Genomic DNA, 112789 nt, shown 5'->3' with positions numbered 1-112789 from the left:
GGCACATGCGGCGATCATGGTGGTCGGCGAACAACCCGGCGAGCACGAAGACCGGCAAGGCGAGCCCTTCACCGGACCGGCCGGCCAGTTGCTGGATGCCGTGCTCGCGCGCGCGGGCGTCGGGCGCGCGGCGCTGTATCTGACCTATGCCGTCAAGCATTACAAATGGGAATTGCTTGACCAGCAGCGCGTCCACCGCACGCCCGCGCGGCGCGAGGTCGAAGCTTGCCAGTACTGGCTCGAAGAAGAACTCACGCGGATCGCGCCGCGCGTCGTCGTCACGCTCGGCCCGACCGCGCTGAAAGCGCTGACCGGCGCGCACGTCAATCTGTCCGAATACCTCGGTCAGACGATCGCCCACGACGGGCGCCTGATCGTGCCGACCTACCATCCGTCGTATGCGCTGCGAACCGCCGACACCCGCTTACGCAACGACATCGAGGCGACGATCGTGACGGCGTTCAGCCGCGCGGCGAAGCTGGTGGAGGGCTGAGCAGCGCCGCCCCGCGCCAGCATGCGCGCCGAATGCCCGCCCGCCAACCTTGCGAGCAGTGTAAAAGCTGCTTCAAACCGCGCTAACGACCAAATACGGACCCAATGCGGACCAGACAGCGTTGCGCCCCGGGCAACAATTTGCCGAACGCAGCATGCTGTTTGAAGGTGAGGAAGTACGGGAGACGCCAAAACCGCAACGGTGAGCATCTGCGGGAGGCAAGTACTAGCCAGGTGCCGGGCACGTGCCGGATCGCCCCGGCCGGGCATGCCGCTTGCGCGTGCGAAGACTGTCACGCAAGCCGCGCCGATTCCGCCTAAGCTGATGTGACGCCGCGATCCCGAGCGCAACACGTAGACAGCAAATGAGCGGCGAACGAGCGGCGAATGCGGCCTGCGCGTATCCCACACCACCATACGATCCATGAGCGAAACCAGCCCGCGCCTTTTCATCGTGTCCCCCCATTTCGACGACGCCGTGTTCAGTTGCGGCGCGCTGCTCGCCGCGCATCCCGATGCCGCGGTCTGCACGGTATTCGCCGCCCCGCCCGAGCACCAGATGCATACCGAATGGGATGAAAAGTCGGGGTTCAAGGACGCTTATCAGGCAGTCCACGCGCGCACGCTCGAGGACAACCGCGCGCTCGAGGTGCTCGACGCGATTCCGCTGCGCATGCCGTTTCGCGAAGGCCAGTACCTCGACACGCCGTCGATCGTCACGTTGGCGGCGGCACTCGAAGAAACCATTTACCGCTCGACCGCCAACACGCTGCTGATGCCGCTCGGCCTGGATCACGCCGACCACGAACGGGTGTTCGAAGCCTGCTGCGAAATCCTGCCGCGCTTGTCGCATCTCACGTGGTTCGGTTACGAGGAAGCGATTCACCGGCGCACGCCCGGCGTCGTGCAGGCGCGGTTCGCCGATCTGGCGCGGCGCGGCATCGTTGCGACGCCGGCCCACCCGAGCGCGCGTCACACGATCGATCTGGCGCGCCAGGCGCTGCTCAAACGCGAAGCGGTCAACGCGTACGAAAGCCAGCTGCGCGCTTTCGGCGCGGGACATTACGACGACGTTTTCGCCCCCGAACGTTACTGGCAACTCAGCGTGGGCCGTCGCGCGAAAAAGTAAGCGCCCGGAGCGTGTTGAATCGCCTACGCTTGAAGAGAAAGGCAGGCGTGCCCAGGCGTGTACTCAGCCGCCGCCGGCCGTACCGGTCCACTTCTTCGCTACAAGGTGATGCAATGAGCTACGACATGCATACCAGTCCGATTCCCGATCCGCACGCCGATCCGACCCGCGACCCGGAAGGCGATCCGCTGGTGCCGCCGTCGCCCGGCCATCACAACGAAGAGCCGCAGCGGCCGGAGGGGCCGCCGGACAAGGATCCGGTGTGAGACCGGGCGTTCATGAATACCGTCACGAGCGACGACGCGGACATCAGCGAGTGAGTTCGGTGAAGCCTTGCAGCAGGCGGTCGATATCGGCGGCGTGGATGTTGCCCATTGTCGAAATGCGGAACAGTTCGGCCGACAGGCCGCCCTGGCCGGCATAGATGACGAAACCGCGCGCCTTCAATGCGTCGTGCAGTTGCGGATACGACACGCCGTCCGGCAAGCGATACGCCCGCAGCACCACCGACGATTGCGCCGGCGGCAACGCACTGCCGATGCCCCGCTCCGCCAGACCCGCGCGCGCCTGCTCGGCGAGCGCGGCGTAACGCGCATGACGCGCGCGCCAGCCGCCTTCGTCGGCGATTTCGCGCAATGCTTCGACCAGTGCGTAGTACGCGTGGACCGACGGCGTGAACGGCGTGTTGCGCTGATCCTGCAAACGCGCCAGACGCCCGAGGTCCAGATAATACGTGCGGCTCGCCGCTTGCGCGAGCGCAGCGCGCCGCACCAGCACGAACGACGCGCCCGGCACGCCATGCAGGCACTTATTCGCGGTTGCCGCGACGGCGTCGAGACTGGTGTCCGCGAAATCGATCGCTTCCGCGCCGAAGCTGCTGACGCCGTCCACCAGCAGGCGCAGACCACGCTCGCGGCACAGCGCGCCGAGCGCTTGCAGATCGTTCAGGCGGCCGGTCGTCGTTTCATGATGAATCACGGCGACGTGCGTGAACGCTTTGTCCGCGTCGAGGTGTTCAGCAATCTTCGCAAGATCCGGCGCCCGCATCCAGTCGTGTTTCAGCGACTCGTGTGCAATACCGTACTGGGTGGCGATTTGCGAAATGCGCTCGCCGTACACGCCGTTTTCGATCACCAGCAGCTTGCCGTTCTGCGGCACCAGCGCGGCGGTCATGCTTTCCACGGCCGCGGTGCCGGAGCCGGTCATCAGCACCGCTTGCCACGCTTCGGCGTCAAGCCCATAGAGCTCGACCAGGCGCGTGCGCGCTTCTTCCTGCAAATCGAAAAACTCGCTTTCGCGATGGCACAGATCCGTTTGCAGCAGGCTGTTGCGGACGCGTTCGGTGAGCGTCACCGGGCCGGGATTGAGCAGCAGCATTAGCGCACTCCTTGAGCAGCGCCGATGTGGCGCATCAGACGCGTCTTCACATCGGGCGGGGTGATAGTGGGACGCGGCAGACCATCCGGTGTGCCGCGGCGGATCGCCAGACGCGCAAAGCGCGGACCGTCGAGCGGCGGCGCTTCGAACAGCGCGTCGATCACGTTCAGGCTGTCGCTTTCGACCGCCGATGCGTAACCACATGCCGCGGCGACACCGGCAAACGACACGTGCGACGACACCGTCGCCTGACCGCCGGTCGAGTCGTGCACACCGTTGTCGAGCAGCACGTGCGTGAGATTCGCCGGACCGTATGCGCCGAGCGTCGCGAACGCGCCCATGCGCATCAGCGCGGCGCCGTCGCCGTCGAGCGCGACGACGTGCAGGTCGGGGCGCGCCAGGGCGAGGCCCAACGCAAACGGCGTCACGCAACCCATCGAGCCGACCATATACAACTGGTTCGGACGATCGTCGATTGCGTAAAGTTCGCGGCCGCAAAAGCCCGTCGACGCCAGCACCACCGTGGATTCGAGCGGTGTGTATGCGATGACTTTCTTCAACGCGTCGTGACGTGACGCCAATTCATGCGCCGCCACGTTCCTGAACCGCGAACGCGGTGCAGCCGGCACGCGGCGCGCGCCTGCATGGCTCTCTTTCAGTTCATATGGCGCGACACTGCCCTTCTGCATCACGAGCGCATACGGACGGCCGGTTTCATCCATGTGAGCGATTGCGCGATCCAGCGCCGGGCCGATCGCGTCGGCTTCGGTGGGGAAGGTTTCCCACGGAATGTCCATCGTATCGAGCATGGCGGGCGTGACCGGGCCCATCAGCGCATGTTGCGGTTCGTCGGCGACGCCCGGCTGGCCGCGCCACGTGACGATCAGCAATTGCGGCAAGCGGAATGTCCACGTCAGCGAGGTCAACGGGCTCACTGCGTTGCCGAGCCCGGAGTTCTGCATCATCGTGATGCCGCGCCGGCCGTTTTGCGCGCCAAGCGTGACGCCCGCGATCAACGCGACCGCGTCGCCTTCATTGGCCGCGGACACGTAGTGCAGCGAATCATCCTGCAACACGTAGTTGATGAACGGCGTGAGATACGAACACGGCACGCCTGCGTACCAGTCGAAGCCGCGTTCGCGCGCCGCCTCGACGAATTGTGCGGCTTCGATCATTGCGCTGCTCCGCCGGCTGCGCCCTTGGCGTTGCTGGCATTGCTGTCGACGGCTGTCGCGAACGGCGCTTGCGCATGGGCAAAATCGCCGGCGCGACGGAAGTCTTCCAGGTCGTTCACACCGCGCCAGTGGCCGTGCACGTATTGCACGTCGATCGATTCGCCTGTTTCGATCAGCGCGTTCAGCAGCGCGGGCATGTCGAGCGAATCGAAATCCGGACGTGCCTGCAGCGTGGCGAGTACCGCTTGCAGACGCTCGCGGCCTTCACCGCGCACATTCAGCAGACCGACCCAGCGGCCATGCGGCGTTTGCGCAGCGATCGCCGACGCAGCCGCTTGCCCGCTCGATACGTGACGCAGCACGACCTTGTTGCCGAACAGACCACGGTCGTCGGCTGCCGAGCACCACGCGAAGTCGCGCACGCTGGCGTTTTCCGCGTCGGTCAGCGACGAATCGACCACCACGCTGAATGCCGCTTCGCTCTCGACCAGATCGCGCAGGATGTAGCTGCGGAACAGCAGATCGCCGTACGAGATGACCGTGTCGCCCGCGAGCTTGTCGACGGCGCAGGCGAGCGACGCGAGTTCGCCGGTTTGCGCGTGACGTTCGTTGACGACCAGCTTGACGCCGGCCGTATCGATTGCATCGGCGCGATAACCGCCGACCACCGTGATGTCGTTGACGCCCTGCTTCTTGAACGCATCGACGAGCCAGCGCAGGAGCGGCTTGCCCGCGATCGGCAGCATGACTTTCGGACGATCTTCGGTGACCGCTTCGAGGCCCGCGCCGCGGCTTGCCGCCAGTACGACTGCCGCGCTTGCCGCGCGTCCACCCGACAGATAGCGGTCTTCGGCTTCCGAGTATTCGTCTGCATCTTGCAGACGGAAGATTTCGTTGACTTCCGCGATGCTGTCTTCGACGTTGACGAGCGTTTCGCTGCTGTGAATTTCTTTGGCAACCGCTTGCATCGCCGAGGTAGCCGCGCGGATCAGATGATTCGCCCAGATGACTGTGCTGATGCCGGCTTCGCGGAACACTTCGGTGGGGGTGCTGTAGTACTTGGTCGGCACGATCACGAGCGGCCCGCGGCCGGCCCATTCGCGCGCGAACTCGAGGATTTCGTCCGGCCGCGAGAGCTTGCTGTGAATCAGGATCGCGTCGGCGCCTGCTTGCCGATAGGCTTCCGCGCGACGCAGCGCTTCGTCCATGCCCCAGCCGGCGATGAGCGCTTCGACGCGGGCGACGATCGAGAAGTGCTCATCGGACTGCGAGTCTTTACCGGCTTTGATTTTGCCGCAGAACTCATCCATATCGGCGAGCGGCTGGCGTTCGCCATTGATGAAGCTATTGGTTTTCGGGAATTGCTTGTCTTCGATGCAGACGCCGGCGATGCCGCGTTGTTCGAGTTTGCGCACGAGGCGGCGCACGTTGTTGAAGTTACCGTAGCCGGTATCGCCATCGAGGAGGATCGGCAGATCGCTGGCATCAGCCATGAATTCGAGGGTATCGACGACTTGCGTCCAGCTGGCTTCGTTGTTGTCGCGCACGCCGTATTGCGCGGAAATTGCGAGGCCCGAACCCCAGATTGCTTTGAAGCCTGCTTCGCGGACGATGCGGGCGGAGAGACCGTTGTGGGCCTCCATCATGAATTCGAGTTCATTGCTAATGAGCATTTGGCGCAGGCGCGCGCTGCGGGAGGCGGTGATGAATGCAGGTTCACGGGCGTTCATGTTTTTGCTTTGCTCCTTGTGACGGGCTATTGGTGTTTTTTTGCCCGGCTGGCGGCTTTGGAAAATGGCGACTATAGCTGAAATCGTTTTTATGCGTCTTTTTGCTGGTATTCGGGTTTTCTGTTGTTGTGGTTAAGTGGAAAAATGTGTTGTTTTTTGCATTTCCCATGCAATGGGGGTTTGATTTTTTCTGGTTTTGGATTTGGTTGGCGTCTTGTGGTTTTATGAGGCTTCGCCTTGATGGGATTGGGTTGATGGGTTTTTGTTTTGTCTTTTTGCCTTTGGCGATTTTGGTGGTTTTGAGGTTTTTAATATCTGGTTTCATTCCCCCCTGCATTAATTTTTATATCGGTTTGTTAGCGTTTTCCACTGTGCTGATTGCCTGCTCGGCGCTTTGGTTGTTGTGCCTGCGGCGTTGGCCTTTCCTTGCTTTGTTATCGGTTTATTAGCGTTCCCCCTGTGCGGGGGAGCACCTACTTTTCTTTGCCTGCCGCAAAGAAAAGTAGGCAAAAGAAAGCGGCTTTACACCGCCAGCTCTTAAGCGGGTCCCCTGGCTTGGAGGAGGCAGTGGAGCATCTGGAATCTGTGCCCTCGCACACTCGGCGTGAGTGACAAGGCCGTCATTCTTCCGGCGGCGCTGCGCGCGCCGCAGCGGTACCGCTCAAAACCAATGGGGACGTATGCGCTTCCGGCATCATTCTTCCCGCGTCGCACTGCGTGCTCGCCGGAACGGTCTGCAAGGGAAACCCGTGACTTCGTTTTGGTTTGGTGGGAGCCATCGGCTTCGCCTCGGCGAGGCGCTGAATTGCGAAAGTACGAGCCACTTCGCCGAACAAGAAGCAGTTGTGGAATTGCAGGCCACTCGCCGAACGAAATGCAATTGTGGAATTGCAGGCCACTCGCCGAACGAAATGCAGTTGTCGAAGTGCGGGCCACTCCGCTGAACGAAACGCGGCCGCGAGTTACGCCAGCGCAGCAAAGGCAAGCCGTTACGCTTGAACAACCGCAAGCGCCGGAAGCACCCGACGGTTTTTTGAAGTACCGCCACGGCGCGCGCAGCGCCGCCGGAAGTATGACGGCCTTGTCACCAGGGCGGAATGTGCGGGAACACCGATTCCAGATGCTCCACTACCTCCTCCAAGCCAGGGGACCCGCTTCAAAGTTAGCGGTGTAAAGCCGCTTTCTTTGCTTACTTTCTTTGCGGCGGCAAAGAAAGTAAGTGCCCGCCCCGCACAGGGGCGACGCTAATAGACCACTAACAAATCAAGGAAAGGCAACGCCGTAGGCACACAACCAAAGCGCCGAGCAGGCAAAAACCCAGGAAAAGGCCACCGCCGCAGACGCACAGACCAATGCCGCCGCCAAAGGCAAAAAAAACCAATAAACAGACAAATGAAAAAATAAAACAACGGGTTTCCCCTCCCTGCGGAGCACCCAACACCAAGCCGTAAACACAGTCAGCGACAAGCCACTCGCTGCAAGCGACCAAACCCGACCGACCACTTGCGAAAGCAAACCCCCATTGCTATGACTCTGAACAAAAAACTAGCCTCAATGATCGCCGTCCTCTGGATCGGCCTGATCCTGATCGGCGGCTTCGGCGCATGGCAAAACCGCGCCTCCATGATTGCCGATCGCCGCGATCAACTCACCTCGCTGATCGACCAGGCGAACCACATCGTCAACCGCTATTACACGCTCGCGCAACAACACACGATCACCGAAGAAGAAGCCAAAAAACAGGCGCTGGAAACGCTAGCCGCCATGCGCTACGGCAAAGACGGCTACATCTCCATCAACGACTCGCAGCCCGTCATGCTGATGCATCCGATCAAGAAGGAACTGGTCGGCAAAAACATGGCGCAGTTCGCCGACCCAGCTGGCAACCATCTGTTCGTCGACATCGTCAACGCAGGCAATCGCGACGGCGGCGGCTTCGTCGACTATATGTGGGCGAAGCCCGGCAGCGACCAGCCCGTCGCGAAGACCAGCTACGCACTCCACTTCGCGCCGTGGGACTGGTATCTCGTCACCGGCATGTACATGGACGACGTGCAGCGCGCCTTCTACGCCAGTCTGCTGCGCTGGCTCGTCATTACCGTGACGCTCGGCGTGATCGCCACGGCCGTCATGCTGCTGGTCCTGCGCAGCATCCGCCGCACGCTCGGCGGCGACCTGGAAGTGGCCGTCGAGGCAGCCCAACTCATGGCGCGCGGCAACCTCGCCACGCGCGTGCCGGTTCGACAGGAAGACACCGGCAGTCTGCTGCACGCACTCCACACCATGCAGGCCGGTCTCGTCGATACGGTTTCGCGCGTGCGCCAGGGCACCGAAAACATCAATATCGGCGCGACCGAAATCGCCGCCGGCAACACGGATCTCTCGCAACGCACCGAAGAACAGGCAGCGGCGCTCGTCGAAACCGCATCGAGCATGGATCAGATGACGGTCAACGTGAAGCAGAACGCGGACAGCGCGCAGCAAGCAGCGCAACTCGCCGGTCAAGCCGCGGATGTGGCCACACGCGGCAGCCGCGTGGTCGACGACGTGGTCCGCACGATGGGCGAAATCACCAGCAGCTCGCGGCAGATCGGCGACATCATCGGCGTGATCGACGGCATCGCGTTCCAGACCAACATCCTCGCGCTCAACGCTGCCGTCGAAGCGGCCCGCGCGGGCGAACAGGGGCGCGGCTTCGCCGTCGTCGCCGCGGAAGTGCGCAGCCTCGCACAACGCTCGGCCACGGCCGCCAAGGAAATCAAGGCGTTGATCGAAACGTCTACCGGTACCGTCGAAGCGGGCGCCGCGCTGGTCGCCAACGCCGGTTCGACAATGAGCGAGATCGTGCAATCGGTGCGCCGCGTCAATGAAATCCTCGAGGAGATCAGCAACGCATCGCGCGAACAAAGCGCGGGCATCGAGCAGGTCAATCGCGCGGTCGGCGAAATGGATCAGGTCACGCAGCAGAATGCGGCGCTCGTCGAGCAGGCCGCCGCCGCGGCCCATTCGCTGAAAGATCAGGTGGGCGTGCTGCGCGAGGCGATTTCGAGTTTCGCTCTGCCTGCTTGAGGCCCGGTCTCCAGAGCGCGGCGCAGCACACAAAAAAAGAAGGCGCTCAACAGGCAGAGAGCGCCTCTTAACACGCCGCGTCGGAATCGACGCATTAATCGAACGAACCAGCCGCGCGGATTCTTCAAACCGCGCGGCTTTTTTTCTTGTCCGCTCCACATACGGTGCCCGCTTTTCAGCAAACGCGCACCACGCTTATCACACCCGGGACCGCAACCAGGTTAAGCCGAATTTGGCATTGCCGAATTCGGCTTAAGGCATTTTCATCGGAACCCGCCGCTTCCGATAATGGCCGCTTTCAAACGCGCGTCTCGCGGCAAGCTCCGCCGGGGAGCATCCCGAGCGCCGTCCCATCAAGGCTCGCCGTCATGTTGCTACACCTCCTTTACCTGCTCGCAATCGTCGCCGAAGCCATGTCCGGCGCGCTGATGGGCATGCGCCGCGGTATGGATCGCTTCGGCCTGTGTCTCGTCGGCACCGTCACCGCGCTCGGCGGTGGCACGGTGCGCGATGTGTTGCTCGGCCGCTATCCGCTTGCATGGGTCTCGCATCCAGATTACGTTCTGATTACAATCGGGGCGACAACGATCGCCGCGGCAGGCGCGAGGTGGCTGCGCAACTGGCAACGACTGTTCGTCACGGTCGACGCGATCGGCCTGATCGCCTTCACGATCATCGGCTGCGACGTCGCGGCGACGGTGGACGTGAGCCCGGCGATCGTCGTGCTGGCCGGCGCGATCACCGGCGTATGCGGCGGCATGCTGCGCGATGTGCTGTGCAATCAGGTGCCGCTCGTGTTGCGCAAGGAACTGTACGCCAGCATCGCGCTCGGCGCGGGTGCGCTGTACGTGGCTTTGCAAGCCTGCGACGTGGCGCCGGAGCCGGCCTCGGTCATCGTGCTGGCGGGCGGTGTCGCGGTACGCATGCTGGCGGTGCGGTTTCGTTGGCAACTCAAGGTATTCACCACCGCCGATTCGGGCGGTACCGGCTAATCCCGCTGCACGCCACACGCGTGCGGCTTTCGCTCAAGGAGCACGCTCGACAGTCACGCGTTACGGGCCGCCGGCTTTGCCGGTTTGCCTCGCGGCGCACCGCTGTTCGTATCCGCCCCCATGATCCAGAAGAAGAAATCGCAGTCGCACGATCCGTACGCGCCCGTCGCGAAGAACCATTTGCTGAGCGCGCGCCTGCCGATGTGGCGCTCGAAACTCGTCGTCCTGCTGGTGTTCGGCGCCTTCGCGTCACTGGCGGCCCGCGCGTTCTGGGTGCAGGTGGTGAATCAGGACTTCTACGTCGATCAGGGGCAAAAGCGCTATCAGCGCACCATCGAACTCGATGCGACACGCGGGCGGATCGTCGATCGCAATGGCTCGATGCTTGCTGTGAGCCTCGCGACCTACGAAATCTGGGCCACGCCTAAGCTGCTCGACGAAGCTGCCTTCCCGCCGCTCTCGAAGCTGCTCGACTTGCCGCTGGCGGAGTTGCGCCGGCGGCTCACCGCCGACAAGACCTTCGTGCTGCTCAAACGCCAGGTGGACGCGGACACCGCGGCTCACGTCGGCAAACTGGGGCTCGCCGGCATCACGCAAATCGCCGATTCGAAGCGCTTTTATCCGGAGGGCGAATCGGCGGCCCACGTGGTCGGCTTCACGGATATCGAGGACAACGGCCAGGAAGGCGTCGAACTCGCCGCCAATGAGCAGTTGCTCGGCGTGCCCGGCCAGCGCGAAGTGATCCGCGACCGTTTGGGCCGGGTCGTCTCCGAGACCGGGCCGCTGGTGCCCGCGCAGCACGGCGAAACCATCCAGTTGACAATCGACCGGCGGATTCAACAGCTCGCGTATGCGCAGCTGAAAGCGGCGATCGCCAAACACCACGCCGAAGCCGGCAGCGTGGTCGTGCTCGATGCCCGTAATGGCGAGATCCTGGCGCTGGCCAATTATCCGAGCTTCGATCCGAACGACCGCGCCCGGCTGACCGGGCGGCAACTGCGCAATCGCGCGGTGGTCGACACCTTCGAGCCCGGCTCGACGATCAAGCCGGTGGTGGTCGCGCTGTCGATCGATCAGGGCAAGGTGCGGCCGCAAAGCATCATCGATACGGCGCCGGGCTGGTACAGGATCGGCCCGGCGGTAATTCACGACACGTCGAATCACGGCGCGATGACCGTCGCCGAAGCGGTGCAGAAGTCGAGCAACATCGCGCTCGCCAAGCTCGCGCTGAATCTACCCGCCGAAACGATCTGGACCAAGTATCAGGAATACGGGCTCGGGCTCAGACCCGATCTGACCTTTCCGGGCGTCGCGTCGGGCAAGGTGCGCCCGTACAAACGCTGGCGTCCGATCGAACAGGCGACCATGGCGTATGGCTACGGCCTGTCGACGTCGCTGCTGCAGATTGCCCAGGTCTACACGGCATACGCCGGCGACGGCACCATGCATCACGTGAGTCTGTTGCGGGATCCGGCGAGCACCGCAAGCAGTGCCACCGCCGGTAGCGCGGCGGCCGATGCGCCGGTGACCGCGCGCAAGGGCCAGACGGTCACGACGCCCGCCACCGCGCGCGCGATCCGCTCGATGCTGGAAATGGCCACCGGCCCCGGCGGCACGGGACGCGCCGCGGCGGTGGAAGGCTACCGGATCGGCGGCAAAACCGGCACGGCACGCAAACAGGTCGGCGCGAGCTACGCGAAAAACCGCTACCGTGCATTGTTTGTCGGCATGGCCCCGATGAGCGACCCACGCCTGATCGTCGCGGTGATGATCGACGATCCGGCCGGCAAGGCGTTCTACGGCGGGACCGTGGCCGGGCCGGTGTTCGGCGCGGTGACGGGCGGCGCGTTGCAGTTGTTGGGCGTGCCGCCGGATGCCACGAGAGCGATCGATGCATTCCCCCCGCAAGCAAGCTAAGGAACAGCCATGACGAATCGCACTTTGACGACCGCGGCAGGTGCGCCGGTCGGCGATAACCAGAACTCGGAAACCGTCGGCCCGCGCGGCCCGATCACGCTGCAGGACTTCTGGCTGATCGAAAAACTCGCGCATTTCGACCGCGAAGTCATTCCCGAACGCCGCGTGCATGCAAAAGGCTATTTCGCGGACGGCGAGCAAGCGGCTTTCACGCCGGCCAACATCGTGCCGGGCATCGGCTTCTCGCCGGATCGTCTGTTGCAAGGCCGGTTGTTCTCGTACGGCGACACGCATCGCTACCGGCTCGGCGTGAATCACCATCAGATTCCGGTGAATGCGCCGCGTACCGCGAGCCTGAACACCTACCACCGCGACGGCGCGATGCGCGCGGACGGCAATCTCGGCAGTACGCCGAACTATGAGCCGAATTGTTTTGGGGCTTTTCCGCAGGACCCGTCGGTCAACGAGCCGCCGCTGGCAGTGGAAGGCGCGATCGAGCGCTACAACCATCGCGAGGACGACGACTACTACAGCCATCCGCGCGCGCTGTACAAGTTGTTCGATGCAGCCCAGCGCGAGCGCTTCTTCCGGAACATCGCTGAAGCAATGGCGGGCGTGCCGAAAGATATCGTCGAGCGGCAATTGGCGCTGTTCGAAAAGGTCGACCCGAGTTACGCCGAAGGCGTGAAGAAAGCGCTCGGCAAAGCGGGGCCCGCTTCGGAAACGGCCCGGTCTTAAGCACCTCGCTTTTCAACGCGCCCTGCCGGTTGCGCACGCAACCGGTTGAAGGCGCGGGGCATGCCTGACCAGCCACTCGTCCCGTGCCGCCCTGGAAGCTATTAACGTTGCACGTTATCGCTGGCCGGTTTCGCAATCGCCTCGACGCGATTGCGGCCATTGCGTTTGGCCTGGTACATCGCGCGATCGGCTTCATCCATCATCGCCCGGCCAAGCGTGGCCGCATCCGCCGGCGCGCCGCTGATCGTACGCGCCGCCACGCCTATCGACACGGCCAACGCGATCCGCTCGCCGTGGTCGTCCTGCAGATCCAGTTTTTCGACCGCCAGCCGCACGCGCTCGGCGACCGTCAGCGCATCGCCTCGATCGCCTTGCAGCAGCGCCGCGAACTCCTCGCCGCCGTAACGCGCCACGGTATCGCCAAGACGCACCTGCTGCCGCACACAAGCTGCCACTGCCGCCAACGCGCGGTCGCCGGTCTGGTGGCCGTAGGTGTCGTTGATACGCTTGAAGGAGTCGATATCGATGAACAGGCAAGCGACCGGCACCGCATAGCGCGCTGCGCGCACGATCTCCTCGCGCAGCCGCTCGTCGAAGTAACGGCGATTGGCGAGGCCGGTCAGCGCATCGGTCATGCCGAGTTGCTTGAGACGTTCGCGATGCGCGACATTGTCGAGACTTGCCGTGACGATGCTGGCAAAGCGTTCCAGAATGTCCGTGGCCATGCCCTCGCCGAAACGTGCGGGGTCGTCACTACCGAGGCCAAGATAGCCGCTGATTGTGTCGCCGGCGGCAAGCGGCAGCACGATCGCGCTCGCCGGCAAGTCATCTTCGCCGAAGAATGCGCTGCGTGTGGGTTCGTCCAGTTCGCGTACCTGACCCAACCACGGCTGGCCCGCGCCGCACAGACGCTGCGCGGCGAGTCCCCCTTCGCGCGACGTTTTCAGACTAGCCTGGCCAAGGGTATCCAGGACGCTCGGCTCGAGCAGTTCGAGCAGCATCGGCGCGCGGTCGTCGAGCCATAGCGTGACGCTCGCCAGCGAGAATTCTTGCGGCAGATGGCTGAACAGCGTATCGAGAAACGACGCGAAATCCTGCGCGCCGATCAAACGCAATTCGACGCTCTGGAAGCGGCGCAGTGTGCGCTCGTTGTGCTGCACGGTATCGACGAGCGCGCGCAGGCGATCGGAAAGCGGCGTTTGGGCGAGGTTTGTCACGTTATCAGCGATGCGCCCGGAGGCGAGGCGGGGTCAGCGGCCCCAACCACTGTAATAACGGCCGATTTAGCCGGTTCTTGAGGGTAGGATCGCCACCGACGTCCTCGCGGCGGACCCGGCGTTTCAGCAATCGCTTCATTCGAAGCGTCGCGGCGCTTTTACATGCGATCTTAAGTTTGGCTTAATTCTTACCTGTAACTATGGCACCCAACATCCCCTGTTGAGCCGCCAAAACATCGGCGGCGTTTTTTTCTCCGGGGTGTCGCCGACGCGCCGAAAGATCGCATGCCTGCGAAGAAGGAGTCAAACGATGGTTGAAGACACGGTATTCGAGCATCTGCGCGCCATGCCCGGCAACGACTGGGTGCGTCAGATCCACTCGTGCAAGGTCTCGGACCCATTGCAGCACCCTTGGGGACGCTCGTACAGGCTCGTCGAATGGACCATGAAACACACGCCCGAATCGAGTCGCCGCGTGGTGCCCGCGGAAAGCACGCCACTTGAAATCGCTCAGGCGGTCGTGTCGCACATTCCGGGGCGCCGGTTTTGCCAGCAAGGCGACGAGTAGCCCCGCACTCAGCCACTCAGTTTTTCGCGCGTTTGGCCAGTTCTTCGCGATACAGCGCGAACTCCTCCGCCACCGCTTTCGCGACGCTCGGCCGTTGCATCAATCGCTTGTAGTAATCAGCGACCGCCGGCCATTGCGACAGATCGATGCCGCCGTACGACGCCCAGTTCAGCACGGTGACCAGATAGGCGTCGCCCACGCTGAAAGCGTCGAGCAGGTACTCGTTTTGCGCGAAATGATTCTGCAGGACACCTAGCCGCAATGCGGCCTTGTCGCGCGCATAGCGCTTCACATCCTCTGGCGCGTGCTCATCGAGCAGCGGAACGAACACCGCCTTGTGCAATTCCGTACTGATAAAACCCAGCCATTGTTGCAACCGCGCGCGCTGCGGCGTGCCCACGGCCGGCGCGAGCCGCGCGGCCGGAAAACGGTCGGCGACGTACGGCAGGATCGCCGTATTTTCGCTCAACAGCCAGCCTTCATCGGTACGCAACACCGGCACCTGCCCGAGCGGGCTGATCGGATAGAAGTCAGAACCGTCGGACAGCCGCTTCGATTTCGTATCGACCTGAATGTATCCGGCCTGCGCCCCTGTCTCATACAACGAGATCCGGGTAGCCATCGAACACGCAAGCGGAGAGAAGTACAGATCCATGAGTCGACTCCCTGTGGTTAGTGTTTTTGTACTATATTGCATATAAATCACTTTTGCCATAATTTTTATGCCGACCAGTACAAAAAAAGCAGTGCGTCCACGTGGACGCCCCCGTGCCTATGATTCCGACCAGGCGCTCGCCGACGCGAGAGACGTGTTCTGGCGCAGCGGCTATGCGGGCACCTCTCTGGATCAATTGAGCGCCGCGACCGGCATGAACCGGCCGAGCCTGTACGGCGCATTCGGCGACAAACACGCGTTATATCTGACGACGCTCGAGCGCTATATCGAGGCCGGCCGGCTCGCGATGGTTCAGGCACTCGGCGAAGATCTGCCATTACCGCAAGCACTGCTGCGCGTTTATGACGGCGCGCTCGCGTGGTATTTGCCGGCGGGCAGCGATCAGCTCGGCTGCTTCATGATCGGCACGGCCGCGGTCGAAGCGGTGGATGACGCCGAGGTACGCGCCGCACTTGCCGAAGGACTGCGGACCTACGACAAGACCTTCGAGAAGCGCTTCAAGCTGGCACAGGTCCAAGGCGAACTGCAAGCGGATGCCGAACCTGCGCTGCTCGCGAAGATCGCGTCAGCGATTCTGCACAGCCTCGCGCTGCGCGCCCGCGCGGGCGATTCGCGCGCGTCGCTGCGAGCGACAGCCGTCGCCGGTGTGGCGCTGATATGCGGCGGCGCGGGAGAATCGCCTGCGCCGGCAAACAAAGCCGCAGCGAAGAGGCGCGCCGGGTAAGGGTGGCGCCCGGCGAAAAACGGATGCGTTAGAAATTAACCAGGCGTTGTGGTCGAATCAAAATACGCCAATGCGTCGTCCAGACGATCGCTGCCCCAAAACATTTCATTGCCGGCAAAGAATGTCGGCGCGCCGAAGATGCCTTTGGCCGCGGCCGCTGCCGTCTGTTCGCGCAAGCGCAATTTGTTGGCGTCGCTTTGCGCGTCGGCGATGATCTGCTGCGCGGGCAAGCCCAATTCGCCGAGCACCTCGCTCACCACGTCGATTGAGGCTATATCGCGGTCGAGTACGAAATTCAGTTGCATGATGTTGCGGCAGTACGCGGCGATCCAGCGCTGATCAGCGCCAAGCAGCGCCACGCGCGTCGCCAGCAACGCGGTACGTGGGAAAGTCGTCGGGCGCGTCCATGCGAGGCCGTATTTGCGGCACTGCCGTTCCATGTCTTTCCACACGTAGGCGCCCTTCTCCTTGTGCAACACGAACGGCGAGTTGTCGAAACCGAGGGCGCGGAAGATCGGTCCCAGCAAAAAGGGACGCCAGCGAACCGATACGCCTCGCTGCGCGGCCTGCGCTTCGATACGCATGACGCTCAAATAGCTGTAATTGCTGCCGAAGTCGAACCAGAACTCGATTTCGGGCGCACCGGCATTCACGGAAGACAACACAGCGTCATTCATTTTCGCCTCTCTGATTCCTGCGCAGCGCGATATCGCGTTCAATAGTTCGGGATGCTCTTCATTAAGTATTGCAATGCGTTTTTTGCAATACTTAACAGTCGCAGGAAATTGTTCTGCCTATGATGGCCCATCCGCTCACCACGTTTATGGTTGCGCCATGAGCTATCCGTATGACGTCCTGATTGCCACGTGTCTTTTCATCATCGTCATCTCCACGACGATCATGCTCGCGCTTTCCTGAACCTCTATCGCGCTCCGCCCGTCCCGAGGGATTGCAAGCGCTCGAACGCCGCGTACGCGTTTCCGTAAAAAGACGGGATATACTGTACATATATACAGTACTTTTCGTCTGACTAATGCGCCTTCCCCCTTTCGACCCGCCGACGCTCGCCGAACTGCGCGCCTGGTGGCGCACCCGCGACGAGCAGGCCGTCCAGCGGCTGATTCTCGAGATCCAGCGCCAGCGACTCACGCTGCTGGAGTTGCGCAACCTGATCGACGCCGGCGTCCAGCAGGCGCGCGCAACGGATCGCGCATTGGTCGAACGCGGCGAACCGCTGATGACGCTGCGCATACGGATCGCACAGGAAGTGCTGCGCGCCGGCGACATCGACGATACGCGGCAGATGAGCCGTGCCGAACAGGAGCGGCTGGCCGTCCGCACGCAAGGCCAGATGGAGTACGCGCGAGAAGGCCGCTTGAGACGGCAGCGCCGAAACATCTAGCCGCGGCGTGGCGGCGCTCGCCGGCCACGTAAAACGGGCTGGCGCGCGGCTGAGTCAGAACGACAGAGTCAGCGCGTTTGCGTCGCTACGCGCAGCCCGAGCGAAATGAACAGCACGCCGATGATCCTGTTCTGCCAGCGGCTAAGCCACGTCAGGCGTTTGACGAGCTTGCCCAACGGACGAATGGTCAACACGATAAGCGTTGTATAAAGCGCGCTCATGCCAACGAAGATCAGTCCGAGCGTCGCGAACTGCAGGAATGAAGAACCATGCTCGGGATGGACGAACTGCGGCAGGAACGCGAGGAAAAACAACGCCGTCTTGGGGTTCAACACTTCAGCGGGAATCGCCTGAAAAAAGGCTTTGGAAGCCGACACGGGCGCGACTGCCGGCATATGCGTGCTCGCCTGCTTTTCGCGCAATGCACGAATGCCCAGATAGACGAGGTACGCGGCGCCGACGAATTTGACGGCATTGAAGGCGAGTGCGGAAGTCATCAGCAACGCCGACAGTCCGACCGATGCGCCTAGCGTATGAATGAAATCGCCAACCGCAACGCCAAGGCCGGTGAGAATGCCCGCCTTTCGACCGCCATGCACGGTGCGCGTCAAAACCAGCAGTACGGCTGGACCGGGAATCAGAAACAGCCCTAGTACGACGGCAACGAACGTCCCTAGTGTTGAAAGATCAAGCATGTCGTCTCCTTGGTGACGCGCTGTCTTCAGAGGACTTCAGATGACAATTGGACGCGCGTTCAGCCAACGATTGTAGACGAACACACGAAGTTTGGATTTGCGCGGCGCGCGAACGTGTTGGGACGTCTCTTACGATTATGCGTGGAGACATGTGAAGATACCGCGAGGAAAGCGTCACGCGCGCCGGTGTGCGCGCAATGTGAAAAAAGCGGGGGGAAAGCGTGACGAACCACCAGATGAGGAGTCTGGTTTCGCCCCAGCCGGGAGCTCGATTCGCCACGTCCACGATTATGCTGCGAGCGGTGTTCTACGTCACTGCGTCACTTCGCAAGAGAGCGTTACCGAATCAGCGAGAATCGCGGCGAGGCAGCCTTGCATGGGTGATACGCCGCCTATGTACTGCCTATCCGTTACCATTGCGGACACGGGAGCGCGTGCGTCCTGGATTTTTTCATCAACCGAAGTCTTTGCCTTGCCCACTTATACATTGCCTGCGGCGCTGACCGCGGAACTCGAGATTCGCAAGAGCCGTTTTATTGCGCATGCGATACCGGTCGCCGACCGCGACGCCGCGATGGCCGAATTGCGTCGCCTGCGCGAGGAGCATCCTGCCGCGACGCATGTATGCTGGGCGTTGCTGGCGGGCGGCCAGTCGGGCATGTCCGACGATGGCGAGCCGTCCGGGACGGCAGGCAGGCCGATTCTCGAGGTATTGCGGCACCATGATCTGGACGGCGTGCTGGCGGCCGTCGTGAGGTATTACGGTGGGGTGAAGCTGGGCGCCGGCGGGTTAGTGCGGGCTTATACCGATGCTATCGCTTCGGCTTTGCTGGATGCACCGAGGGTGGAGCGGATTGCTCAGGTTTTGCTGACCGTCGAGGTTGGGTATGCCGATGAGGCGAAGGTACGGAGATGGATCGAGGCTCAAGGCTATGGGTTGGTGGAGAGTGTTTATGGGATGTTAGTGCGGGTGACTGTACGGTTGCCGGTTAATGCCGTTGATGACGCTCGGCGGGAGTTGGTGGATATGACTCAGGGGAAAGCTGGTTTTTTTTGATTTTTTTGCCTGTGCGGCGCTATGGGTGTTTGCCTGCGGTGTTGGCCTTTTCTTGCTTTGTTTGCCTGCTCGGCGCTTTGGGTTGTACGCCTGCGGTGGTGGCCTTTCCTTGATTTCTTATTGGTCTATTAGCGTCGCCCCTGTGCGGGGCAGGCACTTACTTTCTTTGCCGCCGCAAAGAAAGTAAGCAAAGAAAGCGGCTTCACACCGCCAATTCTTACGCGGGTCCCCTGGCTTGGAGGAGGTAGTGGAGCATCTGGAATCGGTGTTCCCGCACACTCCGCGCCGGTGACAAGGCCGTCATGCTTCCGGCGGCGCTGCGCGCGCCGTGGCGGTACTTCTTAAAACCAATGGGGCGTGTGCGCCTCCGGCATCATTCTTCCCGCCTCGCACTGCGTGCTCGCCGGAATCGTCTGCAAGGGAAACCAGTGGCTTCGCTTGTGCGCGGTGGGGGCCATTGGCTTCACCTCGGCGAGGCGCTAAATGGTGGGAGTGCGGGCCACTTCGCCGAACGCAACGTAGCCGCGAGTTAGGCGAGCGCAGCAGAGGCAATCCCTTACGTTTGAACAACCGTAGGCACGGAAGCGTCGCTAGTGCAGCGAAGACAAGCCACTACACCTGGATAACCGCAGGCACGAAAACGACCGACGGTTCTGTGAAATCCCGCCACGGCGCGCGCAGCGCCGCCGGAAGTATGACGGCCTTGTCACCAGGGCGAAGTATGCGAGGGCACCGATTCCAGATGCTCCACTACCTCCTCCAAGCCAGGGGACCCGCTTCAGAACTAGCGGTTTGAGCCGCTTTCTTTTGCCTACTTTTCTTTGCGGCAGGCAAAGAAAAGTAGGTGCTCCCCCGCACAGGGGGAACGCTAATAAACCAACAAGAAAGCAAGGAAAGGCCACCGTCGCAGGCACACGGCCAAAAAGCGCCGAGCAGGCAAACAAGGCAAGGCACGTTGAAAATCCTCAACCTTAGCCCACGCCAAGAAAAATGCGCGAGAGCGCCTCACTGTTACCATGCTGTCCTGTACAGCGATATCACATGCCCGTATGGGTTCACAAAAGCGCCGAGGAGGCTTCGCGAACCCGGTCCGCATGCGCTATCCCCCTATGACCGGCCGCCGTTTTCGAATACGCGTCAATTTAAAAGGCACCTCCTCTGAAATCGACCGCCGCTTTTTCCCGCACAGCGTCTGAGTCGCCGCACCAGAGCCTATCTCTGCTGCAATCGCTCGGCCTCACTCGTCCGCCCCTGAGATCCACGGTGCTCAAGGGCTGTGGCGCCGTCGCACTGCCGTTGATGCTGTCCGCATGTTCGTGGTCGTGGTTCGGCCTGAATAGCCCGCCGCGCGCGGCGGTGGTCCACCCAACAGGCTGGCTCAGCGTCGCCCCGGCCCGCGACTTCGCCTACATGCCGGCGAGCAGCGGGCGCGTATCGCCGAATCGGATCGAAAACACGGCGATGACCGGCATCGTACTAAAAACCGATATCAATGAAGCGGTACGCAACGGTATCGTGAGCCGCCTGCAGATCGCCGGCTTTCACCTCACCGAAGGCAAGAAGGTACTGAGCGGCAGCATCGAGGATTTCACCGTGGACGACGCACGTTCTCCGGCGTTCTGGACACTGAAAATGCGCTACGTCGTCACCGATGCCACTACCCAGAAGGTTGTGTTTTCAACCACTAAAACGGTCCGGCAAAAGTCACCCAAGTTCACCAGCAATACCATCGCTATCGAGGACACGGTCAAGCTGAGCGTCGATGCCCTGATCGGCGATCCGGGTTTCGTCAAATCGGTGAATTGAGCGGACAGGCCAAATCGGTACGGCCCGGCATTTCGCTACAATCAGATAAACGTGCGCTGGGCGCCCGCCGCCTCGCACGTCCGATCGTCCCCTTTTCGTGCGAGCCGTCATGTCACTCACCGCCTGGCTGTTCTTTCTGCCCGCCTGCTTCGCGATCAATCTCGCGCCCGGCCCGAACAATCTGCTATCGATCAATGTCGCCGCGCAGCACGGTTTCATGACGGCATTCGTCGGCGGCACCGGCCGGCTCGTCGCGTTCGCGCTGATGCTGGTGCTGGCCGCGACCGGCCTCGCCGTCGTGCTGCACGCATCCGAGTGGTTTTTTCTCGCGATCAAACTGGCCGGCGCCGCCTATCTGATCTGGCTGGCGATCCAGTTATGGCGCAGCGACGCCCCCGCCATCGATACGATGCAGCAGGACGATGCGTCGCTATGGCGGATCGCGCGGCAGGAGTGCCTGGTGGCCGCAGGCAATCCGAAGGCAATTCTGGTCTTCACCGCGTTCTTGCCGCAGTTCGTCGATATCGCCAAGCCTATGCTGCCGCAGTTCGCGGTGCTGGGTGCGAGCTTTCTGGTGCTCGAATGGGTGGCTATCGCGCTTTACTCCTGGGCTGGCATGCACCTCGGGAAATGGCTGGTTCGCGCGAAAGTTCGCCGCTGGTTCAACCGCTGCTGCGGGGCGTTTCTGGCGGCGATCGGCGTGAGCTTTCTGCTGGTACGACGCACATAGCGCGCGCGAAAAGAAAAATATTAAGGTTACCAAACGATCTGCCCGGTGACACCCCGGCGGGACGCGCAATGCGATGCAATGCAGCCGCTTCTTGAAACACGTCCGGTCATTCAGCCACATCGGTGCATGCATAAACGATAGCTTATGCTCGACCCGAGAAACTTTAACTATCCTCAATCCACCTCCCCCCCTATTCTCGAACGGTGACCCGCCGCCATGGCATGGCGATGCGCGGCAACGGGCAAGCGACTTCTCATAGTCACAGGGGCGACATCATGAAGATCTGTATCTTCGGCGCGGGAGCGATTGGTGGTTTGATGGGCGTGCAACTGGCACGCGCGGGTGCGGACGTGAGTTTCGTCGCGCGTGGCGCGCATCTCGCGGCGATGCGCGAACACGGCGCGCGCTTGCAGATGGACGGCGAGACTTTCAGCGCGCCGGTGCGCTGCACGTCCGACCCGCGCGAACTCGGCGCGCAGGACTTCGTCATCGTCACGCTGAAGGCGCACTCGCTGCCCGGCGTGGTCGACGCCATGCAGCCGCTGCTCGGCAAGCACACGGCGATCGTCACGGGCGTCAACGGCATTCCCTACTGGTACTTCTATCACCATGGCGGCAAGTTCGCCGGCACGCGTCTCGCCAGCATCGATCCCGACGGCAGCCAATGGACGAAACTCGGCCCCGAACGCGCGATCGGCTGTGTGCTCTATCCTGCCGCGGAAATCGTCGAGCCGGGCGTCATCAAACATGTGTACGGCAAGAAATTCCCGATCGGCGAGCCGAGCGGCGAGCGCACGCCGCGTATTCAGCAGTTGCACGAGATCATGCAGGCGGCGGGTTTCGATGCACCGATCCGCGACAATATCCGCGATGAAATCTGGCTCAAGCTGTGGGGCAACCTGTGCTTTAATCCGATCAGCGCGTTGACGCACGCCACGCTCGACGTGCTCACCAGCGATCCCGGCACGCGCGCGGTATCACGCACGATGATGCTGGAAGCCAAACGCATCGCGGATCAATTCGGCGTGCACTTTCGCGTCGATGTGGAAAAACGGATCGACGGTGCGGGCGCGGTCGGCGCACATAAGACCTCGACGCTGGTCGATCTGGAAAACAGACGTCCGATGGAAATCGATCCGTTGCTGACGGTGGTGCAGGAAATGGGCCGCCTCGTTGCCGAACCGACGCCGTCCATCGACGTCGTGCTCGCTCTGGTCAAGCTGCGCGAGCGGATGGCATTGCAGGGCGCTTGAGATTGACCGCTTCTTTGCGACGATATGCGGGATACGCGGGACGAAAGGATCGAACGCCAGAGCGTTCGATCCTTTTTTAACGTCGCTATTGATCGATCGCGAGCCACACAGCCTTCGGCTCGGTAAAGTTTTCAATCGCAACGTCGCCGTGCTCGCGGCCGAAGCCCGAGTCGCCGGAACCGCCCCACGGCAAGCGCACGTCGGTATAGCCGTAGGTGTTGATCCACACCGTCCCTGCCCGCAAGTCACGCGCGACGCGATGCACACGGCCGATGTCCGCGCTCCAGACACCCGCTGCGAGGCTATACAGCGTGCCGTTGGCGATACGCACCGCGTCGGCTTCGTCGTTAAAGCGGATCACACTCGCCACCGGCCCGAAGATCTCCTCTTGCGAAATGCGCATTTCGTGCTCGACGTTGGCGAACACCGTCGGTTCGACGAAGAAGCCGCGCGCCCCTACCCGCGCGCCGCCGGTCACGAGCGAGGCCCCTTCGGCCCGGCCGGTTTCGACATAACCGAGCACGGTCTTCATCTGCGCGGCCGAAATGAGCGGCCCCATGGAGGTCTCGCGTGCCGCCGGATCGCCGACCTTGATCGACTTCGCGCGCGCCGCCAGGCGCTCGACGACCTCGTCGTACACATCGCGATGCGCGAGAATGCGCGAACCCGCCGAACACACCTGGCCCGTGTTGAAGAAAATCCCCGACGCCGCCGCCCGCACCGCATTGTCGAGATTCGCATCCGCAAAGATCAGGTTGGCCGACTTGCCGCCGAGCTCCAGCGTGACGCGCTTGAAATTGCCGGCCGCGCCTTGCAGAATGCCGCGCCCCACCGAAGGCGAGCCGGTGAACGTCACCTTGTCGACGCCCGGATGTGCGACCAGCGCATCGCCGACCACGCGCCCCTTGCCGGTGACGATATTCAGTACGCCCGGCGGCACGCCTGCTTCCAGCGCGAGTTCGCCGATGCGCAGCGCGGTGAGCGGCGTGATCTCCGCGGGTTTGACAATCAGCGTGCAGCCGCACGCGAGCGCGGGCGCGATCTTCCACATGCCGATCATCAGCGGGAAATTCCACGGCACGATCGCGGCGACCACGCCGACCGGTTCGCGCAGCGTGTAGGTCAGCGCATCGGGGCGCACCGGCACCACCTGGCCGTTGATCTTGTCGCACCAGCCTGCGTAGTATTCGAGCGTATCGATCGCCGCCGGAATGTCCTGGCGCATCACCGCGGAAATCGGCTTGCCGGCGTCGAGGCTTTCGAGCGCGGCGAGCTCTTCCAGATTCGCGCGCATCAGGCCAGCCATACGGCCGAGAATGCGGCCGCGCTCGACTGCACGTAGCGCGTTCCACACTTTCAGCGCGGCGCGCGCCGCATGCACCGCGGTATCGACATCGGCAACGCTGCCTTGCGCGACCAATGCGATCGGCTCTTCGGTGGCCGGGTTGATGTCGACGGAATATTCGCCGGTGCCGGGCGGCAAGCGCTTGCCGTCGATCAGCAAATTATGGCGCCTGAGGCCGGTTTCAGTTTCCATCATGAAGCTCCTTGCGTGAGAGGTAGCGTGGACCGAATGGCAGCGGACCCACTGGGGCCAAGGCCGGGGCCTAGGGCTCGTGCAGTGCCGCGCCGCCAGGCGACGCGGCCGGCCACGCGAATTCGTGCGTAGCGGACGGTGCCGCGCCTGCGGCGTTCGAAGGCGCGCCGGCGGGCATGGCGAACTGCGCCCAGGCCGCCGCGGCGTTAGGTCTGAGGGAGCGGTTGCGACGATGTACGAGCATCGTCGTCAGGTTCATTTCGGGAACCAGCGGCCGGCTCACTAGCGGCGCGCGAAGCGCGGGCCAATGTGCGTCGATGGGTAGCACGCCGATGCCGAGGCCCAGCTCGATCATGCGCAGCACGGCCGCCACATGTCCGGGTTCCTGCACCGGCCGCCGTTTCAAGCCATGCGCGCTGAAGGCCAGGTCGAGCGCGGCGCGCACGCCCGCGTCGGCGTTCAACGTAACGAGCACCCACTCCTGCAACGCACTCCATGCGACGCTCACATGCCGCGCAAGCGGATGCGTATGCGGCATGACCACGTGCAGCGGCGTCGTGAAAACCACTTGCGCGTGCAACAGGTCACCGGCCAAAGGTTCGGCCGCCGACACCACCCCGAAGTCGACTTCGCCTTGCTCGACACTCGCGAGCACGCCGCTTTGCGGTTGATCCTTGACGGAGACGATCAACTCAGGAAAAGCCGCCGCACAACGCGCGAGCCCTTCCGCCACCCAACTCGACGACAACACCGGATTGCTCGCCAGGACCACCACGCCAGTGTGTCCGTCGTACGCGGCGCGCTCTTCGCGCAGCGTCAGCTCGATTTCGTCGAGCAAGCGGCCAATGCGCCGCTCGAGGCTGGCGCCCGCATGAGTCAGTTCTACCTGGCGTGTGGTGCGGTCGAACAGCTTCAACTCGACGGCGTCTTCGAGTTCGCGCACGCAGCGGCTCACCGCCGATTGCGTCAGATCGAACTCGCGGGCCGCGCGCGTGAAGCTCCGTTCGCGCGCGACGGCGACAAACACCTTGAGTTGCTGCAACGAAACGTTCATAAGTTAGCTGCCAGGCGCGGGCGACTCGCTCTACTCACCCGTCTGCTCCGGCCAGTGACTGAGCGGCGAGCTCTTGCCGCCCGCAACAGCCAGCACGCCTTGAGGCTCATTATGCGATTCGATCCAGCGCGAACGCATCGGCGCGAGAATGAACTTAGCCGAGATGCCCGCCGCAATCGTCACGACCGCCGAGACGATAAAGACAAGGCTCCAGCCGCCAGTGGCCGACAACACCGAAGCAATCGGCACCAGCAACGAAGCCGTGCCCTTCGCGGTGTACAAGGTGCCCGCATTGGCCGCGGCATATTTGCTGCCGAAGGTATCGGCGCAGATCGCGGGAAAGATCGAGAAGATTTCGCCCCAGAACAGGAAGATCAGCGCGGCGAAAGTCATAAACGCATACGGATTGGTGCCGTATCGCATCAGGCCGAGCAGCGCGACGCCCTCGCCGATGAAGATCACGAACATGGTGTTTTCGCGGCCGAGCTTGTCGGAGATAAAGCCGCACAGCGGGCGCGTAAAACCGTTGCAGATATTATCGATCGAGAGCGTCATCGTGAGCAGCGGCAAGGTCATGCCGAAGATCGTCATCGGGATGCGCGCGAGTCCCCAGTCTTTCGCGATCGGTCCGATCTGCGCGGTCGCCATCAGGCCACCCGCCGCCACTGCGACGAACGACACGTAGATCACCCAGAACACCGGCGTCCTGATCATCTGGCCCGGCGTGTAATCGACCTTGGTCACCGCGAATTTCTTCCTGGGCGCGGGGGCCTGGCGCAAATTCGGCTTCTTCAACATCAGCGCGAGCAGGAGAATGGATACGCCTTGCAGGACGCCGAAGAAGAAGAAAGTGTGCTCATAACCCGAGCGCGTAATCATGTTGGCGATTGGAATCACCGTCACTGCCGCGCCGGCGCCGAAGCCGGCGGCGGTCAAACCCGCGGCGAGACCCCGGCGATCGGGAAACCACTTCAATGCATTGCCGACGCAAGTGCCGTACACACCGCCCGCACCGATCCCCGCGATGACCGCCGACAGATACAGCATCGGCAAAGTCGTCGCATACGAATTGATGACCCATGCAAGGCCGGCGCATACCGCGCCGCCGGCGACGACCGGGCGCGGCCCGAACTTGTCGACCAGCCAGCCCTCGACCGGCACGAGCCACGTTTCAGTCAGGATAAAGATAGCGAAGGCGAGTTGAATCGATGCTTCGCCCCAGTGATGCCGCGCGTTCATCGGCGTGACGAACAACGTCCATGCGTACTGCAGATTGGCCACCAACGCCATGCACATCATGCCGATGACGAGTTGCCACCAACGGTTCGCCCAGAATACGCGGGCTGTGGTCTGCTGAGTGAAATCGTCCATGAGCCTTGTCTCCGCTATCTATTTAGTGCAGCCAGCGAAAACGCCGCGCTGTATGCAGTTCACCTTATGGTTATGACCCGGAAAGCCTTGCCATTCGGGAATATTTAATATTTGCGTCTTTAATTCGATTCTTTAAAAACCGGCTAACTCAACTCACACTTTTCTCAACCAGTTCTTTATTCAGATCAATGACGAATCGGCGCCATTTCCGCAGCCGGCCGGCTCCCTCGCTGCGCCGGCAAACCAGGCGTTAACCCGGATTCGATGCCATCAATTCCGCTTTCTTATACAGACTCATGCTAGGGTCAATGCTGAATTACTAATAATTAAAGTTTGTTATTATGTTGATTCACGTTTGCTTATACATCGGCCATGACGATGCGCAATGCGACTCTGCGACAACTGAAGGTTTTCGAAACGGTGGCGCGCCACCTGAGCTTCTCGCGCGCGGCGGAAGAATTGCACCTGACGCAGCCCGCCGTCTCCACCCAGGTCCGGCAACTCGAGGAGCACGCGGGACTGCCGCTGTTCGAACAACTGGGCAAGAAAATCTATCTCACCCCGGCCGGCACCGAGATGCTCCACTACAGCCGCGCGATCATCCAGCAGTTCCACGAAGTCGACGAAGCAATGAGTCAGCTCAAGGGCGTCTCCGGCGGCAAGCTGAACGTCGCGGTGATCAGCGCCGGCGACTACTTCTTTCCGCGCCTGCTGGCTGAATTCACGCGACGCTACTCGGGCGTGGTGCTGAATCTCGCGGTACACAATCGCGAGGAATTGCTGCATCAACTCGCCACCAATCAGACGGATCTCGCGGTGATGGTGCGCCCGCCGCACGAAACCGACGCGACCAACGAACCGTTCGCGCCACACCCTTACGTGATCGTGGCGGCGCCGACGCATCCGCTCGCGAACAAGCGCAACATCAAGATGAGCCAGTTGGCCAACGAGGCCTTTATCGTGCGCGAACGCGGCTCGGACACATGGAATTCGATGGAAGAAGGCTTCGCCGGCCGGCTCGCCAATCTGAACATCGCGATGGAGATCAAGAGCACCGAAACGATCAAACAGGCCGTGATCGCCGGCATGGGCATCGCCTTTCTGTCCGCGCATACCATCAGCCTCGAACTGCAGGTTGGCCATCTCGTCGTACTCGACGTCGAGGGTTTTCCGGTCATGCTCAACTGGTATGTCGTGCATCGGAAGAACAAGCGTCTGCCGCCCGTTGCGGTTGCCTTCAAACGCTTCCTGATGGAGGAAGGCGCGAACCTGATCGAGAAGATCACGCGTGTGAAGGAATTGAGCGTGTATAAGCAGTAGGCTATGGAAATCCAATAAAACTTTAACTATTGCGAATTGATCAGCACTTCCTTGCTGCGAGTGAGTTCTTTCGTCAGTTGTCACACTTGTCACACTTGTCAGTCCAGGAGGCCGATCATGAACCACGCTCCGGCAGGCGGCGAGCCGCTCTGACTCGCCAACCACTCTGCTTGCCGTTCGACGCGTCGGGGTATTCATGTTTAACGGCGCGTCGCGCGATGAGTCGAGCGGTAGCGGGCGCAGGCGCGCTTATGCTCGCCCTTGTAACTACCGCTGTAACCACCGCGCCAGCCGCGGCCATGCCGGTATGCCGCGGTTCGCACCATGCCCGGCGTCTTCTCGCGCAGCGTCCACGCTTGCTCGTCGCCACCGTGCCATTCAATGCGCGCGAGCAGGTCCGGCTGCGCCGGTACGAGCCCATGGCAACGCCCCGCGAATGCATAAGCGCGGATGCCATGACCGTTGGAATACTCACGGCTCACCATCAGATGCGCGCCCAACGCAGCAGCCAGCGCGCTCATCGCGAGCAGCGCAGCGAGTCCGAACGGCTGCGCCTGTTCGGTGACGAAGCCGTAGCCGAGCCATCCACACAGCAGCAGCGCCAGTAGATTGACGAGGCGGTGGCCCGGGTGCGCCAACGTGCTCGCATCCTTCGTGTCCAACAAGCCGCGTAGTTTGCAAAAGACGATCGCCGACGTCGCGAAGATCCATGCGCCGATGAATACCGCGGCATACAACTCGATACGCTCGACATCGGCCTGCGCTGCAGATGACAGCGCCGCTTGCAGGTAGCGCGTAAAACCGCCAGCCATCGCCGCGAGCCCAACGCAACTGCCAAGCAGTGCGACAAGCCTGGGCCGTCGCGTCATCAAATCGCGCCGCCGCACCAGCCAGGCGCCGAGCCCGGCGCCCGCGACGGCAGCAGTCACCACGCCGCTGCTCGCGCCGATACCCGCCGCAAGCAACCCGGCAAGCGCGGCAGCCAATAGCCCGGCGTGCCAAAACGGCCGACGCGGCGCGCGCCGCGCAAGCGGCAGTTGCCCGACAGCAGCCAGCACAACCGCCAGGCCGGCAGCCAGCAGAAAGCCGACGCCCATCCACGCGATACTGTCAGACACTTGCGGCATGCGTGCTCCTCCGTGTCGCGATGTAATGGAACCAGACCGAACCCGATTCAGTTCAATTCAGACAGCGGTTGCGGCGGCCTCCGATGCAGCCGATGCCGCCGCCTCGCGCGCGGCAGTCAACGTATTGCTGAGCGAGCCGATCCCGTCGATCGTGATCGTCACCGTCGAGCCATCCTTGATCGAGCCCACACCAATCGAGGTGCCGCATGCGATCACATCACCCGGCTCGAGTGTCAGGTCTTGCGATATCAGACTGACCTGCTCGGCCGGCGAAAACACCATATCGGCGAGCGGATAGTTCTGCCGCTCCACACCGTCGAGCATCGTCACGAGACGCGCTTTGCACCAGTCGAAACCCGAGACGATCGAAGGTCCGATACAACAAAACGTATCGAAGCCCTTTGCGCGGCACCATTGCGGGAAGTGCGGATTTTCGTTCAACAGATCGGCTGCGGTCACATCGTTGACAAGCGTGTAGCCGAAGATCGCTTTAGCGGCCTGTTCAACGCTCGCATCGCGGCAGCGCCGCCCGATCACGATGCCAAGTTCGCCTTCGTAGGCGATCTTGCCTGCATAGCTGAGCGGGCGCAGGATCGGTTCGCCCGAGCCGATCACCGAACCCGCCGGTTTCAGCAAAAACAGCGGATGCGCCGGCACCGGCTTGTCGAGCTTCGCCGCCAGCGCGTGAAAGTTATTCCAGAGCGCGACGATCTTGCCCGGCGCGCAAGGCGCAAGCGGTGTCAACGCGCGAGTCGACAGCACCGCGCCGGTCGGCACCGGCTGATCGAGACTCGCGTACTCATGCAAATAGCCACCTTCGACCCGGCCGAACACAATGCCGCCGTCGTTCGACATGAACCGCATCCACGTATCCATAGATCGCTCCTTAAGCGCTTTGGCGTGATCCTCTTCGCGTTCGATTGCTGTGAGGAAAATCACACCGTCACCTGCTTGATGCATCAAATCAAATGCGTGGCCTGCGCGTGGCTATCCGGCGTATGCGCGATGCCGCGCTCTTTCAGCGAGAGAGAATCTTCGTATGCCATGTCCTGCTGTCTCCAGTACGGATTCGAAAGGCGCCACCCGGCTCCGCGCCAAGCTTTGCGGTTAGCGGCGGGTCACGATGTTTCTGTGCGCCTAAATCGCGCCGGCCGTGCGCAATGCGCTGATCTGCTCGGGCGAATAGCCAAGTTCGGCCATCACCTCGTCGGTATGTTCGCCGAGCAGCGGCGAACGTTTGACTTCGGTTGGGCTATCCGACAGTTTGATAGGATTGCCAACCGTCAGATACTTGCCGCGCAACGGATGATCCACTTCGACAATCGTTCCGGTTTTACGCAGCGACGGCTCTTCGGCGATTTCCTTCATTGACAGAATCGGTCCGCACGGAATGTCGTACTTGTTAAGGATTGCCATGGCTTCGAACTTGGTCTTGGTCATGGTCCAGCGCTCGATCTCCGCGAAGATGTCCTGCAGATGCGGCAAGCGCGCGGCGGGCGTCGCATAGTCGGGATCGGTGGCCCACTCTTCCTTGCCGATCACGTTGCAGATTTTTGCCCACACCGGCGCCTGCGTGATGAAGTAGATATACGCGTTCGGGTCCGTTTCCCAGCCCTTGCACTTCAGAATCCAGCCCGGCTGACCACCGCCCGACGCGTTGCCCGCGCGCGGCACCGCTTCGCCGAACGTCCCGTTCGGATATTGCGGATACTCCTTCATCGTGCCGGTGCGTTCGAGCCGCTGCTGGTCGCGCAGCTTCACGCGGCACAGGTTGAGCACGCCGTCCTGCATCGCGGCGAGTACGCGCTGGCCGCGTCCGGTGCTTGTGCGCTGATATAACGCCGTGACGATGCCGAGCGCCAGATGCAATCCGGTGCCGCTGTCGCCGATCTGCGCGCCGCTCACCACCGGCGGCCCGTCGTCGAAACCGGTGGTCGAGGCCGCGCCGCCCGCGCACTGCGCGACGTTCTCGTAGACCTTGCAGTCCTCATAAGGCCCAGGGCCGAAGCCCTTCACCGATGCGACGATCATGCGCGGATTCAATGCCTGAATCCGCTCCCACGTGAAGCCCATCCGGTCCAGCGCGCCCGGTGCGAAGTTCTCCACCAGCACGTCGCATGTCTGGATCAGTGCCTCGAGAACCTGTTTGCCTTCCGGGTTCTTCGTATCGATCGTGACCGAGCGCTTGTTGTGGTTGAGCATCGTGAAGTACAAGCTGTCCACGTCAGGGATATCGCGCAGTTGCTCACGCGTGATGTCCCCCGCACCGGCCCGCTCCACCTTGATCACGTCCGCGCCGAACCATGCGAGCAGTTGTGTGCAGGTCGGACCCGATTGCACATGCGTGAAATCGAGAATGCGCACGCCGTCGAGTGCTTTGCCCATGTCGTGTCTCCTGAAGTGTGCGTCTTACTTGTACATGGTCAGGTTCTTCGTGCCCGGCGCGTATTCGCGCGGGTCGACCCCTACGTTGTTCAGCGCCTTCGCAACCAGATGCCCGCCCGGCACGACGCCGGCATTGCGGGACTTCTGCCTGAGTGTGTCTTCGGCCTTCGTGCTGCGCGTGGCGGGATTCAGGGATGAAACAACTGCAGACATGGTCGTCTCCTGGTCAATCGGTTGTGCAACGGTTGTCGACCGACGCGCCCGCTTCGATGACACCCGCCACTGCGGAAGTCTGGCCGGCTCGGGTACATACGGTATGTAATATATCACATTCAATCAAGATCAATTTCAAGATGTGTTCGCGGCCGGATTTCTGCTTTAAACGCTTGTCCCGCCTACATCACAGCGCAAAATTGCGATTCGCCTGGCGCTAAGCTAGGGGAAAACACCGACTCACATCCTGCCTTGAAGGCGTTTGATATATCACATACCATATTTCAAAGGCCGTCAAGCACGGTTTATCCCGCACCGCGTGGTGCCACCCAACCCAGCGAGGAGACTGTGAACATTCACGAATATCAGGCGAAGGCGTTGTTGCGGGACTACGGCGTGGCGGTGCCGAACGGCCGCGTCGCCTTCACGCCGCAAGAAGCGGAAGACGCCGCGGCGCAGCTCGGCGGCTCGGTGTGGGTTGTCAAATCGCAGATTCACGCGGGCGGACGCGGCGCGGGCCGCTTCACCAACGATCGCGCGGGGTCAGGTGGCGTGCGCGTAGTGAAGAGCGTGAGCGATGTGCGGCGCAATGCGGCGCTGATGCTCGGCTCGGTGCTCGTGACGAAACAGACCGGCGCGGCGGGCCGCGAGGTAAAGCGCGTGTATATCGAGGAAGGCTGCGCGATCGAACGCGAGCTGTATCTCGGCATGCTGATCGATCGCACCACGTCGCGCATCACGCTGATGGCGTCGACCGAAGGCGGCATGGAGATCGAGGAAGTCGCCGCGCGCACGCCGGAAAAAATCCTCAAGGTGGCAATCGATCCGGCCACCGGTTTGCAGTCTTTTCACGCGCGGCAGATTGCGTTCGGCCTCGGGCTGAGCGGCAAACAGGTGAGCGCGGCGGTGCGCTTTATCGTCAGCGTGTACCGGGCGTTTGTGGAACTGGATGCGTCGATTGTCGAGATCAATCCGCTGGTGGTGACGGCCGCCGGCGACGTGGTCGCGCTCGATGCGAAGATCAATTTCGACGACAACGCCCTCTTCCGCCATCCGTCGATCGAAGCGTTGCGCGACGAAGCCGAAGAAGACGCAGCCGAGCTCGAAGCGGCGAAACACGGCCTGAACTACGTGACGCTCGACGGCAACATCGGCTGCATGGTCAACGGCGCCGGGCTCGCGATGGCCACCATGGACATCATCAAACTCTACGGCGGCGAGCCGGCCAACTTCCTCGACGTAGGCGGCGGCGCGACCAGGGAACGCGTCGCGACCGCGTTCCGGTTGATCCTCAACGATCCAAAAGTCGAAGGGATTCTGGTCAACATTTTCGGCGGCATCATGCGTTGCGATGTGATTGCCGAAGGCGTGGCGAGCGCGGCGCGCGAAGTCGATTTGCGCGTGCCGCTGGTGGTCCGCCTGGAAGGCACCAACGTCGAACTTGGCAAGCAGATTCTGCGCGACTCCGGCTTGCCGATCCTATCCGCCGATCATCTCGCCGACGCCGCCGACAAAGTCGTCGCCGCCGTTGCCCGATCCCACGCAGGAGTGCAATGACATGGCCGTTCTGATCGATCGCAACACCAGGGTTATCTGCCAGGGCCTCACGGGTTCGCAAGGCAGCTTCCATTCGGAACAGGCGCTCGCGTACGGCACGCGAATGGTCGGCGGCGTGACGCCGGGCAAAGGCGGCACGCAGCATCTCGGCCTGCCGGTGTTCGACACGGTCGCCGAAGCGGTGGCGCGAACCGGCGCGGATGCGTCGGTGATTTACGTGCCGCCGCCGCTCGCCGCCGATGCGATTCTCGAAGCAGTCGACGCGCAAGTACCCTTGGTGGTGTGCATCACCGAAGGTATTCCAGTTGTCGATATGGTGCGCGTGAAACGCGCGATCGCCGGTTCGCGCACACGGTTGATCGGCCCGAACTGCCCGGGTGTGATTACGCCGGACCAGTGCAAGATCGGCATCATGCCGGGGCATATCCATCGCGCGGGCAAGATCGGTGTGGTGTCGCGCTCGGGCACTTTGACCTATGAGGCCGTCGCGCAAACCACCGCCGCGGGACTCGGGCAGACCACCTGTATCGGCATCGGCGGCGATCCGGTGAACGGTACCAATTTCATCGATTGCCTCGAACTGTTTCTCGCCGACGACGACACCCACGGCATCATCATGATCGGCGAGATCGGCGGCGCGGCCGAAGAAGACGCCGCGCAATTCCTCAAGGATGCGCGCTCGAAGAAGCCCGTGGTCGGCTTTATCGCGGGGACCAGCGCGCCGCCGGGGCGCCGTATGGGCCACGCGGGCGCGATCATTTCCGGCGGCAAGGGTACGGCCGGCGCGAAGATCGACGCGATGCGCGCAGCAGGAATACATGTCGCGCAGTCGCCCGCGGCATTGGGAGAGACGATGTTGGCGGCAATGCGGTGAGCTGTTGCGGAGGTTCCGGCTCAGATAGTCAGCGGCCGGTAAAACAGACAGGCCCGCGGTGGCTTCATCACCGCAGGCCTTTTATATCCGCAACGCCGAATCAGGCACCTGAGCAAGCACCTGAGCAGGCGTCAATCCAGAAAATCGCAATTCGCTTCGACGAATGCCGCGAGATCGAGCGAATGCTGGCGCACGAGCCGCTCAGCCAGTTCTGTGTCGCGCTGTTCCAGCGCCTCGATGATGCGCAGATGATCGACGATCGAGCGCGACGCGCGGTCGCTCTGCGAAATGGTCATACGGCGAATCGCCCGCACGTGGATAAAGATGTTCTTGATCGTGTCGAGAATGATCTGCGACTTCGACAACTCCACGATCGCCTGGTGAAACGCAATGTTCGCGTCCGAGTACTCGGCGATGTGCTCGGCCGGCGTGGCGTCGCGAAAATTGTCGAACATGTGGCGCAGACGGGCGATTTCCCCGTCCGTGGCGTGCAACGTGGCAAGACGCGCCGCCATGCTTTCCAGCGCGGCCCACATCTGGATCATTTCGACGATTTCGCGCTTGCTCTTGCGCACGATATAGATACCGCGGCGCGGCACCATGCGCAAAAAGCCTTCCTGTTCGAGCAGCGTCATCGCCTCGCGTACCGGCGTGCGGCTCACACCGAGCGATTCGCTCAGCACGCGTTCGTCGAGGCGAATCTCTTCGCGTGTCTGGTAGATGTCGGCGTCGGCAATGGCCTGGCGGAGCATTGCGTACGCCTGATCGCGCAAGCTCGCGCTTGCGCCGATCGGCTGCAATGACAACGTCAACGGTGTGGCCACTGCTTCAGTTTGAAGTTCTGACGACATTCATCGCCTCTTGTTGAACATGCGCACGATACGGCGCCGCCGATGCAAACGCGCCTTGTTCGCCGAGACCGACGAACCGGCCATGTTGCGCTGCAAGCTGCGCGACCGGCTGCGGAATCCAGCGGGTCAGCAGAACAGTGGCGGCGGAGCCCAGACCAACAACCGCAACGGCAAGCAGCGAGAGAGGAATAAATTCCATTTGTAACTCCATATGATTGAGTGAACAGATGACTCAATCATATGCTGCAACGCCGCATAAATCAATATTCCGTATGCAATATATCAGCAGCTGTTGTTTTTAGAATTGCACTCTCACGGTAGCACGGGCGAGCCGCGGACGGTTCACTGCTTATCCAGATACGTGGAAGCTTGGTGTAAACGCGCAAAACGCGCGCTATTCGCGCAGACGCGATCGCTGATCGCGCAATTCGCCTCGAATGCGGATTGTGGGATCGGCGGCACCTCATTAACCTTCGGAAATCCTGCAACAGGTCGGTAGAATCCGGCGCTCAGCGTCAGCCGCGCCGCCCCAGACAGCAGTCAGAGAGTTCCGAAGGAGACACCGTCATGAGTACCACCATCCCGACAGCCGCATTGGTCGACAACCGCACGGCGCGCAGCCGGGCACGCAAAGCGGCGCTCGGCAGCTTTGTCGGCGCGGTCGTCGACTGGTACGACTTTCTTCTGTACGGCATTGTCGCCGCGCTCGTCTTCAATGCCGAGTTCTTCCCGAAGGTCAGTCCGGCGATGGGCACGCTCGCCGCGTTCGCCACCTTTGGCGTCGGCTTCCTGTTCCGGCCGCTCGGCGGCTTCGTGTTCGGCCACTACGGCGACCGGCTCGGCCGCAAGCGCATGCTGGTGCTGACCGTGATGATGATGGGCCTGTCCACCGCGGCGATCGGTCTGCTGCCGGCTTTCTCCAGCATCGGCTGGTGGGCGCCGGTGCTGCTCGTGACATTGCGTGCGATCCAGGGCTTCGCGGTGGGCGGCGAATGGGGCGGCGCGGCGTTGATGGCCGTCGAAAGCGCGCCGGAGAAGAAGAAGGCGTTCTACAGCAGCGGTGTGCAGGTCGGCTACGGCGTGGGCCTCGTGCTCTCGACCGGACTGGTCGCGATCATCAGCCGTTCGATGGACAACGCGTCGTTCCTGAGCTGGGGCTGGCGTCTGCCGTTTCTGTTTAGCGTCGTGCTGGTGCTGATCGCGCTGTGGATCCGCTCGAGCATGGAGGAGTCGAAGGAGTTCGTCGAGAAAGTCGGCGAGCACGGTGAACGCAGCGTGCGGCTGCCGATCGTCGAAGCGTTGCTGCAGCATCCGAAGGCGTTCCTGCTGATCATTGCGTTGCGCCTTGCCGAGTTGTTCACGATGTATATCGTGACCGCATTCGCCCTGAACTACTCGACGGCGAATCTGCACATGCCACGCGAGTTCTTTCTGTCGATCGGTCTGCTGGTCGGCGCGGTGAGCTGCGTGACGATTCCCTGTTTTGCGTGGCTCGCGGACCGCTTCGGCCGGCGGCGCGTGTATATCATCGGCGCGCTGATCGGCATGTTTAGCGCCGTGCCGTTCTTCCTCGCGCTGGACGCGCGCTCGACGGTGTGGATCGTGATCTTCGCCGTGATGCTCGCCAATGTCGCGCACGACATGGTGGTCAGCGTGCAGCAACCGATGTTCACCGAACTGTTCGGCACCGAGTATCGCTACAGCGGCGCGGGTGTCGGTTATCAGGTGGCGAGCGTGGTCGGCGGCGGCTTCACGCCGTTTATCGCGGTGGCGCTGGTCAGCTTTGCCGGTGGCTCGTGGCATCCGGTGGCAGCCTATCTGGCGATCGGTTGCCTGATCTCGGTGCTGGTGGCGGCAAAGATGAAGACCGGACGCACGGTCGTCTGATCCGGGCCTCGGCTGTTGCAGCGGGCCGGCGTGGCGAGGTTGCCACCGCCGGCCCGCTTTGTTTTTGGCGTCGGCTTTCTTGTAGTCGAGACCTTTTCTTTTACCTGGCGCTCTCCTTCTTGCCGGTTCCGGTCTTCCATTTGCGCGCCGTTCGATAGTCGCGCCTCGTGAACGAGCGCTGCGCTGCCTCAAACCGAAGGATTACGGTTGCATTTCACGCAGGTTATTTCCTTATGCATTTACATCTCATATTGCAAAGCCAGATTGCGCGTCCTATCGTTCGTCCGAATAACGTCGGCCACAAAAATGTACGCGTCATATGAAGTCGATGAACATAATTCGCCCGCGTTGACACACGTAACTTTTACACCGCGACACCTCAAGCATTTGTTTTAGGCGCCGATAACAAAGAATTCGTCTACGGAGACCGACCATGAGCAGCATCACTGAGCCGAGCGGCAATCAAGGCTCTGCCCCATTCTTTTCCAAACAGGCCACCGTCGCGAAACCAGGGTTCTCGCGCTGGATGGTTCCGCCCGCAGCGCTCGCCGTCCACCTCTGTATCGGCCAGGCGTACGCCTTTTCCGTGTTCAATGGTCCGCTGACCAAAGTCATCGGCATCACGCAATCCACCGCGGACGACTGGTCGCTGACTTCGCTTGGCTGGATCTTTTCTCTGGCGATCGTGTTTCTCGGTTTGTCGGCGGCGTTTGCCGGCAAGTGGCTTGAACACGTCGGTCCGCGCCGCACGATGTTCACCGCTGCATGCTGCTTCGGCGGCGGCTTTCTGGTGTCCGCGCTCGGCGTGTATCTGCATCAGATCGCGCTGCTGTATCTCGGCTACGGCGTGATCGGCGGCATCGGGCTCGGCCTCGGCTATGTCTCGCCGGTGTCGACGCTGATCCGCTGGTTCCCGGACCGCCGCGGCATGGCGACCGGCATGGCGATCATGGGCTTCGGCGGCGGCGCGATGATTGCCGCGCCGCTCTCCGTGGCGCTGATGAACCACTTCCGCAGCGAGACCAGCGTCGGCGTGGCCGAGGCCTTCGTCGTGCTCGGCATCGCGTACTTCATCTCGATGTCGATCGGCGCACTGGCGATCCGCGTGCCGCCCGCCGACTGGAAGCCGGCCGGCTGGACCCCGCCCGCGACCAATCAGAAGAAGATGATTTCGCGCAATCACGTGCATATCGACCAGGCGCTGAAGACGCCGCAGTTCTATCTGATCTGGCTGGTGCTGTTCCTGAACGTGACGGCCGGCATCGGCATTCTCGGCCAGGCTTCGGTGATGATTCAGGAGAGCTTCAAGGACACCGTGACGGCAGCCGCGGCAGCGGGTTTCGTCGGCTTGCTGTCGTTGTTCAACATGGGCGGCCGATTTGTGTGGGCATCGGCTTCTGACTGGATCGGCCGCAAGAACACCTACTTCATCTTCTTCGCGCTCGGCGCAGTGTTGTACTACCTCGTGCCGGGCTTCGCCGCTTCGGGCCAGATCGCGCTGTTCGTGCTCGCTTACTGCGTGATCCTGTCGATGTACGGCGGCGGCTTCGCGACGGTGCCGGCGTATCTCGCGGACATGTTCGGCACGGCGTTTGTCGGCGGCATTCACGGCCGCCTGTTGACCGCATGGGCCGCGGCGGGCGTGGCAGGTCCGGTGCTGGTGAACTACATCCGCGCGTATCAAGTGGCGCACGGCGTTGCAAAAGCAGATGCCTACACGATGACGATTCACATCATGGTCGTGCTGCTGGTGACCGGTTTCGTCTGCAATCTGCTGGTCAAGCGTGTGGCCGACAGGCACCACATGACCGATGCACAACTCGCTAAAGGCGCCTAAGGAGACCCGTATGTCGACCATTCAAGCCGTTCATCCGACCAGCAAGGTCAAACTCGCCGTCTTCTGGCTGTATGTGACGATTCCGCTGGCATGGGGTGTGGTGAATACCCTCTCGCAAGCGATGAAACTGTTCAAGTAAGGGTTTGAACAGCACCCCGCACGATGCTGTGTGCGGGGTGCTGGCAGCAGCTTATTTAGCTGCGCTTCCTGGTTGCGCTTCCTGGTTGCGTCACTTGGCTGCGTTTCTTAGGCGCGGCTCCATGCCCTCCCCTCTGGCCACCACTGGTACGCCGCGCCCGCGCCGACTGTAGTTGTGGCCGAACTGACGCCCACGACACCTCATCGCCGCGCGGGCCCGGCACGGCTACTGCCTAGATCTTCTCGAACAGCACGTCCTGCGCGCCTTCCCACAGCACCTTGGTGCCGAGTTCACGCAGCTTCTCCTTACCTTCGACAATGGTCAGGAAGTGATTGCCCGCGAGCTGCCCCATCTTGCTCGCGAAGCAGCACGAGCCATACGCGAGAATGATCTCCGTTTCGCTGTAGCCGCCCGGGTAGAACAGGATGTCGCCGACCGACGGGTGGCTCGTGTGATTCTCGAAGCCGACCGCCGCGCCGTCGTTTTCCAGCTTGAAGTCGCCGAGCGGCACCCAGCAGCCCTCGCCGCTCCAGCGTACGTGGATGATCTTCTGGCGGTACGGCAGCAGTTTCAGGAAGGCGGCCACGGTTTGCGGCGCGTCCGGATGGGTTTCGGCGGTAAACACATGGCCGCATGAAGTGATTCGAAGTCGGGTCATCACTGGGTATCCGGTGTAACGGGTTGAATGGAGTGGTCGGTCAGACGCCGGCTGGGCCAAGCCGTTGGCGCGATATTCTGTCGGCCGGTGCGCGCCTTCGACAGATACAATTGCCGCGCATCCGGTCAGGCCAGTTGAAAAAAGCGCATGTAAGCAGCATCGAGGCCAGCAGGCGCCAACTCTCCCCCCGCGTCCTCCCCGAAAGTTCGTAGTTTGCAAGCCACGCAATGCACAGCACACTTCGAAAAGTGTGTGATTGCCGCCATGGCGGCTCATCGGGCTTTCCACTCGATGATTCCCCTCGGCCCATAGCGATACGTTCCGCGCCGTGGCTTGTGACATCTTCCCGCGCGGCACAATGTTTACGCTGAAGAGCATCCAGGCGGCGTCGGCCGCGGCGGCGTTCCCGGCTGGCGGTCACGGGCTCTCATCCAGCCCTGCCCGCCGCGCAAACCGTAGATCTCAGCCGCGCAACCGGTAAGCAAGCGGCGTCACGCCGTAGCCACGCTTGAACTGCACGGAGAAATGACTGGCATTCTCGAAACCAACCGCAATGGCAATTTGCAGCACGGTCTGATCGGTAGCGCGCAGCAGCCTCGCTGCTTCCTCGAGCCGCAAGCGCGTGACGAACTGATGCGGCGTTTCGCCAGTCTCGCGGCGAAACACGCGCGCAAAGTGAAAACTGCTGAGTCCGGCATGCGCGGCCAGTTCGCTGATCGCCAGATCGGCGGCAAGATTGGCGCGGACATAGTCGGTCACACGGCGGATGCGGCGCGGCACCAGGCGCTCGGGCTGCGCCGCCTGCCCGGCTGAACCCGCCGAGCCGGTGTTGTGACCGCGCGAATAATGCTGTAACAGATGCGCGGCAAGCGCGTGAACCAGCGCGTCGACGTAAAGACGCGAGTCGGCCGGGTCGCTGGCAGCGCGATGCAATGCACCGAGCATCGCCGCGATCAGCGGATCGTGAAGCTGCATGGCGTCGCCCAGAGACAACTCGCGTGAGCCGTCCAATTCCATCTGGTCGGCCACGCTGTCGATCAGGCTGCGCTCAAGATGCAGGTGGACGGTCGACAACGGTTCGTCGCCGATCGAACGCCAGCGCCAGGAGATCGGCACGGGCGGCACGAACCAGACGTCGCCCACGCGCAGGTCGGCACTCTCCCAGCGGCCGCTGAGGTTGCGCTCGAGATGCTCGGCGCCGCTGCCGAGGGTCATCAGCGTGACGTCCTGCAAGCCGGGCGCCTCCAGTAGTTCCTGCTCGGCCGGTTCAAGATACGAGCGCAGCACCAGGTGCCGCCACGGGCGGTCGACGCTCGAAACCAGTTTCTGGCCCGCCATGTACCGGTCGTAGGCGAGCGTTGTTGTCAGCTTTGGAATTCTTGCCATCGCGTCTCCTGGAATATGCCGCATGCAAAAGAGAGAACCTTGCGGGTCCCGCACCGGTTCGCAAGCGGTCAGCGCAAGATCTCAAAAATGATAGCAAGGAACCGGCTACCGTAATTTTTGGAAATAGTTAATCATCCAGGTTGTCGTCCATCACGCGTTTCGAACGCCGGAGCTACCGTTTCATGGAACACGAATGCGATACGCTGCCGCATTGGCTGACCGGCTCGCCGCAAGGCGAAGCCGGCCGGGCGTCGGCATCTAGCAACTCAGCGGTTACCGCACAATCGGCTTACCCGGCCGACGCGCGGCGACCGGAGCAATCGGCCCACGCGGCTGAAGCAACCAGGGCGGCGGTCCGCCCGGCATCGTCAGGCATGGCGCCGGCCGGCTTTCTCACGCTCTTCACCGAGGAGGAAATCGGCACACCCTCGCCTGCCACGCGACGGACCATGCCCGTCATCAGTCCACTGGTGCGTTTTGGCAGTGCGCAGGACCGCATCGAATTCGTGCGGCAGCGCATCAAACAGCTCGGCTTCGATTCGTTCAGCTATTCGGCCACGCGCACCACCGCGCATCACAAGACGATGTTCGTGCTGACCAGTTACGAGTCGCAGACGTGGCTCACGCGTTATTTCCGCGAGCGTTATTTCGAGCTCGATCCGCGTGTCGCGCTCGCGTCGCCGACCGGCCTGCCGTTTTTATGGAACACGGCCGACATGCGCGCCGACCTGCCGCGTGCGCAAATGCGCAGCGAGCGGCTCTGCGGGCTGATCGACATGCTGGAGGCGACCGGCCGCAAGAGCGGGATTCTCACGCAGATGCCGCTGCCCGAGCCGGAGCTGAGCGCGAGCCTGTGCTTCAACTCGGCGATCGCCAACCCGCGCTGGATGACCGAATCGATCGTGGCCGAGACGCTGATGTTCGCGCACACGATCCACGAATTCATCTGGACGCATGCGAAAAGCGTGATCGGCATTGCGCCCGCGCAGCAGCAGCGCGTCACGCTGAGCGACTTGCAGCATGCGGTGCTGAAGGCGGTCGTGCAAGGACAGCGCGACAAGGAAATCGCCTACTTCCTCGGGCTGTCGCCGCACAACGTCGACTACCACCTGCGCCGGCTGCGGCAACTGTTCAACGTGCGCAACCGCGTGCAGTTGATCAACGTCGCGCAGGGGTATGTGTCGTGATGGCTATCGGCATCCGTGATGGGGATGCCGATCAGCGGATGATCGGCGAACGTGTTGCACAAGGCTTGCTGCAAATACCTGCCGCTGTTGAACCGGCCGCGCCACGCGATCCTGAAGTTCTGGTGAACGCGCGTTGATTTTGCGCATCTAGTGCCAACCGGCGGCGCCGGTTGGCACTAGATGCGCACGGCAGGCATCAGGACTTGAGACGATAGCCCGTCTTGAAGATCCACGCGACGATCGCCAGAAACACCGCGAGAAACACCGCGGTCATGCCAAGGCTCACGCCGACATTCACATCGGCAATACCGTAGAAGCTCCAGCGAAAGCCGCTGACCAGATAGACGATCGGATTGAACAGCGTCACGACCTTCCAGAACGGCGGCAACATGTTGACCGCATAGAAACTGCCGCCGAGAAACGTCAGCGGCGTGATGATCAGCAGCGGCACGAGTTGCAGCTTCTCGAAGCTATCGGCCCAGATGCCGATGATGAACCCGAACAGACTGAAGGTCACCGCGGTCAGCACGAGAAACAGGATCATCCAGAACGGGTGCTGCACTTGCAACGGCACGAACAGTCCCGCGGTCGCGAGAATGATCAGGCCAAGCAGAATCGACTTCGTCGCCGCCGCGCCCACATAGCTCACGACGATCTCCAGATACGAAACCGGCGCCGACAGCAACTCATAGATCGTCCCGGTGAAGCGCGGAAAGTAAATCCCGAACGATGCGTTCGAAATGCTTTGCGACAGCAGCGAGAGCATGATCAATCCCGGCACGATGAACGCGCCGTAGCTGATACCGTCCACTTCCTTGATACGCGAACCGATTGCGGCCCCGAACACGACGAAGTAAAGCGAAGTAGAAATCACCGGCGCGATGATGCTTTGCATCAGCGTGCGCCACGTGCGCGCCATTTCGAACTTGTAGATCGCGCGAATTGCGTAGAGATTCATTGGTCACCTCGGAGCAGATTGACAAAGATGTCTTCGAGCGAACTTTGCGTGGTATGCAGGTCCTTGAAACGGATGCCGGCATCGTCGAGCGCTTTGAGCAGCGCGATGATGTCGGTGCGGCCGCCGTCGCCTTCATACGTGTAAATCAGTTCGTTGCCGCCCGTCGCGACATCCAGGCCATACCCGCTCAGTGTCGGGGGCACCTGCTCCAATGGACTATCCAGCTGCAACGTCAACTGCTTCTTGCCGAGCTTGCGCATCAGCTCCGTTTTCTCTTCGACCAGCATGATCTCGCCCGCGTTGATCACGCCGATGCGGTCGGCCATTTCCTCGGCTTCGTCGATGTAGTGGGTGGTGAGGATGATCGTCACGCCGCTCGCGGCGAGCGAGCGCACCAGCTTCCACATGTCGCGCCGCAACTCGACGTCGACGCCGGCGGTGGGTTCGTCGAGAAACAGCACGCGCGGCTCATGCGAGAGCGCCTTCGCAATCAGCACGCGTCGCTTCATGCCGCCCGACAGCGTAATGATCTTGCTATCGCGCTTTTCCCACAGCGACAAATCGCGCAATACCTTTTCGACGTAAGCGGGGTTTTTCGGCTTGCCGAACAGTCCGCGGCTGAACGAGACGGTCGCCCAGACGGTTTCGAACGAGTCGGTGGTCAGTTCCTGCGGCACCAGACCGATCAGCGAGCGAGCGCCACGGTAATCGGCCGCGATGTCGCGGCCGTCCACCGTCACGCTGCCTTCGCTCGCATTGACGATGCCGCAGATGATGCTGATCAGCGTGGTTTTGCCCGCGCCGTTCGGGCCGAGCAAAGCGAAGATTTCTCCGCGGCGGATCGCCAGATTGATGTTTTTGAGTGCGTGAAAACCCGTAGCATAGGTTTTTGAAAGATTCGTAACCGAAACGATTGGCTGCATGGATTCGACGATGGCAGACACCAGTATTGGATTGGAAGGAGGCGGCGCGAATGCGCGACCGCACCCGCAATGTAAATGAAAGAGGGAAAACCTGCAGCGCGTCGTTCTTTTTACTTCAAAAACGCGCAGGCTCTGCTCGCCCCGCCCTCACGGTTCCGCGCACACGAAACTGCTGGCGAGACTCAGATTGCCCTTGCCGACATAACGTGGAAACAGCGGATAGCGGCACAACGGACGCGAGCGCCCGTTGGTCGCCGCGGCAATGTCGGTCGCGGTCAGTGTTTCAGGCGATGCGCCGCGCGTCACCCAGTTGTCCAGCGCGCCAAGCAGATCCACCGACGGCATGAACACGCCGCTGCCGTGCTGAAAACCCGGCACCATATAAAGCCGCATGAACGCGTTGACCTGGTCGATGCCGAAGCGATCGATCAGCGCTTCATAGTAGGCGATCGTCTGATTCGGGCTGATGACTTCGTCGGCGAGGCCTTGCAGCGTGATGAGCTTGCCGCCGCGTGCGATATAGCGCGTCAAGTCGGTGTTCATCGCGCCGATCGTCTGCGACAGCGCGAACAGTTGAGCGCGATATTTCCCCGGATGCTGCGGGTCGAATGTGAGCGAATCGAAACTCGCATCGCGCGCGACGAAATAGCGGATGTAGCCGTCGCCTTGCGCGAACAGGTAGCCGTTGGCCAGGAAGGTCGGCACCGGCAGCCGGCCGGGTTGACGCCCGAGCCCGAGCGTGCTGGTCAGATGGGTACCCTGAAATACGTTGTAGCCGCGATAGCCGCCGACGTCCCACGCCAGCCGGTATGGCAACGACAAACCGTCGCGCATCACGAGCAAGGTGGATAGCTGCGCCTCGGTGAGGCATTCATCGTGCGATGGCCTATGCCCGGCGCAGCGCAATGAGGCGATGATTTCCGCTTCGTGCTCGCGGCATGCGGCGACGTCGCTGATGATACCGTCCACCGCGCCGTCGAGCCGGTCGCAAACCGCCAGCGTCCGTCGATACACGTGTTCGAGCAACGGCGGTGGAATGAAGCCGCCGCGCGTGGCGTATTCGGCCTGGCCGAGTTTCACGCCGAGCAGACGGACGCCGGAAAAATTGAGCGCGGGCGAATTGGCGATCACGCCGTCGTAGTCGTCCGGAAAGCGCTGCATCACCGTGTAGCCTTCGCGCCCGCCGGTCGAACCGCCGGCGAAGTACATCCGTTGTGGCGGCCGGCCATAGGCGCGCGCAATGAGTGCAAGCGCCGCGTCATGCGTCTTCTTCAGATGCGCGTAGCCGAAATTCGTCACCGCTTCGTCGACCAGCCCGAAGATCGCGAGCGACGAATCCCCCACGTGACCCGAGTCGTCGCCGAAAGTCGCATAGCCTTGCGCGAGCGGTGCACGCTCCGGCGAAAACGGCATCACGCCGGTGCCGCTGACCACCACGCCGTTGTACCCGCCGCCGCCGATCTGCAGCGCGCGGCCATTCCAGCGGCGCGGTAGATTCAGGTCGAAACGGATATCGGGTGTGCTCGCGTTGAGCCCTTTGATGCGGCCGGTGATGCGGCAATATTCGCCGCCTTGCTGATTGCCGGGCGCAGTCGCGCCCACCATCGCCGCGCTTTCGATCTGCACGCCGGCGGTGGGCACGGCGATGAGTTCGGGCGGCAACACGGCGCCGGCGAATTCCGCGCAACGCATCGCGAGCGGCGCTTCCCTAGGCGCGCCGAACGCCTTGACGGCGCTCAGCCATAGCATCGCACTGACGACCGTGATGACCGTACGTGAAGCTTGTGTGCGCGTGCGGCGCGAACGCGCCCTCATCCGTAACCTGCGCGATTGGCCGCCGTACGCGACTGCGGCCCTCTCCAGCCGTTCCAGCCGCGCGCGATCATCAGCACGGCGCCAATTGCGACCAGATCGCCGCCGAGTCCGACCAGCGTCCCGCGGAAGCCGTGAAACGTATGCGGCGTCGCCGTATCGACGATCAACGACACCAGCGTGCCGGTGACGAAACACACGAGCCCGGTACGGCCGACCGTCACGACCGCGGGCAGCCGTTGCGCGAGCCACGCGATGCTGCCCGCGCGCACGAACTGCGCAGCGAGCCAGGCAATGACGACGAAGTTGATCACTCGGTCCACGGAAAGGTTTTGTTTGAGCGTGCCGGGCAGCGGTTGCGTCAGCACGAAGAGTTTAACGATTGCGAACGCCAGCACCGCGATCGCCGCGGCCCACGTAAGCCAGCGTGCGGCGCGGGTCGCGTGAAAGCGCTCGCTAACGGGCTGCACCCGGCACAGAATCCCAAGCACGAACATCAGTTGCCACGCAAACGGATTAAAAGCCCAGTCGGCCACGTCGTCAATGCTGAATAGTGCGGCCAGCGGCCGGGCAAGCGCCCAGATCGCCGTACCAAGCCCAAGTGCCATCAGCGGTGAACGGCGCGCCAGCGGCACCGCGAACGGCACGCACAACGCGAAGATCAGGTACATGGGCAGCACGCTCGACAGATACGGCTGACGCCGCAGCACGGCGATATCGAGCGCTTCGCGCAGCGGCTGCACGGCGAACGTCGTCCAGCCGGACAGATCGACCATTGGCGGGTTCAGATGCAGCGTCGCGAGGATAGCGCCGGATAATAGCGTCAATACGGCGGTCAGCAAATAGGCGCGATAGATCTGCCAGCAGCGCTTGACGAAACGCATCTGCGCCGCGTTCTCGCCGCGGCCCGCGAGCACTGCCGTATAGGCGGCCGCTGACGCATAGCCGCCGAGAAACACGAACACTTCGGCTGAATCGCACAACGCATAGGCGTGCAGCATCAGATGCGACAGCGCGCTGCCGGGAATGTGGTCCAGCACGATGACGATCAGCACGATACCGCGGAAGAAATCCACTTCGATCGAGCGTCCACGGCGCGATTCCATTCGGGTTCTCGCAGATGGCGCACGTTCGATGCGCCGGGAGAGGCGGTCTTACACCGCAGTTCCTCATAGGAACACCAAGACAATAGAACGTTCCCGCCGATGCCGTGCACTGCCTCGACATGCGCTGACAACCGCCCTTTAAGTACGTGTGCATTGGCAGCGATCTGAAATTTAGCTGTCGGCGTGCGGTAATGCTGAATTATTCGGCATTCAATCGCGCGGAAAGTTTTGCGGCTTTCAATGGGCAACGCGCGAGACATGCAGGTAATAACCGCCGAAAAAAATCGCTGAATGCGATGCGTGATTTTTTTCGCATTTTTTCATCGTAGGATGGATTCATGGGCGCCTGTGGGACATCGCACGTTCGAGCGATGTCCCTTCCCGACGGCGGCCATTCATGTGGACCGGACACGCCGCCGTCCCGATCTTCGATCGGCTGGATCGCTTAGCGTCCTCGCGGCGTCCTCTATTTGCCGTTGCTGACTTTGCCGTCACGATGCGCGCCGGTCCTTCCACTACTGCCCTGAACGGCGACGCCTCGCGCGCTGCTGTTGCTCTGGAAGACGACCACATGAACAACAGGATTGCCGGCTTCGACGGATTGCGCGCGATTGCAGTCCTGATGGTGTTTTTTCAGCACCGCCTGTTCGGCGACATTGGCGAGATCGGCCATCTCGGCGTATGGATTTTCTTCGCGCTGAGCGGCTTTCTGATTATCGGCATTCTGTCTGCGCAGCGTATGCGCATCGAACGCGGTGCCAGCCGCTTTGCCGCCGAGCTGAAGCGTTTCCTGTTTCGCCGCACGTTGCGCATATTTCCGATTTATTACCTGATGCTGGTGATGATGTGCGTGCTGATGGCGTTCGGCATGGCGAGTCCCGAACTGGCTAGCGGCATGCCGTTTCATTTCGCTTATCTGTCGAACTTCTGGATCGGCTCGGTGCTGCATTACTGGCCGGGGCGTTACTCGCATCTATGGAGTCTCGCGATCGAGGAGCAGTTTTATCTGGTGTTTGCACCGTTGTTGTTGTTGATCGCTGCGCGCTGGCATCGTGCGGTGTGCGTTGCAATTGTCGCGGTTGGGCTTGCTTCATTGCTGGGGATGCGCGCGGCGCACTGGCAGGAGATCACGATCTATACGCATCCGCTGACTAATTTCTGGCTGCTGGCATTAGGTGGAATTGGAGGCCTGCTGATAGCAGGCAAAGAGAGCCGCTTGCGGGCTGTGCTGGGGTATGGCGTGACGCTGTTTATTTTGAGTGTTTGTGTTGTGGGGTTTTGTGCGACGGAGCCGGTGTGGAGTCGGTTCAGCAGTCCTGCTGAGTTTACTGTTGTTAGTGCTTTGTATGGGGTTTGCATCTCGGCGTTGGTGTGTTCGATTGCTTGTTGCCGGAGTGCTGCGGTGATCGGGTTGCTGGAGACCAGCTGGCTCGTGGGCTTTGGGCGTATTAGTTATGGGTTTTATCTTTATCACAATCTCATTCCGGATTTGACGCGGAATCATCATGCAGTGGTGTTGTTCGGCGGTGCCGTGCCGGGGTGGGCACATGCTGTTGGGATTGGTGCTTCGTTTTTTATTTCGTTGGCGATTGCCGGTTTGTCCTGGCGGTGGATTGAGGAACCTCTCCTGAGGTTTAAGAGCCCCAAGGGGGCGAGTGGCGCTGCTGCGCAGGGGGCTCGGCGTGGGTTTGTGGCTCGAAGTGATGCTCCTTGATGTTTGTTTTTTTGCCTTTGGCGGCGGCATTGGTCTGTGTGCCTATGGCGTTGGCCTTTCCTTGTTGTTTTTTGCCTTCGCGGCGCTTTATGTCTGTGTGCCTACGGCGTTGCCTTTCCTTGTTGTTTTTTGGCTTCGCGGCGCTTTATGTCTGTGTGCCTACGGCGTTGCCTTTCCTTGTTTTCTTGTTGGTTTATTAGCGTTCCCCCTGTGCGGGGGAGCACCTACTTTTCTTTGCCTGCCGCAAAGAAAAGTAGGCAAAAGAAAGCGGCTCACACCGCCAGCTCTTAAGCGGGTCCCCTGGCTTGGAGGAGGTAGTGGAGCATCTGGAATCGGTGCTCTCGCACACTCCGCCCCGGTGACAAGGCCGTCATCCTTCCGGCGGCGCTGCGCGCGCGCCGTCGCGGTACTTCTCAGAACCAATGGAGCGTACGCGCTTCCCCCATCATTTTTCCCGCCTCGCACTGCGTGCTCGCCGGAACGGTCCGCCACGAAAACCAGCGGCTTCGTTTGTGCATGGTTGGAGCCATCGGCTTCGCCTCGGCGAGGCGCTGAATTGTGGAAGTGCGAGCCACTTCGCCGAACGAAACGCAGTGGTGGAATTGCCGGTTACTTCGCCGAGCCAAAAGCAGCCGCGAGTTACGCTACGCGAGCCATGACGCTTGAACAACCGCAGGCGCCGGAAGCACCCGACGGTTTTGTGAAGTACCGCGTCGTCGCGCGCAGCGCCGCCGGAAGGATGACGGCCTTGTCACCCGCGCGGAATGTGCGGGAACACCGATTCCAGATGCTCCACTACCTCCTCCAAGCCAGGGGACCCGCTTAAGAACTAGCGGTGTGAAGCCGCTTTCTTTGCTTACTTTCTTTGCGGCGGCAAAGAAAGTAAGTGCCTGCCCCGCACAGGGGCGACGCTAATAGACCACCAGGAAATCAAGGAAAGGCCAACGCCGCAGGCAAACAACCCAAAGCGCCGAGCAGGCAAACAGCACAGGGGGAACGCTAATAAACCAATAGCAAAGCAAGGAAAGGCCAACGCCGCAGGCACACAGAACACGATCAGCGCCGCCGCCCCGATTCCCGGCGGCATCGAAGCGGTCTCCTCGCTGCTAACCCCGGTTACCGCCACTTGCTCTGTCACCCGATTCAGGCCGCCGTATGGCGCCGCGCCGCGAGACGCGCTTCCCGCTCGAGCCGCTCGAGAAGCATGACGACGCGGCGCCGCTGGCTGGCAATCAGGTCGTGCGTTTCTTCCAGCGCGCGAATGCGCTTCTCCCAATACTCGTGGTCTAGCCGCTGTACAGCGCTGTCCGCGTCCCCACGCGTCAGGTACTGGATCATGCTCTCAAGGTGCTCCAACTGGCTGTCCACCATGCTGGCCGGACGCCTCCCGCCGCGCCCCGCGGTCGGTTGATTGCTAGTGCTGTTCATTTTTTTTGTACCCCGTTGATTGGCCAGACGGACGATGCCTGTGGCATTCGCCTCGATGGCGCCGCGCATAGCAAGGCGGCGCTCTTTCCAACGCGCAGTTGCGCTTTCAAAACGGGGCGCGGATACACTGGATTGCCGCGCCACTAGCGAAAACGATCTGCATCTAGTCGTTGGACGATAGCGCGGCTTTTTTGTCAGGCTTTACCATACGTCTCAGTTCCAGGCGGCGGAGCGTTAAAATTGCGCTCACCGCGGCCTCCTTGCCCGAACCGCATGCCTCGCTCGTTGCAACGGACCCATGAACCAGCGCTCACAGCCCGATCACCCGGCCGACGCTACCGCTGCTGCAACCGAACCGCGCGCCGCCATCGCGACGAGCCGTTTCAGCACGCACGCGCTGGCGGCCGACGCGCAAATGCTCGCCTGGCGCGAGCGCGTAGGCCACGTGGTCGACGTCGTGCCGTCAAAACGACAGATCGCCGAGGGGTTCGGCGGAGACATCGACAGGTATTCGGTCGGCGGGACGATATTTACCGACTGCCGCACCGAAGAGATCGTGCTGGAACGCTCGGTGGCGCGCGTGTCCACCGACCATCGCCGGGACTACGTCTTCCATCTGTTCGTGGAGGGCGAGATCGGCAACGTGACGGGCATGCGCAAGAAGCGCAGCGCGCCCGGCTCGGTGCAAGGCATCGTCGCGTTCGATCTGAACCAGCCGTTTCGGGTCGAGCGGCCCGCCTGCCGTCTGCTGAGTCTGTTCTTGCCGGCATCGATCGTGGAGGAAGCGCTTCGCGACGGCGCGTCGATTCATGGCCGCATCCTCCCGCAGGGCTCGCCGCTGACCAGCCTCATGATGGATCACATGACAGCCATCGCCCGGGCAATGCCGACGCTCGGCCCGGACAGCGCGGCCGACGCGTTAAATGCCTGCGCCCAGCTTCTGATCGCGGCGTTTCGCAAGGAGTCGCGCCTGACAGGCAGGGACCGCGCCGCGCTCCAGGCCGCGGTGTTGGGACAGGTCCGGCGTTACGTCGAAGCAAACCTGCACCAGGGCGACCTCACGCCGACCAGCATCGTTCAGGCGCTGCAACTGAAGCGCGCCACGGTCTACCGCTGGTTCGAGCACGAAGGCGGCCTTGGCGCATACATTCGCAATCGCAGGTTGCGGGAAGCGGCAGACGAACTGGTCCGTTTCCCGCATCTACCGGTCATGGAAGTGGCTTACGGACTCGGTTTCCAAAGCGCGTCGGATTTCACGCGCGCATTTCGCCGCGCCTTCGACATGAGCCCGCAGGACATGCGTATGCGCGCGCTGGACCTGCAACATAACCATGCGGCGTAGCGATGAAAACTGCCGGCTAAACCGGCGGATTAGACCCTCGATTACGCCGGCGGCTGCGAAGCGTATGCGACACCCTCAGCCGGCGCCTGCTCGGGAAACCGGTTCAGCGCGACGAGCGTGAGCCCGGTCGCGGCCATCAGATACCACGCCGGGACCATCGGGTTGCCCGTCACATTGATGAGCCATGTGACGAAGAACGGCGAAAACCCGCCGAACACAACGACGCCAATACCGTAGATCACAGAAAGGCCCGCCGCGCGCCGATGCGGGGGAAAGGCCTCCATCATCAGCACCGAGTTCGCGCCGTCGTTGTTCACTGCAAGCGCGACGTACGCCGTGATGATGACGAGCGCGGCGAGGTCGCCCACGCCATGGGTCAGCATCCAGAAGACGGGCCATGCCGCCGCCATCGACGCCACGAAAAACAGGGACTGGAGCGTCTTGCGGCTCGCGAACCGGTCGGCGGCGCGCCCCATCAACGGGGTCACGACGAAGATCACGAGTCCCGAGAGACAGGCGGTCAGCAGGCTGATCGCCGGCGGCCGGTGCAGCGTTCGAACCAGATAGGACGGCATGTAGAACACGGTGACATAGATGCCCACCGAAGTCGCCGCTGTCATCAGAATGCCGCAGACGAGCGGGCGCGTGTGCTCGACGAACAGGCGGCCGGGATTCAGCCGTCCACCCGGCTGCCTCGGGGCCGCGGGCATACGGCGGCGCAGATACCAGCCAACCGGGCCGATCAGGCCGCCCAATACGAACGGAATGCGCCATCCCCAGCTCTGCATGGCCGCGGACGACAACAGCGTGGTGGTGCTCGCCGTGACCAGCGCGGCGGCGAATGCGGCGGCACCCTGGCTCGCGCCACGCCAGCTCACCATGAAACAGCGGTGCCGGTACGCGACCGACTCCATCAACGAGGCCGCCGCCGGCCCGATCTCCCCGCCTGTCGCGAGCCCCTGCATCAGCCGCGCGAGCACCATCAGCACCGCCGCTGCGGGACCGATCGACGCATAGGTGGGCAGGCACGCGATCAACCACGTGCCGAGCGTCATTAGCGTGAGCGACACGGCCATGCCGGCCTTGCGGCCGTGGCTGTCGGCGATGTGGCCGATCACGATCGCGCCGAGCGGACGCATCACAAAGCCGGCGCCGAAGGTCGCAAGCGAGAGCAGCAGCGATGACGCGGGGTTGCCGGATGGAAAGAAAAGGTTGCCGATCAGCACGGCCGAAAAGCTGTAAACCGTGAAATCGTACGCAACGAAGCCATTGCCGATCACGATCGCCACGACGATGCGCCTGAGTTCGGCGCCGGACAGGTTGGTTAGCTTGCCGGTGGCATTGTTGTGCATGGGCGCGGTCGAGGGGTTCGTTGTGGTGTTCAGGAAGATTGACGCAAGACGATGATCTTTCTGTTTTAACGGCCTTGGAAGTGGACGACTTTACGCCGCGCGCCAACAAAAGCGGATCGTGCTAGATTGCACTCACCACGCCTTCAACGGAGTTTCTCGCATGGATACCCGTTCAATTCTGGGCATGATTCACGCCGAAGAGGCTTTACTGGTCTCTATCGTACGGTCGCTGCCACCGGACATCAGGCGCAAGGTCGCCAACGATTTCCAGGAGCAGGTCGAACTCGCCGAGACGTCACACCTGATCCCGACAAGCGATCGCGAAACGAGCGACGCGTTCAAGGCCCATATCCGGAGACTGTCGATCATGCTGGCATCGCTGTCATAACGAAAAGCCGACTAACGGCTCGCTATCCCGACGGTCCGGCTGCCGAGTAGGTTGAAGCGGCGAGGATCGTCGACGGGGCGGTGAGTCGACGATTCCGGCGACACCCGCTCATACCCCATCCATATTGCTTCCCACCTCCTCAACCTAGGCGGCAACGAGGGCCACCGCACACTTCGCGAAAGCACAAATCCGGTGAATATGAGAGATTGTGACTTCCGACATGAAACGGCGAGCGACCAGACCAGGTCCTCACCCATCCGGCATGAAAACGCACCTTTGCATCGCTCTAGTCGCGCTAACTGCGCTGCGCGCGACTCTCTGGTCGACGGTAGCGCACGCCCATGCGCTTGACAGTCAGTTCGATTGCAAATCGAATCCCCACACTTTCATTACGTCGCTGGAGGATGGGCAATATATCGATTCGAAGCCGATGCGGGTCGAGCAAAATTCGGTCAACGCGTTTCGGCCGACCCACGGCAACGACCTGACGGTGTACGGGTTTCACGTCTATGCCGTTCTCGGTTACGAGCGGGACGACACTATCTTCAAGAAGGGAAGCGGCGATGCGATTGCAGTGCCCCTTTATGGTGCCGTGGTGTCGGGGCCGGTCGAGACAGTGGAAACACGCGTGCGCCAGGCCGGCAGCGACGCCGTTGTGCGTCAGGTCATTCCGATGTTACTCACGGCAATCGTCTGCGATGAGCATCAGGTCGGGCAGTCAACACATGAGACACATGAGACGCGTGAGACGCGTGAGACACGATAGACGCCGCACGAGCGTGCGCCAGGCACGGCAACTGCTATGCATGCGCGCGTCAGGTCTGCGCCGTCATCAGGTTGGCGTCGCGCACCAGCAGCCAGCGTCCGTCGGCTTCCTTGCGCAGAATCGTCAGCGTATACCCCGCGCGGCGCACCGCGGCTCCAGCGTCGGCGCCCGACGGCTTGATTGTGATGTCGAGACGGTTGCGCAGGAATGCCCAGTCACCGAGTACGTTGAGTTCCTGAATCTCGCTATGCGCGTCGATCTCGACTTGCGGCTGCGAACGGATGGCGGCGGCAAACGTTGCTTTGCCAAACGGCTCCTGCCCTGGAACCATGAACACGACATCGTCGGACATCAGGCTCAGCACGGTGGCGTAATCGCCATTTTTGCTCGCGCCAAGCCACGTGTCTACGAGGTTGCGAATCGCGCGTTCGTCGTCTGTCATGTCTCTCACCCTTTCATCAAACGTTCAAAAGACACGCTGAATATTGCACCAAGGTGGTCGGATAACCCATTGCAGCTTCGCATTGGCGCATTCGGTTGCGCCGCTTCCGGCTGAAGCGCCGGCTTCAGTCGCTGGCTCCAGCATACAGATGCCGCTTCGCTTCGGCGACAACATGCTTCGCCGTCATGCCGAAGTGTTCGTACAGCGTCTCGGCAGACGCTGAAGCACCGAAGCCGGTCATCCCTACAAAGCCGCCCCGCTCGCCCAGATAGCGGTCCCAGCCGAAACGCAGCGCAGCCTCGATCCCGACGCGCACGGTGCCGGGACCCAGAACCGCCACGCGATAGGCGTCGTCCTGCTCATCGAAGATTTCCCAGCACGGCATCGACACCACAGCGGTTGCTATGCCGTCGTCGTGCAACTGGCTACGCGCCTGCAATGCGAGTGCCACTTCCGAGCCGGTCGCGAGCAAGGTCACCACGCGCGGCCCGCCTTCCGCCTCGGCGAGCACGTAGGCGCCGCGTCGCGACAGCAGCTCGGCACTCTGTGTGCGGCGCACCAGCGGCAGCGCCTGACGCGCGAACACCAGCGTGCTCGGGCCGCGCCGATGTTCGAGCGCGAGTGTCCAGCACTCGGCCGCCTCCACCGCGTCGGCGGGACGCAGCACGCGCATGTTCGGCATCGCGCGCAACGAAGCGAGTATCTCGACGGGCTGATGCGTCGGGCCGTTCTTGCCGACGCCGATCGAGTCGTGGCTGAACACGAAGTGCACCGGCAAGCCCATCAGCGCGGCCATCCGCATCGCGGGCCGCTGGTAGTCGGAGAACGCCAGATAGGTGACGCTGGTCGCGATGACGCCGCCGTGCGCGGCCATGCCGTTGGCCATCGCACCCATCAGATGTTCGCGCACGCCGCAATGAACATAGGCGCCGCTGCGGTCCTCGGCGGTGAAGGCGTGCAATTGGCGCTTGTGTCCGGTGGGCGCTTCGAGATCGGCGCAACCGACCATGCGCTCCGGCAGCATCGGCACGAGCAGATCGCTGATCTCGCCCGACACCGCGATGCCGGGCTGCGGCTCGTCGCGCTCCGCAGCGCGTCGGCGGTAAGCGTTGAGTACATCTCGCCAGCCATCCGGCAACTGGCCGGCTTGAACACGCTCGAACTCGGCGCGCTGCGCGTCCGGCAACGCGGCTACGCGCGCTTTCCACGCGCGATGTTCCTGATCGTTGCGCCGTCCGGCCGCGCGCCACGCGCTCAATATTTCTTCGGGCACCTCAAATGGCGCATAGGGCCAGCCGAGCTGTTCGCGTGCCGCGTCGGCATCCGCCTGGAACAGCTTGCCGCTATGGCCGCCCCGCTGCCCTGCCAGCCGTGCAATGCCGCGGCCGATGATGGTCCGGCACGCGATCATCGACGGCCGCGGATCCATGCGCGCGATCGTCAGCGCCGCCGAGACCGCTTCGAGATCGTGACCGTCGACTTCGACGACATGCCAGCCGCCCACGCGGAACCGTGCGCAGACGTCTTCGCTGATCGATAGCGAGGTGCTGCCGTCGTCGGTAATCTGGTTATCGTCCCAGCACAGGATCAGCTTGCCCAGGCGCAGATGCCCGGCCAGCGAAATCATCTCCTGACCGATACCCTCCTGCAGACAGCCGTCGCCGACGAACGCGTACGTGTAGTGATCGACGAGTTCGCTGCCGAATTTTGCCGCGAGATAGGCTTCGGCGATCGCCATTCCGAACGCGTTCGCGATTCCCTGCCCAAGCGGACCGGTGGTGGCTTCGATACCGTGCGCCGGTTCGTATTCGGGATGCCCCGCGCAGTGCGAGCCGAGTTCGCGGAAGGTCTTGAGCTGGTCCAGCCCGATGGCCGCATACCCGGTCAGATACAGCAATGAATACAGCAACAGCGAACCGTGGCCGTTGGACAGCACGAAGCGGTCGCGGTCGGGCCAGGTCGGATCGGCGGGGTTGAATTTCAGATGCCGGGTGAACAGCGCGGTCGCGATTTCGGCCATGCCGAGCGGCACGCCCTGATGACCTTCGCCGGCGCGCAGAATCGCATCGATGGAAAGAAAGCGGATTGCGTCGGCTAGCGGCAACTGGGGCGCTTGCTCTTGAGATTGCGTTTGCGTTTGCGCTGCCGCGGCTTGCGGCGATGGCGTAATCGAAGCAAGCGAAGCAATCGGTGCAGCAGGCTGAGCTTCGGTAGTGGACATGACACAAGGCTCCTCAACGCCGTCCCGCGATGCGAGGCGGCGGCAATCAAAACGAACCAGAACGAACCAGAACGAATCAGGCGGAAGAAAACCGCGCCCATGCCGCAACAGCCGGGCACGTCAAAGGCTCAATGCAGGAATCCGGTCGAAATCCACGGCACCGCGGCGACCACGATCAGCCCGACCATCAGCGCGGCGATGTAGCCGAGAATCGGCTTCATGCCTTCGTCCGGATGGATCCGGCTGACCGCGCACGCCGAGTAGTAGCCGACGCCGAACGGCGGCGCGAACAGGCCCACGCCCATCGACAGGATCACGACCATCGCGTAATGCACATCGTGAATGCCCATCTGCCGCGCGATCGGAAACATCAGCGGGCCGAACAGCACGATCGCCGGGATGCCCTCGAGCACACTGCCGAGGATCACGAACACGCAGATCGACGCCGCCATGAACATCGCCGCGCCGCCAGGCAAGCCGCCCAAAGTCTGCGCGAGTTGGCCGGAGAAGCCCGATTGCGTCAGTGCCCACGCCATGCTGGTCGCCGCGCCGATGATCAGCAGGATCGCGCCGGACAGGGTCGCGGTATCGATCAACATCGGCTTCACGCGCGCCCATTCGAAACGGCGATAGATCAGGAGCCCCGCCAGTACCGCATACGCGATGCCGATCGTGGAGACTTCCGTCGCCGTCGCGATGCCTTCGACCACCGCCGCGCGGATCACGAACGGCAGCGCGAGCGCCGGAAACGCAATCACCAGCTTGCGAAGAATCTCGCCACGACTCGCGCGCTTCACCCCCGACAGGTCCTCACGCCGGTAACGCCACTGCACCACCGCGCACAGCGTGACCGCCAGCACGATGCCCGGCAGCATGCCGCCGGTGAAGAGCGCGGAGATCGACACGCCCGTCACCGAGCCGAGCGTAATCAGCACGAGGCTCGGCGGAATCGTTTCGGTCTGCGCGCCGGTCGCGGCCAGTAGCGCGACCAGATCGCCAGGTTTCGCGCCGCGTGCCTTCATCTCCGGAAACAGCACCGGCGCGACCGCCGCCATGTCCGCTGCTTTCGAGCCCGAGATGCCGGACACCAGATACATCGCCCCGACCAGCACATACGACAGCCCGCCGCGCACGTGGCCCAGCAGACTCGCGAGGAACGCGATCATCGCCGCGGCCATGCCGGTCATCTCGATCAACTGGCCGAGAAACACAAAGAGCGGCACCGACAACAGGATCAGATGCGACATGCCCTCGTCCATCCGTCCGACCACCACCGGCATCGGCGTGTTGGTCGTCAGCGCGAGGTAGCCGAAGGTGGCGAGCCCGAACGAGAAGGCGATCGGCACGCCGCTCAGCACACCGAGCGCTACCAGTCCGACAAAGAAGATCAGCAGGTTGAGATTGCCGAGATCGCGCAACAGCGGGCCGAGCGCGATAAAGCCGCCGATCAGCGCGCCGACCGTCGCAATGGCAGCCAGCGTCAGACGCCAGTTGCCCATGAGAGCAAGCCGCACCACGGCGACCAGCAACATCAGCGCCGACCCGACCGGCAACGCGGCGGCGCGCCACGAATTCGACAATTCGAGCGCCGGCGTGGTGATGAACGACTCGTCCTGCGCGAAGCTGATCGCCGGACCGATCACCATCGCGAGGAACGCGATCGGCGCGGCAATCGCGACCACATCGAGAAAAGCACGGACGCCCGGCGGCGCCATGCCGACCAGCGCCGTCATCCGCATATGCTCGCCGCGCCGCAACGCGATCACCGCGCCGAGCATCGCGAGCCACAGGAACAGCATCGACGCGAGTTCATCGGACCAGACCAGCGGCGCGTGCAGCAGGTAACGGCTCGTCACGCCGGCCAGCAGCACGACGATTTCCGCGAGCACCAGCAAGGCCGCGGGAATCTCCACCAGATGGCCGAGCGCCGAATCGAGCGCGCAGGCGAACCGATGCTGCGCCTCGTGCGAATAGGAGATCGTGATCATCGCCTTACCCCAGTTTCCCGACGGACTTCTCCAGCAGACCCCAGGCCTCGTCGCCGTATTTGGCCTTCCAGTCGTGGTAGAAGCTCGTCTTCGCAAGTGCGGCGCGGAACGCCTCACGGTCGACGTCGACGAAGGTAATGCCCTTCGTTTTCAGATCGTCGCGCAACGAGTTGCTCAACTTCGCGATGTCGGCGCGTTGCAGTAACGCGGCCTTTTCGAATTCGCGCGTGACGATCGCGCGGATGTCGGCCGGCAAGCGCTCCCACGCCGCGCGGTTGCCGAGAATCCAGTAGCCGTCCCACACGTGCGATGTGAGGCTGATGTACTTCTGCACTTCGTAGAGCTTGGCGGTGGCGATGATCGGCAGCGGATTCTCCTGGCCTTCGACCACGCCGGTTTGCAGCGCCGAATACAGCTCGTTGAAATTGATCGGCGCCGGTCCCGCTTCGAGCGCCTTGAACAGCGAGGTCAGCATCGGCGCTTGCGGGACGCGAATCTTGAACCCCTTCAGATCGGCCGGCGTGCGCAGCGCACGCGTCGATGAACTGATCTGCCGGAAGCCGTTGTCCCATACGCGGCTCACCGAAACGATGCCCGACTTGCCGATCTGCGCGCGGATGTAGTTGCCCAGATCGCCATCCATGGCCTTCCACACCGCGTCGTAGTCCTTGAACGCGAAGCCGGTGTTGACGATGCCGGCGGCGGGCGTCAGCGTCGCCAGAATCGACGATGCCTGGTTGAAGAACTCGACGCCGCCATTGCGTACCTGCGACAGCAGATCGGTATCGGAGCCGAGCTGGTTCTGCGGAAACAGCTTGATGTCGAGGCGGCCGCTGGTCGCTTCGCGGATGTGATTGATCGCCTCCTGGGCGCGGATGTTGACCGGATGGGTCGGGTCCTGGCCGGTCGCAAGCTTGTACGAGAACTCGGGGGCCGCCACGGCGCGCCGTGAGACGCTCCACAACGGCGCGGCGGCGGACAAGGTCGCGCCGGCCTTCAGAAAGGTGCGGCGGCTGATGCCCTTCGGGGCGTTCGAACGGGTAGTCATGGTGTCTTCCTCCAATCCTGGATCGCGCGTCGTTATGGTTTTCGAATCTGAACCATAGCGGCTGCACGTGTCGCGCGCCATGGCGTCCTGTTCTCTACTACCGGGTCTCCATCGCCGCCGTCGGCCTCCCGCCAGACGGCCCGTCCTGCCGCAGGTCGTCAGCCGTGAATCAGCATGCCGCCGTTCACGTCGATCACGGCGCCGGTGATATACGACGACAGGTCCGACGCGAGGAACAGGAATGCGCCGGCCACATCGTCGGGCACCCCCAGGCGATTGAGCGGAATGCCGGCGAGGATTTCGCCGCGCTTGTCGTCGCTGATCTTGCCGGCGTTGATGTCGGTCTGGATCAGGCCGGGCGTCACGCAGTTCACGCGAATGCCGTCGTTGCCGAGTTCGCGCGCCATCGCTTTCGCGAGCCCCAGTACGCCGGCCTTCGCCGCCGAGTAATGCGGGCCGCCGAGAATGCCGCCGCCGCGCTGCGCCGACACCGACGACATGCAGCCGATCGAGCCGCTCTTCTGCTTTTTCATCTGCGGGACGACCGCTTGCGACAGGTACAGCACGCCGCGCAGGTTGACGTCGAGGATACGGTCCCAGCTCTGCGGGTCGATGTCGAGCAGCCTGGCGGCCTGGGTGATGCCGGCATTGTTGATCAGCACGTCGATCGAACCGAAATCGGCGACGGTGCGTTCGACAGCGGCCTGACATGCGCCACGGTCCGTGACGTTGCATGCGTAGCCGCGATGCTCGGGCCCGATCGACGCGGCGGCTTCGACTGCCGCGGTTTCGTCGAGATCGAAGATGGCGACGCGCGCGCCGTGCGCGGCGAACTTGCGGGCGGTCGCCATGCCGATACCGCGCGGCGACGCGCCGCCGGAAATGACGGCGACCTTGCCGTCGAGAAGACGTGACTCTGACATGATGCGGATCTCCTGAATAGGGTGCTGATGGTTTGCTACGTTGTCCGATCTCGGCTATCGGCGACGACGCGTGTCAGCGGCCGCTATCGCAGCCAGCCTTTGATCGTGTCGCACATCGCCTGGGTGGAAATGCCGTAACGGTCGTGCAGGGTCGGCAGCGCGCCTGCATCGAGAAACGCGTCGGGCAGGCCGATCTGACGGAACGGCGGCGTCACGCCGTTAGTCAGCAGCACCGTGGCGACCGCCTCGCCCAGCCCGCCGATCACCGTATGGTTCTCCGCCACCACGACGAGGCGCCCCGGACGGCGCGCCTCGCGCAGCAGCGTGACGGTGTCGAGCGGCTTGATGGTCGGCACGTGCAGCACGCCCACGTCGACGCGATCGGCGGCCAGCGCCCTGGCTGTTTCCAGCGCGCGCATTGTCATGATCCCCGACGAGACGATCAGCACCTCAGCGCCGTCGCGCAGCAGTTTGGCCTTGCCGAGTTCGAACTGGTAATCGTATTCGTCGAGCACGACCGGCACGTTGCCGCGCAACAGCCGCGCGTAGACCGGCCCGCGATGATCCGCGATCGCCGGCACCATCTGCTCGATGTCGAGCGCGTCGCACGGGTCGATCACCGTCAGGTTCGGCATCGCGCGGAACAGCGCGAGATCCTCGGCCGCCTGGTGGCTCGGACCGTAGCCGGTCGTGAGCCCGGGCAATGCACAGACGATCTTGACGTCGAGGTCGTCCTCGGCAATCGCCTGATGGATGAAGTCATACGCACGGCGCGCCGCAAACACTGCGTACGTCGTCACGAACGGCTGCGCGCCTTCATGCGCCATGCCGGCGGCGGCGCCCATCAACAGTTGCTCGGCCATGCCCATCTGGTAATAGCGCTCGGGATATTCGTTCGCGAACAGATGCAGATCGGTGTATTTGCCGAGATCGGCGGTCATGCCGACCACTTCGGGCCGGTTGCGCGCCAGTTCGACCAGTGCGTGACCGAATGGGGCCGAGCGGGTGATCTGCCCTTCGCCCGCGATCGACGCGATCATCGCCGAGGTTTTCAGGCGCGGTTTCGGTGCGGCGGCGCTCATGCGTTTCTCCCGGCTTCCAGCGCCTGCAACGCGAGTTGCCACTCGTGCGCATCGACGCGAATAAAGTGGTTCTTCTCACGTGCTTCGAGAAACGGCACGCCACAGCCCATCCGCGTATCGCAGACGATCATCCGGGGTTGCGCTTCAGGATGCGTGCGTGCCGCATCGAACGCGGCGACCACCGCAGCGAGATCGTTGCCATCGATGCGCTGCACGAACCAGCCGAATGCTTCGAGCTTCTCGACAAGCGGTTCGAACGCCATGATCTTCGACGACGGCCCATCGGCCTGCTGGTTGTTGACGTCGACCATCGCGATCAGGTTGTACAACTGCCAATGGGCGGCAGACATGAGCCCTTCCCATACGGCGCCTTCGTCGAGTTCTCCATCGGAGAACAGCGTGTAGACAAACGCGTCCGAACCCTTGCGCTTCAGGCCAAGACAACGGCCGACCGCAATCGTCAGCCCTTGGCCGAGCGAGCCGCCGGACATTTCCATGCCGGGCGTATAGCTCGCCATGCCGGACATCGGCAGGCGGCTGTCGTCACTGCCATAGGTCTCCAGTTCTTCGTCGGCGATGATGCCGGCCTCGATCAGCGCCGCGTACAGCGCGATCGCGTAATGGCCGTTGGATAGCAGGAAGCGGTCGCGGCCTTCCCACTCGGGGTCGTCGGCGCGATAGCGCATGGCACGGAAGTAAGCGACCGCCAGCACGTCGGCGATATCGAGCGCCTGGCCGATATAGCCCTGCCCTTGCACTTCGCCCATGCGCAGCGCGTTGCGGCGGATCTGGTAGGCATGCTCCGCGAGTTTCGCGTACGGCGCGGTTTCGCTGGTGTTCACTGTTTGTCTCCTGTCGATCGGAGTTCGCGCTTTAGCGCGTTACTCCGGTCCCATGCAACATAGTTGCGCATGGGTCTCTTTGTTGCATGGGCCGCGTCGATGCCGCTGCCGGTGATTCAAGCGTAATCTCCCGCCCGCAAGCGCTCAAACGAATTAAGATGGTCGATGGATGAATTCAATTCACCTTGATGCTGCCATGCACAATCGCGTTACGCTCAAGTCGATACAGGCATTCGAAGCCGCCGCGCGGCTCTCGTCGTTCGCGCTCGCAGCAGAAGAACTGTTCGTGACACCCTCCGCCATCAGCCATCAAATCAAGCTGCTCGAAGAGCAATTGGCCATCCGCCTGTTTCATCGGCTGCATCGCACGGTGATCCTGACGGACTCCGGGCGGCAATACGCTGAGGAAATCACGTCGGCGTTCGCGCGAATCGACGCGGCGACCCGCGAGATCGGCCGGGTCGCGAAGAGCGACATCCTCACGATCCATTCCACGCCAAGCTTTGCGACCCAATGGCTGATGCCGCGCATCGCACGGTTCAGCGCGGCGCATCCGGATATCGATGTACGTTTGAATGCGTCGACAGAGGCGGTGAATCTGATCTCCGAGGCGGTCGATATCGACATCCGCTATGGGCTGCGCAAATTGCAGCCGGCCGGCACGATGGTGCTCGAATTGCCACCCGAGACGATCGTGCCGCTGTGCGCGCCGGCGCTGATGGCGAGCGAGCACCCGCTGCGCAGCGTGGCCGACTTGCAGCACCATCCGTTGATTCACAGCGAAGGTTGTCTGGTCGGCTGGCGTGACTGGATGCGTCAGCATCGCAAGACGCGGCTCGACATCAGCCGCGGGCCGCGCTTCGATCGCTCGTTCATGGCGATCAGCGCGGCGGTCGACGGGCTCGGGGTTTGCCTCGAGAGCCTGCTTCTCGCGCAACGCGAACTGGAAACTGGCCGGCTGGTGGCGCCATTCGGCTTTGAAGGATTAAACGTGCATGGATACACGCTGAACCTGTTGAAATCGCGGGCGGAATTGCCGAAGCTGCATAGCTTCCAGGATTGGCTGTTTGCAGAACTGGAGAAATGACAAAATGAAACGCTTCGAATTGCTGGCCACCACCATGGCCGACGAAATCCGCTCGGGTAGCCGTCCCGTCGGCTCTCGCATGCCCTCGCTGAGGCAACTCACGACGCAGCACGGCGTCAGCCAGTCGACCGTGTTTCGCGCCTACTATCTTCTTGAAGAGTTGGGCTTGATCCGGGCACGCGAGCGCTCCGGCTACTACGTGGCGCCGGGTGCAGCGCCTGAACAGCGGCAGACGCCACGCCCGCCTCCAGCGCTGGAGTCGGCCAGGGTCGAAATCAGCGACCTGGTCTTTTCGGTGCTCGAGGCGGCGAAGCACCCGGACATCGTTCCGTTGGGCTCGGCGTTTCCCTCTCCGCAGCTGTTTCCACTTCAGCGCCTCGCCAAATCGCTCGGGCATGCAAGCCGTTTGATCAGTCCGTGGAGTACGGTGGTCGACCTTCCCCCGGGAAACGAGCAACTGCGTCGCCAGATTTCGTTGCGGTACATGGGGATGGGCATTGCCCAGCCGATGGAGGAGATTGTCGTCACCAACGGCGCGCTGGAAGCACTCAACCTGTGTTTGATGGCGGTGACGCGTCCGGGAGACGTCGTGGCAGTCGAGTCGCCGGGGTTTTACGCGGCGCTGCAAGCTATCGAGCGCCTCGACCTCCGGGCGGTGGAGATTCCGGTCGACCCTGTTTCAGGCATCGATTTGCAGGCGCTGGCGGATGCCTTCGACAAGCACCCCATTCGGGCATGCTGGTTCATGACCAACTTTCAGAATCCGACCGGCGCGGCGATGTCGCACGAAAAGAAGAAAGCGCTGGTCGAACTGCTTGCCCAGCATGACGTGCCGCTCATCGAGGACGACGTGTACGGCGAGCTGTACCATGCGCCAACGTACCCTCTGCCTGCCATGGCCTTTGACAAGAAAGGGCTCGTGATGCACTGCAGTTCCTTTTCAAAGACGCTCGCACCCGGATACCGCATCGGGTGGGTAGCGGCAGGCCGTTTCGCCGACAAGGTGCAGCGCCTGAAGTTGATGACCACTTTATCGGCCAGCATTCCGGCCCAGGCGGGCATAGCGGATTATCTTCAGCACGGCGGGTACGACAAGCATCTACGGAAACTGCGCGGCTCGTTTCGCAGTCAGCTGGCCGCGATGGATACCGCGCTACGCCGCTGGATGCCGGACGATGCGCACTGGACGCGACCGTCCGGCGGCTATTTTCTGTGGGTTCGACTCCCATCGCGTGTCGATGCGATGACATTGCACCGCCTCGCGATAGAGAACGGTATCAGCATCGCACCGGGGCCGGTTTTCTCCGCGAGGCACGCGTTCCGGGACCACGTCCGTTTGAATTTCGGCCATCCGTGGAGCGACAGAATGGAGAACGCTGTCAAAACGCTGTGCTCGCTGCTTGAACGTGCCGGCGAATGAGCCAACGAGCCAATGAGCCGCGCATGACAGCTTCCCTGCCGGATACGTAGCACCCGTCAATGCGCCACGTTGACCGCAAGCTTCGCGAGGGCGAACAGCGTCGCGCCAAACCCGCCGGCGAGCACTACGGCGACTAGCGGCAACAAGGGCAGTTTGACGGCCGCCATGTCGGATTGATGCGAGGCGCCCCGGCGAACGCCAAAGAAACTCCACAGCACGATTCGCGTCATTTTCAACAGGTTCATGGCATCACCCTCTCAAGGCTGGATTGCTTCATCTCAAGCCATAGTTTGAACCGGGCAAACCATGCAAAACAGTAGCAGTTGCGAACAATTCTGACGCAGCAGTCTCCCCTCCCGCTATCGCCGGCAACAGCCGCGACCTCGCTCGCCATCTGCTAGCGCGTTTTAGTCGGCATCTGCTACTTTTCAGCAGCCGCCGCAGCCTCTATCTTTGCCTCCTGACCAGCCTTGGCCTCACGACGTTGAGTTTCATCGAAAGTGTGGCCGCGGACGCACCGGACCATGTATCAGTACACCGAGTTTGACAAATCATTCGTGCGCAGCCGCGCTGCGCAGTTTCGCGACCAGCTCGAACGTTGGCAGTCCGGGAAGCTCAGCGAAGACGACTTTCGCCCACTCCGTCTTCAAAACGGATGGTATGTGCAACGGCACGCGCCGATGCTACGCGTGGCTGTCCCGTACGGAGAGCTGTCGAGCGCGCAATTGCGCATGCTCGCCCGGATTGCGCGGGAATACGACGAACCCGAGGCCGAAATTTACCGGCTTGCCTGCGAGGCGCAAAGAAAGCTCGGAACCACCCACTTGCCGACGCACTACGCGCATTTCACCACTCGCACCAACGTCCAGTTCAACTGGATTCCCCTGTCAAAAGCAGCGGACGTGATGGACCTGCTCGCAAGCGTTGACATGCATGGCATTCAGACCAGCGGCAATTGCATCCGCAACATTTCCTGCGACGAGCGCGCCGGCGTCGCCCCGGACGAAATCGCCGACCCGCGGCCCTTTGCTGAAATCATGCGTCAATGGACGACGCTGCATCCCGAGTTCGCGTTTCTTCCGCGCAAGTTCAAGATTGCCATCACTGGCGCGACCGAAGACCGGGCCGCGACGGATTGGCACGATGTCGGTCTGCGGCTGCTGAAAGATGACGCAGGCGAACTGGGCTTTCGGGTGACAGTCGGTGGCGGGATGGGCCGCACACCAATGATCGGCGTGGTGCTGCGCGACTTTTTGCCGTGGCATCAAATCATGAACTACATCGAGGCGGTGGTGCGGGTCTATAACCGCTACGGCCGGCGCGACAACAAATACAAGGCTCGCATCAAGATTCTGGTCAAGGCCGAGGGTCAAGGATATATCGACGAGGTAGACGAGGAGTTCCGCCAGATCGTCGAACGCGACGGTGGTCCGCACACCATCCCTCAAGCCGAAATGGACCGCGTCAGTGCGTCGTTCGTGCCGCCTGGTCTGAACAGCCGGATACGCCGACACGACGAGAGCGTCAGTTCGGATCTGCGTGCGCAAGCGGAGGCCCATCCGCGTTTCGGCCGTTGGCTGCGGCGCAACGTGGCGGACCACAAGCATCCGGCGATGCGCGTTGTCACGCTGTCGTTCAAACGCCTGCTTCAGGCGCCTGGCGACGCCTCCGCCGATCAGCTCGAGGTGGTCGCCGAGCTGGCCGAGCGTTTTTCCGCAGGAGAAGCGCGCGTGACGCATACGCAAAACATCGTACTGCCCTGGGTTCATGTCGACGACCTGTTCCTGCTCTGGAAAGCGGCTTGCGACGCAGACCTCGCCAGCGCGAACGTCCATCTGCTCACCGATATGATTGCGTGCCCCGGCGGCGATTTTTGCGCGCTCGCCAACGCACGTTCGATTCCCATTGCGGAGGCGATTACCGAACGATACCAGGACCTGGATGAACTCGACGACATTGGCGAGGTCGACCTGCACATTAGCGGCTGCATCAACTCATGCGGCCACCATCACAGCGGTCACATCGGCATTCTCGGCGTCGACAAGGACGGACAGGAGTGGTATCAGGTGACGCTCGGCGGTTCGGACGGCAAATCCTCGAGCGGCGCGGCGCAGCCTGGAAAGGTCATCGGCCCGTCATTCTCCGCCTCTGAGGTGCCTGACGTTATCGAGGCGATTCTCTCAACCTACCGCGATATCCGGAACACAGACGGAACACGGGAGACGTTTATTCAAACCTTGAAGCGCGTCGGACTGGAACCGTTCAAAGCAGCAGCCAACGACGCTCGCTGGAAGGCGGAGGTTTCTCTGTGACAAACGGTACTCGCCTGCGAATTTTGACGGCAACAGAACATCTCGCCGACGGCGTCACAACCCCGCTTCGGCTCGGCAACGACGCTGACCCGATGGCGCTTGCCGACCAGATTGAACAGATTGCGCGCATCGACCTGCACTTCCCTCACTTCACCGACGGACGCGCGTACAGCCAGGCCTATCTCCTGCGCCGCAGGCTCGGATTCAGGGGCGATTTACGCGCGACTGGCGACGTCCTGATAGACCAGCTCGTACAGATGGAAAGAACTGGATTTTCGAGCGCGGTGCTGAAAGAGGGTGTCGACCCGGCCGACGCGAAACGGCAGTTCGAACGTTTCCCCGGGTTCTACCAGGCCGACGCTGCAGAGACTCCAACGGAATCTAAAACCTGAATCGCTGAACCCGGCGGGTCCTGACCGGTTACCGGGAAGCCGGCTGTCGTTTTCACGTCTGCCCACTCAGCCGTTTACGAAAATGAGCAGGTCAGGCGCTTAACGCGCCCGCCCATCTGCTCTCCGCTGCGCGGCCTTTTTCAACCAAACCTCAGAAACTCGTGCGCAAACCAATCCGCGCGAGCGTCTGCGACCGGTTGCTCGCCGCGCCGTCCGGTTGCAGCAAGCCGTTGATCCACGCCCGCGTCACGGCCGCATCACCGCTCGCGCGCTGATAGATCGCTTCGACATACGCGGTGGTGCGCTTTGAAAAGCTGTACTGCAGCGCCGTCGTGATCTGTTGCGCCTTGTTGTTCAGAAGCACGTCGTTACCTTTCATGTACGCATAGTCGAGGCCGAGCGTCCACGGCCCGGAGATCGTCCACGACGCGCCGCCCTTGTACACATCGATTTTCGCGCCGCTCGCGGTATTTTTGGTGTTCGTGTACAGCAACATCCCCAGTACGCTACCGAAGTTGTAGTGCGCGCCAAAGCCGAAATTGCGAATGCCGTCGTGACCGTTGCCAAGTTGCGGGTACTTCACCTCGACATACGCCGCCCCGACTCCGAATGGACCGTTCGCATAGTTCGCGCCGAAGCTCATCGTCGAGTCTGAGGAGAACGAGCCGGGCACGCCGCCGAATCCATAGAGCGCCCCGAACGTGAAACCCGAGAGATCCGGGCTGCGGTACTTGACCGAATTCGCCACGCGGGTCGCGCCCGCCATCCGGTCGAAATCGAACGATCCGGTCGGATTGTCCGGTACGCCGAGTGCGGTAAACGGCCCCTGACGAAAATCGTAGATACCGCCGAACAGGAACGCGCCGTCATAGAGCCCGAGCGTCAGCGTCTCGAACATGAAGTCGTACTGGTTGCCGAATGTGAGCGAGCCGAAGCGGTCGTTGGCAAGTCCAACCAGGGCCGTGCGGTTGAAAATCTGTCCCGCACCTGGAATTGTCGCGCCGTTGCCCAGATCGAATTGCGACGTCAGTTCGAAGATCGCCTTGTTGCCGCCGCCCAGGTCTTCGCTGCCTTTGAAGGTCAGCAGATCCGGCGACAGCACGCCGCTGTCGAACAGTGTCGCAGCGCCGCCATGCTGGTTATTCACATACGTGACACCCGCATCGATCACGCCGTGCAGCGTCACGCTGCTTTGCGCGCTTGCGATGCCGGGCGCGATGAATGCAAACGTGCAGCCCGCTATCGCCAGGCGCTTTGGCTTCGTTCTCTTCATGCCTATCTCCTCCAGTCGTTGTTGAATATCTGTCGTTGTTCGATGCGAATGGCAACCGGCGTGAGCGCCGCGCCCTGACAAGGGCCGTCGATGCACAGACCGTCTTCGAAGCGGAACATCGCGCTGTGATGCGCGCACATCAGTAATTCGGCGTCGTAGGCCCAGAAGGTGTTCGGCTCGTAGTTCAGCGGAATCGAAAAGTGCGGGCACATGTTGCGATAGGCCCAGACCTCGTCGCCGCGGCGCAACACAACGACGCCCGGCGCACCGGCTTGCTCGGCGGCAATTTCAAGCGCGCCGCCGTCAGGAATGTCGTCTAGCGCGCACAGGAAGTCCGCCCGGGATTCGGGACTCGCCGCGTTCATCGCCTGGCCTCCTCATACACGCCGCTGAGATAGCACGAAGTCGCGCTGGACTTCGAAGAACGGGCTCGGCAAGTCCCACTCTTTTGCGGCTGCCGCGTTATCGTTTGGCACGTAGTCGATCACGAGCGACGGCTTCGCGCCGAACACCGCGTCGGATTCGACGTACGGGTCACCGGCGGAATACAGCGCGGTCGTCAGCGTGTCGTACCCGGGCGCCTCGATCAGGAAGTGAACGTGAGCGGGCCGCATCGGATGACGCCCGGTCGCCATCAGCATCTTGCCGACCGGACCGTCGGTCGGAATCGGATAGCTGGTCGGTTTGATGGTTCTGAACGCGTATTCGCCGTTCGGCCCCGAGCGGAATTTGCCGCGCAGATTGCTCTCGGGCTGATCGGGGTCCTGGCCTTCGTACATGCCGTTGTTCGCCGTTTCCCATACTTCGATTAGCGCTCCGGCCACCGGCGCGCCACGGTCGTCGACGAGACGGCCGTGAATCAGCGCCGGCTCGCCTTCCGTGCGCGCGATGTTGGCGCCGAAGGCTTCATCCCTTGCGCCTTCGCGATAGAACGGGCCGAGCAGGCTGCTCTCGGTGGTGTCGCCTTCGCGAACGTGGTTGATCGCATCGACCATGATCGACAGGCCGAGCGTGTCCGACAGCAGGATGAATTCCTGGCGGATGCCGCTGCACTTGTCGCCGGTGGCGGTGAGAAACTCGATGCCGCGGCGCCATTCGTCGCCGGTCAGTTCGACCTCGCCGGCAAACGCGTGCAGGTGTTTGACCAGCGCGCTCATGATCTGCTTCAGGCGCGGATCGGTGCAGCCGGCAAACGTCTTGAGCACGTTCTGCGTCAGCGGGTGGATGGTTTCGTCGTTCATAGTCGACCTCATGCACGGTGGGGAGCCGACGGCGCTTCGACTGAATCGGCCGAAACGCCGTCATGCAAAGCTTGCTGCGATGAGCCCGTGTCGACAAACACGACACGCCGGCCCACAGGGAACAATTGCAGACCGTAGCGGCGTGATACGAAGCCCCACAGGCCCTGCGGGAAAAACATGGTCACGACAATCGCCAGCGCGCCGAGTCCGATCAGATACCAGCTGCCGAAATCGGACAGGAACCGGTTCAGCACGAAGAAAATCAGCGCGCCGACGATCGGTCCTTCGAGCGTGCCGAGACCGCCGATCATTACGATAAAAATACCGAACGCGGTCCAGTTCACCGAGAACGCGGCGTCGGGCGAAATGCGCAGGTTGCCGACGAAGTACAGGCCGCCCGCCAACGCCGTGCCGCACGCGGACACCAGATAGACGATCAACCGCGCGCGCTTCACATCGACACCCTGGCTGCTGGCCGCCACCGCGTTGTCGCGCATCGCGGTCAACGCAAGACCGGCTTTCGAGCGCAGAAACAGATACAGCAGTCCGATCGCCGCCGCGACGATGGCAAGCGCAAGCCACAGCGTCAGCGATTCGCGCAGTGCACGCGGCACGTCTTGCAATGCGGTCAGGCTGGTGCCCGAACCGCCGCCGAGCACCGAGACGTTCGCCACTGTCAGCCGGAACACTTCAGCGATCACCCAGGTGCCGATCGCGAAGTAGCCGCCTTCGAGCCTGAACGCCACCATCGACACCGGAATCGCCGCCACCGTCGCAATCACAGCCGCAATCGGCACCGCGATAAACGGCGAGATCCCGCAATAGTTGGCGAGAATCAGCATCCCGTAGCCGCCGATGCCGAAGAACGCCTGCTGCCCGATCGACACCATCCCGCCGTACCCCGCCAGCAGGTTCCACATCAGCGCGAACACCAGATACGACGCGAGCTGCACGAAATCGCGCATCGCATCGCGCCCGGCCCACCATGGCGCGCTCGCTACCGCCAGCGCGACGATCAGCAGCACGATTACCGCTACCCGGCTCGCGCGGGTCGCGCGCCGCACTTCGAAGCCCGTTGCGGGCGTATTCAAATGCATGATCATGTCGAGCCTCTATGCGGTTTTGGGCAGCAAGCCCTGCGGCCGGGCCACCAGCACGCCGAGAAACACCACGTGACCGAGCCAGATGCCCCAGCCGGGATCGAAATAAAAACCCACCTGCTGCGCAACGCCGAGTGCCATGCCGCCGACGAAGGTGCCCCAGAAAGAACCCATGCCGCCGATGATCACCGCTTCGAACGCGTACAGCAGCAACGCCGGGCCATCGGTCGGCGAGACCGCGGTGCGCATCGAATAGAGCGCGGCGGCCACCGCGATCAGCACGAACGCGATGCCCATCGCCAGCGCATAGGTGCGGCGGTACGAGACGCCCATCAGTTGCACGATCTCGCGATCGTCGGAGGTGGCGCGAAACGCGCGGCCGAGCAGCGTGCGGCCGAACAGCCACTGCATGGCGAAAGCCAGAGCGGCGGTGACGACCAGGGTGACAAGCGGCAGATAGCCCAGCGTGATGCCGCCGGCGAGCGTGATGCTTTTCGACTCGAAGCTGCCGGTAGCAACCGAACGCGGATCGGCGGAGAACACCTGTTGCAACACGTTCTGGATCACGATCGACAAGCCGAACGTGACGATCAAGGAAGGCAGCGGATCGCGGCTGCTGACCCGGTTGAGGATCGTGTACTGCACCGCATAACCCGCGCCGAACGCGATCACGAGCAGCAGCACCAGCGCGACGGCGAGCGGCAGATGCGCGTAGTTCGTTAGCACGAACAGCACAAACACCAGCAGCACGATAAAGTCGCCGTGCGCCGTGTTGGTGAGCCGCATCACGCCGAACACCAGCGACTGCCCCATCGCAAAGAGTCCGTACAGCGCGCCGAGCAATACGCCCTGCACGACGATATTGATGAACGTAGTCATGCGACCGCTCCAAAATACGCTTGCGTGATTGCCTCGTCCGACACGTCGGCCGATACACCCGCCAGCGACACGCGTCCTTCCTGGAAGCAATAGAAGCGCGACGATACGCGGCGCGCCAGCTGCACGTCCTGCTCGACGACGATCGCGCTCATGCCGTCCGCGACGATCGCGGGCAACGCCGCGTAGATCTCGCGCACGATCACCGGCGCGAGGCCGAGCGAAAGTTCGTCGCACATCAGCAGATCGGGATTGCTCATCAGCGCACGGCCGATCGCGACCATCTGCTGCTGGCCACCCGACAATGCAGTGGCCGCGTGGTAACGGCGCTCCTGCAACGCCGGGAACAGCGCGTAGACGCTTTGCAGATTCCAGCGCCCCGGCCGTTTGCTGTAGGCGCCGAGCAACAGGTTTTCTTCGACGGTCAAGCTCGCGAACAGGCGTCGGCCTTCCGGCACCAGCGCGATGCCCTTGCCGACGATGTTCGCCGCCGCCGCGCCGCCGATCGCCTCGCCGCAGTACAGGATCTGTTCGGCAGTGCGCGTGCGGAGCAGACCCGCCACCGATTTCAGAAAGGTCGATTTGCCCGCGCCGTTCGAGCCGATCAATGCGATCACCTCGCCGGGCGCGACCGTCACGTCGACCCCGAACAGCGCCTGGAAGTCGCCGTAAAACGCGCTCAGCGCGCGTGTTTCCAGTAATGCCGACATGGTCATGCCTCCAGTCCGAGGTACACGCGCCGCACTTCGGGATCGTCCATCACGGCGGCGGGCAGCCCCTCGGCCAACCGTTTGCCGAAGTTGATGACGAGCAGCCGGTCGGCTACCGCGAGCAGCGCATGCACGACGTGTTCGATCCACACGATCGTCACGCCACGCTCCTTGACGCGGCGAATCTCGTCGACGAGTTCGTGCGTTTCGGGTTCGGTGAGGCCGCCGGCGATCTCGTCGAGCAGCAGCAATTGCGGCTGTGTCGCGAGCGCGCGGGCCAGTTCGAGGCGTTTTCGATCGAGCAGCCCCAGCGTGCCGGCCAACTGGTTGGCGCGGGCTTTGAGGCCGGTGCGTTCGAGCACGTCGATGCAGACGTCGTAGGCGGCGTGCTCAGCCAGTTCGCCGCCGAAGGTCGCGCCGACCAGCAGGTTTTCGAACACCGTCATGCCGCCGAACGGCCTCGGCACCTGATACGAGCGGCCGATCCCCGCGGCGCAACGGCGATGCGGCGGCAAGTGGTTCACGTCCGCGCCGTCGAATTCGACGCTGCCCTGGTCGGGCCGCACGTCGCCGCTGACGAGATTGAACAGCGTGGTCTTGCCGGCGCCGTTCGGGCCGAGGATGCCGTACGTCTCGCCGCGTTCGACTGCGAAGCTGATGTCGTCGGTCACCTGCAGCGCGCCGTAGCGCTTCGACACGCCGGTTAGTCTGAGAACTGGGTTCATCGCCGCTCTCCGCTATGCATTCACGCGATCAGCTTGAGCGGGCCGGACAGCGGCACGCTCGGCGCGAGCTGGTTGTTCACGATCGCGAGATCGAAGCGGTGCTTCTGTCCCTTCACCCACTGCCCGCCCACCAGCGGCGTCTTCGCGACATTCCTCACCGGCCCGCTGCCCCACGCGACATGGCCGACCAGCGTGTCGAGCCTGGTCGACGCCACTGCATCGCGGATCGACTCGTTCGAATCGATATCCTTCGCGCGCTTTAACGAATCGACCGCGATTTCGAACAGCGCGTGCGCGAAGCCGATCGGCTGGGTCCATTGTTTCGACGTCACGCGCTCGTAATCGTCGGCGAGTTGCCGCGCGCTTTGGCCCGTCAGCGACGACTTGAACGGATGCGACGGCGACCACCACACCTCGGTGGAAAGACCCTCGCCGAGATCGCCGAGCGCTTCGATCGAGGTCGGGAACAGCAGCGCCTTGCCGATCGAAATCACTTTGGGTTTCAGGCCTTGCTGACGCGCCTGAACGAGGAAGTTCTTCGCATCGGGCGGGATCACGACGCCCGTGACGATCTGCGCATTCGCCTGCTTGAACGACGAAATCTGTGCGGAGAAGTCCTGCGTCATGCTCTGGAAGCGCCCCGGGTCCTTCAGCGTGAAGCCCTTTTGCGCGAGCACCGGCGGAAAGCCGAGCTTCGCGTCGCCCCACGCATTGCCGTCGCCGTCGTTCGGAAACAGGCCGCCGACGCTGTGATTCGTCTGCACCGATTGCCACATGCCGGTGTAGACGGCGATCACGTCCTCCAGTCCCCAGAAGAAGTGATAGGTAAAGCGGAAGCCCTTCTTCGGATCGCCCTTTCTGCCAAAGAACCATGGCTGCCACGGCACCACCGTCGACACGCACGGCATCTCGTTCAGCTCGCACGCATCGCTGACCGGATTCGCGGTCTCGGGCGTGCCGGACACCAGCATGATGTCGACCTTGTCCTTGAGGATCAGATCGTTCGCCACTTCGCCGGCGCGATTCGGATTCGACTGGCTGTCCTTGACGACAATCGACACCGGATACGTTTTGCCGCCGATCACGATGCCGTTTTTCAGCGCGGTCTGCATCTGCTGGATCGTGAAGCGGTCCGCTTCGCCGAACGGCGCGAGCGGTCCGGTTTGTGGCGAGACGTAGCCGATTTTCAGCGTGCGCGAGCCGGCAGCGAAGACGAGCGGCGAGAACGCCGAGGTCGTCGCGGCGAGCGCGCCGCCCGCCGCGAGGGTGACGAAGCGGCGGCGCTTCGCATCGAAGGAATGTGCGTCCATGATTGTCTCCTGAATTTTTTTGTATGAGTGGGATCGAGCGCGCTAGTCCGGTCGTCGCCCGTCGAAGGCGGCTTCAAGCAACGCGCGCAACGGGATGCGTTCGACCGGCCGCGGATTCCAGTAGGGGTTCTTTAATGCGAGATCGACCGCGACGTCGAGATCGGCTGCGGTGAGGCCGATGTCTTTCAGCGCGGTGGGCGCGCCGTGATCGCGTGCGAGGTCGAACACGGCATGCGCGGCATCGCCGGCATGCAGCGCGCGAGCGATACGCTGCATCGCATCCGGTGCGGCTTCGCGGTTATAGGCGAGCACGTGCGGCAATACGATCGTGTGCGTCTCCGCGTGCGGCAGGTTGAACGTGCCGCCGAGCGTATGGCACAGCTTGTGATGCAACGCCATGCCGACGCTGCCGAGTACCGCGCCGCATAGCCATGCGCCGTACAGGCAGTCGCCGCGAGCGGCAAGATCGTCAGGCTGCTGCATCACACGAGGCAGCCCCTGCCCGAGCGCGCGGATGCCCTCTTCCGCCATCAGCGCGATGATCGGATTCGCGTCCTGCGCGTAGAGTCCTTCCGCCGCATGCGCGATCGCGTTGATGCCGCTCGTCAGCGACAACCCAGGCGGCAGCGACATCGTCAACGCCGGGTCGTAGATCACCGTCTTCGGCAGCACGCGCGGATCGCGGCCGGTCTTTTTGACGCCGCCCTCGGTGAGGCCGTAAATCGGCGTCATCTCGGAGCCTGCGTAGGTGGTCGGAATCGCGATGATCGGCAGCGAGGTTTCGAGCGCGATTGCCTTGCCGAGACCGGTCGTCGAACCGCCGCCTATCGCGATCGCGCAATCGGCGCCGACCTGCGCGGCGAAGTCGCGTGCCGCGCGAGCCGTTTCGATGGGCACGTGCATCACGGCTTCGGCGTAGACGCCCGCCGCCCGCGAGCCGAGGCTTGCGGCCAGTGCTTCGGCCTGCGCACGCTGTTGCGGCGTGGACAGCACGATCGCCCGCTTCGCACCCAGCAAACCGATCTCCCGATCGAGCTGGTCGAGACTGCCCGCACCGAAGATCACGCGTGACGGCAAGCCGTTGTAGATGAACGGTTCCATGGCGGTTCAGCGCGGGTAGTAAGGCGGAATCTGCGCGTCCACGTTGACCCAGACCGACTTGGGCTGCGTGTATTCGCGCATCGCTTCGAAACCCATCTCGCGGCCGTAGCCGCTCGCGCCGACGCCGCCAAACGGCGACGCGGGGCTCACGCGCTTGTAGCAGTTGATCCACACCATGCCGGCGCGAATCTCGCGAGCCACCAGATGCGCGCGTTGCAAATCACGCGTCCAGAGGCCCGCGCCGAGACCGTATTCGGTGCCGTTCGCGATCGCGAGTGCTTCTTCGTCGGTGCGGAATTTGCTGACGGTCATGAACGGGCCGAACACTTCCTCTTGCGAGACCCGATGCTCCGGCTTCGCTTCGACAATGGTCGGCTCGACGTAGCAGCCGTTCGCTAGCGCTGCGTCGTCCGGCGCCCTGCCGCCCGCGAGCACACAGCCGCCCTGTTCGCGCGCGACGTCGACGAACGACAACACGCGGTCGCGATGCTGACGCGAGGTCAGCGGTCCCATTTCGGTCGACGGATCGAGCGGATCGCCGATCTTGATCGTGCGGCTCAGCGCGACGAATTTCTCCAGTACTTCATCGGCGATCGATTCATGCACGATCATCCGCGAGCCGGCGATGCACGCCTGCCCCTGGTTGTGGAAGATCGCGAATGCGGAGCCTTGCACAACGGCGTCGATATTGGCGTTGCCGAATACGATGTTCGCGCCTTTGCCGCCGAGTTCGAGCTGCACCTTCTTCAGATTGCCGCTCGACGCCTGCACGATCTTGCGGCCCACAGCCGTCGAACCGGTGAAGGCGACCTTGCTGATCTCCGGATGCTCGGCGATGTACTGGCCGGCCACGTGACCCAAACCCGGCAGGATATTGACGACGCCGTCCGGGAAGCCGACTTCGGCCATCAGCTCGGCAATCGCGAGACTCGACAGCGGTGTGAGTTCAGCGGGCTTCATGATCACGCAGTTGCCTGCGGCGAGCGCGGGCGCCATCTTCCAGCTCGTGAACATCAGCGGAAAATTCCACGGCACCACTTGCCCGACGATGCCGACCGGCTCGCGCGTCATGTAGTTCAGAAAGCCTTGTTCGACCGGAATCACCGAGCCTTCGAACTTGTCGGCCATACCGCCGAAATAACGGAAGGTGGCCGCGGTGCGCGGCACATCGAGATTGCGCGTATCGCGGATGGGGTGGCCGGTGTCGAGCGATTCGAGCCGCGCGAGCGCATCGGCATTCGCTTCGATCGCGTCGGCGAGTTTGAGCAGCAGGCGCCCCCGCTCCATCGCGGCGAGATTGCTCCACTTCGGAAACGCCGCTTTCGCCGCTGCCACGGCGCGGTCGACGTCGGCGGGTCCGGCCATCGCGACTTCGGCGATCACCGAGTTGTCGTGCGGATTGAGGGAGGCGAGCGTTTCGCCGTTTGCGGCCGGCACGAAGCGGCCGCCGATGAAGAGTTGCGTTTGCATATCAATCCCGCGCAAGTAAAGCCTGGACGTGACATCCCCCGCGGCGCCAGCGGTCTGGCGCCGTTCGATCGACGATCGGAGGGCATGCCGGCGAGTTACATCTGGATCGGATACGGCGGCAGTTCGCCGCTTTCGTAGCGCCTGGGCAGATCGGGCGTGGCGTTCTCCCACACGAGCAGCATTGACCGCTTCTGCGAGTAGCCCTTGTGACGGATGTCCGCCGGCATCGCGGCGATATCGCCCGCGTTCATGGTGATGCGTGCGCGCGGCTCGCCGCTATCCTTGTCGGCGACATCCCAGATGATCTGGTCTGACAGTTGCAGGAACCACTCGACGCGGTCGTTGCCATGAAACACCGGCAGCACGAATTCCTCGGTGGTCGGGCAGAACAGGCTCTGCTGACAAACCGAAGTCACCGACGGATTCCACGTCACGTCCGAGCGCGACAGGTACTTGAAGAGGCTGAACGCATGTAACGCGCCTTCAAAACCGGGCTCCGCATGAATCTCCGGTTCGTCCTGACCGACGTCGGCGAACTGGCGATTGACCGGCAGGTCGTCGCGCAACGGCGAATCGCCTTCGAGGCCCGGCATGCGCCTAGTGGCGATCCGCGTGCGCTCGATCGCGGCGATGTTGTCGCCATGCTTGGTGCCGAACGCGGAGCCGGTTTCTTCAGGCGCGGCGAACGGGTCGAACCCTTCGTTGACCCAGTCTTTCAGAATCGCCTTGAAGGTCGCCATGATGAGCGGCGTGTCGAACTGCTGCATATGATCGACGCCCGCTTCCTTGAAGCTCGCGTTATACGCGCCGGCGTACATGTCGACCTTGCCGTAGTGATTGCGCGTGCCGATCACTTCGTCGAAGTTGACCCAGCCGTAGAAGAAGCCCCACGCGACATCGCGCATCATCGCGCGCAGGAAGTCGTCGGCGTGCATCTGGTGCGAGCGGATCTGGTCTTTGGCGGGCCATCTGACGGTGGCGAAATACGCATCGCGGCTGAACTCGAAGTCGCCGAGGCGGAACACGCGATAGCCGGTGACCGCATCGGCCTCGCTCGCGGTGACGTTTTGCAGGGTGCTGGTTTTGTCCATGACGGGCTCCAGGAGAGGATCGATCGTGTAGTGGGAATCAGTGGATGCAGATGTCGGCCCACTTCTCGACCGAATAGCGTCCGAGGATCGTCTGCACGAGCAGCACGCCCTTCGTCACCGCTTCGAAACGGTAGGCGGCGCCCGCGGGCAGCAGCGCCTGATGGCCGCGGCGCAACCGCACATAGCCCATCGACTGACCGGACGGTTGGCCGTCGAGCCGCACACTGCCTTCGGTCTGCGCGTCAACGAGCGGCCCGTCCGAGGGCTTGATGAAATAGACGTCGATCTCGCCGTCGAGCACGACCGCGAATTCGTCGTGCGACGCAGCAAACCACGGCGAGGAACCTTCCGCGCGCAGCGTCTCGATCACGTACTTGAGGTTCTTGCCGACGACGACTTTCTCGTAGGGCTCAGCGCGGCTCGCTACGTCGAACACGTTCGACATCGCGTAATGCTCCGGTTTGCCCTTGATGATTTCGATGGAGCCCTTCCGATAATTGTCCAGGCTGCCGAACCAGGTCTGTTGCATGTCTGCCTCCAGTTGATCTACGAATGCGTTGCCTGATTCGAAGATTAAGTGGCGGCAGGCCCAACAGCAATGTTCCGAGGGTCGGGAAACGCGAACCATGGGTGCATCAAAATCCCGCCAGGGAAACTACCTGGTGGCGAACCCGGACGAGCGTGCGGCAGCCCTCAGTCTTCGGCCAGTTCCTCGCCGACGCTTTTCGTCTCGTCGTCCGGCGGCGCAATGCCGAGCGCCTTGTCCCACTGCGGTTCGCGCAGATAGCGCGCACGCAGGAAATCGACAAAGGCCTTGACCTTGGTGGTCGAGCGGTGCGAGGCGGGATACACCGCCGACAGCCATAGCGGCGGCGCCGCGTACTCCGGCAGCACCCGTTCGAGGCGATGCTCCAGCAGATCGGCAGCCGCGACCATGGTCGGCAAATACACGACGCCCGCGCCGGCTCGTGCGAACTCCAGCAAGAGGTGCACGCTATTGGTTTTCAGCACCGGGTTCAGCGCGATTTCGAAGCATTCGTTGCCGCGCATCAGCGGCCACTTGTCGCCCCACGGATAGTAGGAATAGCGGGCGAAATCGTGGCGAAGAAGGTCGAGCGGCGTTTCGATCAGCGGCTCTTCCTTCAGATAACCGGGCGCGGCGCACAGCACGCCGCGCACCGGAAACAGACGCCGTTCGACCAGCAGATTGGAGGCCGGCGGATAGATTTGCAGCGCCAGATCGAAGCCTTCCTGAACCGGATCGATGACCCGGTCGTTGACAGTCACGACGAACTCCACGCGTGGGTACGCGGCGCGGAATTCGATCAGCGTCTGCGAAAAGTGTCCGAGTGCGAAGCCCGGCAGCACGTGGACGTTGAGCGTGCCGGCCAGCGCTTGCGGATCGCCGCGCGAGCGTCCGGACAGATCGTGGACTTTGTTGACCAGTTCGGCGCACTCGCGGTAATAAGTCTCGCCCAGTTCCGAAAGACGCACGGCCCGCGTCGAACGATGAAACAGCGGCACGCCGAAATGGTCTTCGAGTTGTTTGACGCGCGAGGTCACCACCGATTTGGCAACGCCCAACTGGCGCGCGGCGCCGGCAAAGCTCTGCGCTTCCGCGGCCCGCACGAACGCTTCCATCGACATGAAGAGGTCCATGCTGTCTCCTGTTGCCGCTGTGTTCGCGGCCTGCTATGCGGCTGAAGTGTAATCCTGTTTGCGAGGTGTTGCGTCGCGTTGCGTCGCGCGAGAAACTCGCACTTTCAGCGCGCTTACGAGAGAGCCGGCGTGCTCCGCGCATCGAAAAATCGGCAAAACTGAGACGCACGGTAAAGCGAACCGTGGAAATGCTGAAACAATCGAACCTAATCTGCATCATTCAGCGATACACCGTATGGAAAAAGCTCGGTGTGCTGGATCAGATCGTCGCTTTGCTCGAAGTGGCTGAGCAGGACGCCGCGACGGCGTTCGCGCGAGAGACGGAAGAAGTGGTGAGCTAACGCCGGGACGCGCTGGTGTCGCGAAGCACACGCACCCGCCCTTCCGTTCGCCAGGTATCGCAAAGCGGTTGTGTAAAACGTATGTTCGACGCCGGTCAAAAAAAGCCGGCGCGACGCCGGCTTAAGAAGTCCTGGCCGAGGGCGATCAGAACCTGAGAGACGTATTCGTGATGATCGGTGGCCCGGTCATCCCTATCAGCGGGAACGGTTTCCCGCTTGGTCATTATGATGAACGGCGCCCCCGATGGTCTCTTTTCTCGTCGCTCGCCGTTCAACGCTATTCTTCTATGGGTGGCTGGCGGGGTGTGTGCGGCGGCGCACAATACATCGCGACATTCGCGACGCGCTCACGCGTCTTGCAACTCAATATTCCACGAGAATGGTCACGCGGCGATTCGCGGCTCGCGCTGCCGCAGCGTCGCCGATAATCAGGGGGAAATTGTCCGCCCTACCGATCGCGGCCATCCTGTGGGCTTCGATTCCTTTGTCGGCAAAGAATCGAACCACCGCCCCTGCGCGTGCCGACGACAGCTCCCAGTTGGATTCGTATTTCGCCGTCGATATCGGCACACTATCAGTGTGCCCCTCTACGAGGATGTTGTTTTTTGAATGGTCGCGCAGCACCACGGCGACCTGGTTCAGCACGCCGAAAGATTCCGGCAACAAACGCGCGTCGCCCGAGTTGAACAGGATTTTCGCGTTGATGGCGATTTCAACGCCCTGTGCGACATTCGAAATCGTAATCTGCCGTTTGTCCTGAAGCGGCGCTAACAAAGATAGAAGCCGCCGCCTTGCGGTATCCGGCGCGCCGGGCGCAACGATGGGCGCGTTAGCGCTGCCGGTGCCCGTCACCTCCTTCACCGCGCGACGCTCGAGCATCTTTATTTCAAGCTCTCTATTTTTCGCCAACTGCAGCGCATAAAGCGCAAGGAACAACACCATCAGCGTGGTGATGAGGTCCGCGTAGGAAATCAGCCAGCGCCCCGACTGCTCCTCGGCATCGTCGCCTTTCCGATAGCCGGCTTTGTCTGACGCAAGGCGCTTGTTACCCGAGGAGGTGTTCATACACGAAACGTCTATTTCCAGATTGCGTTTGAATGGGTGCCCGGCAACATGTCGCCATCTGATCGAGGCCGGGTTCGAGGTCGATTAGCCCAGCAACTCAGCCGATCTTTCGCGGACATCGCCCGCCAACCGGGTTTCGATCGTGTGGGGCGACTCCTTGCGTGATATCGCAAGCAAGCCATCGAGGTATAAACGTCTGAAGCGCAACTCGCTATCGACCTGCGCCCTTATCTTTCCGTATAGCGGCAGAAAGACCAGGTTCGCCAACGCGAGGCCGTAAAGCGTTGCCACGAAAGCGACAGCGATGCCTTGCCCGAGTTGCGCGGGCTCGAGCATATGGCCCGTTACCTGAATCAGGCCGAGCACAGCCCCCAGAATGCCGAACGTCGGCGCGTACCCCCCCGCCTGCTGCCAGATCCGCGCAGCCGCCATGTGATTGCGCTCATACGCATCCAGTTCTCTTTGCAAGGCGTCTTCGAGCACGGCAGTCGATACGCCGTTTGCCAGAAGCTCCAATCCTTTTCTGGCAAACGGATTGATTCCGCCCGCCTCGATCGACTCGAACACCAGCATGCCGTTCAGCTTCGCCTGATCGCCCCACTCTAGCAGGACAGACAAGCTTTCCCGGTCGACCTGCCGCGCTTTCACAAAAGCCAGGCGCAGTTGCTTGACGCCGTCATAAAACCTGGCCCAGGTGTTCTGGATCATCACGGCGCCGAGGGTGCCGCCCAATACGATGACGAAGGCCTCCAGTTGAAAAAGCGAGGTGAAGTGCCCACCCTCGAGCGAGAATCCGATAACGATGGCCGCCACGCCGAACAATGCGCCAAATAGCGTCAAAAGATCCATACATCCTCTCGAACGGCCGTCCCAGCCATCGGACCCGAAGTGAAAACGGCCTGTTATTCGTGCACCAGGTGTCAGGCATCCAGTTTGGAAAGCGGCGCTGAATTGGCCGCCGGAGATTTGATCGCTCGCACGGTCTCGAGGAATCGCAGTTCGATCTCCGCAATCTCGAGCGGATCGATCTTGATGTCACGCCGCATAACCCACGACACCTCCTTTTTCCTCGCCTCGGTCATCACCGAAAGCAAGCGCTCGGCGACAGGCTGGTCCGTCAAGGCGGAGAGCAATTTCGCGAGATCATAGGTGTCGAAAGCGCTCACGGCTTCGAACAAGGTTCGCTGGTCGACAAACTCCAGATCGTCCAGTGATTTCAGGTCGCCTGGGCCACGAGAATTTCGTCGGGAAAAATACGTGACGCCCTTTTCCTCGACATAATTCAATACCCTGGTCTTGCGAAACGCGAAGATATCCTCGGCGATTTCCCCGTGGGACAGCTTGTTGAGAATCAGCTTCTTCTCGACGCCGATCAGGGCTTCCAGATCGGCCAGCTCGATCAGCTCCAGCTCACTGCCAATCGAGATGTCGAAATCGTGATCCGCCACCTGCTGGGCGCGCTCCGTGATCCGTACAGGATCGAACGTAACAAGCTGCCGGCTTGTTGCTCCGTCCTGCGCTGAATATCGCGCCGACGCGTTGGTCAGGCGATCGGAGCGGCCCGGTTCGAGCGTGACGAGGTTGAGTTTCTCCATCCGCTTGAGCATGGCCATCACATGTGGACGGGAATGGCCGGCAATCGCATGGCACTTCCTGATGACTTCGGGCAGGGGCACCGAAAACTCCTCCCCTTGAGCACGGCGTGTGCGTCCATCCAGTTTGTCCGCGTTCTCGGCACCCGCCATCAGGGCCAGCACATGAGCATACGAAAGAACACCTGGCAGGAAATCAGCATGCGTATAGGTGGCAAGGACATCGTCCTTCTTCTTCACCCGTCTAATCATGGTGCGCACGATATGGCGAAGCAGCGGCGATACGCGCTCAAGCTCCTCTTCCACTACGTTTGCTGCGATAACGGTGAATTGACAGAAGCTAAGTGCTTTCGCGGTGTGCGCTCGCGGTTCGGACGGCAATAAGGCCGCTTCACCAAAAAACTCGCCCTTTCCCAGCGTGGCGAGAATGATTTTCTTTTCGTCGCAATGAGTGGAGATTTCGACTTTGCCGTCCGCGATGACGTAGATGACGGCGTCGCCCGCGAAGCCTTCGGCATAGATGACTTCGCCCGGAGCCGCTGTTCGCGACCATGGCGATCGTTGGTGATTCACGATTCATTCCCCCGAAGAGCTATTTCCCCGTTCAGCCCGCGCCGTCCTGACGCATGAGCATGTCCGATGGTCCTGACTTATTTGACTGGATAACGACATGCGATACGCAAATCTTTAACGCGCACAATCATCAGACGTAATGGCGCGAATCAGATTTCATGGCGCAAACGTTTGGCGACCCTAACCGGGGCTTCGGAGCACCGTGATTATTTTTCCCGCCCGGCCGGAAACAGATGGAGATATGCGCTAGAAGCACGTCCGCAATCCGACGGTTCCGTTTTACTGCCGCAACGGTCACAGACTCAATACGGCCTACGCCGCGTCGGTGTCAATATGTGCGCTTCCACCCTGACCATTGACGCCACAGACTCGCCTTTCTCCGCCCCGAACCGCTTCTCCACGCTACCCGCTGTAGCATGGCCTCACGTAATGCAGGCACGAGGATAAGGCACATCGCGAGAATAGAAACAACAGACCAGAGACAAGAGGCCGTCATGATCGGTTACTCCCCTGCCTTGCTAAGCATCGCCTTGCTGACAACCACGTTCGGGATATTCCAGCTATGGCACGCACGGCCGAACGCCGTGTCCGGGAGTTCGCCGCTTGCACGCAACGCCGAGATAAATGGGTTGCGCGCCTTTCTTGCGATCAATGTCGCCGTCAGTCACTTGCTGCGCACCCACAAAGCTATCGAGACAGGCGAATGGGAAGGCGTGATCGGCTATTTCGAGTCGTTTCCGCTCTTTTTTATGATCACGGGATTCATCTTTTGGGAAAAGGTCCTTCGGACCGGCACCAAGACCGATTGGTTGAAGTTGTATATAGGCCGTCTGTTTCGCATTGCTCCGATGTATTTGTTCGTCGTCGGCATCATGCTGTTTGTCGTCTTTGCGCGCACCGGCTTCACACTGCACGAGTCGGCAAGCAGCGTCGCGTACCAGGTGCTGTGCTGGCTCGGGTTAGGCATCGTCGACGTGCCACATACGGTGAACGGCCACCCGAGGGCTGATCTGATCCTGGCCGGCGTAACGTGGACATTGCGTTGGGAGTGGTTCTTCTACGCGAGCCTGCCCGTGCTGGCCCTGCTATCCGGAAAGAAGACCCGCGTGCTCTTCCCGTTGCTCGGCCTCGCCGCCTGCCTGCTCGTCGCGGCGCTGACGAGCCACAAGACGGTACCCATGTTCGCCTCGCTGTACCTTGTCGGTATGAGCGCCGCGTCACTTCATCATACGGGCCACCGGCTTCATCTCGGCGACCGTGTGACGTCGCCTGCCGCGCTGTTTCTGCTTGCCGTCATGTTTGCTGCGCCGCATGCATTCGAAGCGCTCTCCCCGATGTCGGTCGCGTTCTACTCGCTTTTCTTCTATCTGATCTGCTCCGGCTCCACACTATTCGGCCTACTGACGAGTCGGGCCGCGCGGATGCTGGGACAAGTGAGCTATAGCATCTACCTTGCCCAGGGGCTGTTCCTCACGCTGCTCTTTTCCATTCCCGCAGTCCGCTCGTTCGCATTCGCCGGCGTGCCGGCATTTTGGCTTGTCGGTCTTGCGTATCTCGTTCTGCTCTGTGCGAGCGCATCGTTTTCGTATCGATTCATCGAAGCACCCTGTATCTCGTTCGGCAGGACGCTGCATCTCAGCGCGCCTGCCGGGGTGCCCGCGTCAGCGGGGGATTGACTGCGATGCGCGAGGTGCATGTTTCGGTTAGACGCCATTGAGGCCGTGCCGACAGGAACAGTCGCCAGCAGATGAGCTGCCAATTGACGAGCGCACTCATGCTTGCCCGCAGTCAGCCTTGTACCGACGCGTTCTTCGACAACCCGGAGTGCATCCGCATCGACACGCAAGCCTGGTTTCGCCGCAACGCTGGTCTGCGCGCGCAGAAGCCACGCGTCGTTAGTGCGGCACGTTCACCACCCCGTGGCTCACGCTGATCGCGTTACTGCCTGGATTCGCCACGATAGCCGGCAGGTTCGCCACGCTTAACGCTGGCGCAGCACCCGGGGTGCCGCCGCGCGGTACCGTGCGAATCACCTGCGACGGCGGCAGCGGCGTGCCGTTCTTCAGGTGGCTCCACATCAGGTTGAGCGCCTGGATGTTGTAGTAGTGGACCGGGACGAAGCGTGTGTCGAAGCCCGGCACGCCGAGGAACGCGTCGAAGTGCTGTCCGTTCGTCACTTCGTAGAACGACAACTGGCTGCGCGAGCCTTCCCTCATGCTGTTCGCCGCAAGATACGCGCGCGAAGCATGATTTACCGGCACGAGTGCATCGCTGCGGCCCTGCACGATGATCGCGGGCTTTCCATGCAGGTTCGCATTCACGCGGATCGCTTCGACACTCGCCAGCATGCGCGGGTCCCGATTCGTCCATAACGCGCGCGCGCATGCCGCACCCGCGAAGCTTGCATCGGGTGTCGCGAGCCGATGGTCGGCGCCACCTTGCGGCGTGACGTTGTAGACGAGACTGATGCCGTTGGTCGGCGGCACACCGTTACCCAGCCCGAACACGGTCAGCATCGGCGAGACGGCCGGTGTAAAGCCCGCGCCGCCCGTTGCCGGGTTCGTTGTGCCGAAGCTGAAACCACACAGGTTGTCGATCACGCTCGACCTCGTGTACGCGTTGGCGTACGTGACGGCGACGGCCGGCACGGCCTGCGAGTCCCACATGGGTGCGTGCAGGAGGTCGGAATCGGCTTCATAGCCAGCGTCGTGCAGCAGCGCGAGCGCGTCGTTCGCCTGCGTTTGCGTGTCGCTGCCGCGCACGTAGCCTGCCGCTGCGAGCGACGTGCAGCGAGCCTGGCGGATAGCTGTCGTCGTCGCTGTGGGCAGCGCCGTCAGATAAGGAGCGCCGGCGGCGGCCTCCGCGAGCGCGGCACACGGCTGGAGCAGGTTGGCGAGCGTCATGTAGTCCGCCAGCGGTTTGCCGGCTGCGGCGATACGCTGGCCGCCCTCGATCACTTGCGCATTACCGCGTATCCGGACGTTGACCTGCGGTTCGCCGACGACCACCGCTGTGATCCACCCTCTCGTGTCCTCTTCGGCGGCCGCGAGCGACGCGCCACCGCCGTTGCTCACCGACGCCGCGATCGTGGTGATGCTGCCCGGGTGGTAGCGCACGCCGTGATGCGACGAGTCGGCAAGCGTGGCGAACTGCCGGTTCAAGGCCCAATAGGCGAACTTCACCGCCTCGAGCGTGTCCTCGCCCCATTCCTGTTCCGGATTCTGCTGCGAATGCGCGTGCTTGAACGCATAGCGGTTGGGGAAGCTGTGGTTGTAGGTGGCCAACGTGTCCGCAGGCACGTTGGCGGTAAAGAGGCTGTTGGGCCCGGCCGTCGCGGCGTCGGCAAGAACGCCGTCAATCAGCGTGACGAGACCGGTCCTCAGCTCGTGCGCCCCGTTGCCGGTGCCCTTGTCGGTATAGGCGACCGCGCAGCCGCGCTTGAGCCCCCACTCGCCAGCCGCCGAAATGGCGCCGTAGACCCCGCGCGAGCCCGACGACGTGGCCGTGACGATGCACGGGTTCGCCGGGTCGAAGCTCGTTGGCACCTGAACCAGGAGACTTACGTTGTGCCGGCCACTGCCGTCGTCGGCATATGCGAGGTATTCGGTGCCGGCAATTTTTCCCGCGCCAAGGGTGTCGTTGCCGTATAGATCGACATTGGGTCCCCAGAATCGACCGTAGCCGCCATTCGCCGTCATGTCGACGAGCGCGCGGTAATTGGACCAGATCGCGAGCCGCCGCAATTCGGCAGCTGTCGGGCTCGCCGGGTTGGCAATAGCGGGTGCAGGCCCCGCGAGTCCGGTTTTGCCGAGGCCAGCGGTTAGCAGGTCGTCGCTGACGCCGTCATACGTGGTTGTCCTGAGGCTGCTTGCCACGACGAACGGCGGCAGGCTATGCACGGCCGAGCGGCCGCCGTCGTGATCGTCGGCACGTGCTGTGGGGGCGAGCGCTGCGGCCACTATCGCGGCGCTGAGCATTACCGCTTTAATCCGGGCTGCGTTCGGGACGTGTTTCATCCGTGTCTCCTTGTCTATTGTTCGAATGCGACGCACCACGCACTGCGAGAACCATCGTGCAGCGTTGGATCACGGCGTCACTAGACATTAGAACGTCGGAGGCGCAGATTCAATGAAGGTTTTCGCCCGACCGCCGGGTTCTCGGCCGTTGCGGACATTCTAGTCGTCGGCAGCGCATCGGAATCCGCGTTCGGCAAATGATCGCTCGCGAACAAAGCCGAGGACCGAATACGACCCATCTGAGCCGGTCGTCCGGGCGTTGCCTCTGTCCGGTCCCGTCTCCATAAGAGACCCCCGCGAACGACTTTTGGCCTGCGCTGTCGGCATAACGAATGCAGCTCCAACGCAAGTGAACCTGGAACATTGGATGCTGCGCTGGATAGAGTGCCGTCCTCAGGGCAAGCCCTCCGAGCACGACAAATATTACGGCGGCGAGAATATGGACAGCCTTGGTCGGCAGGCGGTCGGCAAATTTGTGCCCAAGATAGATGACCGGTACGTTGGCCAGCATCATGCCCAGCGTCGTTCCCGCGACAACACCGAAGAACTCGTGAAAGCGCGCAGCCAGTGCAATGGTGACGATTTGGGTCTTGTCGCCCATCTCGGCGAGAAAGAACGTGAGCGCAGTCGTACCGAAGACGCCCATCGGATGCTTCGTGTTGACGTGCGCCCTCGAACATCGCGTTCGAGGCGGCTACTCCCCAATGAGCGGGCGCGATTCTATCGCGGTGAGTGTTACAGAAGCAAGTCGCCAGAATGAAGCAGTGGCGACACTCCCATTGATTCAGGTGTCCGACGTTCGCGGTTCGGCGGATAACGCCAGAGATTCGCGCTGCAACTTGGCCTGTCGCCGCGCCCGGTCGTTCATCACCTGATGGCGCCGGTAGTCGGTCATCTTCTTCCACGCCCGAATTTCATCGAGCGTGCGAAAACACCCGACGCACAATCCGGTCTTGCCATCGAAGGCACACACGTCGATGCACGGGGACTTGACTGCCATAGTCAGGCCGCCGCTTGTGACGGTCGCACTTCAACGGTGACATGCGACAACCCCTTGAAACGCTCGAGCACCGCATGATAGAAACGCGAGTCTCGCTGCGGTTCGCCTGTTGCCACCGACACCACGGCACTCATGTGACCTGGACCCACCCGCCATACATGCAGGTCGACGACCTTGTCGCCACGGTCCTCGATCGCATGACGCACGTTCTCCGCCATACGTCGGTCGGAGTTCATGTCGAGCAGGATTGCGCCAGTGTCTCGCATCAAGCCGTACGACCAGTTTGCAATCACCAGCGCGCCGATGACACCAGCAAGCGGGTCCATCCAGAGCCAGCCAAATGCGCGAGCCAGTACGAGGCCGATGATAGCCAGCACGGAGACCGCCGCATCCGCCATCACATGGATGTACGCGGACCTGATGTTATGGTCCCGGGTCACCGCGTCATGTGCGTCGTCGTGGTGCTCATGTTCTTCGAATTCGACTTCGTGCTCGCCGTCAGGCATCCGCACGATGGCCTTGAAGGCGTGCGGCTCAGGAATGTCTTCCTTCGATTCCAGATAGCCGCCACGGTCCGCCAGCGCGAATACCTGTTGCGTCCCATCGGGTCGCACCGTCGTAACGGACACCGCAGAAGCGTCCAGTCGTGAACCCTCGGTTGCCGGCGTAATCCGGAAAACGGGCGGTACGCCATCCTCGAAGATAGAAACGGCAAACACACCGGACGGCGCAAAAATCTTCTGCACCTCGTCTTCATGAGCATGGTCGTCGTAACCGTGGCCGTGTCCGTGGCTATGACCATGGCTATGGCCGTGGTCGCCGCCGCTCAGCAGCCACACGCTTGCCAGGTTAACCAGCAGGCCGACCACCGCGATAGGAATCGCTTCGCCGAAGTGAATCGGTACCGGCGACAGAAAGCGCGAGACCGCCTCGTAGCCGATCAGCATCGCAATCATCGCGAGCACGATGGCACTCGTGAAACCCGCGAGGTCGCCGAGCTTGCCGGTACCGAACACGAAGCGGGAGTCGGTGGCGTGTTTCCGCGCGTAGGTATACGCAAGCGCTGCAATCAGCATCGCGCCAGCATGCGTCGACATGTGCAGGCCGTCGGCAACGAGCGCAAGCGACCCGAACATACTGCCGCCGACGATTTCAACCAGCATCATCGCGCTGCACAGTGCGATCACGGCCCACGTCTTGCGCTCGTTCTTTTCGTGGCCTGCACCCAGAAAGATGTGGTCATGCCCCGCGCCGAACGCGGCGTTTTTGAAATCACTCATTTTTGACTCTACTTGAAATAGCTGTGTACGACTTCGATGAGCTGGTCGGTCGCACTGCCTGCCGGCTCTTCGTTGGGGTCTGCATCGACGAGATGGGTGCGGATATGGTCTTCGAGCACGACCGCCAGCAGGCCGTTCATCGCGCCGCGACAACTGGTGATTTGCTGCAGCACGTCGACACATCCGCGCTCCTCTTCCAGCGCGCGTTCGATGGCTTCGACCTGTCCCTTGATGCGGCGAACCCGGTTGAGCAGTTTCTGTTTCTCGCGAATGGTGTGGCTCATTGATGACCTCCGATATACCGTGGGGGAGTATATCTAATATAGGGTAGAGGGGTATATCAATTCATCACGACGGAAAGCTTGTTGAAAGAATATAGTTGCGTTAGACTCCGCTTCGTCTTTTGGGGAGTAGCCTTCCTTCCGCCCCGGAAGGAGAGTGCGTCAACATACTCGGCCTGTGGCCGTGGCGCACTCGACCGGTTCGGTTTGGCGAGACCATGGGCGCATTGCGTCGTTCCTGGTCGGACGGCGGCGGATGCGCCATGGTTCGTCGACGTCCGACCCCGGAGGGCCCATGTGCTTCCCAATTCCCCGCTTCAACCCCACCCGATTTGCGCTCGCGCCTACTCGCTCAGGCGGAGGTGCCGCATGACGCAGCTGTTCTTTGAACTGGTTCTCATGCTGGCCGTCATCCTGGTCGCAGCCGAGGTATTCACGAACGCGCTGGAACATCTGGGCGAACGCCTCAAAATTTCCGAAGGCGTGACCGGTTCGCTCTTTGCCGCCGTGGGGACCGCACTACCTGAGACGATGGTGCCGTTGCTGGCGCTGGCTGGTGGCACGTCGAGCAGAAGCGTTAACGAAGAAATCGGCGTCGGCGCCATCCTCGGCGCACCGCTGATGCTGGCCACACTGACGACGTTCCTGATGACGCTCGCCATCGTTCGTACACGCGGTTTGCAAGGGACCGTTGCGCCGGAGCGAACCGGGTTCGTCCGCGACATGAACTATTTTCTTGCCGCGTTCGGGCTCGCCGCTGTGGCGATGTTTGTGCCGCACGACGAGTGGTACGTGCGCGCGCTATTTAGCATTGGACTGGTCGGTATCTACGTGCTGTACGTTGTGGTGACGTTCCGTGCGTCGGAGAAGCTCGTCGAAAGCGGACATGGCACGGAAGCCCCGGGCACCATGTTTCTGGCGCGACTTGGGGTTCCGGTCAACCTCCTGACCATCATCGTGCAACTGGCGGTCGGCGTGGCGCTGCTCGTGGGTGGCGCAAAAGGCTTCATTCACGGCGTGGAAGGCGTGTCGCATGCGCTTGGCATCTCGGCACTGCTGCTGTCGCTCATCATCATTCCGATTGCGACGGAACTGCCCGAGAAGGTGAACAGCATCCTGTGGATTCGGCGCAAGAAGGACACACTGGCCTTTGGCAACATCACCGGAGCCATGGTGTTTCAGGGCACGCTGTTACCCGCCATCGGCATCATGCTCACGCCTTGGGAGCCACGGGTGGAAGTGCTGACGGGCGTCATCATCACACTCATTGCTGCGGCCTGGCTGCGTTTGAACGCAAAAGCGGGCGGCCTGGCAGTCCGGGCATTGCTGCTCAACGGACTGCTTTATGCGGGCTATCTGTTCATCACGTTGACGCGATAGCGGGAGCTCCGCATCGCCAGATACGCTGGCGCGGGAAGCGGTTCCTCATCTGCGTAAGCATGATGGCCGGCGCTGAAAAGGCCGGCCCTGAAAAACGCCCATGAGCACCGTCATGCACACCGCGCCAACCTATACGCCAGGTCAACTGCTCCGCTACATGTTGCGCCTCGGCACCGTCGGCTTCGGCGGCCCTGTTGCGTTGGCCGGCTACATGCGCCGGGACCTGGTCGAGCGATGGGGCTGGATTAGCGAAGCGGACTACAAGGAGGGCCTGACGCTGGCGCGGCTGGCACCCGGCCCGATGGCCGCGCAGCTCGCCATCTATCTCGGATACGTGCACTTCCGGTTGCTGGGCGCCACCCTCGTCGGAATTGCGTTCGTCATCCCTTCGTTTCTGATGGTGGTGGCGCCTGGCTGGGCGTATGCGCACTTCGGCGGCCTGTCGTGGATGCAGGCAGTCTTCCACGGCGTGGGCGCGGCGGTCGTCGGCATCATCGCAATGAGCGCCTACAAGCTGACGACAAAGACTGTCGGCTCGGACAAACTACTGGCTCAAGATTGGCTATGACCTCACACTATTGGGGGCATTCCGACGGGTGAAACTCAATGATTAGACCTCGTAGCGTGAATGCACGTCACGAGTGGGCAGCTAGCGGGCGCGAGGGCAGACTTTCACGCTTCCACCCGGGAGACCGCAGCCGGTTTGTTCGCCGTTGGCGACACGTCTGCGGACACGGCGATCAACTCAATGCGTCCCTTCCCGGTCAAGGTCCTGACGAGGTCATCCGCAGTGGGCACAATCTTGCCGAAGTAAAGCCCGAAGTTCGACAACGCAGCGTCATGCATGACCGGATCGCAGTCGGCACATGCGTCCGAAACCAGCACGCAGCCGAATCCCCGGTCGGCAGCATCCCGTGCTGTCGTCTCGACGCAGCAACTCGTCACCACCCCGGTGAATACCAGGTTTTTGATCCCCATACGATCCAGCACGTTCTGAATCTCGCTACCGTTAAACGCGCCTTGCGTTGTCTTGCGAATCACAGTTTCTCCATCCAGAGGGGCGACCTCCTCACGGAACGCGTAATCCGGATTTCCCGTCCACCATAAGTCCTCGATGCCGCAGGACCTTTCCAGCATACGCGACCACTCGCGAAACCTGACTGGGCAATCGCGCATATCCCGGTACGCTGAACCAATTGCAAGGTGAATGACCGGTCTTCCTGTACAACGGAACACATCGAGCAATGTGCGAATGGCGGGGATGGTCGTGCACTCGAGCCTGTCGAGGTAGTAACGCATCGAGCCGGGCTCGATCGTTTCGCAAGCCTTGACCCAGCCACGATCGGGCGCAGCGTCGCTGTACTGAACGTCGACCACGACTAGCGCCGTGGCCGTGCGGTCCGTGAAGTCGATAGCCGGAATCGTCAATGACAGGCTTTCAAACGCGGCCTGCGCGGGTGCTTGCTCGTGCATGTTGGAGTCCTCGATTCAGGTTGAACGTACCGCCATCCGACGAGGCAGTACGCGTTTGGCCGTCCATGCGGGACACGTGGCCATAGCGGCCATTGTGGATATGCCAGTTGACGCAGGCATGCGTGAAAGCGACAGCCAATTACGTTGCAGCGACGCCCGCATTGGCCGGTTTTGATGATCGACTACATCATCCCCACGTTGCGCAACGAGCGCCACGCAAAGCCTTCCGCCGAAAACCGCGCCGCCGTGCGGCACGAACCGGACGTGAGCCGACAAAGCCAGGGAGTGCCCGGCACCAGTGCGGACCCGACCGACGCGCCGCGTCTTTGAACGAAGACTGGCGGACGTTTCGCGACACATCGGGATTTGCAGGTCAGACGTCGGGACCGTCAGCCAGCTTCATCAGCCTGAGAACAACAGCGAGGCCGGTGAATACGAATCCCACTGCACAGACACCGCTCCAGCCTGCCAACGCCCACGCGGCGCCCGAAAGCACCGCACCCAACGCGCCGCCGACGAAAAACACCCCAACGAACAGGCCGTTCAGCCTTCCGCGCGCGGCAGGATTCATCAGGTTGATCGCACGCCGGCCGAGTGTCTGGTCGGTGACGACGCCGGCGTCGAGTGCGGCCGCGCCCGCGACGAGCATCGCAACCGCAAGTACCGGATGGGCGCTCGCCGAAAAGCCTCCCCAGCCAGCACCCGCCACGCCGATTGCCACAAGCGCGACAAGCATCGTCAGGTGGCCGGCGAACAACGCCGTGCGACCTGACCCACGATCGCCCGCGCGACCGGCGAGCGGCGTCACGATCGCACCCGCCGCGCCGGCAAACGCGAACAGCGCGATGCCATTCATACCGAAGCTGAACGGGGTCTGCACGAGCCGCAGGCCGATCGCGGTCCAGAACGCGCTGAACGCACCCATCACCAACGCAGCCGATGCGGCGTTCCGTTGCAACACGGGCTCGGTGCGCAGCAGGGACCACAGCGAGCCCAGCAGCGCCGGGTAGCGCGTCGTGACGGACGGCTGACGCGCGGGCAGTTTCATGTAGAGGACGACGGCGAGTAGCGCGTCTATCAGCGCCGCAACGCCGTAAAAAGCACGCCAGCCGACCGACCCGGCAATCACGCTCGCGGCCGGACGCGACAACAGGATGCCGAGCATCAGACCGCTCATCACGTTGCCGACTGCACGTCCGCGGTGACTTTCCGGTGCCATCGAAGCCGCCATCGGCACCAGCATCTGGATCACGCTGGATGCCGCACCGGCCAGAAACACAGCGACCAGAAACACTTCCCGTGAATCGGTGAGCATCGCGATCGCGAGAAAACCAGCGCAGTACGCCAGTGTGCGCACGATCAACCGGCGGTTCTCCAGCAGATCGCACAGCGGCACAAGCAGCACCAGGCCAGCCGCGTAGCCGAGTTGCGGAAACATGGCTACGAGGCCGGCGAACTCAGGGGCGAGATGCAGACTGCCGCTGATCGCCCCGGTCAGCGGTTGCGCGGCAAACAGATTCATCACCATCACGCCGACGGCCGTCGCAAAGAAGACCGTCATCAGCGTGGTGAGTCTGTGCGGGGTCTCGGCCTCGCGCGCCGCGATGGCGCTGGCGGGGCCTTCGGCGGACGGATTCATCGAACGAGTTCTCAAAAGGGTATCTGAGAAGCCATCTTAATGACGCGCCTAATATGCGACAATTGAAATATCTTGATAATGATTATGCGAGATAAATTTGAATACGCGTGATCTACAGGCGTTCGTCGCGGTCGTCGAAAGCGGCTCGATGGTGCGTGCCGCAGAACGACTCCACCTCACGCAGCCTGGCCTGACCCGGCGCGTGCAAAACCTTGAAACCACGCTGGGTGTTGGCTTGCTCGATCGCGAGAGCAAGCCGCTCAAGCCGACCGCCGCGGGCAATGAGGTCTACGCGCTCGCGCGCACTGTGTTGCGTGCGGTTGACGATCTATTGTCGGTGGCATCCCCCGACAGCGAGCCGGCCGGCGAGCTGAGAATCGGCATGCCGCCTTTTCTGGCCGACGTGGCGCTGGAAAAGCCAGTCGACCTCCTGCGCAGTGTCTTTCCGCGCCTTACGCTGCGTGTCACGGCGGGTTGGTCGCCAGGTCTCCTGCAAAGCGTCGAGCGGGCGGCGCTCGACGCGTCGATCGTGCTGATGCCGTCCGGCTTCGCACCACCCGAGACGTTGCACGCTACACCGCTCGCGTTCCTGCCGACCGTGATCGTCGCGGCGCGCTCCCTCGGTCTGCCTGATGCGCCTTTGACGCTGGCGGATCTGGCGCGTTACGAATGGGTACTCAATCAGGACGGCTGCGGGATGCGCTCAGCGTTGAGACGTGCGCTGGAGGCGGCGGGACTACCGTTCAATGTCGCCGTCGAAGCGTTCGGCGCCGAGCTGCAATTGTCGCTTGTCGCGCGTGGCCTCGGTATCGGGCTCGTCACGGCGGACATACTGGAACGTACTGCGCATCGCGCGGCGCTCAGGATCGTCGAAGCCACTGACTTCCGCACGGGAGTCGACGTATGGTTCGTTCATGGTTCCCTCCCCGGCCGGCTTATGCGGCCTGTCGATCTGTTGCGCTCATCGCTCACCGACGCGATGGCCGAAGGCGGGATGGCGGTGTATAGGGAAGACGCAGGGCGCGCGCCGATAAGGCGCCAGACCTAGGTTCGCGAACACAATCACGGCCTCATTCGACTTTCTGACGCGGAAGGCCTGCTTGCCCCGCGTGAGGGCCGCTCGTGCTGGATCGGGCCGCAACGGCCGCTCGATAAATGGAATATTCCTCTGCAGCTGGCCGTTTACACGTCGTATCGGAATCAGGGGCACATTTCCATGAACACTCGGCCGAAGTACGTCATTCGATCCAGTGGCGGCGTGCTGCTGGCGACCTTGTTTGCGTTGCTCGCTGCCTGTGGCGGAGGTGGCGGCGGTAGCAGCGCGAGCAACATGTCCACTACGATCGCGTTTGCCGGTACGACGGCAACCGGCAAGGCGCTCGCGAACGCGACGATCAGGATCGATTGCGTGCAAGGCTCAATGTCGGTGGCTGCCGATTCGAACGGGAACTACCACGCGACGCTTGGCGCGGTGACGCCTTGCCTGATCACCTCGACCTCAGGTGCAACCGTGCTGCTTTCGACTGCATTCGCCGGCGGCACATACAACGTCACGCCAGAAACGGATCTTTTGCTGTCGTATCTGGCCGCCCAGTTGGGCACGACCGAAAGCGGACTCGTCACTGGCTTCGCAACCAGCACGCGATTTCAGCAAGCGTTGGCGAATCAGACCGACGTGCTGACTGCACAGGGTGCTGTTGTACAAAATCTTCAGCAAAAATATGGATTGACGCTGACCACGCCCAATTTTTTGACCGCTTCATTCGCAGTCGGTCAGCCAGGCGTGGACAGCGACCTCGAAGCACTCCGCGCCAGCGGCGCAATCGATGCTAACGGCGAGCCGGACCCTGCCGCCGTCACGCTCATGACGACGGCGGGAGCCGCGCATCCGATCGCAACATCGCCAGCCTCCGGCACGGGCGGAAGTGGCGCAACTGGAGGAATCGGGGCGGGTACCGGAAGCATGGGCGGCATGATGTGACGCGATGGGACACCACGGAACGGTGTCGCCACGTGGTGCGTCACGTAACCGCCTCATGCCGGCCCTTCTCTCCCGTTCGCACATTTCTTTGGGCAACGACGGCTTCAGGAATCTGCGCATCCATCGAGTGGCGGCGCGAGATCCATTCCGCGCGCCTTTCCCCTCGCGGCCATCCAATCTAGCGATGTGCGTAGAGCATGTCGCTCGGCGTCACGGCGGCATGGCTCGCCGATTGGGACTGGCCGGAGACTATACCGCCATACGCCTCTTGCGAGCCGGTAGCGTCGTCGTGGTCAGCAGCGAGGGTCTGCCCGCTTTGACCGCGCTGCGACGCCGGTGCGCCAACCGAAGGCTTGTAGAAAGGGGCCGGACCGTAGCCGCTAGCAAACGCGGGAGCGGCGGCGGAGGCCGAAAGTGCGACGAGCAGTGCAACGATAAATTTTGTCTTCATGATGGAATCTCGCTAATAGATTGTTCAGTGGCACAGGAGGCGCGTGCCTTGCCGGATCGCGCCCCCGCATGCCAGCTCAGTTGCCGTTCCGGGTTAAACCAGCTTGATGACGACGTCGATGTTGCCTCGCGTGGCTTTTGAGTACGGGCACATTTCGTCCGCGGCATGCACGATCGCCTCGGCGACTTCGCGCGCCACGCCCGGCACGCTGACGTTGAGCCGGGCCTGGAGGAAGTAGGCGCCACCGGTCATGCCCAGATCGACCTCGACATCGAGGGCCAGATCGGGCGGAAGCGCCACCCTTCTCTCCTTGGCCGCGAGGCCGATCGCGGCGATGAAACAGGCCGACCATGCGCCCGCGAACAGTTGCTCCGCGGTCGGATGCGGCTGAACAGCCGCGAACAGGTGCGCCGCAGCCGCGCCGTTGCTGGCGATGCCGGGCGAGAGCTTGATGTCGAGGCGGCCGTCATGGCTGCGCGAAGCGCTGTCATCGCTGCTTGCCGTCGTGTGTGTCTTGCCTGTGAACAGGACAGTTTCGATCTTGGTCATCATGAACTCCTTGTTGAATATGGGGCGCCAGGTTTTAATCGCATGCGATTTATTCGCATGCGTCGCATATTGATGGAGGCGCCCCACCATGTCAAGCGCAAACGATTTAATCGCATGCGACTTTTAATAGTGAGAAACGAAGACTCGGCGATGACCGTCATGTCGTCGATGTCAATCCGGTCCCCGTCGTTCAACGTCACATACACTGGACGCCCGCCGCCGGGCAGTAACGCCGCTTTTTTCCGTCGCCGACAATATTTCTGATCGTGAATCGTCTACAGACGTATGGAACCGCCGCGCACCCCGGACCCGATGATCGAACGAGATAGCGACATCACTGCAACTGTTTTGCGTGAGCGTACGAAGCTCGGCAATTTCATCCGGCGTCGCGTGCACGATCCGAGTGAAGCCGAAGACATCTTGCAGGATGTATTTCACGAGTTCGTGCAAGCCTACCGGCTCCCTGCGCCGATTGAACAAGTTAGCGCGTGGCTGTTTCGCGTGGCGCGAAACCGCATCGTCGACCGCTTTCGCAAGCGGAGAGAGCAACCGCTGAGCGAAATGGTCGACGACCCCGACGAGGCCGAGTACCGACTGGATCTCGCGCTGCCGGCAACCGACGCCGGCCCGGAGGCCGTCTATACAAGGTCCGTGCTGCTGGAAGCCCTGCAAGACGCGCTCAACGAATTGCCAATGAATCAGCGCGACGTCTTCGTCGCTCACGAACTCGAAGGGCGCAGCTTCAAGGAGCTGGCGTCCGAGAGCGGTGTCGGCGTGAACACGCTGTTGGCACGCAAGCGTTACGCGGTACTGCATCTGCGCGTTCGCTTGCAAGCCGTGTATGACGAACTGGATATCTAAAGGAGCAGGTAGATGAGTTTCAGACTGAGATGCTTCGGCAAAGCACTGTTGGTTCTGGTGGGCATTGCCGTGCTGGGATGGATGGTGATGGCGCTATGGAATTGGGTTATCCCGGCGCTATTCATCGGCGGCCGTTCGATCGACTATCCGCACGCGATGGGCCTGTTGATCCTGAGCCGAATTCTGTTTGGCGGATTTCGAGGTCATGGCGGTTGGCACGGCCGCCGGCATTGGCGTCGGTGGGAACGGATGACGCCGGAGGAGCGCGAAAATTTTCAGAAGAGCATATCGCCCGCTAGCGGCAAGCCCCAAGAGGATCGGGCATGAGCAACGCCTCGACATCCGCTTGCAAGCAAACCGTAGGCGTGATTGCTCCTGTGGTCAATTTGAAGCGGTGTGAAGGCAAAGGCGATTGCGCGGTAGTCTGCCCCGAGCACGTTTTCGAAATCCGCTGCATCGACACGGCTGACTATCAGCAGTTGGGAGCGCTGCAGAAATTCAAGCTGCGCGTACACGGCATGAAGGTCGCGTACACGCCAAACGCCGATGCGTGTCGGGCTTGCGGCTTGTGCGTGACAGCATGCCCCGAGCGTGCCATTACGTTAGCCAGGATCGGGATGCCATAAAGCAGAAAGCCCTCACCAGGAGGGCTTTCATGTGTGCTCCAGTCACATCGGCCGCGAATCCTGCGAGTTGTGGCGGCGCCCCCAGGCTTATTCCCTCCTTAGATGCCGGCATGACTGACGGCCGCCGCCCGACAGCAGAACACGACTGGATATCCACAAGCCGCTCAGCGTTCCTTTGAATGCGTTGCAAGCAGTTGCTGGTGGCGTGCTTCGGTTGCATCATCGGCGGGGAACATACATTCCAGACGCAGTTCCTGCGCGGCAACGGTTTGCGGTGTTCCGACGCTCGTCACCATCGAAAAATAACGAAGAACCACGCCCTCGCTGACGAAGCCGAGCGGAATAACCGGCATCGTGGGCATGGCGCTCGGCGCATGATGCGCCTTCCAGTCGCGCGGCACATCGGGATACGCAAGCAGTTCGTCGAGCAGACGCGTTGTGCCGTCGTCGATGACGTGACCGACCGATTCGCGATATACCCGTTGGAGCAAGCTTCGCGAGACGTTGTCCCAGTCGGCCACGAACGGACGCATACCCTGCGGATCGAAGATCAGATGCAGCATGTTGCGCGGTCCTTCGCGCGAAGCCATGTCGATGAAGTGGTTGAAAAAGCGAGGCGCTGCGTCGTTGGTCATCAGGACGTTCCAGTGACGGTCCATCACGATCGCCGGAAACGGTTCGTGCTGGCGAACGACCCGCTCAAGCGCGCGGATGACACTGTGCATCTCCTGTGCGTCCCAAGGTGCCTCCGAATACACGGGCGCGTAGCCAGCGGCGAGCAGCAGTGCATTGCGCTCGCGCAGCGGCACGTCGAGCGTCTGCGCGAGGGTCAGGATCGTCTGTCGGCCCGGCACGCTGCGTCCGCTCTCAATGAAGCTGATCTGGCGCTGCGAGACACCGGCCTCGAGCGACAGATCGAGCTGACTCACGCCACGCACGTCGCGCCAATAGCGTAACAAATCCCCAAGTTCGCTCCGCGGCACTTTCGGATCGGGACGAGTGACGTTCATCGGATTTCCCTAATCAAGGCGGACGAATATAACGGGCTCAGGTTGCGGGCGCATGCCAGACGAATTCCTCAAACGGCGCTTCGAGCGCCGGCTGGGTAACGCTTCCGGTGTAGTTCGTGATAGTAGATGCTGCAACCACCGCAATGACCTCGAGTATCTGCTCGGAATTGAACCCTGCTTCGAGGAAGCGTCTCTGATCCGAAACCGCCAGGCGGCCGCGCTTTTCGATCAGCGTACGCGCCAGCATTGATAGCGCGGCCAGTCTGGTGTCACCAGGCAGGCCGCCGTGCCGGATTGCGTCTACATCCGCGGGAGGTACGCCCTCCTTCAACGCGAGCGCGGTGTGAAACGCGACCGGCCACTCACTGGCGTTCGCGACCGCGTTGGTCAGCAGCAACGTCTGGATCTGCGACTCCGCCAGACTGCTCGCATGCACGCGCTCGAACAGGCCAATGAATCCATTGATCAGCACCGGTGAAGCGGCCATCTTGGCCGCGATGTTCGGGATCAGGCCGAACGCCTGTTGCAGTTGCTGGAGCACGGGCTTCGATTGCTCGGGAGCGGATTCGATCGTGTGAACAGGATAGCTGGACATGGTATCTCCTTGGAGGTGAGCGCCACCGGATTGGTGGCGCGACAGCCAAAGAGTAGAAGCGGCTGCGCGGTGCGCCAATTACATCGAATGTAATCGCCGTGCAGCGCGAGGCCCAGTTGGAAAAGTATGGATTCGATCTGTACGCGCCTCGTGGACGCGGACCCGGCATCCGGCGGTGCTTCGCCCGTCTCTATCGTGAGTTTGTGGACCAATCGGATGATACGTGTCGGACGTACAGCGGACGTAAATATGAACGTGGGAGGAACCGCATCAGCGGCCGGCGTCCACCAAAGCATGCGTTTTGAGCGAAGTGACAAATTTATTGCGCGGCCGGCAATTCATTGCTCCGCAAGCATCTTGCGCGATTCACATGCTGCGGAGCGCCGAATTGACAACTTTATGGTCGTGGAGTTGACATCTTTAATGCGTTCTACTGCGCTCGGCCGCCTACGCGCTCCGGCGCTCGGCGCCCGCTTTCGGTGGCTGATCGAGCAGCGCCACGTGGAGGGGCGACCGGGATTCGTGAATGTGCTCTGTGGAGCATGATTGCCAATCCCGGCCAAGCCTCTCTCATGGACGAAACGCACGATCAGGGCGTCCAGCGATAAACGGTGATGCTGGAGCCCTTGACGTTGTTCTTCGTGACCACGTACTCGCCCGTCGATCGAAGGTATGCCCTGATGCCGTACATCGAATCGATGGCGCTGCTGGCGTCCACGGTACCGTTGCTGGTGTTGACCAGCGTGGCGTCGAGGTTGCCTGTAGCGAGATTGAAGGCGTCGATGTTCGGCAAAGCTTGCCCGCTGCTGCTGAACCAGTAGCCGACGAAGAGATAGCTGCCGGCCGCGTCAATCGACTTGGCGCCGGCGTGGGTGAGGTTGATCACCGGATCAGGTGCCGTGGTGTTGCCCGCGCTCCAGCCGTGATACACCTCGATCCGCGTGCCTATCGCCGTCCAGTCCGTACTCCCGACGATGCCCTGTCCGAGAATCATGGTGTCGCTGTCCGCGAGGTAGACGATGCGCGTCAGCGGCTGGACGCTCTGGGGAATGCGGATGGGGATACCGGATCCCCATGTTGGCTTGCCGCTGGCGTCGAAGCCGGTCAGCGGGTAGTGGTAGATGTAACCGGTCTTGTCCAGGCCGGCCCACACGCCCCCCTTGCTGTCGATGCAGAATCCGTCCCTGACCGATGCGGTCGTACGGAACGCCGTACCGGGAAGCGTGGCGTCCGGTATGGCGATGTAGCCATTCGCAGCATTGAAGTGGAAGAAGTAGAAGGTATCGGGATTCTGGCCCGACGCCACGAGGATGCGGTTGGCGCCGACGGTGGCAAGTTGACCGAAGTGTTCATCCCGTGAGCGATCGTTGATGTTGATGCGTGGATCGGATGGATAGTCGATCGGATCGACAGTGTTCGCGACGAAGGTTCCCCCAGCGGGGCCGGTGTAGATGTTGGTGCCTCCATAGAAGTAGGCGCCGTCGGTACCCGGGTCCGGAGCGGCGATCCCCTCGAAGTTGAGAGACTGAAGCTTCCATTGCAGATGACCAGAACTGTCGTAGGCGTGAATGTCGGTGCCGCCGTTGCGGGCGAGGTCCCAGCCGCCGCCCCACGGGTTGTTGAGCACATAGAGGTTGCCGGCGGTGTCCTTGCCGACGCCGGTGACGCGGGTGAAGCGCTTCGCGCCGACCTGGCCTTTGATTCCCGTCGTGGTGTCGAGATAACCGCCCTGAATGCCGAATGTACCGGCCAGCGTCGGCGTGCCCGAGAGCTTGTAGCGCTTGATGTTCATGTCAGGCCCCTCGTCCCCGACCATGAGCTGCCCCGACGACGCATCGAAATAGAGCGCCGACGGCAGCGACCCGCTGGGCATCCGGATGGTGTTCAGCAGGGCGCCGGTTGGACTGAACGCGACGATCGAACCCTCACTCTTCTGTGCGACCCAGACGTTGCCTGCGCCATCCAGGGCGAGCGCGCCCGGACCCGAGACGTTGATGTCCCGCTGCCAGACACCGTCGATGGTGTAGATCCGGACGCGATTGCCATAGAAGTCGCTCGCATAGAGGAGCGAGCCCGCCGTGGCGAGTCCGGTGATGACGTCGACCCGAGGCTGGTTGTTCAACGCGCTGACCTGAATGAAAAGATCGCGAGTCCCGGTGGTGCGGTTGTATCGTCCCACCGCGCCGCTTCCATACGACCGGCTGTATTGCAGCGCCGCGAAAATCGACTTGGCATTACCTGTAATGGCGCTGCCCTGAAACTCGCCGTGAATGCCGATGGAGCCGGCACTGCGGCCGTTCTGGTAGATTGCGACGCCGCCCTCGTACTCGTCCCACATGGAGGCCGTATAGATGACGCCTTCGGGCGCGACCCACATGGAACGCGCGGCGTTACCCACGTGGGTGGCGAGGGTGCCATAGGTGTTCGCCAGCCAGTCGGTGGTGTTTTGCGCCTGACAGGCCGGCGCGATCGTGGCGATCGCTGCGGCGAGGAGCGCAGCATGAATTCGTTTTTTTTCGACCATGACTGATGCTCTCCTGAATGTAGCGATCATTCACATGAATAGTCGGCCAGCCAGATTTCCTGAAATCCGTGATCGGTGGAATCTTCCTCGATACCATCCAGCGCAGTCTGTATTACGTCCAGCGTACCGTCGACAAGTTGCAGGACGAGAATGACTTCTTTAACTCGAGACGAATAGCGGGCAACTCGCGCCTCCTCATTTTTAGATCAAATTGCGGATGTACTCCAGAGCTTCGTACGGTTCAATGTGTTCCTTACGGTCAAGTTCCTTTTTCCAGAATACATCGCTTCGGTCGCGAGTAATTTTTGTCAGTTCGACACCAACCTCATTGCTAGTGAGACGCTCGCAAATGAAATCAGGGTTCTCGCAAGATGACACGACCGTAAGCGGCTCGCTCGTTACAAATTGATAAGCTTCCCAGAAATGGATCAAGTTCAATTCGTTCAACTCCATTCTTGCCGATGTCTTTGACTGACATAGCACACCTCGTGTAGTGACTGCCCGCCGGGACTCCGAGGATGGACGAGACCCTGCAGGCGCGGCTTGCACGGGCGCATGGACAGGGTGGCCCACATATGAACATAGGCAGTTCATTGCGCCTTTACAAGCCCATCGCGACTTTGCATGCGGACGTGAATTGCGGAGCGAAGCTCGACCGACTCCTGTTGGCCAGTCCCTGCCTCATGCGACTGGCATATCTCGACCCGAAGCGCCCCTTCAGATTTCTCGAAAGCGGTCATTTAGCATTTGACGGGAAGGTTTCGCATACCCAGCACGCCGGCGCGGCGTTTTTGCGCAGCCGGGCTAAAGACATGTGAAAACATGGTGCCGGTTCATGTTGAAGTGACGAGATAACGGCAATGGACAATGATGCGCTCGCGGCCTTTGCCGCGAACGCATCATTGTCGTCCAGTCCAGTGCCGCGGGCGAATTATGCAATGTGAATCGCAGTGAAAGTAATTCGTTAGAAAATTCACACGCCATCGACTTTTTTTTGTCCCTGAATTGTCATTGCCTCCCTATAATTTCTCCTCGTCGTAACGCTTTGTAAGAGAGGCAGCGTCTCCACGCATGGAGCTGCCCGTCGCTTCCACACGCCACATTACCGCTTGCTCGTCCGAGTAACGTCATGGAGGCGTTCGTGAAGAAAATTGTCAATGTAATTAGTACACCAACATTCAGAGGCGGCTTGCTTTGCGGCGCCGTTTCCGTCGCGCTTGCCGCGGCTATCTTCCCGGCTGTCGCGCAAAGCCAGCAGCAGGCTACGGTAGCGGCTGCGGCAGTGAACACCGCGTCGCCGATCAAGCATGTCATCGTGGTGGTCGGCGAGAACCGCACGTTCGATCACGTATTCGGCGCTTACACGCCACGCCGGGGGCAGACGGTGGCGAACCTGCTGTCGAAGGGCATCATCACGGCCGACGGCAACCCTGGCCCGAACTTCGCGCTGGCCGCGCAATACACGGCCAGTGCGACCGACCCGAAGCGCTTCGAGATGGCGCCTGGCGGCAAGCAGCCATATACGGTGCTGCCGGCACCCAATACCGGTAATACGACAAGCGCGCCGAGCGATACCAATCCGCCGCCGTTCGCCACGCTCGCCGCGGCGCAGGCCGCCGAGGGCGCAATGATGGAGCCTTGGGACCTCGTGCACCTGACCACCGGTGCGAGCGGTTTGCCGACGCATAGCGTCGATACGCGCTTCGGCTCGAACACGTATAACCTGCCGAACGGACCGTATCAGATCTCGCGCGTCGGTCCCGATTATGACCAGTACATCAACAGCCCGGTGCACCGCTTCTACCAGAACTGGCAACAGGCCGATTGCAGCCTCGATCACGCCACGCTCGATAATCCGAGCGGTTGTCAGATGGATCTGTTCGCGTGGGTTGAGACGTCGGTGGGCGCCGGTTCGAACGGCAAGCCGCGGCCCGCGAACTTCAACGACGAGACGACCGGCGAGGGAGCGACCGCGCTCGGCTATTACAACGTGAATACCGGCGACATGCCGTACTTCACGCATCTCGCGCGCGAATTCACGATCAGCGACAACTATCACCAGCCGGTGATGGGCGGCACGGGCGCGAACAGCATCATGATCGGCACCGCCGATGCGCTCTACTACACGGACGGCAACGGCAATGCCGCGAAGCCGCCGGCCGATCAGATCGAGAATCCGCTGCCGCAGGCAAACACCAACAACTATTACACGCAGGACGGCTATTCGGGCGGCACGTACAGCAACTGCTCGGACAGTCATCAGCCCGGCGCCGGCACGCTGCGCCATTACCTGGACCGCCTGCCGTACAAGCCGGACGCGAAGTGCGCGCCGAACACGTATTACCTGCTGAACAACTACAATCCCGGCTACAACGGGGACGGCACGGTTAATACAAGTACGTTCACGATCCCGCCGTCGCCGGTGCGGACGATCGCCGATACGCTGATCGAGAAGAACATCTCGTGGAAGTACTACGGCGAAGGCTGGAATACATTTGTGACGACGCCGGCCACGAGTGTCTACTGCAATATCTGCAACCCGTTCCTGTATGAAACCGCGATCATGACGAACCCCGCGCTCGTCAAGGCGCACCTGCAGGACACGACCGATCTGTACGCGGACATTGCGAATGGCACGCTGCCGGCGGTTTCGTTCGTGAAGCCGGGCGGTCTGCTTGACGGGCACCCGGAGTCATCGAAGTTCGGACTCTTTGAATCGTTCGTGCACAAGCTGGTCGACAAGGTGCAGCGCGACCCGAGCCTGTGGGCTTCGACGGCGATCCTGGTCACGACCGACGAAGGCGGCGGCTACTACGACTCAGGCTACATCCAGCCGCTCGATTTCTTCGGCGACGGCCCGCGTATTCCGATGATCGTCGTGTCGCCATACTCGCGCGGTGGCCGTGTCGCGCACCAGTACGGGGACCACGCGTCGATCGTGAAGTTCATCGAACGCAACTGGCATCTGAAGCCGATCACGGACAGAAGCCGCGACAATCTGCCGAACCCGATCCAGTTGCAGACGCATCCGTATGTGCCGGTCAATGCGCCCGCAATCAGCGATCTGTTCGACGCGTTCGAGTTTCCGCGTACGCCGTAACGGTGTGGCGTGGAGGGCACGGCAGGGCAGGACCCGCTCTGCCGATCGGGAGGATTGCACCGCGCGGCCGGCCTGGCGCGCGGTTTTTCACTTCTGACGTTTGTGTTTGCGCCTGCGTGTCGCCTCGAGCGCGAGGAACGCCGCCACTTTCGCCATCGGGCCGCATGCGCGGCCGCCCGGACCGCCGTTCCTCATGCCGCACCAACGCTTGCTGGCATGGCGGGTGTGATCGTAGAACGCCTATTGGCCGTCGGGGCAGGTCTTCAATTGCAACCATTTGTCGGACGCGATTGCTTGCGCCACAGATAGGCAGCTTGCGAAAGACAGTCCTGAATTCAACCCGCCGCGCATCGCAAAGCAAAAGACGCCCACTTGTTACAGTCAAGCCTAACGCATAGCTCGGCCGGCGAATGTGGGCGTCGACGATTATCGGGCTAGTACGAATGATTTGCGTGAACGATGATCGGCCAGAAACCGCACCCAATGCGGTGACCGTTGTATCCAGCAAGCCGCCGTTCGAATGTCCTTGCCATAGCGCGAGCCAACGGCTGGAGTTGGCCGACCTCTGCCTCACGCGATCCGCATGTGCAGCACGAGCCCGGCGGTCGGCACCGCGCGACCCCAAAAGCGGACAGTCTGGCGAGACCCGCTACAAACTTTTCAGAAGATTGTCGATTTTCGATCATCAGCTTCGTCGTCAGGTTATTCACACCCAAAGGATCTCCCATGAAATACCTCGGCTTGGCCTACTTCACCCCCGATAAATTCGCCGCGATGGCGCCAGACGACGTCAAGAAATTGGTGAGCCAATGCCCCGCATTGGACGACAAGATGCGGGCTACCGACAAGGTACTGATTTCCGCATCGCTTGGCGATCTGGACAACTGGAGGACGCTCCGCCCGCGCAGTGGCAAGACGCACGTCACCGATGGGCCCTATACCGAGTCGAAGGAAGTCGTGGGCGGCCTGTTCATCATCGAGGCGGATACCCATGACGAGGCGTTGCGCATCGCCTCCATGCACCCGGCGGCCACGCTGGGCGAAGAAGGTGGATGGGTCGTCGAGCTTATCCCCGTGGATTTCTACTGGTCCCGATGAGGGCTTGGACGCGTGTCTCAAATATGCGTTGGGGCTCTGTTCTCCTCAAACACCTTCACGGCTTCGTGAGTCATCGCGACAATGCTACTTCTGGGCCGAGCGGCGACGCCTGTGATCGACCCATTTCTGCCGTTGACCAATGCCCCGCACAAACGGCCGCAAACTGGTGCAAATCGGGCATTGGGAGACGTCTCGCTCGACGCTTCTACTCCTTCTGCTGCCTGCCGAAGCTGTTGGTGACTCACGTGCCACATTGGCCTGTCGCGGGGGCCGCAGATGCCGGAACCTGATCAGGTGTTTTTGTCTCCGTCGGTGCCGTGCCGGATTCGCAACATGGCGCGCCTTGCTGCTGACTTTCGCGCATTCAGCGTAAGAGGTCCAGCGGGTCGAGCGCTCACACCCGAGCGATCGTTTAATCCGCTATCGAGCAAAGGCAAGTCATCGCAATTTTGCATTGTCATTAATTTGCCTCGCTATTTAACAAGTTGAAAAAAGCACTCTATAGACTAGACTGCTCAATAACTTCTATCTGTACACATTTTCTAATTTTCAACACGGGAAGCGGATAATGGGCGATCTCGTCATTGACCACGATGATCCATGGTGGATCAGCTCTAATGTCCGGGTTGTGCCGGCCAGCAATCCGAACTGGCCATGTCCGCTTTCTGATGCAAGCCAGCGCAATTTGTCCTGATGCAGATGCGCGAACGGCATTTATAGCGGATTTTTTATCTACAAAAAACTCGACTTTCTCTCGATCTGCGCCTACATCGAGACGCAAGGATGTTGGTGCATATGCCCCTGGCTGTCCCGTAGTGAGTCATTCAAAGTTCAGCCGGCTTTCGCAGGCGTCTGACGCCTGCCTGCCCTTGGTCTCTCTTTGCTTGTGAGAGCCCGCTTTGGTTGAGACGGCAATGGGCCATGCTCCTGGATGGTTAAGATCGCTTTGCGTGGTCGCCCGGCAGTGCATGCCGCAACGCCCCCTGTCCACGATTCTCATGGATTCCGAAATAGCACTGCATCCCTCTTATTGGCTGCTTTTTTGTCAAAATACATTCGGCGCGCTTACGGCCAGGCGGCCGATCGCGATCCAGGTTACGGCCCAGGAAAGGGGTTTACTATGCAATCCGCATTCAAGGTAGTTAGCAGTGTGAACTATGTTCGCCGCGTCCTGATTGTTTTCACCCTGCTCGCGGTCGCCGCATCCCAGCCTGCCGCAGGCCAAAGTTTCATCATCAGGGATCTCGGCGCGCTCCCCGGTGGCTTTAACTACAGCAACGCTCTCGGGATCAACGAGCGCGCCCAGGTGGTCGGCTTCTCGATCACCGCGAGCGGGAACACGCACGCTTGTCTGTTTGAAAAAGGGGTGGTGACAGACCTGGGCACGTTCCCCGGTGGCAGCGATAGCACAGCTACCGCGGTCAACAATCGCGGCCAGGTGGTCGGTGGCTCGAGCACCGCACGCGGGAACTCACACGCCTTTCTGTTCGAACACGGGGTGATGACCGACCTGGGTACGCTTCCCGGTGGTGGCGACTTCAGCACAGCTGCCGGGATCAACGAGCGTGGCCAGGTGGTTGGTTTAGCGGCCAACCTACGCGGGTACCTTCACGCTGCTCTGTTTGAAAACGGGGTGGTGACAGACCTGGGCACGTTCCCCGGTGGCAGCGATAGCGGAGCTTTGGGGATCAACAATCGCGGCCAGGTGGTCGGCTATTCGTCCACCGCAAGCGGGTACGCGCACGCCTTTCTGTATGAACACGGGGTGATGACCGACCTGGGCACGCTCCAGGGTAGTAACGGCAACAGCCATGCTCAGGGGATCAACAATCGCGGCCAGGTGGTCGGCATATCGTCTACCGCAAGCGGGGACGTGCACGGCTTTCTGTTTGAAAACGGGGTGATGACTGACCTGGGCACGCTCCCCGGTCGCAACAACAGTAACGCTTTTGGGATCAACAATCGCGGCCAGGTGGTCGGCGAGTCGGATACCGGAACCAGCCCGTACTTGCCGCACGCCTTTCTGTTTGAAAACGGGGTGATGACCGATCTGGGCACGCTCCCCGGGGACAACTTCAGCGAAGCTGTCGGAATCACCGAGCGCGGCCAGGTCGCGGGTAACTCCACGTCGCACGCTATCCTTTGGACACGAGAAAAATGATTGCCGATCTCTAGCGGTTTACAAAAATTGTTGAAACTGCCGGACCAGCATAGCGCGTGGTCCCGCAGCGATTTTCGCCCTGACGTGCCGTGTACGGAGCGGTCACTGGCCGCCACTTACTTTCTGCGCCCAGGCGGCTTGCTTTGGCCGACGACGCGGCAGCTGCCGTGGAAGTGCAACGGTCCATTTTCCGGGCGAAGCCACCGTTCGCATGTCCGCGCGGAAGTTGGTGCCAGCGACCGTAGTTGGCCGGTTTGCGTCTGACGTGGGCCCTCTTAACGTTAGATCCGAAAAAAACTAAACAATATTCGCCGGTGGTTGCCCGGTGACTCCATCCGTCTGCAACAGATGAAGTACATGCATCGCCGCGTCTGCTAATTCCAGGGGGACAAAAATATGATCGTGGTAGGCGCCCGCCACCACGTTGCAGCTGATGCCGGAATTACCCAATGCAGTAGCGAATGCTGCGGTCAAGCCCACTGCCTCCAATGCTGAATTCACGGTCAAGGTAATCCACGCGCACTTGAACAAGGTATTCAAACCGCTGATCCGCGCATCCGCCTCACTCGTAACCACAGACAAGCCCTCGGGCTCGCGGATTGACGCAACGATGACGGCCGGGTCAATGGCGTTTCCGTCCTCGACCGAGGCAAACACAAACACGCCCGGGTTAAGCACTGGCTCCAACGTTTTTAACAAGACGGAGAGATCCGAGACTGGGCTCATGTTACCTCCTGTGCAGCGTACGTTCCACGTCATTTAAAGCGCCCCCGGTTCGTGGGCCATCAGCGGATTGTCGACCAATTTGAGCGTAGCGTCGAACGACGGAAATTGGCGACCGGCTGCGGGAGCTTGACGTGAAACCGCGCAACCTGTCCCCCCGATCGTCTCGCGCTGGTGCACTGAACTGTTCCCCAGCCACGTTGCCTAATTTTCGCGATCCTCGCTGATTTGCCCCGTCCGGCACGAGCAGGCAGCGCTGCGGTTTATATAACCCGGTGTCGGAAGAAACCATGAGTGGATCACCATGCGAAAACTCACCCCCGCCGGCCAGCAATTGATCGAAGAAGTAGCCCAGCGACATGGGTTCAGCACGGATGCCGTGATGAGCATGCTGGAGTCCGTGATTCGCGGTAACGGCAGCATGGCCCAGTTCAATCACCCCGAATTTGGTGGCTCCGGCCAGTGGATGCAGGGGGGAATGACCATGGTCTCCGATATGTTCAACAACTACCTGAAAGGCCGGGTCGATGGGCTCTGTTCCGAGCTTTCCCGCCTGATGGCAAACCAGCCCGACCTTATTCGCAGCGGCAGCTTCCAGTCGCAGAGCCAGGGTACTCAGCAGCAGGGCAACAACGGCGGCGGCCAGCAACAACAGCAGAGCGCTGGTTACGGTGGCAGCAACCAGCAGCAGACTGCAGCCGGACCGGTCGGACCGGTGAGTCTGTTCGTTCCGCCCGCCCCCGCCACCTCTGGCGCCTGGTGGCCCGCTGATCTGGGGCGGCCCAACAGCACCGGCGCGCAGAACGACGTCCGCTATGCCTACTTCGCACAGCCCCGGCGCCTGGCGATCGAAGTGAACGGCAAGGTGACGATTTACGATACGCTCGATCACCAGATCAGCGGCTTCTCACAGCAGCAGTCCCGCGGCGCGTCCCTCACATTCGCGAGCCAGCACGGCTTGGTTGCTGTCGCCAGCCTGGCGGTTGTCTCGGTCGGTGGGGTTCCGCAGCCGGCGTCGTCGCCGGTGCAGGAGGAGCCCGTCAGCACTCAGTCGGTCGCCCGCGAGGCAGACGTGTTCGCCACCATAGAGAAGCTCGCCCAACTGCACGCGAAGGGGATTCTCAGCGATGAGGAGTTTGCCGCCAAGAAGGCGGAGTTGCTGAGCCGTTTGTGAGGGTCCGGTCATCGCGCAGCGCAACCGGGGCACGATTTCTACGTGGCTGAAACGCCCACACAGGGACGGGCGCATCGCCCGGTTGATTGCTCAGTAAGAAGCGACTCGACCTGTTCCTGTGGGTCCGGAATCGACCCCTAAGCGACCTACGCTCCGGCAGGCTGAGTGGCCGCTTTTGCACGTGACTTCAGTCGCTCAACCCTTCCCATTGTCCCGTTGCATCGAGTGACCACAGCGCGACCAAAAGCATTATTTCAATAATACTTGAAATATTGAAACGAATGCTCTATTGTTCCGGGCATGGACTCAAATCTCGTTGTGCGCGCCCTGAGCGCGCTCGCCCATGAATCGCGCCTCGCGATCTTCCGCGCCCTGGTCGTGGCCGGCCCGAACGGTATGGCTGCCGGTGAAATCGCGCAACAGTTGGGGCTATCCCCTTCAAGCCTGTCTTTTCACCTCAAGGATCTGTCACATGCTGAGCTGGTGAAGCCGCGACAGGAGGGGCGTTTCATCATCTACACGGCGAACTTCGACGCCATGACCGGCCTAATCGGTTTCCTGACGGAGAACTGCTGCGCCGGCGCAACCTGTGCCGCGAGCGATCTCCCCAACTGCTGCGGAGACACACCATGAAGCGCATGCATATCCATGTCGCGGTTGAAAACCTGAGCGACAGTATCCGGTTCTACAGCGCCATGTTCGGCAACGCCGAACCCACCGTTCTTAAGAGTGACTACTGCAAATGGGAACTCTCGGATCCTGCTGTGAATTTCGCGATTTCGCAGCGCGGCGCAACGCCAGGTGTCGATCACATCGGCATTCAGGTCGAAACCGACGCGGAACTGGCTGAGATGAATGCGCGATTCACGGCGGCGCAACTGCCAGTAGAGGCGCAGATCGGCACGACCTGTTGCTATGCCAGGTCGGACAAGGCGTGGACGATTGATCCGCAGGGCGTCGCCTGGGAAACGTTTCGAACGCTCGAAACCGCGCCGGTCTACGGCCACTCGCGCGAGCAATCGCAAACACACCTGCAATCGTCGGCCGCATGCTGCACGCCGGCT

Annotated in this window: 107 protein-coding genes, 2 pseudogenes and 1 riboswitch (2 of these 110 running past the window's edge); of the genes and pseudogenes, 47 read left to right on the top strand and 62 right to left on the bottom strand. The window is 62.0% G+C overall.

Features of this window, described 5'->3' with window-relative positions; all coding sequences use genetic code 11:
- The 3 genes from AC3WOG_RS26765 to AC3WOG_RS26755 all read left to right on the top strand — a co-directional run.
- On the top strand, positions 1-493 hold the final stretch of the coding sequence (locus tag AC3WOG_RS26765) for a UdgX family uracil-DNA binding protein (RefSeq protein ID WP_492580877.1). The gene continues 1043 nt to the left of window position 1, outside the view; the window shows 493 of its 1536 coding nt (coding positions 1044-1536); the start codon falls outside the window, past its left edge; it ends in the stop codon at positions 491-493.
- 423 nt (positions 494-916) lie between these two features.
- The gene (locus AC3WOG_RS26760; RefSeq protein WP_492580876.1) at positions 917-1621 is read left to right on the top strand and encodes a PIG-L deacetylase family protein; all 705 of its coding nucleotides are present in this window, start codon (positions 917-919) and stop codon (positions 1619-1621) included.
- Positions 1622-1734: 113 nt separating this feature from the next.
- A complete protein-coding gene (locus AC3WOG_RS26755) occupies positions 1735-1887 on the top strand; it encodes a hypothetical protein (RefSeq protein ID WP_341316182.1) in 153 nt (50 codons plus the stop codon).
- Positions 1888-1930: 43 nt separating this feature from the next.
- Here the strand turns inward: AC3WOG_RS26755 and AC3WOG_RS26750 are convergent, their stop codons facing one another.
- Genes AC3WOG_RS26750 through AC3WOG_RS26735 form a run of 4 tightly spaced genes read right to left on the bottom strand, consistent with a single transcriptional unit; the run spans position 1931 to position 6228 of the window.
- On the bottom strand, positions 1931-2998 hold the full coding sequence (locus tag AC3WOG_RS26750) for a 2-aminoethylphosphonate aminotransferase (protein WP_492580875.1): 1068 nt from the start codon (positions 2996-2998) through the stop codon (positions 1931-1933).
- Entirely contained in the window at positions 2998-4173 is a 1176-nt protein-coding gene (gene aepY, locus AC3WOG_RS26745; RefSeq protein ID WP_492580874.1) for a phosphonopyruvate decarboxylase, read from the bottom strand. The genes AC3WOG_RS26750 and aepY overlap by 1 nt, the downstream gene beginning before the upstream one ends.
- Positions 4170-5903: a phosphoenolpyruvate mutase gene (gene aepX / locus AC3WOG_RS26740; RefSeq protein WP_492580873.1), complete on the bottom strand. Its 1734-nt coding sequence runs from the start codon at positions 5901-5903 to the stop codon at positions 4170-4172. Before aepX ends, aepY begins: the two co-directional genes overlap by 4 nt.
- Positions 5890-6228 (bottom strand): hypothetical protein, encoded by a 339-nt coding sequence (locus AC3WOG_RS26735; RefSeq protein ID WP_492580872.1) that lies wholly within the window; start codon positions 6226-6228, stop codon positions 5890-5892. The genes aepX and AC3WOG_RS26735 overlap by 14 nt, the downstream gene beginning before the upstream one ends.
- A 1202-nt stretch (positions 6229-7430) precedes the next feature.
- On the opposite strand from AC3WOG_RS26735, the gene AC3WOG_RS26730 reads away from it, so the two are divergent.
- From AC3WOG_RS26730 to AC3WOG_RS26715, 4 genes are all read left to right on the top strand, one after another.
- Positions 7431-8972, top strand: coding sequence for a methyl-accepting chemotaxis protein (locus AC3WOG_RS26730; protein ID WP_492580871.1), 1542 nt, complete (start codon positions 7431-7433; stop codon positions 8970-8972).
- 368 nt (positions 8973-9340) lie between these two features.
- Positions 9341-9964 carry a trimeric intracellular cation channel family protein gene (locus AC3WOG_RS26725; protein WP_492580870.1) on the top strand — a complete coding sequence of 208 codons (624 nt, stop codon included), beginning with the start codon at positions 9341-9343 and terminating at the stop codon, positions 9962-9964.
- Positions 9965-10084: 120 nt separating this feature from the next.
- Positions 10085-11881: a peptidoglycan D,D-transpeptidase FtsI family protein gene (locus tag AC3WOG_RS26720; RefSeq protein ID WP_492580869.1), complete on the top strand. Its 1797-nt coding sequence runs from the start codon at positions 10085-10087 to the stop codon at positions 11879-11881.
- Between the two features lie 9 nt (positions 11882-11890).
- Positions 11891-12619 (top strand): catalase, encoded by a 729-nt coding sequence (locus AC3WOG_RS26715; protein WP_492580868.1) that lies wholly within the window; start codon positions 11891-11893, stop codon positions 12617-12619.
- A gap of 101 nt (positions 12620-12720) precedes the next feature.
- Here AC3WOG_RS26715 and AC3WOG_RS26710 read toward each other — a convergent pair whose 3' ends face one another.
- Positions 12721-13836: a GGDEF domain-containing protein gene (locus AC3WOG_RS26710; protein WP_492580867.1), complete on the bottom strand. Its 1116-nt coding sequence runs from the start codon at positions 13834-13836 to the stop codon at positions 12721-12723.
- A gap of 310 nt (positions 13837-14146) precedes the next feature.
- Between AC3WOG_RS26710 and AC3WOG_RS26705 the strand changes: the two genes are divergently transcribed.
- Positions 14147-14404, top strand: a complete 258-nt coding sequence (locus tag AC3WOG_RS26705; protein WP_341316191.1) for a DUF2866 domain-containing protein — start codon at positions 14147-14149, stop codon at positions 14402-14404.
- A gap of 16 nt (positions 14405-14420) precedes the next feature.
- Here the strand turns inward: AC3WOG_RS26705 and AC3WOG_RS26700 are convergent, their stop codons facing one another.
- Positions 14421-15059 carry a glutathione binding-like protein gene (locus AC3WOG_RS26700; RefSeq protein ID WP_492580866.1) on the bottom strand — a complete coding sequence of 213 codons (639 nt, stop codon included), beginning with the start codon at positions 15057-15059 and terminating at the stop codon, positions 14421-14423.
- A 91-nt stretch (positions 15060-15150) separates the two neighbouring features.
- Between AC3WOG_RS26700 and AC3WOG_RS26695 the strand changes: the two genes are divergently transcribed.
- Positions 15151-15804: a TetR/AcrR family transcriptional regulator gene (locus AC3WOG_RS26695; RefSeq protein WP_492580865.1), complete on the top strand. Its 654-nt coding sequence runs from the start codon at positions 15151-15153 to the stop codon at positions 15802-15804.
- A gap of 35 nt (positions 15805-15839) precedes the next feature.
- Here AC3WOG_RS26695 and AC3WOG_RS26690 read toward each other — a convergent pair whose 3' ends face one another.
- The gene (locus AC3WOG_RS26690; RefSeq protein ID WP_492580864.1) at positions 15840-16481 is read right to left on the bottom strand and encodes a 2-hydroxychromene-2-carboxylate isomerase; all 642 of its coding nucleotides are present in this window, start codon (positions 16479-16481) and stop codon (positions 15840-15842) included.
- 356 nt (positions 16482-16837) lie between these two features.
- On the opposite strand from AC3WOG_RS26690, the gene AC3WOG_RS26685 reads away from it, so the two are divergent.
- The gene (locus tag AC3WOG_RS26685) at positions 16838-17206 is read left to right on the top strand and encodes a hypothetical protein (RefSeq protein WP_492580863.1); all 369 of its coding nucleotides are present in this window, start codon (positions 16838-16840) and stop codon (positions 17204-17206) included.
- Positions 17207-17274: 68 nt separating this feature from the next.
- Here the strand turns inward: AC3WOG_RS26685 and AC3WOG_RS26680 are convergent, their stop codons facing one another.
- Positions 17275-17901 (bottom strand): LysE family translocator, encoded by a 627-nt coding sequence (locus tag AC3WOG_RS26680; protein ID WP_492580862.1) that lies wholly within the window; start codon positions 17899-17901, stop codon positions 17275-17277.
- Positions 17902-18373: 472 nt separating this feature from the next.
- Here AC3WOG_RS26680 and AC3WOG_RS26675 point away from each other — a divergent pair, with 472 nt between their 5' ends.
- The 4 genes from AC3WOG_RS26675 (at position 18374) to AC3WOG_RS26660 (ending at position 22747) form a co-directional block, all read left to right on the top strand.
- A complete protein-coding gene (locus AC3WOG_RS26675) occupies positions 18374-18958 on the top strand; it encodes an IMPACT family protein (RefSeq protein WP_492582460.1) in 585 nt (194 codons plus the stop codon).
- A 1263-nt stretch (positions 18959-20221) separates the two neighbouring features.
- Positions 20222-20764, top strand: a complete 543-nt coding sequence (locus AC3WOG_RS26670) for a hypothetical protein (RefSeq protein WP_492580861.1) — start codon at positions 20222-20224, stop codon at positions 20762-20764.
- A 109-nt stretch (positions 20765-20873) separates the two neighbouring features.
- Positions 20874-21494, top strand: a complete 621-nt coding sequence (locus tag AC3WOG_RS26665; protein ID WP_492580860.1) for a LysE family translocator — start codon at positions 20874-20876, stop codon at positions 21492-21494.
- Between the two features lie 275 nt (positions 21495-21769).
- Positions 21770-22747 (top strand): 2-dehydropantoate 2-reductase, encoded by a 978-nt coding sequence (locus tag AC3WOG_RS26660; RefSeq protein WP_492580859.1) that lies wholly within the window; start codon positions 21770-21772, stop codon positions 22745-22747.
- Positions 22748-22832: 85 nt separating this feature from the next.
- On the opposite strand, the gene AC3WOG_RS26655 is transcribed toward AC3WOG_RS26660, so the two are convergent.
- The 3 genes from AC3WOG_RS26655 to oxlT form a co-directional block, all read right to left on the bottom strand.
- The gene (locus tag AC3WOG_RS26655; RefSeq protein WP_492582459.1) at positions 22833-24284 is read right to left on the bottom strand and encodes an aldehyde dehydrogenase family protein; all 1452 of its coding nucleotides are present in this window, start codon (positions 24282-24284) and stop codon (positions 22833-22835) included.
- A 70-nt stretch (positions 24285-24354) separates the two neighbouring features.
- Complete coding sequence (locus tag AC3WOG_RS26650; RefSeq protein ID WP_492580858.1) at positions 24355-25338, bottom strand: LysR family transcriptional regulator; 984 nt, start codon at positions 25336-25338, stop codon at positions 24355-24357.
- A gap of 30 nt (positions 25339-25368) precedes the next feature.
- A complete protein-coding gene (gene oxlT / locus AC3WOG_RS26645) occupies positions 25369-26709 on the bottom strand; it encodes an oxalate/formate MFS antiporter (protein WP_492580857.1) in 1341 nt (446 codons plus the stop codon).
- A 372-nt stretch (positions 26710-27081) separates the two neighbouring features.
- On the opposite strand from oxlT, the gene AC3WOG_RS26640 reads away from it, so the two are divergent.
- Positions 27082-28029 (top strand): LysR family transcriptional regulator, encoded by a 948-nt coding sequence (locus tag AC3WOG_RS26640; protein WP_492580856.1) that lies wholly within the window; start codon positions 27082-27084, stop codon positions 28027-28029.
- 200 nt (positions 28030-28229) lie between these two features.
- On the opposite strand, the gene AC3WOG_RS26635 is transcribed toward AC3WOG_RS26640, so the two are convergent.
- The 4 genes from AC3WOG_RS26635 to AC3WOG_RS26620 form a co-directional block, all read right to left on the bottom strand.
- Positions 28230-29156 carry an NAD(P)(+) transhydrogenase (Re/Si-specific) subunit beta gene (locus AC3WOG_RS26635; protein ID WP_492580855.1) on the bottom strand — a complete coding sequence of 309 codons (927 nt, stop codon included), beginning with the start codon at positions 29154-29156 and terminating at the stop codon, positions 28230-28232.
- 57 nt (positions 29157-29213) lie between these two features.
- Positions 29214-30032: a fumarylacetoacetate hydrolase family protein gene (locus AC3WOG_RS26630; RefSeq protein WP_492580854.1), complete on the bottom strand. Its 819-nt coding sequence runs from the start codon at positions 30030-30032 to the stop codon at positions 29214-29216.
- A gap of 261 nt (positions 30033-30293) precedes the next feature.
- Positions 30294-31541, bottom strand: a complete 1248-nt coding sequence (gene frc, locus AC3WOG_RS26625; RefSeq protein WP_492580853.1) for a formyl-CoA transferase — start codon at positions 31539-31541, stop codon at positions 30294-30296.
- 24 nt (positions 31542-31565) lie between these two features.
- Positions 31566-31754 (bottom strand): hypothetical protein, encoded by a 189-nt coding sequence (locus tag AC3WOG_RS26620; RefSeq protein ID WP_492582564.1) that lies wholly within the window; start codon positions 31752-31754, stop codon positions 31566-31568.
- A 348-nt stretch (positions 31755-32102) separates the two neighbouring features.
- Here AC3WOG_RS26620 and sucC point away from each other — a divergent pair, with 348 nt between their 5' ends.
- The gene (sucC, locus tag AC3WOG_RS26615) at positions 32103-33311 is read left to right on the top strand and encodes an ADP-forming succinate--CoA ligase subunit beta (protein WP_492580852.1); all 1209 of its coding nucleotides are present in this window, start codon (positions 32103-32105) and stop codon (positions 33309-33311) included.
- Between the two features lies 1 nt (position 33312).
- Entirely contained in the window at positions 33313-34185 is an 873-nt protein-coding gene (sucD, locus tag AC3WOG_RS26610) for a succinate--CoA ligase subunit alpha (protein WP_492580851.1), read from the top strand.
- A gap of 131 nt (positions 34186-34316) precedes the next feature.
- Here the strand turns inward: sucD and AC3WOG_RS26605 are convergent, their stop codons facing one another.
- Both AC3WOG_RS26605 and AC3WOG_RS26600 read right to left on the bottom strand, forming a co-directional pair.
- Positions 34317-35036, bottom strand: a complete 720-nt coding sequence (locus tag AC3WOG_RS26605) for a GntR family transcriptional regulator (protein WP_492580850.1) — start codon at positions 35034-35036, stop codon at positions 34317-34319.
- A complete protein-coding gene (locus AC3WOG_RS26600; protein ID WP_492582458.1) occupies positions 35014-35235 on the bottom strand; it encodes a hypothetical protein in 222 nt (73 codons plus the stop codon). The genes AC3WOG_RS26605 and AC3WOG_RS26600 overlap by 23 nt, the downstream gene beginning before the upstream one ends.
- 368 nt (positions 35236-35603) lie before the next feature.
- Between AC3WOG_RS26600 and shiA the strand changes: the two genes are divergently transcribed.
- The 3 genes from shiA to AC3WOG_RS26585 all read left to right on the top strand — a co-directional run bounded on the left by shiA (position 35604) and on the right by AC3WOG_RS26585 (position 38899).
- Complete coding sequence (gene shiA / locus AC3WOG_RS26595; RefSeq protein WP_492580849.1) at positions 35604-36923, top strand: shikimate transporter; 1320 nt, start codon at positions 35604-35606, stop codon at positions 36921-36923.
- A 433-nt stretch (positions 36924-37356) separates the two neighbouring features.
- The gene (locus AC3WOG_RS26590) at positions 37357-38760 is read left to right on the top strand and encodes an L-lactate MFS transporter (RefSeq protein ID WP_492580848.1); all 1404 of its coding nucleotides are present in this window, start codon (positions 37357-37359) and stop codon (positions 38758-38760) included.
- 10 nt (positions 38761-38770) lie between these two features.
- Positions 38771-38899, top strand: a complete 129-nt coding sequence (locus AC3WOG_RS26585) for an MFS transporter small subunit (RefSeq protein ID WP_492580847.1) — start codon at positions 38771-38773, stop codon at positions 38897-38899.
- A gap of 232 nt (positions 38900-39131) precedes the next feature.
- Here AC3WOG_RS26585 and AC3WOG_RS26580 read toward each other — a convergent pair whose 3' ends face one another.
- Complete coding sequence (locus AC3WOG_RS26580) at positions 39132-39557, bottom strand: DUF3830 family protein (protein WP_120295817.1); 426 nt, start codon at positions 39555-39557, stop codon at positions 39132-39134.
- 462 nt (positions 39558-40019) lie between these two features.
- Positions 40020-40943 (bottom strand): helix-turn-helix domain-containing protein, encoded by a 924-nt coding sequence (locus AC3WOG_RS26575; RefSeq protein WP_492580846.1) that lies wholly within the window; start codon positions 40941-40943, stop codon positions 40020-40022.
- 182 nt (positions 40944-41125) lie between these two features.
- Between AC3WOG_RS26575 and AC3WOG_RS26570 the strand changes: the two genes are divergently transcribed.
- Both AC3WOG_RS26570 and AC3WOG_RS26565 read left to right on the top strand, forming a co-directional pair.
- The gene (locus AC3WOG_RS26570; RefSeq protein ID WP_492580845.1) at positions 41126-42130 is read left to right on the top strand and encodes a helix-turn-helix transcriptional regulator; all 1005 of its coding nucleotides are present in this window, start codon (positions 41126-41128) and stop codon (positions 42128-42130) included.
- Positions 42130-42267, top strand: coding sequence for a hypothetical protein (locus tag AC3WOG_RS26565; protein WP_492580844.1), 138 nt, complete (start codon positions 42130-42132; stop codon positions 42265-42267). The genes AC3WOG_RS26570 and AC3WOG_RS26565 overlap by 1 nt, the downstream gene beginning before the upstream one ends.
- A 59-nt stretch (positions 42268-42326) precedes the next feature.
- On the opposite strand, the gene AC3WOG_RS26560 is transcribed toward AC3WOG_RS26565, so the two are convergent.
- From AC3WOG_RS26560 to AC3WOG_RS26545, 4 genes are all read right to left on the bottom strand, one after another.
- A complete protein-coding gene (locus AC3WOG_RS26560; protein ID WP_341316213.1) occupies positions 42327-43088 on the bottom strand; it encodes an ABC transporter permease in 762 nt (253 codons plus the stop codon).
- Positions 43085-44011 carry an ABC transporter ATP-binding protein gene (locus tag AC3WOG_RS26555; protein WP_492580843.1) on the bottom strand — a complete coding sequence of 309 codons (927 nt, stop codon included), beginning with the start codon at positions 44009-44011 and terminating at the stop codon, positions 43085-43087. Before AC3WOG_RS26555 ends, AC3WOG_RS26560 begins: the two co-directional genes overlap by 4 nt.
- 147 nt (positions 44012-44158) lie before the next feature.
- Positions 44159-45760 carry a tannase/feruloyl esterase family alpha/beta hydrolase gene (locus AC3WOG_RS26550; RefSeq protein WP_492582457.1) on the bottom strand — a complete coding sequence of 534 codons (1602 nt, stop codon included), beginning with the start codon at positions 45758-45760 and terminating at the stop codon, positions 44159-44161.
- Positions 45761-45822: 62 nt separating this feature from the next.
- Positions 45823-46929, bottom strand: coding sequence for an OpgC domain-containing protein (locus tag AC3WOG_RS26545; RefSeq protein WP_492580842.1), 1107 nt, complete (start codon positions 46927-46929; stop codon positions 45823-45825).
- A gap of 571 nt (positions 46930-47500) precedes the next feature.
- Between AC3WOG_RS26545 and AC3WOG_RS26540 the strand changes: the two genes are divergently transcribed.
- Positions 47501-48643 (top strand): acyltransferase family protein, encoded by a 1143-nt coding sequence (locus AC3WOG_RS26540; protein WP_492582456.1) that lies wholly within the window; start codon positions 47501-47503, stop codon positions 48641-48643.
- A 1143-nt stretch (positions 48644-49786) separates the two neighbouring features.
- On the opposite strand, the gene AC3WOG_RS26535 is transcribed toward AC3WOG_RS26540, so the two are convergent.
- Positions 49787-50071, bottom strand: coding sequence for a hypothetical protein (locus AC3WOG_RS26535; protein WP_492580841.1), 285 nt, complete (start codon positions 50069-50071; stop codon positions 49787-49789).
- Between the two features lie 298 nt (positions 50072-50369).
- Between AC3WOG_RS26535 and AC3WOG_RS26530 the strand changes: the two genes are divergently transcribed.
- Positions 50370-51413 (top strand): AraC family transcriptional regulator, encoded by a 1044-nt coding sequence (locus AC3WOG_RS26530; RefSeq protein WP_492580840.1) that lies wholly within the window; start codon positions 50370-50372, stop codon positions 51411-51413.
- 41 nt (positions 51414-51454) lie between these two features.
- Here the strand turns inward: AC3WOG_RS26530 and AC3WOG_RS26525 are convergent, their stop codons facing one another.
- Positions 51455-52765, bottom strand: a complete 1311-nt coding sequence (locus AC3WOG_RS26525) for an MFS transporter (protein WP_492580839.1) — start codon at positions 52763-52765, stop codon at positions 51455-51457.
- 160 nt (positions 52766-52925) lie between these two features.
- On the opposite strand from AC3WOG_RS26525, the gene AC3WOG_RS26520 reads away from it, so the two are divergent.
- Together AC3WOG_RS26520 and AC3WOG_RS26515 are read left to right on the top strand one after the other, a co-directional pair.
- Positions 52926-53153 (top strand): hypothetical protein, encoded by a 228-nt coding sequence (locus tag AC3WOG_RS26520; RefSeq protein WP_492580838.1) that lies wholly within the window; start codon positions 52926-52928, stop codon positions 53151-53153.
- Between the two features lie 262 nt (positions 53154-53415).
- Positions 53416-53919 (top strand): hypothetical protein, encoded by a 504-nt coding sequence (locus AC3WOG_RS26515; RefSeq protein WP_492580837.1) that lies wholly within the window; start codon positions 53416-53418, stop codon positions 53917-53919.
- A gap of 49 nt (positions 53920-53968) precedes the next feature.
- On the opposite strand, the gene AC3WOG_RS26510 is transcribed toward AC3WOG_RS26515, so the two are convergent.
- The 7 genes from AC3WOG_RS26510 to AC3WOG_RS26480 all read right to left on the bottom strand — a co-directional run bounded on the left by AC3WOG_RS26510 (position 53969) and on the right by AC3WOG_RS26480 (position 62465).
- Positions 53969-54361: a YybH family protein gene (locus tag AC3WOG_RS26510; RefSeq protein WP_492580836.1), complete on the bottom strand. Its 393-nt coding sequence runs from the start codon at positions 54359-54361 to the stop codon at positions 53969-53971.
- A 124-nt stretch (positions 54362-54485) separates the two neighbouring features.
- Positions 54486-56582, bottom strand: a complete 2097-nt coding sequence (gene tkt, locus AC3WOG_RS26505) for a transketolase (protein ID WP_492580835.1) — start codon at positions 56580-56582, stop codon at positions 54486-54488.
- 128 nt (positions 56583-56710) lie between these two features.
- Complete coding sequence (locus AC3WOG_RS26500; protein WP_492580834.1) at positions 56711-58570, bottom strand: TRAP transporter large permease; 1860 nt, start codon at positions 58568-58570, stop codon at positions 56711-56713.
- A 4-nt stretch (positions 58571-58574) separates the two neighbouring features.
- Entirely contained in the window at positions 58575-59618 is a 1044-nt protein-coding gene (locus tag AC3WOG_RS26495; RefSeq protein WP_492580833.1) for a TRAP transporter substrate-binding protein, read from the bottom strand.
- Between the two features lie 158 nt (positions 59619-59776).
- The gene (locus tag AC3WOG_RS26490; RefSeq protein ID WP_492580832.1) at positions 59777-60541 is read right to left on the bottom strand and encodes an SDR family NAD(P)-dependent oxidoreductase; all 765 of its coding nucleotides are present in this window, start codon (positions 60539-60541) and stop codon (positions 59777-59779) included.
- Positions 60542-60624: 83 nt separating this feature from the next.
- Positions 60625-61623 carry a transketolase family protein gene (locus tag AC3WOG_RS26485; RefSeq protein ID WP_492580831.1) on the bottom strand — a complete coding sequence of 333 codons (999 nt, stop codon included), beginning with the start codon at positions 61621-61623 and terminating at the stop codon, positions 60625-60627.
- On the bottom strand, positions 61620-62465 hold the full coding sequence (locus AC3WOG_RS26480; protein WP_492580830.1) for a transketolase: 846 nt from the start codon (positions 62463-62465) through the stop codon (positions 61620-61622). The genes AC3WOG_RS26485 and AC3WOG_RS26480 overlap by 4 nt, the downstream gene beginning before the upstream one ends.
- A 196-nt stretch (positions 62466-62661) precedes the next feature.
- Here AC3WOG_RS26480 and gcvA point away from each other — a divergent pair, with 196 nt between their 5' ends.
- Together gcvA and AC3WOG_RS26470 are read left to right on the top strand one after the other, a co-directional pair.
- Positions 62662-63552 (top strand): transcriptional regulator GcvA, encoded by an 891-nt coding sequence (gcvA, locus tag AC3WOG_RS26475; RefSeq protein WP_492580829.1) that lies wholly within the window; start codon positions 62662-62664, stop codon positions 63550-63552.
- Positions 63553-63556: 4 nt separating this feature from the next.
- Positions 63557-64972: an aminotransferase-like domain-containing protein gene (locus AC3WOG_RS26470; RefSeq protein WP_492580828.1), complete on the top strand. Its 1416-nt coding sequence runs from the start codon at positions 63557-63559 to the stop codon at positions 64970-64972.
- A gap of 56 nt (positions 64973-65028) precedes the next feature.
- On the opposite strand, the gene AC3WOG_RS26465 is transcribed toward AC3WOG_RS26470, so the two are convergent.
- Positions 65029-65217: a DUF2970 domain-containing protein gene (locus AC3WOG_RS26465; RefSeq protein WP_492580827.1), complete on the bottom strand. Its 189-nt coding sequence runs from the start codon at positions 65215-65217 to the stop codon at positions 65029-65031.
- 279 nt (positions 65218-65496) lie between these two features.
- Between AC3WOG_RS26465 and AC3WOG_RS26460 the strand changes: the two genes are divergently transcribed.
- Positions 65497-67284, top strand: coding sequence for a nitrite/sulfite reductase (locus AC3WOG_RS26460; RefSeq protein WP_492580826.1), 1788 nt, complete (start codon positions 65497-65499; stop codon positions 67282-67284).
- Positions 67281-67676 (top strand): DUF934 domain-containing protein, encoded by a 396-nt coding sequence (locus AC3WOG_RS26455; protein ID WP_492580825.1) that lies wholly within the window; start codon positions 67281-67283, stop codon positions 67674-67676. The genes AC3WOG_RS26460 and AC3WOG_RS26455 overlap by 4 nt, the downstream gene beginning before the upstream one ends.
- Before the next feature lie 151 nt (positions 67677-67827).
- On the opposite strand, the gene AC3WOG_RS26450 is transcribed toward AC3WOG_RS26455, so the two are convergent.
- From AC3WOG_RS26450 to AC3WOG_RS26390, 13 genes are all read right to left on the bottom strand, one after another.
- Complete coding sequence (locus AC3WOG_RS26450; protein WP_492580824.1) at positions 67828-68949, bottom strand: porin; 1122 nt, start codon at positions 68947-68949, stop codon at positions 67828-67830.
- Positions 68950-68951: 2 nt separating this feature from the next.
- A complete protein-coding gene (locus AC3WOG_RS26445; protein ID WP_492580823.1) occupies positions 68952-69314 on the bottom strand; it encodes a Rieske (2Fe-2S) protein in 363 nt (120 codons plus the stop codon).
- A gap of 12 nt (positions 69315-69326) precedes the next feature.
- Positions 69327-70190 (bottom strand): intradiol ring-cleavage dioxygenase, encoded by an 864-nt coding sequence (locus AC3WOG_RS26440; RefSeq protein ID WP_492580822.1) that lies wholly within the window; start codon positions 70188-70190, stop codon positions 69327-69329.
- Between the two features lie 8 nt (positions 70191-70198).
- Positions 70199-71293 carry a branched-chain amino acid ABC transporter permease gene (locus AC3WOG_RS26435; protein ID WP_492580821.1) on the bottom strand — a complete coding sequence of 365 codons (1095 nt, stop codon included), beginning with the start codon at positions 71291-71293 and terminating at the stop codon, positions 70199-70201.
- A gap of 9 nt (positions 71294-71302) precedes the next feature.
- Complete coding sequence (locus tag AC3WOG_RS26430) at positions 71303-72169, bottom strand: branched-chain amino acid ABC transporter permease (RefSeq protein WP_492580820.1); 867 nt, start codon at positions 72167-72169, stop codon at positions 71303-71305.
- Positions 72166-72876 (bottom strand): ABC transporter ATP-binding protein, encoded by a 711-nt coding sequence (locus AC3WOG_RS26425; RefSeq protein WP_492580819.1) that lies wholly within the window; start codon positions 72874-72876, stop codon positions 72166-72168. The genes AC3WOG_RS26430 and AC3WOG_RS26425 overlap by 4 nt, the downstream gene beginning before the upstream one ends.
- A 2-nt stretch (positions 72877-72878) precedes the next feature.
- A complete protein-coding gene (locus AC3WOG_RS26420) occupies positions 72879-73601 on the bottom strand; it encodes an ABC transporter ATP-binding protein (protein WP_492580818.1) in 723 nt (240 codons plus the stop codon).
- A 20-nt stretch (positions 73602-73621) separates the two neighbouring features.
- Entirely contained in the window at positions 73622-74911 is a 1290-nt protein-coding gene (locus AC3WOG_RS26415) for an ABC transporter substrate-binding protein (RefSeq protein WP_492580817.1), read from the bottom strand.
- 42 nt (positions 74912-74953) lie between these two features.
- Positions 74954-76012, bottom strand: coding sequence for a maleylacetate reductase (locus tag AC3WOG_RS26410; protein ID WP_492580816.1), 1059 nt, complete (start codon positions 76010-76012; stop codon positions 74954-74956).
- A 6-nt stretch (positions 76013-76018) separates the two neighbouring features.
- A complete protein-coding gene (locus AC3WOG_RS26405) occupies positions 76019-77482 on the bottom strand; it encodes an aldehyde dehydrogenase family protein (protein WP_492580815.1) in 1464 nt (487 codons plus the stop codon).
- 95 nt (positions 77483-77577) lie between these two features.
- Positions 77578-78573 (bottom strand): hydroxyquinol 1,2-dioxygenase, encoded by a 996-nt coding sequence (locus AC3WOG_RS26400; RefSeq protein ID WP_492580814.1) that lies wholly within the window; start codon positions 78571-78573, stop codon positions 77578-77580.
- 37 nt (positions 78574-78610) lie between these two features.
- The gene (locus AC3WOG_RS26395; RefSeq protein ID WP_341316245.1) at positions 78611-79102 is read right to left on the bottom strand and encodes a cupin domain-containing protein; all 492 of its coding nucleotides are present in this window, start codon (positions 79100-79102) and stop codon (positions 78611-78613) included.
- Between the two features lie 164 nt (positions 79103-79266).
- On the bottom strand, positions 79267-80232 hold the full coding sequence (locus tag AC3WOG_RS26390; protein WP_341316246.1) for a LysR family transcriptional regulator: 966 nt from the start codon (positions 80230-80232) through the stop codon (positions 79267-79269).
- A 188-nt stretch (positions 80233-80420) separates the two neighbouring features.
- Between AC3WOG_RS26390 and AC3WOG_RS26385 the strand changes: the two genes are divergently transcribed.
- Entirely contained in the window at positions 80421-80573 is a 153-nt protein-coding gene (locus AC3WOG_RS26385) for a hypothetical protein (protein ID WP_492580813.1), read from the top strand.
- A 363-nt stretch (positions 80574-80936) separates the two neighbouring features.
- Here the strand turns inward: AC3WOG_RS26385 and AC3WOG_RS26380 are convergent, their stop codons facing one another.
- From AC3WOG_RS26380 to AC3WOG_RS26370, 3 genes are all read right to left on the bottom strand, one after another.
- Positions 80937-81638 (bottom strand): OmpA family protein, encoded by a 702-nt coding sequence (locus AC3WOG_RS26380; RefSeq protein ID WP_492580812.1) that lies wholly within the window; start codon positions 81636-81638, stop codon positions 80937-80939.
- 84 nt (positions 81639-81722) lie between these two features.
- Positions 81723-82487: a flagellar motor protein gene (locus AC3WOG_RS26375; RefSeq protein WP_492580811.1), complete on the bottom strand. Its 765-nt coding sequence runs from the start codon at positions 82485-82487 to the stop codon at positions 81723-81725.
- Positions 82488-82558: 71 nt separating this feature from the next.
- Positions 82559-83803, bottom strand: a complete 1245-nt coding sequence (locus AC3WOG_RS26370; protein ID WP_492580810.1) for a Crp/Fnr family transcriptional regulator — start codon at positions 83801-83803, stop codon at positions 82559-82561.
- A gap of 494 nt (positions 83804-84297) precedes the next feature.
- Between AC3WOG_RS26370 and AC3WOG_RS26365 the strand changes: the two genes are divergently transcribed.
- Positions 84298-85479, top strand: coding sequence for an acyltransferase family protein (locus tag AC3WOG_RS26365; protein ID WP_492580809.1), 1182 nt, complete (start codon positions 84298-84300; stop codon positions 85477-85479).
- Positions 85480-85698: 219 nt separating this feature from the next.
- On the opposite strand, the gene AC3WOG_RS26360 is transcribed toward AC3WOG_RS26365, so the two are convergent.
- The 5 genes and pseudogenes from AC3WOG_RS26360 to AC3WOG_RS26340 form a co-directional block, all read right to left on the bottom strand.
- Entirely contained in the window at positions 85699-87819 is a 2121-nt protein-coding gene (locus AC3WOG_RS26360; RefSeq protein ID WP_492580808.1) for a D-(-)-3-hydroxybutyrate oligomer hydrolase, read from the bottom strand.
- Positions 87820-88213: 394 nt separating this feature from the next.
- A pseudogene (locus AC3WOG_RS26355) lies at positions 88214-88465 on the bottom strand (TMEM165/GDT1 family protein); the annotation flags it as partial.
- Positions 88466-88603: 138 nt separating this feature from the next.
- Entirely contained in the window at positions 88604-88819 is a 216-nt protein-coding gene (locus AC3WOG_RS26350) for a DUF1289 domain-containing protein (RefSeq protein ID WP_492580807.1), read from the bottom strand.
- Positions 88820-88821: 2 nt separating this feature from the next.
- A complete protein-coding gene (gene dmeF / locus AC3WOG_RS26345; RefSeq protein ID WP_492580806.1) occupies positions 88822-90099 on the bottom strand; it encodes a CDF family Co(II)/Ni(II) efflux transporter DmeF in 1278 nt (425 codons plus the stop codon).
- Positions 90100-90107: 8 nt separating this feature from the next.
- A complete protein-coding gene (locus tag AC3WOG_RS26340; protein ID WP_492580805.1) occupies positions 90108-90383 on the bottom strand; it encodes a metal/formaldehyde-sensitive transcriptional repressor in 276 nt (91 codons plus the stop codon).
- Positions 90384-90502: 119 nt separating this feature from the next.
- Positions 90503-90669, top strand: a riboswitch (yybP-ykoY riboswitch).
- 80 nt (positions 90670-90749) lie between these two features.
- Between AC3WOG_RS26340 and AC3WOG_RS26335 the strand changes: the two genes are divergently transcribed.
- Together AC3WOG_RS26335 and AC3WOG_RS26330 are read left to right on the top strand one after the other, a co-directional pair.
- Positions 90750-91760, top strand: a complete 1011-nt coding sequence (locus tag AC3WOG_RS26335; protein ID WP_492580804.1) for a sodium:calcium antiporter — start codon at positions 90750-90752, stop codon at positions 91758-91760.
- Positions 91761-91860: 100 nt separating this feature from the next.
- Positions 91861-92310, top strand: a pseudogene (locus AC3WOG_RS26330) (chromate transporter); the annotation flags it as partial.
- Positions 92311-92432: 122 nt separating this feature from the next.
- Here AC3WOG_RS26330 and AC3WOG_RS26325 read toward each other — a convergent pair.
- On the bottom strand, positions 92433-93233 hold the full coding sequence (locus AC3WOG_RS26325; RefSeq protein WP_492580803.1) for a cysteine hydrolase family protein: 801 nt from the start codon (positions 93231-93233) through the stop codon (positions 92433-92435).
- 174 nt (positions 93234-93407) lie between these two features.
- Between AC3WOG_RS26325 and AC3WOG_RS26320 the strand changes: the two genes are divergently transcribed.
- Positions 93408-93563 (top strand): hypothetical protein, encoded by a 156-nt coding sequence (locus AC3WOG_RS26320; protein WP_492580802.1) that lies wholly within the window; start codon positions 93408-93410, stop codon positions 93561-93563.
- A 43-nt stretch (positions 93564-93606) separates the two neighbouring features.
- Here the strand turns inward: AC3WOG_RS26320 and AC3WOG_RS26315 are convergent, their stop codons facing one another.
- Positions 93607-94872, bottom strand: a complete 1266-nt coding sequence (locus tag AC3WOG_RS26315; RefSeq protein ID WP_492580801.1) for an MFS transporter — start codon at positions 94870-94872, stop codon at positions 93607-93609.
- Between the two features lie 97 nt (positions 94873-94969).
- Here AC3WOG_RS26315 and AC3WOG_RS26310 point away from each other — a divergent pair, with 97 nt between their 5' ends.
- Positions 94970-95920, top strand: coding sequence for a LysR family transcriptional regulator (locus AC3WOG_RS26310; protein WP_492580800.1), 951 nt, complete (start codon positions 94970-94972; stop codon positions 95918-95920).
- A 168-nt stretch (positions 95921-96088) separates the two neighbouring features.
- Positions 96089-96853 (top strand): hypothetical protein, encoded by a 765-nt coding sequence (locus AC3WOG_RS26305; protein WP_492580799.1) that lies wholly within the window; start codon positions 96089-96091, stop codon positions 96851-96853.
- Positions 96854-97031: 178 nt separating this feature from the next.
- Here the strand turns inward: AC3WOG_RS26305 and AC3WOG_RS26300 are convergent, their stop codons facing one another.
- The gene (locus tag AC3WOG_RS26300) at positions 97032-97304 is read right to left on the bottom strand and encodes a hypothetical protein (RefSeq protein ID WP_492580798.1); all 273 of its coding nucleotides are present in this window, start codon (positions 97302-97304) and stop codon (positions 97032-97034) included.
- A 93-nt stretch (positions 97305-97397) separates the two neighbouring features.
- On the bottom strand, positions 97398-97853 hold the full coding sequence (locus AC3WOG_RS26295; protein ID WP_492582455.1) for an Ohr family peroxiredoxin: 456 nt from the start codon (positions 97851-97853) through the stop codon (positions 97398-97400).
- 285 nt (positions 97854-98138) lie between these two features.
- Between AC3WOG_RS26295 and AC3WOG_RS26290 the strand changes: the two genes are divergently transcribed.
- The 3 genes from AC3WOG_RS26290 to AC3WOG_RS26280 are packed head-to-tail and all read left to right on the top strand — an operon-like array spanning position 98139 to position 99340.
- Positions 98139-98714 carry an RNA polymerase sigma factor gene (locus AC3WOG_RS26290; RefSeq protein ID WP_492580797.1) on the top strand — a complete coding sequence of 192 codons (576 nt, stop codon included), beginning with the start codon at positions 98139-98141 and terminating at the stop codon, positions 98712-98714.
- Between the two features lie 12 nt (positions 98715-98726).
- Positions 98727-99041, top strand: coding sequence for a hypothetical protein (locus tag AC3WOG_RS26285; protein WP_492580796.1), 315 nt, complete (start codon positions 98727-98729; stop codon positions 99039-99041).
- Positions 99038-99340 (top strand): 4Fe-4S binding protein, encoded by a 303-nt coding sequence (locus AC3WOG_RS26280; protein WP_492580795.1) that lies wholly within the window; start codon positions 99038-99040, stop codon positions 99338-99340. The genes AC3WOG_RS26285 and AC3WOG_RS26280 overlap by 4 nt, the downstream gene beginning before the upstream one ends.
- 164 nt (positions 99341-99504) lie before the next feature.
- Here the strand turns inward: AC3WOG_RS26280 and AC3WOG_RS26275 are convergent, their stop codons facing one another.
- The 3 genes from AC3WOG_RS26275 to AC3WOG_RS26265 form a co-directional block, all read right to left on the bottom strand.
- Positions 99505-100350, bottom strand: a complete 846-nt coding sequence (locus AC3WOG_RS26275) for a helix-turn-helix domain-containing protein (protein WP_492580794.1) — start codon at positions 100348-100350, stop codon at positions 99505-99507.
- 37 nt (positions 100351-100387) lie between these two features.
- Positions 100388-100945 carry a carboxymuconolactone decarboxylase family protein gene (locus AC3WOG_RS26270; RefSeq protein ID WP_492580793.1) on the bottom strand — a complete coding sequence of 186 codons (558 nt, stop codon included), beginning with the start codon at positions 100943-100945 and terminating at the stop codon, positions 100388-100390.
- A 589-nt stretch (positions 100946-101534) separates the two neighbouring features.
- The gene (locus AC3WOG_RS26265; protein WP_492580792.1) at positions 101535-103469 is read right to left on the bottom strand and encodes an SMP-30/gluconolactonase/LRE family protein; all 1935 of its coding nucleotides are present in this window, start codon (positions 103467-103469) and stop codon (positions 101535-101537) included.
- Between the two features lie 518 nt (positions 103470-103987).
- On the opposite strand from AC3WOG_RS26265, the gene AC3WOG_RS26260 reads away from it, so the two are divergent.
- The 4 genes from AC3WOG_RS26260 (at position 103988) to AC3WOG_RS26245 (ending at position 109828) form a co-directional block, all read left to right on the top strand.
- Positions 103988-104287, top strand: coding sequence for a hypothetical protein (locus AC3WOG_RS26260; RefSeq protein WP_492580791.1), 300 nt, complete (start codon positions 103988-103990; stop codon positions 104285-104287).
- A 311-nt stretch (positions 104288-104598) separates the two neighbouring features.
- Positions 104599-106569 carry an alkaline phosphatase family protein gene (locus tag AC3WOG_RS26255; protein ID WP_492580790.1) on the top strand — a complete coding sequence of 657 codons (1971 nt, stop codon included), beginning with the start codon at positions 104599-104601 and terminating at the stop codon, positions 106567-106569.
- Positions 106570-107295: 726 nt separating this feature from the next.
- Positions 107296-107667 (top strand): YciI family protein, encoded by a 372-nt coding sequence (locus AC3WOG_RS26250; RefSeq protein ID WP_171929655.1) that lies wholly within the window; start codon positions 107296-107298, stop codon positions 107665-107667.
- A 1120-nt stretch (positions 107668-108787) separates the two neighbouring features.
- On the top strand, positions 108788-109828 hold the full coding sequence (locus AC3WOG_RS26245) for a DUF3466 family protein (RefSeq protein WP_492580789.1): 1041 nt from the start codon (positions 108788-108790) through the stop codon (positions 109826-109828).
- Between the two features lie 297 nt (positions 109829-110125).
- On the opposite strand, the gene AC3WOG_RS26240 is transcribed toward AC3WOG_RS26245, so the two are convergent.
- Positions 110126-110554, bottom strand: a complete 429-nt coding sequence (locus AC3WOG_RS26240; RefSeq protein ID WP_492580788.1) for an ACT domain-containing protein — start codon at positions 110552-110554, stop codon at positions 110126-110128.
- Positions 110555-110855: 301 nt separating this feature from the next.
- Here AC3WOG_RS26240 and AC3WOG_RS26235 point away from each other — a divergent pair, with 301 nt between their 5' ends.
- The 3 genes from AC3WOG_RS26235 to AC3WOG_RS26225 form a co-directional block, all read left to right on the top strand.
- Positions 110856-111725, top strand: a complete 870-nt coding sequence (locus tag AC3WOG_RS26235) for an SHOCT domain-containing protein (protein WP_492580787.1) — start codon at positions 110856-110858, stop codon at positions 111723-111725.
- 300 nt (positions 111726-112025) lie between these two features.
- The gene (locus AC3WOG_RS26230; protein ID WP_492580786.1) at positions 112026-112358 is read left to right on the top strand and encodes an ArsR/SmtB family transcription factor; all 333 of its coding nucleotides are present in this window, start codon (positions 112026-112028) and stop codon (positions 112356-112358) included.
- Positions 112355-112789, top strand: the 5' portion of a protein-coding gene (locus tag AC3WOG_RS26225; protein ID WP_492580785.1) for an ArsI/CadI family heavy metal resistance metalloenzyme. Its footprint extends 6 nt past the window's final position; the window shows 435 of its 441 coding nt (coding positions 1-435); it begins with the start codon at positions 112355-112357; its stop codon lies off the right edge, out of view. Before AC3WOG_RS26230 ends, AC3WOG_RS26225 begins: the two co-directional genes overlap by 4 nt.

The sequence above is a fragment of the Paraburkholderia sp. FW306-02-B genome, assembly GCF_058782725.1.
This window is presented reverse-complemented; position numbering and strand designations above follow the sequence as displayed.

Excerpts from the sequence above, each read along its gene's own strand:
- AC3WOG_RS26715 (WP_492580868.1), top strand. The coding sequence starts at position 11,891 with ATGACGAATCGCACTTTGACGACCGCGGCAGGTGCGCCGGTCGGCGAT.
- AC3WOG_RS26690 (WP_492580864.1), bottom strand. The coding sequence starts at position 16,481 with ATGAATGACGCTGTGTTGTCTTCCGTGAATGCCGGTGCGCCCGAAATC.
- AC3WOG_RS26575 (WP_492580846.1), bottom strand. The coding sequence starts at position 40,943 with ATGGCAAGAATTCCAAAGCTGACAACAACGCTCGCCTACGACCGGTAC.
- AC3WOG_RS26730 (WP_492580871.1), top strand. The coding sequence starts at position 7,431 with ATGACTCTGAACAAAAAACTAGCCTCAATGATCGCCGTCCTCTGGATC.
- AC3WOG_RS26320 (WP_492580802.1), top strand. The coding sequence starts at position 93,408 with ATGATCGACTACATCATCCCCACGTTGCGCAACGAGCGCCACGCAAAG.
- AC3WOG_RS26725 (WP_492580870.1), top strand. The coding sequence starts at position 9,341 with ATGTTGCTACACCTCCTTTACCTGCTCGCAATCGTCGCCGAAGCCATG.
- AC3WOG_RS26500 (WP_492580834.1), bottom strand. The coding sequence starts at position 58,570 with ATGATCACGATCTCCTATTCGCACGAGGCGCAGCATCGGTTCGCCTGC.
- AC3WOG_RS26435 (WP_492580821.1), bottom strand. The coding sequence starts at position 71,293 with ATGATCATGCATTTGAATACGCCCGCAACGGGCTTCGAAGTGCGGCGC.
- AC3WOG_RS26295 (WP_492582455.1), bottom strand. The coding sequence starts at position 97,853 with ATGACCAAGATCGAAACTGTCCTGTTCACAGGCAAGACACACACGACG.
- AC3WOG_RS26550 (WP_492582457.1), bottom strand. The coding sequence starts at position 45,760 with ATGCTATGGCTGAGCGCCGTCAAGGCGTTCGGCGCGCCTAGGGAAGCG.
- AC3WOG_RS26460 (WP_492580826.1), top strand. The coding sequence starts at position 65,497 with ATGTATCAGTACACCGAGTTTGACAAATCATTCGTGCGCAGCCGCGCT.
- AC3WOG_RS26395 (WP_341316245.1), bottom strand. The coding sequence starts at position 79,102 with ATGCAACAGACCTGGTTCGGCAGCCTGGACAATTATCGGAAGGGCTCC.
- oxlT (WP_492580857.1), bottom strand. The coding sequence starts at position 26,709 with ATGGACGATTTCACTCAGCAGACCACAGCCCGCGTATTCTGGGCGAAC.
- AC3WOG_RS26600 (WP_492582458.1), bottom strand. The coding sequence starts at position 35,235 with ATGGAATTTATTCCTCTCTCGCTGCTTGCCGTTGCGGTTGTTGGTCTG.
- AC3WOG_RS26360 (WP_492580808.1), bottom strand. The coding sequence starts at position 87,819 with ATGAAACACGTCCCGAACGCAGCCCGGATTAAAGCGGTAATGCTCAGC.
- AC3WOG_RS26545 (WP_492580842.1), bottom strand. The coding sequence starts at position 46,929 with ATGGAATCGCGCCGTGGACGCTCGATCGAAGTGGATTTCTTCCGCGGT.
- AC3WOG_RS26555 (WP_492580843.1), bottom strand. The coding sequence starts at position 44,011 with ATGCAGCCAATCGTTTCGGTTACGAATCTTTCAAAAACCTATGCTACG.
- AC3WOG_RS26255 (WP_492580790.1), top strand. The coding sequence starts at position 104,599 with ATGGAGGCGTTCGTGAAGAAAATTGTCAATGTAATTAGTACACCAACA.
- AC3WOG_RS26700 (WP_492580866.1), bottom strand. The coding sequence starts at position 15,059 with ATGGATCTGTACTTCTCTCCGCTTGCGTGTTCGATGGCTACCCGGATC.
- AC3WOG_RS26275 (WP_492580794.1), bottom strand. The coding sequence starts at position 100,350 with ATGAACGTCACTCGTCCCGATCCGAAAGTGCCGCGGAGCGAACTTGGG.
- AC3WOG_RS26735 (WP_492580872.1), bottom strand. The coding sequence starts at position 6,228 with ATGAAACCAGATATTAAAAACCTCAAAACCACCAAAATCGCCAAAGGC.
- dmeF (WP_492580806.1), bottom strand. The coding sequence starts at position 90,099 with ATGAGTGATTTCAAAAACGCCGCGTTCGGCGCGGGGCATGACCACATC.
- AC3WOG_RS26680 (WP_492580862.1), bottom strand. The coding sequence starts at position 17,901 with ATGCTTGATCTTTCAACACTAGGGACGTTCGTTGCCGTCGTACTAGGG.
- AC3WOG_RS26510 (WP_492580836.1), bottom strand. The coding sequence starts at position 54,361 with ATGACAGACGACGAACGCGCGATTCGCAACCTCGTAGACACGTGGCTT.
- AC3WOG_RS26410 (WP_492580816.1), bottom strand. The coding sequence starts at position 76,012 with ATGGAACCGTTCATCTACAACGGCTTGCCGTCACGCGTGATCTTCGGT.
- AC3WOG_RS26640 (WP_492580856.1), top strand. The coding sequence starts at position 27,082 with ATGACGATGCGCAATGCGACTCTGCGACAACTGAAGGTTTTCGAAACG.
- AC3WOG_RS26300 (WP_492580798.1), bottom strand. The coding sequence starts at position 97,304 with ATGAAGACAAAATTTATCGTTGCACTGCTCGTCGCACTTTCGGCCTCC.
- AC3WOG_RS26415 (WP_492580817.1), bottom strand. The coding sequence starts at position 74,911 with ATGGACGCACATTCCTTCGATGCGAAGCGCCGCCGCTTCGTCACCCTC.
- AC3WOG_RS26605 (WP_492580850.1), bottom strand. The coding sequence starts at position 35,036 with ATGTCGTCAGAACTTCAAACTGAAGCAGTGGCCACACCGTTGACGTTG.
- AC3WOG_RS26565 (WP_492580844.1), top strand. The coding sequence starts at position 42,130 with ATGGCTATCGGCATCCGTGATGGGGATGCCGATCAGCGGATGATCGGC.
- AC3WOG_RS26515 (WP_492580837.1), top strand. The coding sequence starts at position 53,416 with ATGAAAACGCACCTTTGCATCGCTCTAGTCGCGCTAACTGCGCTGCGC.
- AC3WOG_RS26620 (WP_492582564.1), bottom strand. The coding sequence starts at position 31,754 with ATGTCTGCAGTTGTTTCATCCCTGAATCCCGCCACGCGCAGCACGAAG.
- AC3WOG_RS26430 (WP_492580820.1), bottom strand. The coding sequence starts at position 72,169 with ATGACTACGTTCATCAATATCGTCGTGCAGGGCGTATTGCTCGGCGCG.
- AC3WOG_RS26495 (WP_492580833.1), bottom strand. The coding sequence starts at position 59,618 with ATGACTACCCGTTCGAACGCCCCGAAGGGCATCAGCCGCCGCACCTTT.
- AC3WOG_RS26590 (WP_492580848.1), top strand. The coding sequence starts at position 37,357 with ATGAGCAGCATCACTGAGCCGAGCGGCAATCAAGGCTCTGCCCCATTC.
- tkt (WP_492580835.1), bottom strand. The coding sequence starts at position 56,582 with ATGTCCACTACCGAAGCTCAGCCTGCTGCACCGATTGCTTCGCTTGCT.
- AC3WOG_RS26245 (WP_492580789.1), top strand. The coding sequence starts at position 108,788 with ATGCAATCCGCATTCAAGGTAGTTAGCAGTGTGAACTATGTTCGCCGC.
- AC3WOG_RS26325 (WP_492580803.1), bottom strand. The coding sequence starts at position 93,233 with ATGCACGAGCAAGCACCCGCGCAGGCCGCGTTTGAAAGCCTGTCATTG.
- AC3WOG_RS26485 (WP_492580831.1), bottom strand. The coding sequence starts at position 61,623 with ATGAGCGCCGCCGCACCGAAACCGCGCCTGAAAACCTCGGCGATGATC.
- AC3WOG_RS26585 (WP_492580847.1), top strand. The coding sequence starts at position 38,771 with ATGTCGACCATTCAAGCCGTTCATCCGACCAGCAAGGTCAAACTCGCC.
- AC3WOG_RS26760 (WP_492580876.1), top strand. The coding sequence starts at position 917 with ATGAGCGAAACCAGCCCGCGCCTTTTCATCGTGTCCCCCCATTTCGAC.
- AC3WOG_RS26285 (WP_492580796.1), top strand. The coding sequence starts at position 98,727 with ATGAGTTTCAGACTGAGATGCTTCGGCAAAGCACTGTTGGTTCTGGTG.
- AC3WOG_RS26305 (WP_492580799.1), top strand. The coding sequence starts at position 96,089 with ATGAACACTCGGCCGAAGTACGTCATTCGATCCAGTGGCGGCGTGCTG.
- AC3WOG_RS26260 (WP_492580791.1), top strand. The coding sequence starts at position 103,988 with ATGGACGAGACCCTGCAGGCGCGGCTTGCACGGGCGCATGGACAGGGT.
- AC3WOG_RS26265 (WP_492580792.1), bottom strand. The coding sequence starts at position 103,469 with ATGGTCGAAAAAAAACGAATTCATGCTGCGCTCCTCGCCGCAGCGATC.
- AC3WOG_RS26630 (WP_492580854.1), bottom strand. The coding sequence starts at position 30,032 with ATGGATACGTGGATGCGGTTCATGTCGAACGACGGCGGCATTGTGTTC.
- AC3WOG_RS26375 (WP_492580811.1), bottom strand. The coding sequence starts at position 82,487 with ATGGATCTTTTGACGCTATTTGGCGCATTGTTCGGCGTGGCGGCCATC.
- AC3WOG_RS26230 (WP_492580786.1), top strand. The coding sequence starts at position 112,026 with ATGGACTCAAATCTCGTTGTGCGCGCCCTGAGCGCGCTCGCCCATGAA.
- AC3WOG_RS26650 (WP_492580858.1), bottom strand. The coding sequence starts at position 25,338 with ATGAACGTTTCGTTGCAGCAACTCAAGGTGTTTGTCGCCGTCGCGCGC.
- AC3WOG_RS26405 (WP_492580815.1), bottom strand. The coding sequence starts at position 77,482 with ATGCAAACGCAACTCTTCATCGGCGGCCGCTTCGTGCCGGCCGCAAAC.
- AC3WOG_RS26520 (WP_492580838.1), top strand. The coding sequence starts at position 52,926 with ATGGATACCCGTTCAATTCTGGGCATGATTCACGCCGAAGAGGCTTTA.
- AC3WOG_RS26420 (WP_492580818.1), bottom strand. The coding sequence starts at position 73,601 with ATGAACCCAGTTCTCAGACTAACCGGCGTGTCGAAGCGCTACGGCGCG.
- AC3WOG_RS26580 (WP_120295817.1), bottom strand. The coding sequence starts at position 39,557 with ATGACCCGACTTCGAATCACTTCATGCGGCCATGTGTTTACCGCCGAA.
- AC3WOG_RS26635 (WP_492580855.1), bottom strand. The coding sequence starts at position 29,156 with ATGCCGCAAGTGTCTGACAGTATCGCGTGGATGGGCGTCGGCTTTCTG.
- AC3WOG_RS26660 (WP_492580859.1), top strand. The coding sequence starts at position 21,770 with ATGAAGATCTGTATCTTCGGCGCGGGAGCGATTGGTGGTTTGATGGGC.
- AC3WOG_RS26525 (WP_492580839.1), bottom strand. The coding sequence starts at position 52,765 with ATGCACAACAATGCCACCGGCAAGCTAACCAACCTGTCCGGCGCCGAA.
- AC3WOG_RS26755 (WP_341316182.1), top strand. The coding sequence starts at position 1,735 with ATGAGCTACGACATGCATACCAGTCCGATTCCCGATCCGCACGCCGAT.
- AC3WOG_RS26440 (WP_492580822.1), bottom strand. The coding sequence starts at position 70,190 with ATGAACGACGAAACCATCCACCCGCTGACGCAGAACGTGCTCAAGACG.
- AC3WOG_RS26380 (WP_492580812.1), bottom strand. The coding sequence starts at position 81,638 with ATGAACACCTCCTCGGGTAACAAGCGCCTTGCGTCAGACAAAGCCGGC.
- AC3WOG_RS26445 (WP_492580823.1), bottom strand. The coding sequence starts at position 69,314 with ATGAACGCGGCGAGTCCCGAATCCCGGGCGGACTTCCTGTGCGCGCTA.
- AC3WOG_RS26655 (WP_492582459.1), bottom strand. The coding sequence starts at position 24,284 with ATGGAAACTGAAACCGGCCTCAGGCGCCATAATTTGCTGATCGACGGC.
- shiA (WP_492580849.1), top strand. The coding sequence starts at position 35,604 with ATGAGTACCACCATCCCGACAGCCGCATTGGTCGACAACCGCACGGCG.
- gcvA (WP_492580829.1), top strand. The coding sequence starts at position 62,662 with ATGCACAATCGCGTTACGCTCAAGTCGATACAGGCATTCGAAGCCGCC.
- AC3WOG_RS26470 (WP_492580828.1), top strand. The coding sequence starts at position 63,557 with ATGAAACGCTTCGAATTGCTGGCCACCACCATGGCCGACGAAATCCGC.
- AC3WOG_RS26270 (WP_492580793.1), bottom strand. The coding sequence starts at position 100,945 with ATGTCCAGCTATCCTGTTCACACGATCGAATCCGCTCCCGAGCAATCG.
- AC3WOG_RS26540 (WP_492582456.1), top strand. The coding sequence starts at position 47,501 with ATGAACAACAGGATTGCCGGCTTCGACGGATTGCGCGCGATTGCAGTC.
- AC3WOG_RS26315 (WP_492580801.1), bottom strand. The coding sequence starts at position 94,872 with ATGAATCCGTCCGCCGAAGGCCCCGCCAGCGCCATCGCGGCGCGCGAG.
- AC3WOG_RS26240 (WP_492580788.1), bottom strand. The coding sequence starts at position 110,554 with ATGAGCCCAGTCTCGGATCTCTCCGTCTTGTTAAAAACGTTGGAGCCA.
- AC3WOG_RS26570 (WP_492580845.1), top strand. The coding sequence starts at position 41,126 with ATGGAACACGAATGCGATACGCTGCCGCATTGGCTGACCGGCTCGCCG.
- AC3WOG_RS26385 (WP_492580813.1), top strand. The coding sequence starts at position 80,421 with ATGCTGAAACAATCGAACCTAATCTGCATCATTCAGCGATACACCGTA.
- AC3WOG_RS26490 (WP_492580832.1), bottom strand. The coding sequence starts at position 60,541 with ATGTCAGAGTCACGTCTTCTCGACGGCAAGGTCGCCGTCATTTCCGGC.
- AC3WOG_RS26665 (WP_492580860.1), top strand. The coding sequence starts at position 20,874 with ATGTCACTCACCGCCTGGCTGTTCTTTCTGCCCGCCTGCTTCGCGATC.
- AC3WOG_RS26335 (WP_492580804.1), top strand. The coding sequence starts at position 90,750 with ATGACGCAGCTGTTCTTTGAACTGGTTCTCATGCTGGCCGTCATCCTG.
- aepY (WP_492580874.1), bottom strand. The coding sequence starts at position 4,173 with ATGATCGAAGCCGCACAATTCGTCGAGGCGGCGCGCGAACGCGGCTTC.
- AC3WOG_RS26685 (WP_492580863.1), top strand. The coding sequence starts at position 16,838 with ATGCGCCTTCCCCCTTTCGACCCGCCGACGCTCGCCGAACTGCGCGCC.
- AC3WOG_RS26425 (WP_492580819.1), bottom strand. The coding sequence starts at position 72,876 with ATGTCGGCATTACTGGAAACACGCGCGCTGAGCGCGTTTTACGGCGAC.
- AC3WOG_RS26705 (WP_341316191.1), top strand. The coding sequence starts at position 14,147 with ATGGTTGAAGACACGGTATTCGAGCATCTGCGCGCCATGCCCGGCAAC.
- AC3WOG_RS26290 (WP_492580797.1), top strand. The coding sequence starts at position 98,139 with ATGGAACCGCCGCGCACCCCGGACCCGATGATCGAACGAGATAGCGAC.
- AC3WOG_RS26390 (WP_341316246.1), bottom strand. The coding sequence starts at position 80,232 with ATGGACCTCTTCATGTCGATGGAAGCGTTCGTGCGGGCCGCGGAAGCG.
- AC3WOG_RS26560 (WP_341316213.1), bottom strand. The coding sequence starts at position 43,088 with ATGAATCTCTACGCAATTCGCGCGATCTACAAGTTCGAAATGGCGCGC.
- frc (WP_492580853.1), bottom strand. The coding sequence starts at position 31,541 with ATGGGCAAAGCACTCGACGGCGTGCGCATTCTCGATTTCACGCATGTG.
- AC3WOG_RS26535 (WP_492580841.1), bottom strand. The coding sequence starts at position 50,071 with ATGAACAGCACTAGCAATCAACCGACCGCGGGGCGCGGCGGGAGGCGT.
- aepX (WP_492580873.1), bottom strand. The coding sequence starts at position 5,903 with ATGAACGCCCGTGAACCTGCATTCATCACCGCCTCCCGCAGCGCGCGC.
- AC3WOG_RS26280 (WP_492580795.1), top strand. The coding sequence starts at position 99,038 with ATGAGCAACGCCTCGACATCCGCTTGCAAGCAAACCGTAGGCGTGATT.
- AC3WOG_RS26465 (WP_492580827.1), bottom strand. The coding sequence starts at position 65,217 with ATGAACCTGTTGAAAATGACGCGAATCGTGCTGTGGAGTTTCTTTGGC.
- AC3WOG_RS26400 (WP_492580814.1), bottom strand. The coding sequence starts at position 78,573 with ATGGACAAAACCAGCACCCTGCAAAACGTCACCGCGAGCGAGGCCGAT.
- sucD (WP_492580851.1), top strand. The coding sequence starts at position 33,313 with ATGGCCGTTCTGATCGATCGCAACACCAGGGTTATCTGCCAGGGCCTC.
- AC3WOG_RS26530 (WP_492580840.1), top strand. The coding sequence starts at position 50,370 with ATGAACCAGCGCTCACAGCCCGATCACCCGGCCGACGCTACCGCTGCT.
- AC3WOG_RS26350 (WP_492580807.1), bottom strand. The coding sequence starts at position 88,819 with ATGGCAGTCAAGTCCCCGTGCATCGACGTGTGTGCCTTCGATGGCAAG.
- AC3WOG_RS26450 (WP_492580824.1), bottom strand. The coding sequence starts at position 68,949 with ATGAAGAGAACGAAGCCAAAGCGCCTGGCGATAGCGGGCTGCACGTTT.
- AC3WOG_RS26250 (WP_171929655.1), top strand. The coding sequence starts at position 107,296 with ATGAAATACCTCGGCTTGGCCTACTTCACCCCCGATAAATTCGCCGCG.
- AC3WOG_RS26365 (WP_492580809.1), top strand. The coding sequence starts at position 84,298 with ATGATCGGTTACTCCCCTGCCTTGCTAAGCATCGCCTTGCTGACAACC.
- AC3WOG_RS26750 (WP_492580875.1), bottom strand. The coding sequence starts at position 2,998 with ATGCTGCTGCTCAATCCCGGCCCGGTGACGCTCACCGAACGCGTCCGC.
- AC3WOG_RS26235 (WP_492580787.1), top strand. The coding sequence starts at position 110,856 with ATGCGAAAACTCACCCCCGCCGGCCAGCAATTGATCGAAGAAGTAGCC.
- AC3WOG_RS26340 (WP_492580805.1), bottom strand. The coding sequence starts at position 90,383 with ATGAGCCACACCATTCGCGAGAAACAGAAACTGCTCAACCGGGTTCGC.
- AC3WOG_RS26720 (WP_492580869.1), top strand. The coding sequence starts at position 10,085 with ATGATCCAGAAGAAGAAATCGCAGTCGCACGATCCGTACGCGCCCGTC.